This is a genomic window from Nocardia implantans (assembly GCF_035544775.1).
Taxonomy (GTDB): Bacteria; Actinomycetota; Actinomycetes; order Mycobacteriales; family Mycobacteriaceae; genus Nocardia; species Nocardia implantans.
Window position 1 is genome coordinate 1 of the sequence record NZ_JAYKYQ010000001.1, and the last position, 114505, is coordinate 114505.

Sequence of the window (114505 nt, forward strand, 5' to 3'; positions counted from 1 at the left end):
CGACGACGGCCTCCGTGGTCAGGAACAGAGCCGCGATCGAGGCCGCGTTCTGCAGCGCCGAACGGGTGACCTTGACCGGATCGGCGACACCGGCGGACAGCAGGTCCTCGTACTCGCCCGAGTCGGCGTTCAAGCCGTGACCCGCGGGCAGGTTGGCGACCTTCTCGGCGACCACGCCGGGCTCGAGGCCCGCGTTGAACGCGATCTGCTTCAACGGAGCCGACAGCGCGACCTTCACGATGTTCGCGCCGGTGGCCTCGTCACCGGTGAGCTTCAGCTCGTCCAGCGCCGGAGCCGACTGCAGCAGGGCCACGCCACCACCGGCGACGATGCCCTCCTCGACGGCCGCCTTCGCGTTGCGCACGGCGTCCTCGATGCGGTGCTTGCGCTCCTTGAGCTCCACCTCGGTGGCCGCGCCCGCCTTGATCACCGCGACACCGCCGGCCAGCTTGGCCAGACGCTCCTGCAGCTTCTCGCGGTCGTAGTCCGAGTCGGAGTTCTCGATCTCGGTACGGATCTGCGCGACCCGGCCCTTGATGGCCTCCGCGTCGCCCGCGCCCTCGACGATGGTGGTCTCGTCCTTGGTGACGACGACCTTGCGCGCCTGGCCGAGCAGCTCGATGCCGGCGTTCTCCAGCGAGAGGCCGACCTCTTCGCTGATGACCTCGCCACCGGTCAGGATGGCGATGTCGGCCAGCTGCGCCTTGCGGCGGTCACCGAAGCCGGGGGCCTTCACGGCGACCGACTTGAAGGTGCCGCGGATCTTGTTGACCACCAGGGTGGACAGGGCCTCGCCCTCGACGTCCTCGGCGATGATCAGCAGCGGCTTGCCGGCCTGGATGACCTTCTCCAGCAGCGGCAGCAGGTCCTTGACGGTGGAGACCTTCGAGCCGACCAGCAGGATGTACGGGTCCTCGAGGACCGCTTCCTGACGCTCCGGGTCGGTGACGAAGTAACCGGAGATGTAGCCCTTGTCGAAGCGCATGCCCTCGGTGAGCTCCAGCTGGAGACCGAAGGTGTTGCTCTCCTCGACGGTGATGACGCCTTCCTTGCCGACCTTGTCCATGGCCTCGGCGATCAGCTCACCGATGGACGCGTCGCCCGCCGAGATACCGGCGGTGGCGGCGATCTGCTCCTTGGTCTCGACCTCCTTGGCGGTGGCGAGCAGCTTGGCGGTGACGGCCTCGACGGCCTTCTCGATGCCGCGCTTCAGGCCGAGCGGGTTCGCGCCGGCCGCGACGTTGCGCAGACCCTCGCGCACCAGCGCCTGGGCGAGCACGGTCGCCGTGGTGGTGCCGTCGCCCGCGACGTCGTCGGTCTTCTTGGCGACTTCCTTGACCAGCTCGGCGCCGATCTTCTCGTACGGGTCCTCCAGCTCGATCTCCTTGGCGATGGACACACCATCGTTGGTGATCGTGGGGGCGCCCCACTTCTTCTCCAGGACAACGTTGCGACCCTTGGGGCCCAGCGTCACCTTGACCGCGTCGGCGAGGCTGTTCAGACCCCGCTCGAGGCCGCGGCGGGCCTCTTCGTCATACGCAATTGTCTTGGCCATGGCGTTGTTGAGATCCTCCATGTGTATGGCTGACACACAGGACGACCGCTGGTTGGGTCGCCCCAGTTACGCTGGCCAGGTTCGGTGCCCGCGACGGACGACCGAGGGTGTCTACGGAACCCGGTCTCACCGTCCCGACCTGGCACTCACAGGTCGAGAGTGCCAAAAGCATTTTTAGCACTCAGGGGTGTCGAGTGCAAGGTCCGCGAGTCCTAATGGCGGTCGTCGAAGCGGAACAGCAGCGCGATGATCGCGTCGTTGCGGCGTTCCTCCTGGGTGCGCGGCTCGCCGTCCTCGGTGACGAGCTCGGCGTCGCGCAGCAGCAGCTCCGCCTCCACCCGCATGATGGCGCGAATGAACGGAGGGGCGACCTCGGGCGGCAGATCGCCGTTCACCACGGTGCCGCCGTCCGGCTGGGACTCGGTGGACACATACGGAAGAGCGCGCAGTAGATCTGCGCGCCGTTCCCCCGCTATTAGGTCGGAATCCGTGTCATCCGCCATTGCTATAGCTTAGCCGTCGGCGGTTCACTTCTCCGGCCGGACGATTCGCACCGCCCGGCGGGAACGACATAAGCGCAGGTCATCGCACCTCTCCCTGGCGTTCGATGGTCTCGGAACCGCACCGAGGCGGCCGTGACGGCGTAGATTCCGGGTGAACCATGATCAACTCATCCCGGAAGGGGACGCGGGTGGACGACCTGCCGTTCGATTCGCTCTACCGGCACGGCTTCGCCCGGGTGGCGGTCGCGGTGCCCCGGCTCCGGGTGGCCGACCCCGCCTACAACGTGGAGCAGACCGTGGAGCTGGCCACGCAGGCCGCTGCGGCCGGGGCGGTGCTGACGGTGTTCCCCGAACTGGGTCTGTCCTCCTACACCGCCGACGACCTGTTCCACCAGGACGCGCTGGACGCCGCGGTGGAGGCGGCGCTGGCCAGGCTGGTCGCGGCGAGCACCGACATCGACACGGTGCTGATCGTGGGCGCGCCGGTGCGGTCCCACCACCGGTTGTTCAACTGCGCGATCGCGATCTGCCGTGGCATCGTGCTGGGGGTCGCCCCGAAGAGCTACCTGCCCAACTACCGGGAGTTCTACGAGAAGCGCCAGTTCGCGGCGGCGCGCGAGACGGTGGACGACCACGTCGTCGTCGCGGGGCACCGGGCGCCGTTCGGATCCGATCTGCTGTTTCGCGCGAGCAATCTGCACGACTTCGTCTTCCACCTGGAGATCTGCGAGGACGGCTGGGTTCCGCTGCCGCCGAGCGGGTTCGCCGCGCTGGCCGGTGCCACCGTGCTGATCAACCTGTCCGCGAGCAATATCGTGATCGGCAAGGCGGACTACCGGCGGTCGCTGTGCACCTCGCATTCGGCGCGCTATCTCGCGGCGTACCTGTATTCCGCCGCGGGGACCGGCGAGTCGACCACCGACCTCGCCTGGGACGGGCAGGCGCTGATCTGCGAGAACGGCGACCTGCTCGCGGAGGGCGAGCGGTTCGGCGATCATCCCCAGCTGGTCACCGCCGACCTGGATCTGCGCCGCCTCGCCGCGGACCGGCTGCGCACCACCAGCTTCGCCGACAACGTGCACGACCACCGCGACCGGCTGGCCGCGATGCGGCACATCGACGTGCGGCTGCCGGTCCCCGAGCACCCCGTCGCGCTGGAGCGCGAGATCCAGCGCTTCCCCTACGTCCCCGCCGACCCGGCGCTGCGCAACGAGCGGTGCGCCGAGGTGCACCACATCCAGGTGGAGGGCTTGAGCACCCGATTGCGCGCCACCGGCACGCAGCGCGTGGTGATCGGGGTGTCCGGCGGCTTGGATTCCACCCAGGCGCTGATCGTGGCGGTCAAGACGATGGACCGGCTCGGGCTGCCGCGCTCCAACGTGCTCGCCTACACCATGCCCGGCTTCGCGACCAGCACCAGGACCAGAACCGACGCGCACCGCTTGATGGCCGCCCTCGGCGTCACGGCCCGGGAGATCGACATCACCCCTTCGGCCACGCAGATGCTGCGCGACCTCGGCCATCCGGCCGCCGACGGCGCGCCGGTGTACGACATCACCTACGAGAACGTGCAAGCGGGCGAGCGCACCTCGCATCTGTTCCGGCTGGCCAATATGCACGGCGCGCTGGTGGTCGGCACCGGCGACCTCAGCGAGCTGGCGCTCGGCTGGTGCACGTTCGGCGTCGGCGACCACATGGCGCACTACAGCGTGAACGCGTCGGTGCCGAAGACGCTGATCAAGTACCTGATCGCCTGGGCGGTGGACACCGAGCAGTTCGGCGCGGAGGCGAACGAGGCGCTGTCGTCGATCCTGCGCACCGAGATCTCGCCCGAACTGATCCCGAACGCGGACTCCTCCGCGCCCGCCCAGAGTTCCGAGGCCACGGTCGGCCCGTACGAATTGCAGGACTTCCACCTCTATTACCTGTTGCGCTTCGGCTACCTGCCCAGCCGCATCGCCTACCTGGCCAGGCACGCCTGGTCCGATCCCGCCACCGGCCGCTGGCCCGATCTGGTCCCCGCCGACCAGCGCAACGCCTACGACCTCGCCACGATCAAGCACTGGCTGGGCGAGTTCCTGCGCCGGTTCGTGCAGACCAGCCAGTTCAAGCGCTCGACGCTGCCGAACGCGCCGAAGGTCGGCTCCGGCGGTTCGCTCTCGCCGCGCGGCGACTGGCGCGCGCCGAGCGACGCGTCCGCGGCGGCCTGGCTGGACGAGCTCGCCCGCAACGTGCCGGACGCCTGACCGTAGCGGCGTCAGAGCCCCGGACAGGGCCGGACACACCCCTGCCTATGGTGACTGCGTGAGTGAGAAACCCGGCTGGGATGCCATCGACGATGCGTTGCGGCCGCTGTACGGCGACATCGAACCCTTTCACTGGGCCTCCGACCATCCGTGGTCGCTGGGCGGGTCCGACCCTCTCGACGGGATCAGCGCCTACTCCCGCACCGACTCGGTGCCGCACTGGCACTACATCAGCTACGGGATGACCGAGTTGTACGAGAAGGAGTGGGACAACCCGGCGGAGTCCGGCTGGGGCTTCGAGTTCACTTTCCGCCTGACGCGCAGGCCCGAGGACACCGAACCGCCCGTGTGGCCCGCGAACTTCATGCAGAACCTCGCTCGCTATGTCTTCCAGTCCGGCAAGTGGTTCGAACCGGGCCACACCATCAAGACGAACGGACCGATCGCGGCGGACCACGCCGACTGCACCAATCAGGCGGTCTGCTTCACGGCCGACCCGGAACTCGGCGTCATCGACAGCCCGCACGGCCGCGTGCTGTTCTTGCAGATCGTCGGGTTGACCATGCGGGAGTACCGCGCGGCGCAGGGCGGACGCGCCCTGGCACTGCTGGCCGAGCTGGAACCGCGACTACCCCTGTACGTCACCGACATCCACCGCGAGCCGTTGGTTCCCGAACCGAAGCCGCAGGCCCGCTGGCCCCGATGGGGCGGAGGACTGGCCGGACGAGCGTGATCAGGCCGCTCGGGCCGCACGGTGTGCGACCGGAGCGGCCCGGCGTGGCCCACGGATGCGGGCGCGCCGCGCCCGGCGATGGCGCGCCCGCGCGGGTGGGCGCCACGCACCCCGTTGACGACGTTGCGGATGCCGTGCGCGGCGTTCGCTCGCCGGGCCGCGCCGATCACCAGCAACGGCGCGGCGATGGCGAGCGCGGTCCGCGCACGGAGCTTCCCGTCGCCCACGGGTATCAGGACTTCTCGGGCGTGATGGACGCGAGCAGTTCGCCCAGATGCGTTTCGGCACTGGCCTTGTCGACGCCGAGATCGCTGAGCAGACCGGCGCCGTTCTCCTGTTCCAGCAGCGCCAGCAGGATGTGCTCGGTGCCGATGTAGTTGTGTCCCAGCCGAAGCGCCTCGCGGAAGGTGAGCTCCAAAACCTTCTTGGCCTCCGCGCCGAACGGCACCAGCGCGGGGACATCCCCCTCGCTCGGCGGCAGCGACGCGGTGGCGGCGGCGGAGATGACGTCGACGGAAACGCCTTGGTTGAGCAGTTCCTGCACCGCGAGACCTTGCGGTTCGGTGAGCAGCCCCAGCACCACGTGCCCGACGGCGATCTCCCGGTTGCCTGCGGTGCGCGCGGCCTCCTGCGCCGCCATCACGACCGCGCGCGCCCGCGGGGTGAAACGGGCGAAGCCCGCGTTCGGGTCCATGGCGGCCGCCGCGTCCGGCTCGGGCACTTTGGGCACGAACCGCTTCTGCGCGGCCTGTTTGGTGACGCCCATGCTGGCGCCGATGTCGGTCCAGGAGGCGCCGGAGCGGCGGGCCTGGTCCACGAAGTGGCCGATCAGGTGATCGGCCACTTCGCCGAGGTGGTTGGCCGCGACGACGGCGTCGGACAGTTGCTCGAGCACGTTGTCGGGCCGGGCCTTCTTGATGCCTTCGATCAGGTCGTCGAGGCGGAATTGGGAAGTCATGCGTCAACCATAGGTTGACGAAAACGGTGCGTCAACCGTTGGTTGACGATTCGATTCAGGGGCGCGCCGCCCAGGCCGCGCCGCGCACGATGCGCTCCTTCACCCACGCGGCCGTGCGCCCGGTCAGCACCGTCCGAGCCGGTGCGTCGTCGGCGTGCACGGCTTGGACGACCCCGTCGTTGCGGCCCAGGCTGATGCATTGGAGCACATAGCGGAACCGCAGCTCACCCGGCTCGCGACCGCGCATCCTGGCGACGGCGGCGTCCGCAGCGTGCTTGCCGGTCGGCAGCGCGGTGGCACAGGCCATGCGCAGCTCGCGCCCGCCCGGCCCCGCGACCACGGCGGCGTCGCCCGCGGCGAAGATCTCCGGGTGCGACACCGAACGCAAGGTGGCGTCGGTCAGCACGCGGCCGTCGGGATCCACCGCCAGCCCGGAGCGGGCGGCGAGGTGGGGCACGCGGAAGCCCGTGGTCCACACCGTCGCCGCGGCCTCGACCAGAGTGCCGTCGGCCGAGCGCGGCCCCTCGGGCGTCACTTCGATCACCTTGGCGCCGGAGCGGATCTCGACCCCGAGACGCTGCAGCGTCCGCCTGATGTGCGCCTGCGCCCGCGCCGACAGCCACGCGCCCGGCTCCTCCGACCCGAGCAGCAGCACCCCGGAGTCCGGATGCGATTCGGCCAGTTCCGCCGCCAGCTCGATGCCGGTCGCCCCGGCGCCGACGATCGCCACCGGCCCGCCCGCGAAGGCCAGGCCGCGCACGTCTTCTCGGGTGGCGACCGAGTAGGCGTGTTCGGCGACGCCGGGCACGCTCTCCCGATCGGCGACGCTGCCCAGCGCGTAGATCAAGGTGTCGTACTCGAGCGCGGGCGCCGCGTCGAGCACCACCCGCCGCGCGCCCGTATCGATCTCCGTCGCCATGGCGCGCACGAAGCCGATGCCCTTGTTCTCCAGGGTTTCCCGCAGATCCCATGCCGCGATCCGCTGCCCGGCCGCCTGCTGATGCAGTCGCACCCGCTCGACGAACGAGGCGTGCGCGTCCACCACGGTGATCCGCGCGTCACGCGCCGTGCGAGCGAGCCTGCGGGCCGCCGCCAGTCCCGCGTATCCCGCGCCGAGAACGACGATCCGATGCTGTCCGGTCATGTCGAGGCTCCTTTCGATCGGCCATCAACCCTCAGACCGGACAGGCCCCCGATTCCTGACAGATCGGCACCGTGAAGCGTGTCACAGCGGAGGCTGGACGCGGTCCGGCAAGGTGCCCACCGCGCCCTCCGCGCCGCTCGCGCCGGCGAGATAGGCCAGCTTGTCGGGGTTCACGATCAACCGCAGCGCGGTGACCACGCCGTCGACCACGTCCATCCCGACGACCACCAGCGGCGCGCCATCCACCCGTGCGACCGCGGCGGGCGCGCCGTTGATCTCCTCCACCACAAGCCGCATGCCCGGCACCTCCCAGCGCAGCAGGCCCGCGAGGTACCGCGCCACCTGATTCGCGCCGTGGATCGGGCGGCGCGCCGCGGTGACCTTGCCGCCGCCGTCGGCCGTCGCGCTGACGTCGGCGGCGAGCATCCGCTCCAGCGCCGCCACGTCGCCATCGCGCGCCGCCTTCAGGAATCGTTCGACCAGCTCGCGGGCGTGCTCGGGCGTGGCGCCGAAGCGGGTGCGGTCCTCGCGCACGCGCAGGCCGGCCCGGCGGAAGATCTGCTGCGAGTTCGTCTCGGTGATGTCGAGCATGTCGGCGATCTCGCGGTGCGCGTAGCCGAAGGCTTCGCGCAGCACGAACACGGCGCGCTCGATCGGGGTCAGCCGCTCCAGCGCGGTCAGCAGCGCGAGGGAGACCTGTTCGCGCTCCTCGACGGTCTCCAGCGGGCCGAGTTCGCCGCGCGCGGTCGGCACCGGCTCGGGCAGCCACGGGCCGACGTAGCTCTCCCGCCGGGCACGCGCCGAAACCAGCCAGCCGCGGCAGAGATTCACCAGCGCGGTGGTCAGCCACGCCTCGGCGGAACGGATATCGCGACGATCGGCGCCGTCCCAGCGCAGATAGGTCTCCTGCACCGCGTCCTCGGCTTCACCAGCCGAGCCGAGCATCCGATAGGCGAGCGCGAACAATCGCGGGCGATGCCCCTCGAACTCCCGCAACGCGGACGGCTCCATCTGACACCCTCCTCCACCCCGGCCGACGGATACGACCGTACCGCTCCGCGCGGAGCGGGTGAGAGTGCCGGTGCGCCGCCCCGGCGACAGGGCAAGGAAGCCGAGCCGGGGCTCGCCGCCGCCGCTAGAACTCGGCGCCCGGCGGGCGATTCCCGTTCTGGCGTTGCTTCGCCCCAGGTCGGCGCAGCCGCAGCCGCGCGGAACCGCGGATCGCCGGGCGCGGGATGGCGGGGCGGCGGATGGCGGGCAGCCGCCGGTCCGCGCGTCGTTGGGCGCGCCGCTCGGCCGGTTTGTGCGTCCAGGTTTCCGGCCGCGCGGCCACCCAGCGCTGGGAATGCCAGGCGAACGGGATGTGGCCCAGATACAACGCGACCAGCACCAGCAGCAGCACGATCGGATACGTGACCAGCGCGGCCGCGGCGAGCGCGACCAGCACCAGCAGCCCGGCCGCGGCCTGCGGCGCCACCGACACCGATTTCATGGCCAGCGTCGGGATGGTGCTGACGCACAGCGCGGCCGCGAACACCGTCCACGCGGCCACTTCGTAGAAGCCGACCCACCAGCCGTCGCCGAACTGCACGTACAGCGCCACCGGCACGACCGCGATGAGCGCGCCCGCGGGGGCGGGCACACCGACGAAGTACTCACGCGCCCAGTCCGGCCGGGTGTCGTCGTCCATCAGGGTGTTGAACCGGGCCAGGCGCAGCACGATGCTGACCGCGAACAGCAGCGCGACGATCCAGCCGACGCTGTTGCTGCTGAGCAGGGTCACGTACAGCACGAGCGCGGGAGCGACGCCGAAGGAGATGGCGTCCGACAGCGAGTCCAGCTCGGCGCCCATCTTCGTGGTCGCGTCCAGCATCCTGGCCAGCCTGCCGTCCAGGGTGTCCAGCACCGCCGCCGCGCCGATCATGGCCAGCGCGATACCGAGTTTGCCGTCGAGGCCGAACTTCACCGCCGACAGCCCGGCGCACAGCGCCAGGATGGTGACGATGCTCGGCAGCAGGCGGACGCTGCGCCGCCTGCGCCGCTGCGTGGATACCGCCGCTTCCATCACGCGTCGGCGGATGTGCCGAGCACGGCGAGCACGGTCTCACCGCCGATGGTGCGCTGGCCGGGCTGCACGAGCAGTTCGGTGCCCGGAGGGAAGTAGGTGTCGACCCGCGAACCGAAGCGGATCAGGCCGTAGGTGTCCGCGATGGTCAGCACGTCGCCGACCTGGGCGTCGCAGACGATGCGGCGCGCGAGCAGCCCGGCGATCTGCACCACCACGAGCTGGTCGCCCTCCGGCGTCTCCAGCACCATGCTGTTGCGCTCGTTCACCGAACTCGCCTCGGGCAGGTCGGCGGAGCGGAACTGACCGGGCTGGTGCAGCACCGAGCGCACGACGGCGGAGACCGGTGTGCGCTGCACGTGCACGTCGAGCACGGACAGGAAGATGCTGACCCGAGGCAGCGGCGCGTCGCCGAGACCGAGTTCCGCGGGCGGAGCGGCGGTGTCGACCAAGGCGATCTCGCCGTCGGCGGGGGCGACCACGACACCAGGACGATTCGGCGGCACGCGATGCGGATGACGGAAGAAGGTCGCGCAGGCTGCCGCGGCGAACAGTCCGGTGCGCCGCACCCATTTGCGCTTGCCGCCGACTACGGCGACCGCGAGGGGTGCGGCGACGAACGGAAGCCCGGCGGGATGCAACGGAGGGATCGCGTTGCGGACCAGGTCGGCGACGTGGCCGACTCCGGTGCGTTCAGGCGTGCCGGGCGGGGTGGGACGGCGGGCCACAGGCTCCTCTTTCGTGCTCGATGCAGACGGTTTGCGCCCTCTCAACGATAGGCCGGGCGCAAGCGTTCACACCTTACGGGAAAGGAGCCTGTGGCACGCGGTGTCAGGACCTGACTCGGGCGCCCGTGACCAGTCGAACCAGGAACAGCAGGATCACCGCGCCACCCAGGCAGGTGAAGAAGCTGAACCACAGGCCGCCGCCCTCGACGTCGACTCCCAGCAGCTTCAACAGGAACCCACCGAGCAGGCCGCCGATCACGCCGACGACGATATTGAGCAGGATGCCCTGTTGGGCGTCCGTCTTCATGATCTTGCTCGCGATCCATCCGGCAAGACCGCCGATGATGATCCATCCGATAATCCCGAGACCGAGCATGGTGTCCTCGCATTCAGTTGGGCCACGCCTTCGTGCAGCAGTGGCGTCGCTGAGTCGAGATACCCACGGATTGTCGGAATACGCGCGGCAGATGAGCGACTTTCAAGCTAATATGAGGAAGCCTCATGTCTATTCGCCAATGGGCAGTGGCTGATGAGGGACCGATTTCGATGCTTCGGGGCACCCCCGGCGGCGCCGCCGCAGGTACATAGGAGACGCAGATGGCTGCTCGAATCGCCCAGACCACCGGCGCTGAGCACACGGCGATCCTCGGGCTCGGCGTTTACCGCCCTGCTCGCGTGGTCACCAACGACGAGGTGGCCGGTCCGATCAACTCCAGTGACGAGTGGATCAGGACCAGGTCGGGAATCAGGACCCGGCGGTTCGCCGACGAATCGGAGACGATCCAGAGCATGAGCGTCGCCGCCGCGCGCGGCGCGCTGGAATCCTCCGGCATCGCGGTCGACCAAGTCGATTGCGTGATAGTTGCTACATCCACCCACCTGTTGCTGACCCCGGCCGCCGCCCCGCGCATCGCCACCGAACTGGGCATGAACGGCGCGGCCGCCTTCGACGTCTCCGCCGGTTGCGCCGGATTCTGCCACTCGATCGCGCTGGCGTCGGACCTGGTCCGGGCAGGCACCGCAGCGCACGTGCTGGTGATCGGCGTGGAAAAACTGACGAACACGGTCAACCCGAAGGACCGTTCCACCGCCTTCCTGTTCGCCGACGGCGCGGGCGCGGTGATCGTCGGCCCCTCCGACGAGCCGGGCATCGGCCCCACCGTGTGGGGCTCCGACGGCACCCAGCACCACGCCATCCGGCAGGACAAGGACTGGATGGAGTTCTTCCACGAGATCGATGAGAAGGGCTTGGACGCGGTGCGGCCCTACCTGGCGATGGAGGGCACCGCGGTGTTCCGGTGGGCCGCGCACTCGCTGGAGAAGGTGTGCCGCGACGCCATCGACCGCGCCGGACTGTCCCCCGAGGACCTGGACGCGATGATCCCGCACCAGGCCAACGGCCGGATCATCGAGATCATGGCCCGAGTGCTGAAGCTGCCTGAGCACTGCGCGCTCGCCAACGACATCGAGGAGGCGGGCAACACCTCGGCCGCCTCGATCCCGCTGGCCATGGAGGCGCTGCTGCGCAAGGGCGAGTCCAAGCCGGGCGACACGGCGCTGCTGATCGCGTTCGGCGCGGGCCTGTCCTACGCGGCTCAGGTCGTGAACCTGCCGAACTGGAAGTGACGCTCGCCGCGGCCGGGCCACGACCTCTCGTGGACCCGCCGCGGCGACCCGCGCTCAGGCGCCGGCTTCGACCGCCGTCTTGATCTTGCCCAGCGTTTCGTTCATGCCGCGCACCAGCAGTTCCTCGAACGGGGCCTCGCCGCCGAGCGCGGCATCGATCGCCCTGCGAGAGAGCCAGGTGGTGCCGTTGGGCACGTCGCGCCGCTCGATCAGCCGCGTGCCGGACTCGGTGGGCTCGAGGGTGTAGCTCCACACCGTCCGGTTCTCGTTGACCCGGAAGGCGAACGCCTGGTTCGGCTCGACTCGCACGATGCGGGCGGTGGTCGGCCAGAACTTCTTGCCCTCGCGATTGAAGTTGATCGTCCAGGTGCCCGCTTTGAACGAGCCGAGCGCCACCATCCGCACGCACTGCGGGCTGAACTCCGGCATCCGCTTCAGATCGGAGACCACCGCCCACACGCGCTCCGGGGGCGCGGAGATGTCGATACTGGCTTCGAGATTCTTCGGCAACGCTGCCTCCGGGATATCAGCGACGGACCGACGGGCGTCCGTCCGAACGCGGTGGAACGAGTCGCTGACATTTTAAGCGCCCGACAGTTGCGTCACGTTTTCGCCACTCGCGCACCCCCCGGTGTAATGCTCGGCGCACAATAACAGATACATGAAGCACAGACACCGCCTCCAACATTTCGGCGTACCAACGTGAGGTGATCGGCCGTGAAACTGCGCTCCCTGCTCCATCGTCGACCGGCGAACCCGGTTCCGCTGCTCCCCGCCATCGAGCCGGAGGACGGGCGAAAAGCGCACGGCGCGTCGGTATTTCCGCCACAGAGCGTTCGCGGGGCCGTGCAGGAGGAGCGCCTGGAGCGGCTGCTGACTCCCCGTGAACTCGATCTCGTCTTGCATCATCGGCTCTGAGCCCTGGGCGAACGCCCACGACAGACCGCGCCGCGAGGCTCCATACTCGTCAGGTGACTTCACCCGCTGCTACGAAACCGGCCATCCTGAGCGTCGACGACGACCCGGGCGTTTCCCGTGCGGTCGTCCGCGACCTGCGCCGCCGTTACGGCGCCGATTACCGGATTCTGCGCGCGGAATCGGGGCCGCAGGCGCTCGAGGCGCTGCGTGAGATGAAGTTGCGCGGGCAGCCGGTCGCCGTGTTGATCGCCGACTATCGGATGCCTGGCATGGACGGCATCGAGTTCTTGGAGCAGGCGATGGACCTGCACCCGTACGCGCGCCGCGTGCTGTTGACCGCCTACGCCGACACCAACGCCGCGATCGACGCGATCAACGTCGTCGACCTCGACCACTATTTGCTCAAACCGTGGGACCCGCCGGAGGAGAAGCTCTATCCCGTGCTCGACGGGCTGCTCGACGCCTGGCGCGGCAGCGAGCACCGGCCCGTCACCGAGACCAAGGTGGTCGGCAATCGCTGGTCGCCGCGGTCGTCGCAGGTGCGGGAATTCCTGGCCCGCAACCAGCTGCCCTACCGGTGGTACCTGGCCGACGAGCCCGAGGGCGCGCGCCTGCTGGAGGCGGCGGGCGCCGACCCCGAGCGCTGTCCGGTGGTGATCACGTCCGCGGGCGAGGCGCTGGTGCAGCCAACCGACAACGAACTGGCCCAGCACGTCGGCCTGACCGTCGACCCGGCGGGCGAGTTCTACGACCTGATCGTCGTCGGCGGCGGTCCCGCCGGTCTGGGCGCGGCGGTCTACGGCGCGTCCGAGGGTCTGCGCACCGTGCTCGTGGAGCGCACCGCCACCGGCGGCCAGGCCGGGCAGAGTTCGCGCATCGAGAACTATCTCGGCTTCCCCGACGGTTTGTCGGGTGCGCAGCTGGCCGACCGGGCCCGGCGGCAGGCGGCGAAATTCGGCGCGGAAGTGATCACCACGCGCGAAGTGGTGGGGCTGGAGGTGAACGGCTCGGCGCGCACCGTGCGGTTCGCCGACGGCGGCAGGCTGTGCGCGCACACCGTCATCATCGCGACCGGCGTCGACTACCGCCGTCACCCGGCGCCCGGCGTCGACGACTTCACCGGGCGCGGCGTCTACTACGGATCGGCCATGACCGAGGCGTCCGAGTGCGCCGACCACGACGTCTACATCGTCGGCGGCGCGAATTCCGCGGGCCAGGCCGCGGTGTTCCTGTCCCGCAACGCGCGCACCGTGCATCTGGTGGTGCGGGCGGATTCGCTGGAACAGTCCATGTCGCATTACCTCATCCAGCAGATCGGGCAGATCGCGAACATCGAGGTGCACACCAACACGGAGGTGATCTCCGCCGACGGCGACGATCATCTGCAACAGATCGTGCTGCGCGACAACCGCACCGGCGCCGAGGAGAAGGCCGACGCGGAGCGGCTGTTCCTGTTCATCGGGGCCGCGCCGCAGACCGATTGGCTCGACGGCGTCGTCAGCCGCGACGACGCCGGTTACGTGCTCGCCGGTCCCGACCTGATGGTCGACGGCGCGCGTCCGGCGGGCTGGGAGCTGTCGCGGCCGCCGCATCATCTCGAGACCAGCGTGCCCGGCGTGTTCGTGGCGGGCGACGTGCACGCCGAGTCGGCCAAGCGCGTCGCCTCCGCCGTGGGCGAGGGCGCCATGGCCGTCATGCTCGTGCACCGCTATCTCGCGTAACCAGGAGGCCCGCAGATGACTTCGAACCAGACCGCGGATCGCAGCAGCCGGTCGGTGTGCGATCCCGCCGAGCTGCGCACCCTGTTCCTGTTCGAGAAGCTGAACGACGAGCAGTTGGCCTGGCTGTGCGCCGACGGCCGGGTGGAGACGATCGAGCCGGGGGTGGTCTTCCGCGAAGGCGACCCGGCCACGTGTTTCTACGTGCTGATGGACGGCGAGCTGGTGCTCTCCAAGCAGTCCGGCGGCGCGGAGATCGAACTGGTCCGCACCGAGCATCACGGCGCCTACGCGGGCGCCTGGATGTCCTACATCGGCGACAAGGTCGATCAGACCTACAGCGGGACGATGCAGGTGACGCGGCCTTCGCGGTTCTTCGTGCTGGACGCCGACATCTTCGCCAGGATGATGCACGAGTGGTTCCCGATGGCCGTGCACCTGCTCGAAGGGGTGTTCTTCGGCAACCGCAACACCAACGCGCGCATCGGTGAGCGGGAACGGCTGCTCGCGCTCGGTTCGCTGTCGGCGGGCCTCACCCATGAGCTGAACAACCCGGCCGCCGCCGCGGTGCGCGCCACGGCGGGCCTGCGCGAGCGAGTCGCGGGCATGCGGCACAAGCTGGCCATGATGGCGGAGGGCAAATTCGATCCGTCGTCCCTCGGCGCGTTGGTGCGCCTGCAGGAGGAGGCCGCCGCCCAGGTCGCGAAGGCTCCGGAGCTGACGCCGCTGGAGGCCGCCGACCGCGAGGACGTGCTCGGCGAATGGCTCGAGGAGCACGGGATCGCCGACGGCTGGAATCTCGCGCCGAACTTCGTGCAGGCCGGGTTCGACACCGACTGGCTGGAGCGGGTGGCCGCCACCCTGGACGGCGCGCCGGAGCAGGTGTTCCAAGGGGCCGTCCGCTGGCTGAACTACACCATCGAGACCGAGCTGCTGATGAACGAGATCGCCGACTCGACCACGCGCATCTCCGCGCTGGTCGGCGCCGCGAAGCAGTATTCGCAGATGGACCGGGCGCCGTTCCAGGTGGTCGACATCCACGAACTGCTCGACAGCACCTTGGTGATGCTCAGCCGCAAGATCGGCGACGGCGTGCACGTGGTCAAGGAATACGACCGGACGCTGCCGCAAGTGCCGTGCTACGCGGCGGAACTCAATCAGGTCTGGACCAATCTCATCGACAACGCCGTGTACGCGATGAACGGCGAGGGCACGCTGACCATTCGCACCAGGCACGAGAACGATTGCGCTGTGGTGGAGATCGGCGATACCGGATCGGGGATACCGCCGGAGGCCCGCGGCCGGATCTTCGAACCGTTCTTCACCACCAAGCCGATGGGTGAGGGCACCGGCCTGGGGCTTGATATCTCGTTCCGCATCGTGGTCAAGAAACACAACGGCGACATCAGGGTGGACTCCGAGCCCGGCGACACCAGGTTCACCGTCTGGCTGCCGCTGCGCCGCCCCGAAGCGGAAGTCGTCGCCACGACCGACCAGGAAGGACAGGCATGACCGAGCAGATCGCGGGCATCGACCCGGCCGCACCACCGAGCGGTCCGGGGTGCCTGGAGTGCGAGCAGGTCTCCGGCTGGTGGGTGCATCTGCGCCGCTGTGCCCAGTGCGGGCATGTCGGCTGCTGTGACACCTCACCCGCCCAGCACGCCACCGCGCACGCCAAGAGCACCGGGCACCCGTTCATCCAGAGCTTCGAGCCGGGCGAGGACTGGTACTACAACTTCGAGACCGAAGAGATGTTCAGCGGCGGACCGGAATTGGCGCCGCCGCACAGTCATCCCGCCGATCAGGGCGCGCCGGGCCCGCGCGGACGGGTGCCAGCGGATTGGCAGGCACACATCCACTGACCGCGCCGCAACCGGTACGCTGCTGCGAACGCCGGGGCCTCCGGCGCAACGATCCACCCGGGAAAGCACGGTATGAAACGAACTTCCGCCATCGTCCTGATCGCCGGGACGGTGGGTTTCCTGCTGGCAGGCTGCGGCGGAGGGGACGAGTCCACCGACGCGAACGGATTGCGCAAGGGCTCGGTGAGCGCGACGGCGGCAGCCTCGGCCGCCCGTACGACGACCGCTTCCGGCACCGCGACATCGACCGCCCCGGCGGATACGGACACCACCACCACGACGAAGCAGCGCGATCCCGCGCTCGGTCCGGCGTCGAGCACCACCTGCGGTGAGTTCCGCAAGCTCGACACCGACGCGGAGAAAGCGCTGATCGAGCAGATCCTCGCGGAGAACCCGGGCGGCCCGTTCGACGGCAGCCCGAATGTCGCGCTCGGCACCGCCAAGCTGGTGTGCCTGGCGCCGAGCGTGGCCGGCACCTCGGTCGCGGTCGCCGCCGGAATCGTCGAGAAGTAGCCGCAGATCAGCTCGCGGGCCGTGACCGATCACCGGCCGCGCGGCAGAATGGCACAGTGGCAGAACTGGCACTCACCGCCCGCCTGAATTCGTCGGCCGCCGATGCCCGGCGCGGGGTGGTCCGCCTGCACCCGGAGGCGCTCACCGCGCTGGGGCTGCGGGAATGGGACGGGATCATGCTGGTCGGCTCGCGGCGCACAGCCGCGGTGGTCGGCATCGCCCGCCAGGGCACGCCCGCCGGGGTGGCCCTGCTCGACGACGTCACGCTGTCCAACGCGGGGCTGCGCGAGGATGCGACGGTGGTGGTCTCCCCCGCGACCGTCTACGGCGCGAAACAGATCACGGTGAGCGGTTCGGTGCACGCCACCCGCACCATTCCGGCCGCGACCCTGCGCCAGGCGCTGCTGGGCAAGGTCGTCACCGTCGGCGACGCGGTCTCCCTGCTGCCGCGCGACCTGGGCCCCGACATCAGCTCCACGGCAGCCACCCAGGCGCTGTCGCGCACCTTCGGCATCGCCTGGACCACGGAGTTGCTCACCGTCACCGGCACCGACCCGCGCGGGCCGGTGAGCGTGCAGCCGAATACCGCGGTGTCCTGGGGGGCCGGTGCGGTCGCCGCGCGGGACGCCGCCGATCTGGCCGGGGCGGGCACCCCGATACCGGTGGGCACGGCGTCGTGGGGCGCCACCGAAGCCGCCGCCATGGACACGGCCGCGGCCACCAACGGCGCCGCGATGGCCAGGATCTCGGCCGCCGACCTGCCGAGCATCTCGGTCGAAGAGCTCGCGGGCGCGCGCGGCCAGGCCGCGAAACTCCAGGAGTGGCTCAGCCTCGCGTTGGACGAACCCGAGTTGCTGCGCACGCTGGGCGCGCGCCCACATCTCGGCGTGCTGATCACCGGTCCGGCCGGTGTCGGCAAAGCCACGCTGGCCCGCGCGGTCGCTGGATCGCGGCGCGTGGTGGAGCTCGACGGCCCCAGCGTGGGCGCCGCCGAGAGCGGAGCGCGGCTGCGCGAGGTCGCCGAGGCGGTGGCCGATATCGGCTGCGGCAAGGGCGGCATCCTGCTGATCACCGACATCGACGCCCTGCTGCCCGCCGACCCGGAGCCGGTCGCCACGCTCATCCTCGACCAGCTGCGCGCCGCGATCGCCGGACCGTCCGTGGCCTTCCTGGCGACCACGTCGCACCCGGCCGGCATCGACCAGCGCTTGCGCGCCCCCGATCTGTGCGACCGCGAACTCGCGCTGCCGCTGCCGACCACCGCCGTGCGCAAGGCGCTGCTCGAGTATCTGCTGCGCCGGGTGCCGACCGCCGAGTTGCGGCTCGACGAGATCGCCGAGCGCACGCCCGGCTTCGTGGTGTCCGATCTGGCGGCGCTGTGCCGGGAGGCGGCCCTGCGCGCGGCCTCGCGGGCCAGGGAGCACGGCGAGCCGCAACTCACCCAGCCCGACCTGCTCGGCGCGCTCGAGGTCATCCGGCCGCTGTCGCGCTCGGGCATGGAGGAACTCGCCATCGGCAGCCTGAGCCTCGACGACGTCGGCGACATGGCCGAAACCAAGCAGGCGCTGACCGAGGCGGTGCTGTGGCCGCTGAAGCATCCGGATTCCTTCGCCCGGCTCGGCATCGAGCCGCCGCGCGGTGTGCTGCTCTACGGCCCGCCGGGCTGCGGCAAGACCTTCCTGGTGCGGGCGCTGGCCGGTACCGGTCAGCTCAGCGTGCACGCGGTCAAAGGCGCCGAACTGCTGGACCGGTGGGTCGGCTCGTCAGAGCGCGCGGTGCGCGAGCTGTTCCAGCGCGCCCGCGATTCCGCGCCATCGCTGATCTTCCTGGACGAGCTGGACGCGCTTGCCCCGCGCCGCGGGCAGAGCGCCGACGCGGGCGTCGGCGATCGGGTGGTCGCGGCGCTGCTCACCGAGCTCGACGGCGTGGAGCCGCTGCGCGACGTGGTGGTGCTCGGCGCGACCAACCGGCCTGAGCTGATCGATCCGGCGCTGCTGCGTCCTGGCAGGCTGGAGCGGCTGGTGTTCGTGCCGCCGCCGGACGCCGACGCGCGCAGGGAGATCCTGCGCACGGCGGGCCGCGCGGTGCCCTTGGCCGCCGACGTCGACCTCGACGCGCTCGCGGAGGAACTGGAGGGCTACTCCGCCGCCGACTGCGCCGCGCTGTTGCGTGAATCCGCGCTCGCGGCCATGCGCAGGGACGTGCACGCGGCCGACGTGACCGCCGCGGACGTGCTCGCGGCCAAGGCGGTGGTGCGGCCCTCGCTGGACCCGTCGCAGATAGACACGCTGCGCCGGTACGCGGACAGCCGCGGCTAGGTCACCAACCACCCCCATTGGACAATCACCGGCAAATCGTCGCTTCCCGCATTTTTCCCATCGGAGACATTTACGGGCGAATCGTCGGCAATCACAAGATCACGTGATCACCACGGGTATGTTCGACAACCGTGCGCAGGGTCGGCGACATTGTCGACGCGACCACGGCCTTCACGGGAGCCGCGGTCGCGGGCGTCACGCTGTTCCTGCCGGTCACCGTCAGCCCCTCCGGCCAGTCCGCCTCGTACCGGATCGCCGGGCTGCTCAACAGCGTGCCGCGCAGCGCGGCGCTGGGCGTGATCGTCGCCGTGGCGGTCGCCGTGCTGGTCGCCACCACATCGCGGCCGCTGACCGGGTGGGCGACGGCGACCACCGCCGCGCTGGCGCAGCTGATCAACCACTTCGCCGGACACCGGGTGGCCACCGCCGAGATACTGACCACGCAGAACTACATCGACTCGATCTGCGCGGCGGTGCTGCTCGGCGGCCTCGGCGCCGTGGTGCTGCGCAGGCCGCTGCCCGCCGCGGCGTTCGCGGTGGGCGGCGTCGGCTTCTTCGGCTTCGGCGATCTCGCGGGCGTGCTGAACATCAACGCCGACCCGTACGCGGTCCTGGAGACCCCCACGCGCTGGATGATCGGCGTGGCGCTCGCCCTGCTGGTGATCAGCACCTTGCACAACTGGAAGCGCACCGAGGAGGCGAAGACGCCGCGCATGGCGATCGCCCTGCCGGTGACGCCGATCCTCGCCGCCATGGTGCTCGCGCTGGTGGTGCTGGCGGGCACCGAATGGCTGGGCCGCCAGTACAGCAAACTGCCGGCGGAAGGTCACGCGGTGGAGATCGCGATCGTCGTCGCGGCGACGATCGTCAGCGCGACGGCGGCCGCCATGCTGCTGCCCGGCCGCGACGGCACCGGCGTGTATCTGGCCGTGAGCCTGACCGCCGCGGTCGACGCCGTGGGGTACGCGGTGCGGCCCGGCTGGACCTCCGCGGTGCTCATCGCGTTGACCGCGGCCGGACTCGTCGTCGGCGTCAGGATGCCGTCGACCGCCCTCGCCATCCTCCTGCTGACGGGCATCACGGTCTTCGCCCTGATCACCTCGACGTCCGCCGGCACCGTCGCCTTCGCGGTGATCAGCGGAGTCATCGCGCTGACCGCCGGTTACTGCTGCGGCACGGCCCGGCCGCACTACGCGCCCAGCGGCGTGCTCGCGATCAGCGCGCTCTATCTGCCTTCGGCGGTCTCGGTGATGCCGGACCGGGTCAAGGACTGGCGCGAGGACGTGGCGGTACACGACGCGGCTCCGGGCCGCACCGCGCTGGCCATCGTCATCGGCAGCGCCGTCGGGCTCGTCATGCTGCGCAGACTGCGGCCGCGCAGCAAGTCCCAAACGAATGGGCAACCGGAGAGCGAGTCATTAGCGGACATATAGCTTCGGTTCGGGCGGATGGCGTACACCATACTCACCCTTTCCCCGGAAAAAGCACGCCTTCCGTAGGCTTGTGCCGGACACCCCGCCGCCCCTACCCGACGGAGTGAAGTTTGCTCGCAATCCTGCTCGTGCATGCGGCAGCCGCCCTGGCGGCTCCGCTGTGGGTGCGGGCACTGGGGCGCAACGCTTTCTACCTGCTCGCGGTGGTCCCGCTCGGCGGCTTCGTCTGGGTGCTCGCGAATTGGTCCGAGCCGCAGCGAGTTCGGCTCACCTGGGCGCCTAGCATCGGCCTGAACATCGATCTGGGCTTCGACACGCTCGCGGCGGTGCTGTGCGCGCTGGTCCTCGGCATCGGGGCGCTGGTGCTGGTCTACTGCGCCCGGTACTTCGAGGACGACGAGCCGCGCCTCGGGGTGTTCGCCGCCGAGCTGGTCGCGTTCGCCGGAGCCATGTTCGGACTGGTGACCAGCGACAACATGCTGCTGCTCTATGTGTTCTGGGAGGCGACGACGGTGCTGTCGTTCCTGCTGATCGGGCACAACGCCGAGCAGGCGGCCAGCCGGAGGGCGGCGATCCAGGCGCTGCTGGTGACCGGCGCGGGCGGGTTGACGATGCTGGCGGGCATCGTCGTGCTCGGCGCCGCGAACGGCAGCTATCTGCTGTCGGATCTGCTCGGCGCACCCGCCCCGAGCGGGACGGCGGTGAATGTCGCGGTGGCCCTGATTCTGGTGGGCGCGCTGACCAAATCCGCCGTGGTGCCGTTGCATTTCTGGCTGCCCGGCGCGATGGCGGCGCCGACGCCGGTGAGCGCGTACCTGCATGCCGCGGCGATGGTGAAGGCCGGGGTGTATCTGATCGCGCGGCTCGCACCGGCGTTCGCGCAGAATCCGGTGTGGCATCCGCTGGTGCTCACTCTAGGCCTGGCCTCGATGCTGCTGGCCGGGCTGCGCTCGCTCCAAGTGGTGGATCTGAAACTGGTGCTCGCCTTCGGCACGGTGAGCCAGCTGGGATTCCTGATCGTGCTGGTCGGCCTCGGCACGCCCGCCGCCGCGCTGGCCGGAGTGACGATGATCATCGCGCACGCGCTGTTCAAGGCCTGCCTGTTCCTGGTGGTCGGCATCATCGATCACGGTGCGGGGACGCGGGATCTGCGCCGGCTGTCCGGGCTGGGCCGCCGGGCTCCGGTGCTGTGCGCCACCGCGGCGCTCGCCGCGCTCAGCATGGCGGGCATACCGCCGCTGATCGGCTTCGCCGGAAAAGAGAGCGCGCTGAACGCCGTCCTGGACTCGGACGTGCTGGCCGCGCCCGTGCGGGGCGTGGTATTCGCCGGGGTGGTACTGGGATCGATGCTGACCGTCGGCTACAGCGTCCGGTTCGTCTGGGGCGCTTTCGCGGACAAGCGCGGCGCGCCGGAACCCACTGCCGGCGCGACGCCCGTCGCCCACCATCCCAGCGAGGTACCCGTCGCCGAGGACCAGCCGGAAGCCGAGCGTCGCTTGCGCTGGCACCCGCCGGGTGCGCTGTTCCTCGCGGCGCCGGTGATCCTCGCCGTCGCGAGCCTCGCGGCCGGCTTCGCCCTGGCCTGGCTCGACGCACGGTTGCGCCCCTATGCCGAGACACTGGCCGGGCCGCCGCCTCCGCATCTGGCGTTGTGGCACGGATTCGACCCCGCGCTGGCGTCGACGCTGCTGATCGTCGCGGTGGGTGTGGTGCTGTGGCGGCTGCGCGACCGCTTCGCCGAATCGGCGCACCCGCGCCTCGGCAACGCCGACCGCGCCTACGACGCCACGCTGCGCGCGATGGACACCCTCTCGCTGCGGATGACCGGCGCGGTGCAGCGCGGCTCACTGCCGTTGAGCCAGGCCGCGATCCTGGTCACGCTCATCGTCCTGCCGACGGTCCTGCTCGCCGTGGGCACCCGCACGGGTGTCACGCTGCGCCTGTGGGATTCGCCGCTGCAAGCGGCCGTCGGCGCGGTCATGGCGGTGACCGCGCTCGCCGCGACGGTGCTGCGCAACCGGCTGGCGAGCGTGCTGGTCGTCGGCGTGACCGGATACGGCAGCGGCGTGATCTTCGCGCTGCACGGCGCCCCCGACCTCGCGCTGACCCAGTTCCTCGTGGAAACGCTGACCTTGGTGATCTTCGTGCTGGTCCTGCGCGCTTTTCCCGCGCGGATCGAGGCGAGCCGAACCGCCGCATTCAAGGTGCGCAGGGCGATGCTGGCCGCCGGAACCGGGACGGTGGTCGCGGTCCTGGCCGGGTTCGCCGTCGCGGCCCGCACCGCCGAACCCATCTGGCCCCGGATACCCGACGCCGCCTACGCGTTCGGCGGCGGGAAGAACGCCGTCAACGTCCTGCTCGTCGACCTGCGGGCCTGGGACACCCTCGGCGAGATCTCGGTGCTCGTCGTCGCGGCCACCGGGGTCGCCTCATTGGTATTCCGCAGCAGGCGTTTCGGCAGCGCGCCGCGTGCGACGGACTCCCCCGACTACGATCCGGAACTGGTGAGCTGGCTGCCCGCGGGCAGATTGATCGGCCGGGCCGAACGGTCGATGGTCCTGCAGATCACCACGCGGCTGGTGTTCCCGACCATCATGGTGCTGTCGGTCTACTTCTTCTTCTCCGGCCACAACGCTCCCGGCGGCGGGTTCGCGGGCGGGCTCACGGCGGGGCTGGCGCTCACGCTGCGGTATCTCGCGGGCGGACGCTACGAATTGGGCGAGGCGCTGCCCGTGGACGCGGGCCATGTCCTCGGCGCGGGCCTCACCCTGGCCGCCGGCACCGCGGTGTCGTCGCTGCTGCTCGGCGCGCCGCCGCTGTCCTCGGCGATCATCGACGTCTCGCTGCCGGTGATCGGCCACGTCAAGGTGGTCACCGCGCTGCTGTTCGATCTCGGCGTCTACCTCATCGTGGTCGGCCTGGTGCTGGACGTGCTGCGCAGTCTCGGCGCGCGGCTGGACAGCGAACTCGCCGACGCCGAGCCCCCCGCGGCGAACGGAGGTCCCCGGACGTGACCGCGAATCTGACCCTGCTGGTGGTGATCGGCATCCTGGTCGCGTGCGGGGTGTATCTCATCCTGGAACGCGCCGTGTCGAAGATGCTGCTCGGGCTGATCCTCTTCGGCAACGCGGTGAACCTGCTGATCATCACCGCGGGCGGCGGCAACGGCAAACCGCCCATCCACGGCTCGGCCGACACCGAGGAGATGGCCGACCCGCTCGCCCAGGCGATGGTGCTCACCGCCATCGTGATCACCATGGGCATCGCGGCGTTCGTGCTCGCCCTCGCCTACCGCGCCTACACGCTCACCACCAGCGACGACGTCGCCAACGATCAGGAAGACGTCGATGTCGCCCGGCGGCGCGCCGGAGAGGACCCGGAGACGTGACCCTCTCCCCCGGCCTGCTGCCGATCCTCGCTCCGCTACCGGTGCTCGTCCCGCTGCTGGGCGCCGCGGCCACGCTCGTGTTCGGCCGCAGGCCGCGCATCCAGCGCGCGGTCAGCGTCGGTGCGCTCGCCGGTGGCGTGGTGATCTGCGGGCTGCTGCTGTTCCTGGTCGACCGGGACGGCACCACGGCGGTGCAGGTGGGCGACTGGGCGGCGCCGATCGGCATCACACTGGTGGTGGACCGGCTGTCGGCGGCGATGCTGCTCGTCTCGTCCATCGTGCTGCTGTCGGTCAACCTCTACGGCGCGGGCCAGAACATCCGCGACGGCGACGAGCGGCAGCCGACCTCGATCTACCGGCCCACGTATCTGGTGCTCAGCGCCGGCGTCTCGGCCGCGTTCCTGGCCGGAGACCTGTTCAACCTCTTCGTCGGCTTCGAAATCCTGCTGGCGGCGTCCTTCGTGCTGCTCACCGTCGGCGCGACCACCGAACGCATCCGCGCGGGCGTGGCCTATGTGATGGTCTCCATGGTCTCGTCGCTGATCTTCCTCACCGGCATCGGACTCACCTACGCCGCCACCGGAACCCTGAACCTCGCCCAGCTCGCGGTCCGGTTCGGCGCCGTGCCCGACGGCACCCGCACGGCGATCTTCGGCGTGCTGCTGGTGGCGTTCGGCATCAAGGCGGCCGTCTTCCCCCTGTCGAACTGGCTGCCCGACTCCTATCCGACCGCTCCGGCGCCGGTCACGGCCGTGTTCGCCGGTCTGCTCACCAAGGTCGGTGTGTACGCGATCATCCGGACCCATTCGCTGCTGTTCCCCGACGGCGGCTTCGACTCGGTGCTGCTGGTGTGCGGCCTGCTCACCATGCTCGTCGGCATCCTCGGCGCCATCGCGCAGAGCGACATCCGCCGTCTGCTGTCGTTCACGCTGGTCAGTCACATCGGATACATGGTGTTCGGCGTCGGCCTGGCCAACGCGGCCGGGCTGTCGGGCGCGGTGTTCTACGTGGCGCACCACATTCTGGTGCAGACCACCCTGTTCCTGGTGGCCGGTCTGATCGAGCGACAGGCCGGATCGACCTCGCTGCGCAGACTGGGCGGGCTCGCCGCGGCCAGCCCACTGCTTGCCGTGCTGTTCCTCATCCCAGCGCTGAACCTGGGCGGAATACCGCCGTTCTCCGGGTTCATCGGCAAGGTCACGCTGTTGCGGGCGGGCGCGGAGAGCGGCAGCGTGCTGGCCTGGGTGCTGGTCGGCGGCGCCGTGCTCACCAGCCTGCTCACCCTCTACGCCATGGCCAGGGTGTGGAGCAAAGCCTTCTGGCGGCCTCGCGAGGACGCGCCGGAGGGCCATCTCACCGCCGCCAAGCCGCCCACGCTGATCGAGGAAGCGACCGACGTGCACTACGACGAGCGCACCGATCCCGGCCGGATGCCGCCGCTGATGGTGCTGTCCACGGCGGCGCTGCTGGCGGTGGGGTTGGGCCTGACGGTGCTGGCCGGGCCGATCCTCACGATCGCCGACCGGGCCGCGGCGGACCTGCGCGATCCCGGCGTGTACATCGGCGCGGTGCTCGGTGATCCGCACGGAGGCCCGCGATGAGCATCGAGCAGACCGGGCGGAGCCGCAAGCGCGATCTGACGGTCCGCATCGGCATCCTCATGTGGCTCACGGTGGTCTGGGTGGCTTTGTGGGGCGATCTGAGCACGGCGAATGTGCTGGGTGGACTGGCGGTCGCCGCGCTGATCATGGTCGCGCTGCCGTTGCCCCGCGTGCCGGTGTCCGGCCGGCTGAACCCGCTTCCCCTGCCCGAATTGATCCTGGCGAGCGCGTATTACGCGCTGGAGTCGAGTCTGCAGGTCGCCTGGTTGGCGATCCGCCCCGCGCCGCCACCGGTGTCCGGGGTGCTGCGCGTGTATTCCGCCACGCGCTCGGACCTGGTGCTGGTGCTGTGGACCGACCTGCTCAACCTGATCCCGGGCACCATGGTGCTGGAGATCGACCGCAGGCGCTGTGTCGTCTACGTGCACGTGCTCGACGTCGGCAGCGACGCGGCGGTGGCCGCCTTCTTCCGCACCACCCGGCGGCTGGAACGCCTGCTGATCGAAGCCTTCGAACGCCCGACCGGGTGGCCGTACTCCCGGCCGCCCTCACCCCCGGAGGTGACATCGTGACCGTCGTCGCCGTCATCGCTGCCGTCATCCTGACCGCGGCGGCACTGCTCACCACATATCGCGTAGTCATGGGCCCGAGCACGCTGGACCGGGTGGTCGGCATCGACTCGTTGATGGCCATAGCCGCCTCCGGGCTGGCCGTGTGGGCCGCCTACAGCGCCGACACCACCGTGGTGCCCGCGATCGTCGCGCTGGCGCTGGTGGGGTTCCTCGGCTCGGCCGCGGTGTCGCGATTCCGGGTGCGAGACGACACATGAATCTGTGGCACGTCTTCGCGGGCGTCCTGATCCTCTTCGGCTCGACGCTGGCGCTCACCGCCGCGATCGGGATCGCGCGCTTCCCCGACACCCTGACCCGGATGCACGCCGCCACCAAGCCGCAGGTCATCGGGCTGATCCTGGTGCTGGCGGGCGCCGCGATCCAGCTGCGCGGGCACGGCAACGTCTGGGCGCTGGTGCTCGTCGGGCTGTTCACCCTGCTCACCGCCCCGGTGATCGCCCACCTGATCGGCCGCACCGCCTACCGCGAGCAGCGCCACCGCGACGGCCTGCTGCGCGTCAACGAGCTGCGCGACGACGACATCGATTAGCCGCGACCGGCCTCAGCGCGCGACGGGCTCGACGCCGACCAGCCGCACGCACGGGCCTGCAGCGCACCACGGGCTAGCGCACCACGGGCTCAGCGCCACGACGGGCTCGACGCCGACCAGCCGCACGCACGGGCCTGCAGCGCACCACGGGCTAGCGCACCACGGGCTCAGCGCCACGACGGGCTCGACGCCGACCAGCCGCACGCACGGGCCTGCAGCGCACCACGGGCTCAGCGCCACGACGGGCTCGACGCCGACCAGTCGAGCGCGCGGCTCAGCGCGCGACGGGCTCGACCTCGGGTGTCGCTTGCCGCGGCTGCCGCGCGGTCGCGAACCACGTCGCGTGGAACGCCGCGGCCAGTCCGGCCAGCAGTCCGAGCACGACCGTGCCCGCGAGCACCGGATACTCGGCCATCGGGACGGCGAGGTACCGGTAGGACAGCAGCAGCGCGGCAAGCACGACCGCACCGGTGCCGACCAGCCGGATCCGGAACCATCCCCAGCCGCGCTCCGGTTCGCGCAGCGCCGACTCGACGGTGAGGCACAGCACCGCGCCCGCGACCAGGTCGACGCCGTAGTGGTAGCCGAACCCGAGGGTGGCGGCGAGCGTCGCCAGCAGCCAGAACGCGCCGCCCCAGCGCAACCAGCGCGGGGCGGGTTCGCCGTCGTCGTCGCGGCGGGTATGCAGGAACACCGACAGCGCCCACGCGGTGTGCATCGAAGGCATGCAGTTGCGCGGAATCGGCGCGTCGAACGACAGCGGCAACGGCGTCCGATCGATCGGCGGCACCACTCCCGGCCAGTAGTTGCCCAGTTGCAGCCCGTTGCCGTCCGGCCCGTACGCGAACATCGGACCGACCACGGGGAAGAGCACGTACACCAGGGGGCCGATCAAGCCGAGCACCAGGAAGGTGCGCACCAGGTAGTGCGACGGCCACCGGCCCGACGACGTCACTCGGCGCAACTGCCACACGGCCACGACGATCGCCGCCACCGGCAGCTCGATGTAGACCCAGTGCAGTACCGCGTAGGCGACGGGCCCGAGCGCGTCCACTGCCCGCCCGAGCACCCACGACGGATCACCCAGCGCGTGATCGGCCAGGATCACGTATTCATCCAGCACCGTGGGGCTGCCGAGCACGGTGATGTGCAGCCAGACATCGCCGACCTTGGTGGCCAGCACGAGCAACGCGCCGAGCGCGACGGCGTGCAGCGCGTCCCGCCGTTCGGCGCCGGACCAGCGCAGCCAGGCCACCAGCGCCAGGCCGGTCAGCACGAGCACGGGGCCGTTTCCGATCGCGAACGGCTCGCCCGCAAGCAAGCGGACGGCCGCCCACACCACATCGACGGCGACCGCGGCGCCCACCGCGATCACCCGGCGCAGGGCCGAGAGGCCGACCAGCGCGAGCACCAGTCCGGCCCACGGCACCGACATGGATTTGGGTGTGCCGATGTAGTCCCGCCCCAAGCTCTCCAGCGGACCTTCGAATCCCTGCCACATGGCGACGCCCTGCAGCACGATCAGCAGAACCGGCACCGCGCCCACCGCCGCGGCGACCCGGACCCGAGTGGGCGATACGCGGCGCGCGACCGCGCTTCCTACGCTGGAACCCGGGTTTTCGACAAGCATCCGACCATAGTAAACGGGGGGTGAACGCCGTCCCCCTGGCCAGCTGAACAGCAACCGACCGGTACCCGGCGGGTCGTTACTGTTTCAACTCCTCGACCAGCGCGTCCACCACGGCGACCAAATCGCCCTGCGACGCAGCGGCAACCCGGCGCTGCCGCTGATAGGAGGCTCCGCGCTTGGGGATCTCGGCGACCAGCGCGAGTTCGTCCGCGCAGCCGAGGCGCGCGGCCGTCGGCTCCAGCCGGTTCAGCAGATCGTCCAGATCGTCGGTGACCAACCGCTCGTTGCTGTCGGAGTCGGTGATGATGATCGCGTCCAGCCCGTAACGCGCGGCGCGCCACTTGTTCTCCTGCACGTGCCACGGCGGCAGCGTGGGCAGCGTCTCGCCGTTCTCGACGCGGCGGTCGAGGTCGACGATCAGGCAGTGGATGAGCGCGGCCATCGCGGCGAGTTCGGCGCGTGTGGAGATGCCGTCGCAGACCCGCACCTCGATGGTGCCCCACTTCGGCGCCGGGCGGATGTCCCAGTGCATCCCGCCCAACTGCGTGAACACACCGGTTTTGACTTCGTCGTGCACGAAATGCTCGAACTGGGTCCAGTTCTCGAACTGGAACGGCAGACCCGCGGTCGGCAACTGCTGGAACATCAACGTCCGGTTGCTGGCGTAGCCGGTATCCGATCCGGACCACATCGGCGAGCCCGCCGACAGCGCCAGCAGGTGCGGGTACGACAGCAGCAACGAGTTGAGGATCGGAAAGACCTTGTCGCGGTGCGAGACTCCGACGTGCACGTGCACGCCCCAGATCATCATCTGGCGACCCCACCACTGCGTGCGCTCGATCAGCTCGTCGTAGTGCTCCGACCGGGTCAGCTGCTGGGCCGACCACTGCGCGAACGGATGGGTGCCCGCGCAGAACAGATCGACGCCGAGCGGGTCGGCCGCGCGCCGCACCGTGTTCATCGTGCCGGTGAGATCCTCCACCGCCGCGCCCACCGTGTCGTGCACGCCGGTGACGAGTTCGACGGTGTTGCGCAGCAATTCCTTGGTGACCTGCGGCGTTCCGTCGTGGGCGCGCAGGTCACCGAGGGAATCGAAGACCTCGGCGGCGGTATTCGACAGATCGCGGGTCACCTTGTCCACCAAGGCGATCTCCCATTCGACCCCGATGGTGGGCCGGGGCGAACCTTCGAAGGGAACGTGCTCGATTCCTGCCCCGGCCATATACCACCCGCGCTACTGGATCACGCCACAGGCGACACGGCCACCCGCGTCGCCCGTCGCTAGGGTCGACTCGTCGGGACCCGCGACGCCGTCGGCGCGGGAGTAACGGTTGGGGATGTTGCCGAAGTTGTCGGCGTCGGCGTGGATGATCAGGGCCTTGCCCTTCACGTCGTCCAGCGTCACCGCGTCGGTGGTGGTGACCAGCTTGCCGACGCCGTCGCCACGCACCTCGAGCGAGGTCAGATCACCGCTGGCTGGATGCGCGTTGGCGCTGCCGACCTGCAGGTGACCACCGGCGGAAAGGAAATCGCCCGCCGGGCCGCCGGTCGGCGCGACCGAGTTCGGCTCGCACTTGCCGACCTGGTGCACGTGCAGGCCGTGGAAGCCGGGACGCAGCCCGTGGGCCTCGACGGTGATCTGCAGGTGGTTGCCGTCCTTGGCGAAGTTCGCGGTGCCGACCGAGGCGCCCGAGGGGTCCTTCAGCTGGACGTTCACGCCCTGCTCGGTGTTCGGCGTTCCGCCGTGCTCGGTGCTCGACTGCCCGGCGGGGGCGGGGGACCCGGTCCACACCGGCGGAGTCGTTCCCTGGACGTCACTCGACTCCTGGCTGTTCGAGCAGGCGGCGAGGCCGAACACCGCGACCGCGAGCACCGGGGTCACAGTCCGCCAGGAAGGGCGTCGAGTTGTGGACGGGGCCATCGGGGAACTCCTTTACGAGTACCGAGTTTACGAGTAAAGCTGGGTGGACACGTTCGTTACCGGACAAGATGATGCCACGCCGTCCCGCCGTGCCCCCGACAGGGCGGCGCGCCCTCACCTGTGTTCGCCGGTCGGAGCGTGCGACCAGCGTCCACACGGGTCAGTTACCCGTGACGATCACCGTTACACCCGGCGCGGTGTCCCCGATCGCGCTCGACTTCGGCGCCACCGACGCGCCGAGCTGGTCCGCGATGGCCTGCGCGGCCTCCTTGTCACCGGACGAATCCCCGTAGTACACGGTGGTTTTGGCGATGCTGGCGCCCGGGTAGTTGCCCGTTTCCGCGATCGTCCACCCGCTCGCCTCGAGCTGACCCGCGGTTTTCGCGGCGAGTCCGGGCACCATGCTGTTGTTGAGCACGCGTACCGGGACCGAGCGCGCCGCCGTGGAGGTGGTCGGCGCGGCGGTGGTGGTCGGCGTCACGGTCGCCGCCGCGGTGGACGAGATCGACGCCTTGGGCGCGGTGGTGCTCGCCGGCACCTGAGGCGCGGCGCTCGCGCTCGAGGTCGGCGATTCGCTGGTTCCCGAGGCGTCGGTGTCGGCGTCGGAATTCGACAGCGACATCGCGCCGAGCCCTGCGAAGACGATGGCCAACGCGATCAGCACCATCGCCAGGGCGCGCAACGGTGGCCCACCGGAGGTGGGGTTCGGGTAGCTCACGTCCGCGAGCCTAGTCGCACGAAGCGGGTCCGGGTCCGCATCGCCGGGTCAGGCCTGGAATCCGAGCCGCCGCGCCGCGCGCGCCTTCTGCCTGCTCGCTCGCAGCCTGCGCAGCCGCTTGACCAGCATCGGGTCGGCCGCCAGGGCCTCCTGCCGGTCCACCACCGCGTTCAGCACCTGGTAGTACCGGGTCGGCGACATGGCGAACAGCTCGCGGATCGCCTCCTCCTTCGCCCCCGCGTACTTCCACCACTGCCGCTCGAAGGCAAGGATGTCGAGTTCGCGACGGGTCAGTCCGCTACCGTCGGCCTGCTCGGCCGCGGCGTGCTCCGTCGTGCCGTCTTCGCTCGCGGAAGGGCCGTTGTGGGTCGCGGGAAGATCCCGTGCCGCTGCGCCGTCCATCTCGCTCCCTCGCCGAGTGACCACCAGACGAAAATGGTGCTTGTACGTCGCGGAACATTCAACCACGCGCCGGGAGAATCGCCCGGCCCACAGCGCGGCGTGTTCCCTACCGGCCGGTAGTCCCGGTCACGGGTTCGGCACCCGAGGCGCTGTGACGTGGCGCGCACGGCAATAATTGGCGCATGGCAATCCTCCCGATCGTGATCGTCGGCGACCCGGTTCTGCACAACCCGACCGAGCGGGTCACTCGATCGCCGGAGGAATTGGCTCCGCTCATCGCGGACATGTTCGAGACGCTGGACGCGGCGCACGGCGTCGGGCTGGCGGCCAATCAGGTGGGCGTTCCGCTGCGCCTGTTCGTCTACGACTGCCCCGACCTCGGCGCGGACGGCACCGCCACCCGCCGCCGCGGCGTCGTGGTCAATCCGGTGCTGGAGACCTCGGAGATCCCCGAGACCATGCCGGACCCGGACGACGACGAGGAGGGCTGTCTGTCGGTGCCAGGCGAGCAGTTCCCCACCGGCCGCGCCGAATGGGCGAAGGTGACCGGCACCGACGAGCGCGGCGAGCCGGTGGAGGTGGAGGGCAAGGGCTTCTTCGCCCGCATGCTCCAGCACGAGGTCGGGCACCTCGACGGGTTCCTCTACGTGGACGTGCTGATCGGCCGCAACGCGCGGGCCGCGAAGAAGGCGATCAAACGCAACGGCTGGGGCACACCGGGTCTGAGCTGGCTGCCCGGCACCGACCCCGACCCGTTCGGGCATGACGACTGACCCCGCGGCCGGCCTGCCCGATATCCCGCTCGGTCGTCGCGTGGTGCTGCGCTACCAACTGCCCGCGGGTTATCCACAACCGCTGACCGACGTGATCGGCGAACTCGTCTCCCTCGATCCGCCGACGGTGCGCGGCGCGGGCGGCGAGCTGGTATCGGTCGCGCCGGAACGCGTGATCGCGCTGAAAGCCATCGGTCCGCGACCGATCCGCATCAGGGAGATCCGCGCGCTGGAAGCCGCGGCCGCCTACGGCTGGCCTGGCGTCGAGCACGCGTGGATCGACGGCTGGCTGGCGCGCGCGGGCCACGGATACACCGGGCGCGCGAATTCCGCTGTGCCGCTGGGCAACTCCGACGGTCCCGCCACCGTGTCGGCGGAGACGCTGCACCGGATCGGCGAGTGGTACACCGCGCACGGCCTGCCCGTGCAACTCGCGCTGCCCGATCGGCTGGCCCCGGTGCCGCCCGGCTGGCACAGCTGGCGGCAGACGATCGTGCTCGCCATCGATATCGACAACTTCGTGCTGCCGCAAGGCCCTTCGATGGTGCGGATCGCGCCCGCTCCCCACGCGGACTGGCTGGAGATGCACCGTCACAGCGGTGAAGACCCCGGCGCGCAGACGGTTCCCGCGCCCGATCCCGACGTGCTCACCGCGGTCATCGGCGGCGAACTCGGCTTCGCCTCGCTCGGTCTACCGCGTCCCATCGCGATCGGCCGCGGCGCGCTGACCACCGCCCCGGACGGGCGACGCTGGATCGGCCTCACCTGCGTGGCCGTCGCCGCCGCGCACCGCAGGCACGGACTCGGCTCGCTGGTCTGCGCCGAACTGATCCGCTGGGGCCGCGACCGCGGCGCGACCCACGCCTATCTCCAGGTGGAAGCCACCAACGAACCGGCCCGCGCGATGTACCGCGAACTGGGCTTCATCGAGCACCACACCTATCGCTACGCCGCGCCGGAACCGATCGCCGGGCCCGGCGGCCTGCGGTAGAACAGATCTGACACCCCGAAGGAAGGCCGCAGTGCGTCTCGCCACCTGGAACGTCAACTCCATCCGCTCCCGGCTCGACCGCGTCGCGGACTGGCTCGACCGCCAGGACATCGACGTGCTCGCCATCCAGGAGACCAAGTGCCGCGACGACCAGTTCCCCTTCGAGCGCTTCGACGAACTCGGCTACGAAGTCGCCCACCTGGGGATCAACCAGTGGAACGGGGTGGCGATCGTCTCCCGCGTCGGCCTCTCCGACGTCGAGTTCGCCTTCCCCGGCCAGCCCGGCTTCGACAAAGACGCGGGTGAGTCGCTGATCAGCACGCCGGTGGTCGAGTCGAGGGCGATCGGGGCCACCTGCGGCGGCGTGCGGGTGTGGAGCCTGTACGTGCCCAATGGGCGAACGCTGGGCGATCCGCATTACACGTACAAGCTGGAATGGCTTGCCGCGCTGCGCGACAACGGCGCGCGCTGGCTGGCCGAGGACCCGCAGGCCAAGATCGCCCTGGTGGGCGACTGGAACATCGCGCCGACCGACGACGATGTGTGGTCCGTGGAGTACTTCGCCGAGAAGACGCACACCTCGCAGCCGGAGCGCGACGCCTTCCAGGCCGTCGTGGACGCCGGGTTCGCGGATGTCATGCGTCCGTTCGCGCCCGGACCGGGCGTCTACACCTACTGGGACTACACGCAGCTGCGCTTCCCGCGCAAAGAGGGCATGCGCATCGATTTCATCCTCGCCTCCCCCGCGCTCGCCGCCACCGTGAGGGACGCGATGGTCGATCGTGAGGCGCGAAAGGGCAAGGGCGCCAGCGACCACGCCCCGGTGATCGCCGAGTTCGCCGACGAACCCGGGTCCGCGTGACCCGCCCGGCACAGCCGCCCTTCCCCCGCCGCAGCAGCGGCAACCGGACCACCGGCGGCAGGTTGGGCGGCATGAACAGCGACGCGTCCGTGGGGCAACGGCAGCGGGCGCAGCACCTCGGCCCGGAACGCCGCCGCCCGCAGGTGCTCGACACCGCGCTCGCCATCGCCGTCGAGGACGGCATCGCCGCGGTCACCATGGCCGCGATCGCGGAACGGATGAACGTGACCAGGCCGGTGGTCTACGCCTGCTTCGCCGATCGCGTCGAGCTGATCGAGGCGTTGATCCAGCGCGAGGAGGGCTATCTGGTCAGCGGCGTGCTCGAGGTGGTGAAGCCACGCGATGTGGACGCCGACGAGACCGTGTTCGTCCAGGGGTTTCGCGCACTGCTGACGAAGGCGGCGACCCGGCCCGACGCCTGGCGGCTGGTCTACGGCAATCCCGACCCCGCCGTCGCGAAGTCGTTCGGGCGCGGCCGCGCGCTCGTCATCGAGCGCTGCACCAAACTCCTGCGCCCCACGCTGCGCGCGTGGGGCACGGTGGACGCCGAACGCAAGTTGCCCGTGCTGGTGGAGCAGTGGGTGTCGGCGGGGGAAGGGGCGGTGCGCGCGCTGCTCGCCGACCAGGACGGCTGGACACCGGCCGACCTCGGCGCGTTCGTCGGGGCCTCGGTCTACCGCGCCCTGCGAAACGCCTGATAGACGCGTCGGCCGCACTACGATGGTGATCAACTGTCCGACCACCGGCTGGCGGAGGAACGGTCATGGCGTTCTATCGGCAAGTGGGTACGGTACCGCCGAAGCGGCACACCCAGCATCGTGACGAGCAGGGCCGGCTCTACTACGAAGAGCTGATGGGCGAGGAGGGCTTCTCCGGCGACTCCTCCCTGCTCTATCACCGCGGCCTGCCGCCGGCACTGGTCGATTCGACGGTCTGGGAGCTGCCCGATCAGCGGACCACGCCGAACCATCCGCTGCGTCACCGCCATCTGCGCCTGCACACGCTGTTCCCCGGCGACACCCCGGCGGAGACCGATGCGGTGACCGGGCGCCGCCTGCTGCTCGCCAACGCGGACGTGCGCATCTCCTACGTCGTCGCGAAGGGCGGCTCGCCGCTGTACCGCAACGCGATCGGCGACGAACTGGTGTACGTGGAGGCCGGCGCGGCGGTGGTGGAGACCGTGTTCGGCGCGTTGCCCGCGCGGCAGGGCGATCAGGTGCTCATCCCGCGCGCCACGACGCACCGCTGGCGGCCCACCGGTCCGGAACCGTTGCGGGCGTACGTGATCGAGGCGACCGGTCACATCACGCCACCGAAGCGCTATCTGTCGAAATTCGGCCAGCTGCTGGAAAACGCCCCGTACTGCGAGCGCGACCTGCACGGCCCGGCCGAGACCATCACCGCGACCGGCACCGAGGTGGAAGTGCTGGTCAAACATCGTCCCGGCGGACAGGTCGTCGGCACCAGGATGGTCTACGCCACCCACCCGTTCGACGTGGTGGGCTGGGACGGCTGCCTGTACCCCTGGACTTTCGATATCGCCGACTTCGAACCGATCACCGGCCGCATCCACCAGCCGCCGCCCGTCCATCAGGCTTTCGAGGGCGGCAACTTCGTGATCTGCAATTTCGTTCCGCGCAAGGTGGATTACCACCCACTGTCGATTCCCGTGCCGTACTACCACTCCAACGTCGATTCCGACGAGGTCATGTTCTATTGCGGCGGCAATTACGAAGCGCGCAAAGGCTCCGGGATCACGCAGGGCTCGGTGTCGGTGCACCCCGGCGGCTATGCCCACGGTCCGCAGCCCGGGGCCTACGAGAACAGCATCGGCATCGAGTATTTCGACGAGCTGGCCGTCATGGTGGACACGTTCCGCCCGCTCGAACTCGGCGAAGGGGCGCTGGCCTGCGAAGACCCGACCTATGCGTGGACCTGGTCGGGCCGGGGCCCCGCGTGAGGACCAGGGTCGAGGTAGCGCCGGCGTCGCTGTTCGGTCCGGACAATCTGCCGTACGGGGTCTTCGCGACGACCGGAGCGGGCCCCCGCGTGGGGGTGCGGCTCGGTGACCATGTCATCGATCTGGCTGTGCTGCTGGATGATCCGGTTTTCGCCGAGCCGAGCCTGAACGCCTTCCTGGCGCAGGGACCTGCCCGTTGGCGCACGGTGCGCGACCGGATTCGCGAGGCGGTCGACGGCGAGCTGGACGACGCCGCGGTGCACCGCCTGGCCGACGTGGTGTTGCGGCTGCCCGTGCGCATCGGCGATTACGTGGACTTCTACGCCAGCATCGACCACGCGACGAACCTCGGCCGCCTGTTCCGGCCGGACGGCGACCCGCTGCTGCCGAACTGGCGGCACCTGCCGGTGGGCTATCACGGGCGGGCCGGCACCGTGGTGGTGTCGGGCACCGCGATCGCACGGCCGTACGGGCAGCGCAAGACCGATTCCGGCGCACCGGTTTTCGGCCCGTCGCGGCGGCTGGACATCGAGGCCGAGCTCGGTTTCGTGATCGGCGTCGGCTCGCGGCTCGGCGTGCCGGTCCCGATCGACGAGTTCGCCGAGCGGGTGTTCGGCGTCGCGCTGGTCAACGATTGGTCGGCCCGCGACATCCAGGCCTGGGAGTACCAGCCGCTGGGCCCGTTCCTCGGCAAGTCGTTCGCGACGTCGATCTCGCCGTGGATCACGCCGCTGGCGGCCCTGGAGTCCGCCCGCATACCGCTGCCCGAGCAGTCACCCGCGCCGCTGCCCTACCTGCACGGCGCCGAGCACTGGGGCCTGGACATCGACCTCACCGTGGCCTGGAACGGACAACCGGTCACCTATCCGCCCTACTCCCGGATGTACTGGTCACCGGCGCAGATGCTGGCTCATCTCACGGCGAACGGCGCATCGACGCGCACCGGCGATCTGTACGCCTCCGGCACCATCTCCGGCCCCGAACCGGATCAACGCGGCTCGTTCATCGAGTTGTCCTGGGGCGGCAGCAGGCCGGTATCGGTGAACGATCGGCAACGTACCTTCCTGGAGGACGGCGACGAGGTGACCATCACCGCGTCGGCTCCGGGCCCGCACGCGGCCAGGATCGGGTTGGGCGAGGTCACCGGCCGTATCCTTCCGGCACACCCGCACTGAACACGGCCGGCACTCGGCGGCGTGCCAGGGGCGCGACCCGCCCGGTACACCATGGCGGATGTGCTGCGCGATGCGGAGCTGATGCCGCGATCGACTTCTTCGGCCGATCTGTCGAACGCCCGCTTACGAAACGGGCGGACTGCCGTCCGGCAAACGCCGTCGGCAGGGCGGCGATGGCGTGCCCGACTTCCCTTTGTGGCCGGTCGATCGGCCTTCGCCCGAGGTTGCCTCGGACGGGCACTCGATGCTTGAGAACGGCGTCGCGCGGGTACGCCGCTACCCGAGCGCCTCGATCTCCGCCGCCGGATCGCGGAGTTCACGGCCGCACCCACCCTCCGGACAAGGAGCGAGGTCATGAACGATCGCCCGGATACAGCGCACTGCCGCCCCACCGGCGTGGACGACAACACGGTCGCCGCCACCGGCAAACTCTCCGAGGCGCTGGAGACCATCGAGCGTGCCCGCGGCCATCTGTACGCCTTCCACCAGCTGACCGGCGGGGCGGATCTGGCGCTGGACACGGCGGTGGAACTGTTCCGCGAAGCAGGGCACGATCACATCGCCGACCGGATCTCCACCGAGTTGATCGGCCGCAACGTGCTGGCCGGGCGCTGGACCTTCCAGATCGTCGAGGAATACGAGGACGGCTACTACGGTCTGTTCCGCGACATCGAGCGGGCCGCCAGGGACGAACTGCTGGAGGGCCGCCGCCACGTCTACGAAGCCGAGATGAAAGAAGCCCGCCGCACCCACGGCGCACCGGGCCATTCGGCCAAGCCGGAGAGCGCCGAGAAGTCCTGATCGCGGCCAGGATTCCCGGCAACCGGACTCGCTCGCTCGGCGCGCGAACTCGATACCCGGTCCTGGCGCACTCGATTCCCACCCGACCCGTGCGAGTGCGGACACCCCTGCCTGGAAGTTCGCCCGATCGCGCCGAATCGCCGGGCGCGCGCCCGTGCGGTCCGGGTATGGTCGGGCGGGGAAATTTCACACACCAACGGGGGCTCGCACCAGCGGGCTGAGAGGACGGCTAGCCGAGAGGCGTCAGGGCCGTCGACCGTATGAACCTGACCGGGTAATGCCGGCGTAGGGAGGAAGAATGGCACGCGCCGCTGCGTCCGACGGTGGATCCGCACCCGTCGACAGCGTCACCACCGGCCCCATCGAGGGCAGCGTCAAGCACTATCTCGAGGTCGATGACCTGCGCATTCCGGTGCGCCGGATCAATCTGACCAATGGCGAGCACTTCGACGTCTACGACACGTCCGGCCCGTACACCGACGAGTCCGCGACGATCGACCTCGAAGGCGGTCTACCGAAACTGCGCGACACGTGGACCAAGCCCGAGGGGAAAGGTCCGCGCACCCAGCTCGCGTGGGCCCGCGAGGGCATCGTCACGCCGGAGATGCGCTTCATCGCCGCGCGCGAAGGCGTCGCGCCGGAGCTGGTGCGCGACGAGGTCGCCGCTGGCCGCGCGGTGATCCCGGCCAACCACAAGCATCCGGAGCTCGAGCCGACCATCATCGGCAAGAAGTTCCTGGTGAAGATCAACGCGAACATCGGCAACTCGGCCGTGTCCTCCTCGATCGCCGAGGAGGTGGAGAAGATGGTGTGGGCCACCCGCTGGGGCGCGGACACCATCATGGACCTGTCCACCGGCAAGAACATCCACGAGACCCGCGAGTGGATTCTGCGCAACTCCCCCGTCCCGGTCGGCACCGTGCCGATCTACCAGGCGCTGGAGAAGGTGAACGGCGATCCGACCGCGCTGACCTGGGAGATCTACCGGGACACCGTGATCGAGCAGTGCGAGCAGGGCGTGGACTACATGACCGTGCACGCGGGCGTGCTGCTGCGCTACATCCCCCTGACCGCCAAGCGGGTGACCGGCATCGTCTCGCGCGGCGGGTCGATCATGGCGGCTTGGTGCCTGGCGCATCATCAGGAATCGTTCCTGTACACGCACTTCGAGGAACTCTGCGAGATCCTGGCCCGCTACGACGTCACCTTCTCCCTCGGTGACGGCCTGCGGCCCGGCTCCATCGCCGACGCCAACGACGAGGCGCAGTTCGCCGAACTGCGCACGCTCGGCGAGCTGACCAAGATCGCCAAATCGCATGGCGTGCAGGTGATGATCGAGGGTCCGGGGCACGTGCCGATGCACAAGATCGTGGAAAACGTGCGGCTGGAAGAGGAGCTGTGTGAGGAGGCGCCGTTCTACACCCTCGGCCCGCTCGCCACCGACATCGCACCGGCCTACGACCACATCACCTCGGCCATCGGCGCTGCCATCATCGCGCAGGCGGGCACCGCCATGCTCTGCTACGTCACCCCGAAGGAACACCTCGGCCTGCCCAACCGCGACGACGTGAAGGTCGGCGTGATCAGCTACAAGATCGCCGCGCACGCCGCCGACCTGGCCAAGGGCCATCCGCACGCCCAGCAGCGCGACGACGCGCTGTCGCAGGCGCGCTTCGAATTCCGCTGGCGCGACCAGTTCGCGCTGTCCCTCGACCCGGACACCGCCCGCGAGTACCACGACGAGACGCTGCCCGCCGAACCCGCGAAGACCGCGCACTTCTGCTCCATGTGCGGCCCCAAGTTCTGCTCGATGCGAATCTCGGCCGACGTCCGCGAGTACGCCGAACGGCAGGGTTTGAACGAGGCCGAGGCGCTGGAGGCGGGCATGGCGGAGAAGTCCGCCGAGTTCGCCAGCCGCGGCAACGCGGTCTATCTGCCCGTGGTCTCGTGACGACCCGGCGCCGTCCCGCCGCATCCCGACGATGCGGCGGGACGGTGCTGACGCCGGTTCACCGCGGGGCTGCTCGTGGCCGCCGGCTGCACTCGGCGGTCGAGCCTGCCGCTACGGGGCCTGACGCACAGGCGGTCGATCACGACCGAACAACCGTCGTCTGGCGCGGGCCGAGGCCAGAAGGTGTCACAGCGGCGTTGGTAGGTCAAATGTCTTGCTGTGGTATGGGATCGGTGTCGGAGTGGAAGCGCGCGGTGGCGGCAGGCGATCAGTACTGTTTGCGGTGCCGGGGGCGCATACGAGGTAGGTGGGTGTATGGACAGCGTGCGAGATCTGCTGTTCGCGGCGAAACGCGGGATGTATCGGGGCAACCGTCCGGGGATGTTCGCCCGGGTGCTGAACCGGGCTTCGGAATGGATGTATTCGGCGGGTGTGCTGTCCCCCGGCTATGCCATGACGCTCGAAGTGGCCGGTCGGCGCAGCGGGCGCCCGGTGAAGTTGCCGATCGTGGTCGCCGAGTACGAGGGTCGGCGTTACCTGGTGTCGATGCTGGGCCGGGACGCGGGGTGGGTGCGCAACGTCTACGCGGCGCACGGCCGGGCGTTCCTGCACCGGCGCGGCCGCGAAGCGGTACACCTGACCGAGGTGGAGGTGGGGGAACGGGCGCCGATCCTGCGCAGCTACCTCGCCGTCGCCCCCGGAGCCCGCCCACACTTCCCGATCGACCGCACCGCCCCGCTCGACGAGTTCGCGCGGATCGCCGACCAATACCCGGTCTTCCGGATCGAACCCGCAGGCTAGCTCGACGCTGGCGACCGCGCAGGCAACCGTCCATGGAGGCGAGCCGCTCCGCCTGAGTCGACGGGTCGCAGATGCCGCCGACCGCCGTACTCAGTAAGACTGAAGTTCGATCAGCGTCCCCTCCGGATCGCGCAGGTGGGCGGTGCGCAGCCCGGGGCCCCACTGCGGCCGATCGGCTGGAGCCGCGACAACGGTCGCGCCGTGCCCGGCGCACAAGTTCGCACCCGCGTCGACGTCGCGCACCCGGCAGACGAGCATCGCCGCGTCCTGAGATGGCGCGGGCCGCTCCGGCCACGACGTCGTACCCACGACCTCCGCCATCGCGGCGCGATCGAAGAGCACCAGCGCGCCTTGGTCCCCGACGTCCCAGCTCGCGTACGGGCCAGCGGCGGTTCCCTTGACCAGAGTCGCCCCGATCAGCTCGGGCAGCACCGCCGCGTAGAACTCGAAGCAGTCGGCGAAGCGGGTGACCAGGAGCCTCGGATGCAGCGCGTCCACGGCGAGCCTCCTATCAGTTGGTAGATACCTATTGTAGGTCAAGACCTACAATAGGCCGATGAGCACCGAACGCGCACTCCCACCGCGCCTGCTCGGCCTCGACGTCTATCTCCTGTCGCGGGTCGGCAAGGCCGCGCGTGCCGGGTTCGCCGACCGTCTCGCCGCGCGCGGACTGCGCCTGTGGCACATGGCGATCCTCGCCGCGCTCGCCGACTTCGGCCCGCATGCCCAGCGCGACTTGGCCGAGCGCCTGACCATCCACCCCAGCGACGTGGCCAAGGTCGTCGACGAACTCGAAGTCGCCGGTCAGGTGGAACGTGCGCGGGATGAGCGCGACCGTCGCCGCATCACCGTGCGCATCACCCGGACCGGACGCACCGCACTGCGTTCCCTCGACCGCGAAGCCCGCCGGGTCGGTGACGAGATCCTCGCCCCGCTCGACCCGGCGGAGCGAGAACAGCTGCATGCGATCCTGGAACGCCTCTTCGCGCATGCGTACCCGGAGTCCCGGCCCGAGTGATCGCCTCCGCGCGAGACCATGCGGGCACTACGATTACCCCGCCGTCGTCGCGGAGCGAGTCGCACACGTGGGGCCACGGCCGTGCCGAGCAGCAGCGCCGCAAGCGTGGGGATACCCCCCGATTCCGTCTGGCCCGAGGTCACGGTCCAGCAGCGACCGATGCGTTCGACTCACGATCGCCCCGCCGTCACGGACATTCAGCGCAGCCCGACGAACCGCAACAGCGTCGCTACCGGATTCCACCGTCACCGGCCGCACCACCGCCCGGACGCCGCTCACTGCCGATGCGCCGATGCGCCGATGCGCCGATGCGCCGATGCGCCGATGCGCCGATGCGCCGATAAGACAATCAGCGCACCGTCTGTTCGATCAAACGGCGGGCCGCGCGATCGGTGCGCTCGACCTCTCCGGTGATCAGCCGGTCCTGCAAAATGCCCCGCAGGCCCGAAATCAATAGCGTGGCAACGATTTCCGGGTCATCGATGGAATCGAGGCCGCGCAGTCCGTCCGCCAGCGCCGATACGAAGACGGCGATGGCCGAGTTGGCGTAATCGGCATACGGACTGCGTGGCGCACAGGCCGCGCCCAGCACCTGCAGCATCACCCTGACGCTCGTGCGGCCGTCGCCCGACACGTTCGCGGTCCAGAAGTCCCATAACCGCTCGCGCAGATCCGAAGCGTCGGCGATGTCGGCGAAGACGGCCGCGATGTCGGGCCGCTGTGTCGCCAGGGCCTGGACCAGCAGTTCTTCCTTGGTCGTGAAGTAGTAGATGAGCATGCGCGAACTGGTCCCCAGCTCGGCGGCCAGGGGGCGCAGCGAGAGGTCCGCGAGGCCGTGCTCGGCGATGTAGCGCACGACGGCGGCGAGCAGTTCGGCGCGTTTGGCGTGGTCGAGGGGGCGAGCCATAGGTTGACTGTAGCGATCGGTACAGGTATCCATGACACCGTGACTGTAACAATCGCTTCAGAAACTCGGGATTCGGTCGTGGTCACCGGATACGCGGCGACCACGTCGCTGGCCGACGACATGGACACGACCTGGTCCGAATTGCTGGCGGGGCACAGCGGCATCAGCGCGCTCGACGACGATTTCGTCACCGAGTACGACCTGCCGGTCCGCATCGGCGGCAAGTTGACGTCACAGCCCGGCGCGGAACTGAGCCGGGTCGAACAGCGCAGGCATTCCTACGTCGAGCAGATGGCGCTGGTGCTCGGCCGCCGGGTCTGGCGCGCGGCGGGCGCGCCCGAGGTGGACGGCGACCGCTTGGCGGTGGCCATCGGCACCGGGCTCGGCGGAGGTGACGCGCTGATCTCCGCCGTCGACGCGATGCGCGCGGGCGGCTACCGGAAGGTGTCGCCGATGTCGGTGCCGATGGTGATGCCGAACGGTCCCGCCGCCACCGTCGGGCTCGAAATCGGGGCGCGAGCGGGAGTTTTCGCTCCCGTCTCGGCCTGCTCGTCCGGTTCGGAGGCGATCGCGCACGCTTGGCGGCTGATCAGCACCGGCGAGGCGGACGTGGTGGTGGCGGGCGGGGTCGAAGGACACATCGACGCGGTGCCCATCGCGAGCTTCGCCATGATGCGCGCCATGAGCACCCGCAACGACGAGCCCGAACGCGCGTCCCGCCCGTTCGACCGGGACCGCGACGGGTTCGTCTTCGGTGAAGCGGGCGCGCTGCTGGTGCTCGAGTCCGAGCGGCACGCACGCGCGCGCGGCGCTACCGTGCACGGGCGGGTGCTCGGCGCAGGCATCACCTCCGACGCCTACCACATCGTCGCCTCCGAACCGGAAGGGCTCGGCGCGGCCCGCGCGATGCGCAAGGCCATCGAGACCGCCGGATTGCGGCCTTCGGACATCCAGCATGTGAACGCCCACGCCACGTCGACCTCCATCGGCGACGCCTCGGAGGCCAACGCGATCGCCTCCGTCGTGCCGGACGCCTCGGTCTACGCTCCGAAATCCGCGCTCGGTCACTCGATCGGGGCGGTCGGCGCGTTGGAATCGCTGGTCACCATGCTCACCCTGCGGGATCAGGTCGTCGCGCCCACGCTGAACCTCGACAATCTCGATCCGGAGATCGATCTGGACATCGTGGCGGGCGCGCCGCGCACTCAGCGCATCGATTTCGCCCTGAACAACTCGTTCGGGTTCGGCGGGCACAACGTCGCGCTCGCGTTCGGCCGGGTCTGAGGATGAACCGCGTTATGGTGCGCGTTACCGTCGTTGTGCAACCGACCGATCGGCCGAAGGATGGACGACGACGTGAGCGAGCGTCAGAGAAGTAACCGAGGACTCGGCGCGCGGGCGCACATCGAATCGAGCGCGGGCGAGGCACGGTCATGACTGACGCCTTCTACCTCCCCGATCCCGACCGGCCGGACCGCTTTCTCTCGACCGAACTGACCCGCGGCCCCTGGTCGCCGGACGCGCAGCACGCGGGACCGCCCTCGGCGCTACTCGGTCACGTGATCGAGCGCTGCGAGCCTCGCGCCGGATTCCAGGTGGGCCGGGTGGCGGTAGAGATCCTGGGCCCGGTGCCGCTGGCACCGCTCACCGCGCAGGCGCGCGTCGCGCGGCCCGGCCGCAGCGTCGAGCTCATCGAAGCGACGCTGTCCAGCGAGCGCGGGCCGGTGATGCGGGCGAATGCCTGGCGATTCAAGCTGTCCGAACCGGAGTTGCCGCTGCCGGAACGCTTCTTGCCGACCGGCTCGCGACCGGGCCCTGAGCACGCGGACGCGCCCGAGCCGTTCCCCTCCAACCAGCCGATCGGCTTCCACACCGCCATCGACTACCGCTTCGTCAGCGGCTCCTTCGCCGAACCCGGCCCGGCGATCTGCTGGATCAGGATCAAGCACCCGATCGTCGCGGGCACCGACCCGAGCCCGCTGGAGCGCACCCTCGCGGCCGCCGATTCCGGCAACGGCGTCAGCGCGGTCCTGGACTGGTCGAAGTACCTTTTCATCAACACCGACCTCACAGTCACCCTGCACCGCCAGCCTGCGGGCGAATGGGTCTGCCTCGACGCCGTCACCTACCCCCAACCCCATGGCATAGGTATGGCCGAATCGGCGCTCTACGACGAAAAGGGCCCTCTGGGCCGCAGCACACAAACCCTCTTCCTCGGCCCCCGATAACCGAGGCAGACCCACCCGGCGTTCGTCACCGACGCACTCACGGACGGGTCTGGATCTGATGGACGGCCGCGCTGGCGGCCACCATCGAGCGGGTTCGGATGTTCGGATCTGCCGCCCTGGATCTGGTGTGGGTCGCCGAGGGGCGCACCGACGCCTGCGTCATGTTGTCCAACAAGCCCTGGGACACCGCCGCCGGTGTGCTCATCGCCCGCGAGGCGGGTGCTGTCGTCCTCGACTCGACCTCCCGCCGCCACAGCCTCGGCTCCCCCGACACGATTGCCGCCTCCCCCGTCCTCGCCGACCGACTGATGAGCTTGGTCAACGAATCGATCCGCTGACCCGCGCGGCCTGCGCCGTGCCGCGCTCACTGCCTTGCCGTCGATAATCGCTCGGGAGGAACCACCGTCCGCACAGGGTCGCTCATGGACGGGTCGAGATCTGTTGCACCCCCCAGCCGTTGCCGTCCGGGTCGGTGAAGAAGAAGAATCCGACGTTGTCGAGCGGGTCGGGCACGGGGCGCGGGTTTTGGCCGAGGACTTGGATTTCGGTGACCTCGACGCCGCGGGAGGTCAGTTCCTCGTGGGCTTTGCGCAGGTCGTTGACCACTAGTTGCAGGCCCTGCTGGGAGCCCGGTGGCATGTCCGGCACCGCGCCGTGGCCGATCACGATCGAGCAGCCGGAGCCGGGCGGGGTGAGCTGCACTATGCGCGCGTCCTCGCCGATCTTCGTGTCATGGTCGACGACGAAGCCCAGTTGCTCTGCGTAGAAGCGCTTGGCGCGGTCGATATCCGAGACGGGGACGATCACGACCTCGAGTGTCCAGTTCACGGCGCATCCTTTCGGGCGGGCAGCGGTATTCGTACCAGTGCCGACCGGTTCGCGCGGGGAAATTCATCGCCGCGCCCAACGCCAGGAGAATTCGTCCGGCGCGGGCGGCGGGCCCGGGAGTTCGCCTTCGGCGCTCAGCCCGGCCACCAGCATCGCGAGCACGCGGCGGCGCAACTGGGTGGTGCGCTCCGGGCTGGGCACCGCGACTGCCGCGCAGGACTCCAGAATCAGGCCGAGGTCCTGCGGGGTGACGTCGGGGCGCAGCTTGCCGGTGGCGTGGGCGCGGCGGACGAGTTCCTCCGTCGCTTCGGCGGAGCGCCGCACGTCGGGCAGTATCGATTCGTCCGGAGTGAAGGTGCCCGCCAGGTGCACGGCGAGGGAGTGGACGTCCGCGTCCACCACGCGCTCCAGGAAACCGACCAAACCGCGCCATCCGTCCGCATCCTCCAGCGCCGCATCGGCTTCCGCGTTGTACCGCCGCAGCCCCTCATGGCAGAGCGTGCGCAGCAGCACCTCCTTGCTCGGATAGCGGCGGTAGAGCGCGCTGATCCCGACGCCGGCGCGTTCGGCGACGGCGGAGATGGGGGCCGTGGCGTCGGCGAGGAAGATCGCGCGGGCGGCCTCCAGGATCAGGCCGTCATTACGCGCGGCCTGCGCCTTGCGGCCGGGCAGACCCTTCTGAGCTGGGGCGGCGGATGTTCTCGGCATGGGTTCAGCGTAGCACTTGAAACGGAATGGTCCGTTCTGCTACGGTTCAAACAGAACAGAGCATTCCGTTTCACGAGGAGCTGGACATGACCGCGATCACCCCCTTCCGCATCGACATCGACCAAGCCGAGCTGGACGATCTGCGCGACCGGCTCGCCCGCACCCGCTGGGCCGAGCAGATCCCCGGCTCGGGCGATACCTACGGCGTGAGCGTCGAGCGGGTGCGCCGCCTGGTCGGGTACTGGCGCGACGGGTTCGACTGGCGCGCGGTCGAGAACGCGCTCAACGACTACCCGCAGTTCACCACCGAGATCGATGGCCAGAACATCCACTTCCTGCACGTGAAGTCCACGCGGAACGACGCGTTCCCCCTGATCCTCACGCACGGCTGGCCCGGCACCTTCGTCGAATTCGTCGGCATCATCGAGCCGCTCACCGCGGCCGGATTCGATCTGGTGATCCCCTCGGTGCCGGGCTACGGCTTCTCCGGACCCACCACGGAGGCCGGCTGGAACGACGCCCGCATCGCCCGTGCCTGGGCCGAATTGATGCGGCGGCTCGGCTACACCCGCTACGGCGCGGTGGGCAACGACGGCGGATCGCAGATCTCGCCGGAACTGGGGCGCGTCGCGCCGGAAAGCGTGGTCGGCGTGCACGTCACGCAGGTGTACTCGTTCCCGTCCGGCGACCCGGCCGAACTGGCCGATCTGAACGAGGACGAGCAGCGGTCACTGGCCACCCTGGACTGGTTCATGCGGAACAAGATGGGCTTCAACGTGCTGCAATCGCAGCAGCCGCAGACGCTGGCGCACGCGATCACGGATTCGCCGGCCGGATTGGTCGGCTGGAACGGCCAACTGCTCGGCCCGGACCTGGACGACGACTTCGTGCTGACCAACATCGCCATCCACTGGCTCACCGGCACCGCGGGCTCGGCGATCCGGCACTACTTCGAGAAGGACAAGGCCGAGCACCCCACCGCGCCGACCACGGTTCCGCTCGCGCTGTGCGGCTCCACCGGCGATTTCCACGGCATCCGCCGCTTCGCCGAGCGCGATCACAACATCGTCTCGTGGCGCACGCACGACGTGTTCACCCACTACCTGCACCATGTGGCGCCCGCGCTCATGGCGCAGGAGATCACGGAGTTCTTCGCCCCGCTGCGGTGAGACAGTCGCTTATGGCATCGAGCGTCGCGGCCATGGTTCGTCTCGATCCACGCTGATGTACTGGATTCAGCAACAGCACAACAGCTTTCGAACCAGGAGAGAATCCATGCGAATCGCGGTCTTCGGAGCCACCGGCACCGTCGGGCGTCTCGTCGTCGAGCGGGCGCTGCGGGAGGGCCACGAGGTGACGGCCTTCACCCGCAGCGCCGCGAGCGTCACGCAGCGGCACGAGCGGCTGCGCGTCGTGGAAGGCGATGTGCTGGACCCGAATTCGGTGCAACGCGCGGTGGAGGGCCAGGATGCGGTGCTGATTTCGCTCGGCAACGGCCGCAACGGCGTGGTTGGGGCCGGTGGGACCGAAGCGATCATCGACGCGATGCGGCGCACCGGCGTGAAACGGCTGATCTGTCAGACGACGCTCGGCGTGGGCGACAGCAGGGGCAACCTGAACTTCCTGTGGAAGTACGTGATGTTCGGGCTGCTGCTGCGCCCGGCCTACGCCGATCACGTCGAGCAGGAGAAGCACGTCATGGCGAGCGATTTGGACTGGACGATCGTGCGGCCGAGCGCGTTCACCGATGGGCCGGCCACCGGCAGCTACCGGCGCGGGTTCCCGGCGAACGAGCCCGGACTCACCCTGAAGATCTCCCGCGCCGACATCGCCGACTTCATGATCGAGCAACTGACCGACACCACCTACCTGCACCAGGCGCCCGGCATCTCGAACTGAGCGCGTGATGCGGCGGCACAGAGACGTGTGGGTCGACACAGCGCTCACACGTGCTCGTGCAGTTCACCCCAGGCCGGGAAGGGATCGGGATACTCGGCCCAAGCGCCCGGGCCCGCGGCGAACTCCGCGTCGGTGAGAAGTGCTTCGTCCAACAACGCGCGCACCTTCGCGTAACGCAGCTTCACCCCTATGAACACGATCTCCTGCCGCTTTCGCGCCACTGCACCGCCACGCCAACTGGACATGAGCCCATCCACCTCCGCCGAGGCGAAGCGAAGTCCGTTGATGCGGTTTCCGGGTTGTTGGGCATCACCTGTGCAGGTGATGTGCCCGCCAGGATGCGAAGGAGGCTGTGGCGCTTCGGTTTGTAGTGGGTGGGTGCTGGTGGGGCGGCGGTGTGGATGTCGGCTGGTTTTTGGGGTGTGAGGCTGTGAGGATGGGGGCTGACTGAGATTTCGGGTTTCTTCGGGATAGAGGGGGTTGCCGTGGCTTCAGGGCAGGCGGTGAGGCGCGTGATGGTTCCCACGGCTGCTACAGCGGCGTTGTCGACAGGCTTGGCGGTGGCGGTGAACTACGCGACCGGCGGCGGTCATTCGGTGTGGATGTGGCTTGCGGTCGCGGTATTGACCGTGGGCGTGTTCGCAGCGTCGCTGTGGATGCAGCGCGCCCAGTCCTCTGCTGTGGTGGCGGAACCCGCCAGTGGTATCGAGCTGGGGAATGTGAGAGCCCGAGGGGGTTTGCGGGCCGAGGGGGTTCGCGCGCCGGGCACCGGTGTCAGAGTGAGCAAGGCGCGTTTCGGCGGCGACTTGGATTTCAAGGACATCGACGCTGGCCGCGGTGATGCCTCACACCCGTGAGCAAGGCCCGAGAAACCGCCGTGCCAGGGGTGGCTGCCTCCATGCAGGAGGTGTCTGCGGGCGGCGACATCCGAGTCACGAGCAATCACCACTATTACGGGGGCAGCGGACCGGTGGGGCGGGTGCAGTTTTCTCCGTTGGCGGGGGTGACTGTGGGGGTGTCGGGGCTGATTCCGCAGAAGCCGCAGCATTTCGTGGAGCGTGAACAGGTCGATGATGTGGAGGGGGGGTTGGCCGCGGACCGGAGCGCGGTGGTCGTCACCGGGATGCGAGGAGCGGGGAAGACTCACGTGGCCGCCGCTTATGCCCGCCGCGTGCTCGATCGCCGGGAAGGGTTGGTCGGTTGGGTCAACGCCGAAACTCCGGAAACCCTGTACACCGGGCTGGCCGCGATCGCCGACCGGCTCGGTGTCGCGGCCGCGGATGGCGACACGATCGAGTCGGCGCGTCTGCTGCGGGACTATCTCGGCTCCACGCAGGATCGGCATCTGCTGGTGTTCGACAACGCCGAACACGTCGACCTCGTGCGTGAACTGCTCCCGGTCCACGGCGGCACCCGGGTCGTGATCACCACCACCAACCAGGCCATGCTCGGGCTGGCCGCGGTCACCGTCGATGCTGGCACCGGGTACACCCCTGATCAGGCGTATCGCTACCTGCGCGAGGCCACCGGCATCACCGACGACCCGGACGGCGAGAAAGAACTCGCCGCCGAACTCGGTTACCTGCCATTGGCGTTGGCAGCCGCGGCCACCGCGATCGCACCGCCCTACGGGCCTCGCTTGTCCTACCGAACCTATCTGCAGCAGCTGCGGGCGCAGCCACTGCCGCAGGCTCTGCAACGTCGTGAAGGCCAGCAATACCCCTGGCGCGTGGACCAGGCCATCCTGCTCGCCATCCACGCTGCCGAAGCACCCACCGGCAACTCCGATCTGGACGAAGTGGTCGGCTGGGTGCTTGGGCTCTTCGCCGTCCTCGCTCCATCCGGGGTCGATCGGTCCCTGCTCGTGCACCCGGATCCCAAGTGCAACGAGTTCGTCGACGCGGCGATCACCCACTGCGTGCAGCGATCCCTGCTGAGCTGGTCGACCACCAGCGAAACGCTGCTCGCCCATCGGCTCACCTCCCGGGTGCTACTCGAACGAGCCCGCGACCACGGCACCACAGACAGTCTCCTCACACACGCACTGGAGCTGATCGAGCCGCGACTGTTCGACAACAGCGAGGCGTGGACACGACGGGTCGAAGGTGCGCATCTGGTCGACCAGATCGACGCCATCCATAGGGCGGACCTGGTCGACTTCACCACACCAGCGCCCCGCAGAGGGTGGCTGCGGCGACGTCGGCAGCCACTTTCTCTTGTCATCAGATTTCTGAATGTCCTTGTGTGGGCGACCAGACAGCTGGTCACCGCCGTGGACGTGCAGCGCGCTATCCCCCTCACTCAACACCTGCTCAACCATTTCGAGCGGCTCCTCGGCACCCACCACCCACTCACCCTGACCGCCCGCAACAACCTCGCCCGCGCCTATGACTCGGCAGGCCAGACGGACGAAGCGATCCCGCTGCATGAGCAGAACCTCGCCGACCGCGAGCGGGTCCACGGCCCCCACCATCCCGACACCCTGACCGCCCGCAACAACCTCGCCCACGCCTATGACTCGGCAGGCCGGACGGAGGAAGCGATCAGCCTGTACGAGCAGACCCTCGCCGACCGCGAGCAGGTCCACGGCCCCCACCACCCCAACACCCTGATCTCTCGCAACAACCTCGCCAGCGCCTATAACTCGGCAGGCCGGATGGAGGAAGCGATCAGCCTGTACGAGCAGACCCTCGCCGACCGCGAGCAGGTCCTCGGCCCCCACCATCCCGACACCCTGATCTCTCGCAACAACCTCGCCAGCGCCTATGACTCGGCCGGCCGGACGGACGAAGCGATCGCGCTGCATGAGCAGACCCTCGCCGACAGTGAGCGGGTCCTCGGCCCTCACCACCCCAACACCCTGATCTCTCGCAACAACCTCGCCCACGCCTATGACTCGGCAGGCCGGACGGAGGAAGCGATCAGCCTGTACGAGCAGACCCTCGCCGACCGCGAGCGGGTCCTCGGCCCCCACCATCCCGACACCCTGAACTCACGCAACAACCTTGCCCACATCTACCGGGCGGTGGGTCTGACGGACGAGGCGATCAGTCTGTACGAGCAGATCCTGGCCGACCGCGAGCGGATTCTGGGCCTAGATCATCCCCGCACGGTGGTCGCCCGCGATCACCTCGCTTCCCTGCGTGGTTCGGATGATGGAGTTCCATCGGACGGCAGCGATCAGTGACATGCGAGATGGGTCAGGCTGGTGCGGCGCCCGCCCGCAGGTAGCTGTAGACAGTTTCGCGACTGACCCCGAACTCCTTCGCCAGTACGGACCTGCGCTCCCCCGCCGCGGCCTGTGCGCGTAGCGCATGGGCTTGTTCGGTGGTGAGGGCAGGTTTGCGGCCGGTGTAGACGCCGCGGACCTTCGCCGCGGCGATGCCCTCGCGCTGTCGTTCGAGGATGAGGGCGCGTTCGAACTCGGCGAAGGCACCCATCACGCTCAGCAGCAGGTTCGCCATCGGCGAGTCCTCCCCAGTGAAGGTCAGCGACTCCTTCACGAACTCCACCCGCACGCCCTTGCCGGTCAGGGTCCGCACCAACCGGCGAAGGTCATCCAGGTTGCGGGCGAGGCGGTCCATGGAGTGCACGATCACGGTGTCGCCGTCGCGCACGAACGCGATCAGCTCGTCCAGCTGCGGGCGTGCGGTGTCCTTCCCGGATGCCTTGTCGACGAATGTGCGCTCGACCTCGATCCCGTCGAGCTGCCGCACGGTGTTCTGCTCGACCGTACCGCGGCGTCGGAGACGTAGTGCGCGGTCGCGACGGCGGCGGCTTGGTCGGCGGGCACGAACGACACCCGGGACGGGTCGAAACCGGGTTCGTCTTCGGACCTCATGCTCGCGACGCCCCGGTAGTCGTCGTCCAGGAAGGTAATCGGGTTGGCGTCGGGGTAGTTGGCGAGCGCCGGACCCAGTGTGGCGACGGCGGATTCAAGCGCATCGACTGCCTGCGCCAGGCGCCCGGTATCTCGAACTGAGCACGTCATGCGGCGACACCGAGGCGCCTGGAGCGACACAGCCATCAGGCGTGCTCGTGCAGTTCACCCCAGGCCGGGAAGGGATCGGGATACTCGGCCCAAGCGCCCGGGCCCGCGGCGAACTCCGCGTCGGTGAGAAGTGCTTCGTCCAACAACGCGCGCACCTTCGCGCAATCGAGTTTCACCCCGATGAACACGATCTCCTGTCCCGGCGGCACCTCCAGCGACGACCACCAGGCGGCGGGTTCGAACACCAGGTTCGGTCCCGCTTGCGACCACACCGCGGCCAGTGTCGAGCGGCTCGCGATCCAGCAGAATCCCTTGCTGCGCAACAGCCCACGCAACCGCTCCAGCGCGTCGGCCAGACGCAGCGGATGGAACGGCCGGTCGGCGGTGTAGGTGAGGCTGCGGATGCCGTACTCCTCGGTCTCCGGCGTGTGCCCGCCCGCCAGTTCTTCGGCCCAGCCGTCGGCCTCCGCCGCGACCACCGGGTTGTAGCGGCCGGTGTCGAGCACCTCGCGCAGGTCGACCACGCCGTTGCTGGTGCGCAGCACGTGCGCGCGGGGATTGAGTCTGCGTACCGTGGCTTCCACCGCGCCCGCCGCCGCGGCGCCGACCAGGTCGGTCTTGTTGACCAGCACGACGTCGGCGAACTCGACCTGATCCACCAGCAGGTCGGCGATGGTGCGCGCGTCGCCGTCGCCCGCCTCCAGGTTCCGTTCGGCCAGCGCTTGGCCGCGCGCCACCTCCGCGAGGAAGGTCGAGGCGTCGACCACGGTCACCATGGTGTCCAGCCGGGCGATATCGCCGAGCCGGAATCCGTCCTCGAACTCCCAGTCGAAGGTCGCGGCCACCGGCATCGGCTCGGAGATGCCGGTGGACTCGATCACCAGCTGATCGAACCGTCCTTCCCGCGCGAGGCGGGCGACCGCCTCGATGAGGTCCTCGCGCAGGGTGCAGCAGATGCAGCCGTTGGTCAGTTCGACCAGCTTCTCCTCGGTGCGGTCGAGGTGGCCTTGGCCCGCGACCAGCGCGGCGTCGATGTTGACCTCGCTCATGTCGTTGACGATGACCGCCACCCGGCGGCCGTCCCGGTTGGCCAGGATGTGGTTGAGCAGCGTCGTCTTGCCCGCACCGAGGAAGCCGGACAGCACGGTGACGGGAAGCAGATCGGAGTCCATGAGATTAATGATAACGATTTTCATTTGCCGTCGACGGGTGGGGCCGGTTGCCCGTCGCGGGTGGACGAGGTCGCCCGTAGGGTTTGTGTCGTGAAATTGCTGCCATTGCCCGCCGAGGGGCAGACCCCCGTCCGGGCGCTCACCATTGCCGGTACCGATTCCGGCGGAGGCGCCGGGATCCAAGCCGATACCCGCACCATGGCCATGTGCGGCGTGCACGCACTGGTCGCGGTGGCGGCGGTGACCGTGCAGAACACGGTGGGAGTCAGCGGATTTCACGAGATTCCGCCGCAGGTGGTCGCCGATCAGGTGCGCTCGGTCGCGGGGGACATCGGCGTCGGCGCCGCGAAGACCGGCATGCTGGCCTCCACCGCGATCATCGAAGCGGTCGCGGCGGTGTGCCAGGAGGTCGGCATCGGCCGCGATGGCGAGATTCCGCTGGTCGTCGATCCGGTGGCGGCCTCGATGCACGGCGATCCGCTGCTGCACGCGGAAGCGCTCGACGCGCTGCGCGGCACCCTGATCCCGCTCGCGACCGTGGTGACGCCCAACCTGGACGAGGTCCGCCTGCTCACCGGCATCGACGTCAAGGACGACGATTCGGCGCGGCGCGCGGCCGAGGCGCTGCACAAGCTGGGACCGCGGTGGGCGATCGTCAAGGGCGGGCACCTGCGCTCCTCCGAGTACAGCACCGACCTGCTGTTCGACGGCGAGCAGTTCCTGGAGTTCACCGCACCGCGCATCACGACCGGCAACGACCACGGTGGCGGCGACACGCTGGCCGCCGCGATCGCCTGCGCGCTGGCCCACGGGTATCCGGTGCCCGAAGCGGTCGAGTTCGCCAAGGAATGGACCTACCGCTGCCTGGCCGCGTCCTACGATCTCGGCGCGGGCCACGGGCCGGTGTCCCCGCTGTGGCGGTTGCACCGGAGCTGAGCGTCGTTTCTTGTCGGTGGGCGCTGCGATACTGAGGACGTCGCCGACACGGATGGCTTCAACGGCGAGGCGATCGGAACAACGACGTTCGGCGTGGACGCGGCAAGACCTCGGCGCCCGGCCCGGGGGGCGCTCCGGTCACAACGTGGAAAAGGCGTCACAGCGTGGAAAAGGCGAGGTGCAGCGGACGATCGGCCGCGATGGCGATGCCGTGCAGCCGAGCGCTCGCCGCCACCAGCGCGAAGATGATCTCGCTCAGATAGGCGGCGAACTGCTCGACCGGCATGGCGGGCGGCTCCGGCCGGTTCACGCCCAGCCACCAATCGGTGGCCGAGGCCACCGCGCCGAAGATCGAATAGATCACCAGCTCGATGTTCTCGATCCGCACCGACTCGTCGTCCACCACGCCGGCGAACAACTCCGCGGCGCGCCGGGCGGACTGCCTGGCCGCTCGCAGCGCGCGGTCGGCGTCGCCTGACCGTTGTGTGAAGTGGCTGTGCAGCATGAACCGGAAGACGTTCGGCTGCCGCGACACCACGAGCACGTATTCCGACGCGGCCCGGCGCACCAGGTCACCGGCCGAGTCGCCGGTCAGGTCGAAGCTGGTCATGACCTGTTCCCAGAGCAGGTCGCGAACCCGGTCCAGGATCGCGTTGTAGAGGTCGGTCTTGTCCTCGAAGTGGCGATACAGCTTGGGCTTGGCCGCGCCGGCCTCCTTGGCGATGTCGCCCATGCTGACGGCGGGACCGAATTTGTCGAGCGCGCGCAACGCCGCGTCCACGAACTCCGCGCGCACCTTGTGGCGATGCTCGCGCCAGCGCTCGGTGCGCGCGTCCACACGTTTCGGCGGCTGGTCGTCTTCCGTCCGGCCGCGCATCACGAATCCGGATGCTACCTGCACCGAACGGCCCGGTTGACCGGGCGTCTGCCGGGCCTCACGGCTACCAGGAACCTCACAGCTGAGGCCCAGCCGTGTGGCAGTGTGGGCCTCGACTCTGGTTCGCATGACCGAGACCTTGACCGTCGCGGCGACGGAACGGACCGAGACCACGGGTGCGCCCGTGCTGGACGTGGTGATTCCCGTCTACAACGAAGAGACCGATCTCGGCGTGTGCGTCCGCAGACTGCACGCCTACCTGCGCGACGGGTTCCCCTTCCCGGCGCGCATCACGGTCGCCGACAACGCGAGCACCGACGCGACGCTGCAGGTCGCACAGCTGCTCGCGGAGGAACTGGACGACGTGCGCGTCGTGCACCTGTCCGCCAAGGGGCGCGGGCGGGCGTTGCGGGCGGTGTGGGAACGCTCGGACGCGCAGGTGGTCGCCTACATGGACGTCGACCTGTCCACCGATCTGAACGCCCTGCTCCCGCTGGTCGCGCCGCTGATCACCGGGCATTCCGACCTGGCGATCGGCACCAGGCTCGACGCCGCGTCGCGCGTGGTGCGCGGACCCAAGCGCGAAATCATCTCCCGCTGCTACAACCTGCTGCTGAAAGCCTCGCTGCGCGCGCACTTCTCCGACGCCCAGTGCGGCTTCAAGGCGATGCGCACCGAGGTGGCGCGCCGCCTGCTGCCGCTGGTGCACGACGGGGAATGGTTCTTCGACACCGAATTGCTGGTGCTCGCCGAGCGGGCGGGCCTGCGGATCCACGAGGTCCCGGTGGACTGGATCGACGATCCGGACAGCCGCGTGGACATCATCGACACCGCGCGCAAGGATCTGCTCGGCATCTGGCGGCTGGGCCGGGCGCTGGCGACCGGCGCGCTGCCACTGGACGAACTGCGCCGATCGGTGGGCCGGGAGCCGCTGGTGGCCGGGGTGCCGCTGGGCATGGTGGGACAGTTGGTGCGGTTCGCGATCGTCGGTGTGCTGAGCACGCTGGCTTATCTGCTGCTCTACATGGTGCTGCAACCGTTGACCGGCGCGCAGGTGGCGAACTTCGCCGCCCTGCTGATCACGGCGGTGGGTAACACAGCGGCCAACCGGGCCTTCACCTTCGGCGTGCGCGGCTCCAACGGCGCCGTGTCGCATCAGTTCCAGGGCCTGCTGATCTTCGGCATCGGGTTGGCGCTGACCAGCGGTTCGTTGTTCGCGCTGCATCGGTGGGCGCCGGACGCCTCGGTGCATCTGGAACTGTTCGTCCTGGTGGCGGCCAATCTGGTGGCGACGCTGCTGCGGTTCGTCGGGTTGCGCTGGGTGTTCCGCGACGGGGGAAGCGATCGGGAGGCTTCCGCGGTGGAGGTTCGTCGATGACGGCGACGCTGACCGCGCAACCGGTCGCGGCCGAACCGCGGCCACGGGCCACGAGGAATTGGGAGTACCCGGCGCTGGCGGCGCTGCTGTTCGGCACGGCGGTGGCTTACCTGTGCAACCTGAGCGCCAACGGATGGGCCAATTCGTTCTACTCGGCAGCGGTGCAAGCCGGTTCGGTCTCGTGGAAGGCGTTCTTCTTCGGGTCCTCCGACGCGGCGAACTCGATCACCGTGGACAAACCGCCCGCCTCGCTGTGGGTGATGGAGCTCTCTGTGCGGGCCTTCGGGCTCAACAGCTGGAGCATCCTGGTGCCGGAGGTGCTGCTCGGCGTGGCCAGTGTGGCACTGCTGTGGGCGACGGTGCGCAGGCCGTTCGGACCCGCGGCCGGATTGCTCGCCGGGTCGGCGCTGGCGGTGACGCCCGTCGCGGCGCTGATGTTCCGGTTCAACAATCCCGAAGCGCTGCTGGTGTTCTTGATGGTCGCGGCGGCTTGGGCGATGACGCGGGCGGTGGAGGACGGACGCTGGCGGTGGCTGGTGCTCACCGGCGCTCTGATCGGTTTTGGCTTCCTCACCAAGCAATTGCAGGTGCTGCTGGTGGTTCCGGCGCTCGCGCTGACCTACTTGCTCGCGGGGCCGCCGAAACTGGGCAAACGCATCCTGCAACTCTTCGCTGCCGCTGCCGCGATGGTGGTGGCCGCGGGCTGGTGGCTGCTGGCGGTGGAGCTGTGGCCCGCCTCGTCCCGTCCGTGGATCGGCGGCTCGCACGAGAACTCGATCCTGGAACTCACCCTCGGCTACAACGGGCTCGGACGGCTCAACGGCAACGAGCGCGGCAGCGTCGGACCGGGCGGCGATCTTCCGCCTGGCGGCAACGGCATGTGGGGCGAAACGGGCATCACGCGGATGTTCGAACCCGCGCAGGGCGGCCAGATCGCCTGGCTGATTCCCGCGGCGCTGGTCGCGCTGGTCGTCGGAATCCTGCTGCGCGGCCGGGCCGCTCGCACCGATCGGCAACGCGCTTCGCTCGTGCTCTGGGGCGGCTGGCTGCTGGCGACCGGGCTGGTGTTCAGCTTCATGGCCGGCATCTTCCACCAGTACTACACCGTCGCCCTGGCTCCGGCCATCGCCGCGCTGGTCGGGGCGGGCGCGGTGCTGGCGTGGCGGGGACGGCACCAGCTGTGGGTGCGGCTGGCATCGGCGCTCGCGGTGGGACTCACCACCGCGACCGCGTGGATGCTGTTGTCCCGCAGTCCGGAATGGCAGCCGTGGCTGCGCTGGGCGGTGCTGGTCGTCGGTGTGCTGGCGACGATCGCCGTGCTCTTGCCCGCGCCGCGCAAGCTGGCCGTGGTGTCGGCGCTGGCGGTCGCGTTCACCTTCCTGGCCGGGCCCGTGGCCTATGCCGTCGACACCATCGCGACGCCGCACGCCGGTTCGATTCCCTCCGCCGGACCGAACGTCGCGATGCGCGGCAGGCCCCCGTGGGGCGAGGGCATGCCGGGAATGGGCCGCCGCATGCAGGACGGAACGGGAACCACCGGCCGCGACGGCGGCGCGCAAGGTCCGGGCGGCACGCCGCCGGACGGCGGTTCGCCTGGAACGGCGCCGAACGGCCGAATCCCGCAGCCGGGCAGCGCGGCTCCCGGCGCCGGACCGCAAGGTAACGTGCCCGGCCAGGCACCGGACGGCGCGATGCCGCAGGCAACCGGAGGTATGCCCGGTGACGGCGGCCCCGGCCCCAATGGCGGCGGTGGTATGGGCGGTCTGCTCGGGGCGAGCGAACCGAGCGCGCGGATCGTGTCCCTGCTCGAGCAGAACGGCGGCGACTACACCTGGGTGGCCGCGGCCATCGGCTCGAACAGCGCCGCGGGGTTGCAGCTGGCCACCGAGCTTCCGGTGATGCCGATCGGCGGCTTCAACGGCAGTGACCCCTCGCCCACGCTGGAGCAGTTCAAGCAGTACGTGGCCGAGGGGAAGATCCACTACTTCGTCGGCGGCGGCCGTGGCGGACCGGGTTCATCGAGTTCCTCACCCAGCGCGCAGATCACGCAGTGGGTGGAGGAGAACTTCACCGCCATCCAGGTGGACGGCGTCACGCTGTACGACCTGACCGCCACCCACTGAAACCACGCGGTGCGGCCCCGCCGCCCTGCATTCCCTCGGGACCGCACCGCTTTCCAGTGTTCAGCGCGAATCCCCCTGCGTCCGCTGAACACCGCGTCCGCACCGGCGTCATACCTCGGCGCCGGTGCGGATCGCGTTCCCGCCGCTGGCATCCAGCTCTTGGCATCCCGCAAAACTCCAGCGATGATGTTCGGACGTATGACGGGCCCCGGCCGAGTACCGGGCCATCAGGTCACGTGTCCATCGCGAACATGCAGGGAAACAGTTGAACGCTTTCATGAAGCTGGCCGTGACGGTGGTCAGCGCACTGGTCGCAACCGCGCTCACCGTCGGATTCGCCGCCACCGCGTCGGCCGCGCCCGCCGACCGCGTCGAACCGGTCGCCGCGGCGACCAGCGAGCCCCCGCAGGTCACCTACATCAAAGCGTGCCTGCCGCCCGGCGACACGATCGAACTGCGCACGGGCATCGGCGCGGCGATCGGCGCCGCCATCGGCGCGCTGGTCGGCCTGCCCGTCTTCTTCATCGGCGCGATCCCCGGCGCGATCATCGTCGGCCTGATCGGCGCGGCCGTCGGAGCCTCTTCCTACGCCATCGATTCCGGCCGTCTCGAGCAGCAAGGATTGTGCTGATCGGTCGCGGTGCACAGGCGCGCCGAGAGCCGGAGGACAGGTAGCGCTTCCGGCGACCGGCGCGCACCCCCGCTCAGCGCGGTGCGTGCAAAGCGGCGTGGAGCGTGGCCGCCCATTGCTCGACTATCCGCTTGCGGCGGGCCGAGTCGTCGGTGAGGACGTCGGCCAACCCCAGGCCGCGTGCCATGTCCAGGGTCGCCTGGACCAGGTGGTGGGTGACCGGATCGGAGTCGTCCACACCGAGCGCTTCGATCGCGCGCCGGTGTGACGCACGGCCGAAGCGGGCTTCCAGCGGGACGATCCGTTCGCGCAGCACCGGGTCGGCGGCGGCGTGCGTCCACACCTGCAACGCGGCTTTGAACAGCGGGCTGGTGTAGGACTCCACCAGCCCCGCCACCACCGCCTCGGTGCGGGCGACGCCGTCGCCCAGCTCCGTCAGCGTCGGCGCTTCCTGCACCGCCTGCCCGCTGCGCGTGTCGAACATGTACTCCAGCGCGGCGGTGATCAGATCCTCCCTGGTGGGAAAGTGATGCTGCGCCGCGCCGCGCGACACCCCGGCCCGTTCGGCGACCACCGCGACCGTCGCGGCCGCCCAGCCCATCTCGGCCAGGCAGTCGATGGTCGCCTCGAGCAGGCGCTGCCGGGTAGCTCGGCTGCGGTCCTGCTTGGGTTCGTGGGGTGTCGCCATGGTCGCTATTCTGCCCAGCTCGGCGGGCGGCGCTGCAAAAAGGCCAGCATGCCCTCGTGCACTTCGGGGGTGCCGAAGAAGCTCGCCGAACGCCGCGCGAGCTCCTCGGCGGAGGCGTCGAACTCGGCGAGGATGCCCGCGTTGACCAACCGTTTGGCCTCCGCCAGCCCCTGCGGTGAGCCCTTGCGCACCTCGCCGCACAGCCGCGCCACCTCGGCGGCCGGATCGTCGGCGGTCACCGTGACCAGGCCGATCTCCCGAGCCACGTGCGCGTCGAACTTCTCGCCGGTGAGGTAGTACCTGCTGGCCGCACGCGGATCGAGCCTGGGAAGCAGGGTGAGCGAGATCATGAACGGCGCCAGCCCGATGCGCACCTCGGTGAGCGCGAAACTGGAGCCCGGGCCGGCCACCACGATGTCACAGCCCGCCACGATGCCCATGCCGCCCGCCCGCACGTTGCCGTCGATCCGCGCGATCACCGGCTTGGGGATCTCCACCAGCCTGCGCAGCACGCCGATCATGACCCGGGTGCGCTCGTCGGCGGCCACGGCCGGATCGGCGTCGCTCGCCTCGCTCAGATCAGCGCCCGCGCAGAAGGTGTTGCCGGTGTGCGCGAGCACGATGACCCGCACCTTTTCGTCGGCAGCGGCGTCGTCGAGTCCGCGCAGCAGCTCGGCGACCAGCTTGGACGACAGCGCATTGCGGTTGTGCGGCGAGTCGAAGGTGAGCGTCGCGACGCCACCGCTCACCTCGTAGCGGACGAACGGAGCCGTCTCGGTCATGCGCGTCCTCTCAGTACGACTTCGGCAGACCCAGCGAGTACTGGGCGACGAAGTTCAGGACCATTTCCCGGCTCACCGGCGCGATCCGGCCGATGCGGGCGGCGGCGAGCATGGCGGCCAGCCCGACGTCCTTGGTCAGGCCGGAGCCGCCGTGGGTCTGGACGGCCTGATCCAGCGCCTTGATGCTGGCTTCCGCCGCGGCGTATTTCGCCATGTTGGCTGCCTCGGCGGCGCCCATCTCGTCGCCGGCGTCGTAGAGGGTGGCGGCCTTCTGCATCATCAGCTTCGCCAGCTCCACTTCCACCTTCACCTGCGCCAGCGGATGGGAAATGCCCTGATGCGCACCGATCGGCGTCTTCCACACCGTGCGCTCCCTGGCGTACTCCACGGCGCGTTCGATGGCGTAGCGACCCATGCCGACGGCCATGGCCGCGCCCATGATCCGCTCCGGGTTCAGGCCCGCGAACAGCTGCATCAGCGCCGCGTCCTCCTTGCCGACCAGCGCGGTGGACGGCAGCCGGACGTCGTCGAGGAACAGGTTGTACTGGTGGTCCGGCTCGATGATGTCCATCTCCTGCGCCGTCTTGGTGAAGCCTTCGGCGTCGGTCGGCACGATGAACAGGGCGGGCTTGAGCTTGCCGGTCTTGTGGTCGGAGGTGCGGGCCACGATCAGCACGGCCTCGGCCTGGTCGACGCCGGAGATGAAGATCTTGCGGCCGTTGAGGATCCAGTCGTCACCGTCGCGGCGCGCGGTGGTGGTGATCTGGTGGGAATTGGAGCCCGCGTCCGGCTCGGTGATGCCGAACACCATCTTGCCGGAGCCGTCGGCGAGCTTGGTCAGCCACTCCTGCTTCTGCTCCTCGGTGCCGTACTTGGCGATGATGGTGCCGCAGATGGCCGGGGACACCACCATCAGCAGCAGGCCCGCACCCTGCGCCGACAGCTCCTCCATCACCAGCGACAGCTCGTACATGCCCGCGCCGCCGCCACCGTATTCCTCCGGCAGGTTCACGCCGAGGAAGCCGAGTTTGCCCGCCTCCTGCCACAATTCGTCCAGCGGCTCGTTCTTGCGCGCCTTCGGCAGCACGTAGTCGCGGTAGTTGTACTTCGCGGCCAGCGCGGCGACGGCGGCCCGCAGCGCCTTCTGCTCGTCGGTTTCGATGAAGGACATCAGCTCTCCTGGTTTTCTACGGGTTCGACGACCGCGAGCACGGCGCCGACGTCGACCTGCTGGCCGACGGTGACGTTGACGGCGCTGAGCACGCCCGCGGCGGGCGCGGCGATGGTGTGCTCCATCTTCATCGCCTCCAGCCACAGGATCGGCTGACCCTGTTCGACGTGGCTGCCGACCTCGGCGGCGAGCCGGATCACGCTGCCCGGCATGGGGGCCAGCAGCGAGCCGGTCGCAACCTGGTCGGCCGGGTCGCTGAAGCGCGGCAGCCTGCGCAGGGCCACCGGCCCGAGCGGCGAGTCGACGTAGACCTGATCGCCGTAGCGGGCGACCTCGAACTGCCTGCGCACCGGCCCGCGTTCGCCAGGCACCGACAGCACGACGCGATCGGGAGCCGACTCGACGAGCTCGAGCCCGTCGTGACCGTCCACGGTGACGCCGCTACGGCCGAACCGGTAACCCACCTCGTGCCTCCCGGTGGCGCGGCTCTCGTAGGACTTGCGCTGCGATTGCGACGGCAGGTTCCGCCACCCGCTGGGCAGGCCGCCGCCCACCCGAGCGCCGCGCCGGTTCGCGGCGGCGTCGGCGAGCGCGGCGGCGATGACGGACAGTTCCTCGTCCGGCTCCGACACCAGCGGCGCGGCCAGCGCGTCCAGCCCGTGCGTGGCGAAGAACGCGGTGTCGGTGTCACCGGCCAGGAACGCCGGATGACGCAGCACGCGCACCAGCAGGTCCCGGTTGGTCACCAGGCCGTGGATCTTCGCGCGGTGCAGTGCCGAAGCCAACAATCGAGCTGCCTCGCCCCGCGTTTCGGCATAGGAGATGACCTTCGCCAGCATCGGGTCGTAATGCACGCCCACCACCGAGCCGTCCACCACGCCGGTGTCCAGGCGCACGCCAGGCCGATCCAGCAGGTCGAACTCGGTGCGCACCGACGGGATGTCGATCCGGTGCACGGTTCCGCTCTGCGGCTGCCAGTCGTGCGCCGGGTCCTCGGCGTAGAGCCGCACCTCGATCGAATGTCCGTGCATCGCGGGCGGTTCGGCGGGCAGGGCGCCACCGGCGGCGACCTCCAGTTGCAGCCGGACCAGATCCAGGCCGGTGGTGCACTCGGTGACCGGATGCTCCACTTGCAGCCGGGTGTTCATCTCCAGGAAGAAGAACTCGCCCTGCTCGTCGGCGAGGAACTCGACGGTGCCCGCGCCGGTGTAACCGATGGCGCCCGCCGCGAGCCGCGCCGCCTCGAACAGCCGCGCGCGCATCCCCTCGGTGCGCTCCACCAGCGGCGACGGAGCTTCCTCTATCACCTTCTGGTGGCGGCGCTGGATGGAGCACTCGCGCTCGCCGACGGCCCAGATCGTGCCGTGCGTGTCGGCCATAACCTGCACTTCGATGTGCCTGCCGGTCTCCAGATAGCGCTCGCAGAAGACCGTCGGATCACCGAACGCGGACTCCGCCTCGCGCCGGGCGGCCTCGATCTGCGCGGTCAGGTCGGCCAGCTCGCGGACCACCCGCATGCCGCGCCCTCCGCCACCGGCGGACGCCTTGATCAGCACCGGCAGGTGCGCCTCGGTGACCTCGGCCGGGTCCAGTTCGGCGAGCACCGGCACGCCCGCGGCGTCCATCATCTTCTTCGCGGCGACCTTCGAGCCCATCTGCTCGATCGCCTCGACCGGCGGGCCGATCCAGACCAGTCCGGCGTCGAGCACGGCCTTGGCGAATTCGGCGTTCTCGGAGAGGAATCCGTATCCGGGATGGATCGCGTCGGCGCCCGCGGCGAGCGCCGCCTCGATGATCAGCTCACCGCGCAGGTAGGTCTCCCCCGGCGTGTTTCCGGGCAGTCGCACCGCGGCGTCCGCCTCGGTGACGTGCGGCGCGGCGGCATCAGCGTCGGAATACACCGCGACGCTGCCCAGACCCATCCGGCGGCAGGTGGCGAAGACCCGGCGGGCGATTTCGCCACGGTTGGCGACCAGAACGTTCGAGATAACCATCCGCGGCCTCACATTCGGAAGACGCCGAAGCCGTCGGCGCCTTTGATCGGGGCGTTGTGAATGGCCGAAAGGGACATTCCCAACACGGTGCGGGTGTCGCGCGGGTCGATGACGCCGTCGTCGTAGAGCCGCCCGGACATGAACATCGCCAGCGATTCGGCCTCGATCTGCGCCTCCACCATGGCGCGCATCCCGGCGTCGGCCTCCTCGTCGAACGGCAGGCCCTTCGCCTCGGCGGCGGCCCGGCCGACGATCGAGATGACGCCCGCCAGCTGCGCGCCGCCCATCACGGCGGATTTCGCACTGGGCCAGGCGAAGACGAAGCGGGGGTCGTAGGCCCGACCGCACATGCCGTAGTGGCCCGCGCCGTAGGAAGCGCCCATCAGCACCGAGATGTGCGGCACCTTGGAATTGGAGACCGCGTTGATCATCATCGCGCCGTGCTTGATGATGCCCTTCTGCTCGTACTCCTTGCCCACCATGTAGCCGGTGGTGTTGTGCAGGAACAGCAGCGGCGTGTTCGTCTTGTTGGCCAGCTGGATGAACTGGGTGGCCTTCTGCGACTCCTCGGAGAACAGCACACCGCGCGCGTTGGCCAGGATGCCGATCGGATATCCGTGCAGCTCCGCCCATCCGGTGACCAGGCTGCTGCCGTAGAGCGGCTTGAACTCGTCGAAGTCGGATCCGTCCACGATGCGCGCGATCACCTCGCGCGGGTCGAACGGGATCTTCAGGTCCGACGGCACGATGCCCAGCAGATCCTCCGGATCGTAGAGCGGCTCGATCACCTCGGCACGCGGAGCAGGACCCTGTTTGCGCCAGTTCAGCCGCTTGACGATGGAGCGGCCGATGCGGATCGCGTCCTGCTCGTCCACGGCGTAGTAGTCCGCGAGGCCGGAGACCCGCGCGTGCATGTCGGCGCCGCCGAGCGATTCGTCGTCGGACTCCTCACCGGTGGCCATCTTGACCAGCGGCGGTCCGCCCAGGAACACCTTGGAGCGCTCCTTGATCATCACCACGTGATCGGACATGCCGGGGATGTACGCGCCGCCCGCGGTGGAGTTGCCGAACACCAGCGCGATGGTCGGGATGCCCGCCGCCGACGCCTGCGTGAGGTCGCGGAACATCCGGCCGCCGGGGACGAACACCTCCTTCTGCGTGGGCAGATCCGCGCCGCCGGATTCCACCAGCGAGATCACCGGCAGCCGGTTCTCCCGCACGATGTCGTTGATCCGCAACGTCTTGCGCAGCGTCCACGGGTTCGAGGTGCCGCCGCGCACGGTCGGGTCGGGCGCGACGATCATGCACTCGACGCCCTCCACGATGCCGATGCCCGCGATGGTGCTGCCGCCGACGTGGAATTCGCTGCCCCAACCCGCCAGCGGGCACAACTCCAGGAACGGCGAGTCCTCGTCGACGAGCAGTTCGATGCGTTCGCGCGCGGTCAGCTTGCCGCGCTTGCGATGCCTGGCCAGCTTGTCCGGCCCGCCGCCCGCGATGGCCTTGGCGAACTCCGCCTCGACCTCGGCGAGCTTGGCCGTCATGGCGTCGGCCGCCGCCTCGTATTCGGGGGCCGCGGTGTCCAAGGTGCTGCGCAGGATGGTCATGACTGGTACCCCAATCGCTTCGCCGCCAGTCCGGTCAGGATTTCGGTCGTGCCGCCGCCGATGCCGAGGATGCGCATGTCACGGTACTGGCGCTCGATCTCGGATTCGCGCATGTAGCCGAGGCCGCCGAAGAGCTGGACGGCCTGGTTGGCGACCCATTCGCCCGCTTCCACCGCGGTGTTCTTCGCGAAGCACACCTCGGCGATCAGGTCGGTCTCGCCTTCGGCGCTGCGCTGCACCACGTCACGGGTGTAGACGCGCGCGACGTCGATGCGCCGCGCCATCTCGGTGACCGTGTTCTGCACCGCCTGCCTGCTGATCAGCGGGCGGCCGAAGGTCTCGCGGTTGCGCACCCACTCCAGGGTCAGGTCGAGGCAGCGCTGCGCGCTGGAGTACGCCTGCACCGCGAGGCCGACGCGCTCGCTGACGAACGCGCCCGCGATCTGGTAGAAGCCGGAGTTCTCCGGGCCGACCAGGTTCTCCACCGGCACCCGGACGTCGACGTAGGACAGCTCGGCGGTGTCGGAGGCCAGCCAGCCCATCTTGTCCAGCTTGCGGCTGACCGTGAAGCCGGGAGTGTTCTTGTCCACGATGAGCAGCGAGATGCCGCCGGAGCCTGGTCCGCCGGTGCGCACCGCGGTGACCACGAAGTCGGCGCGCACGCCGGAGGTGATGTAGGTCTTGGCTCCGTTGACGATGTAGTGGTCGCCGTCGCGGCGCGCGGTGGTGGTGAGGTGCCCGACGTCGGAGCCGCCGCCGGGCTCGGTGATCGCGAGCGAACCGATCTTCTCCCCCGCCAGCGTCGGCTTCACCCAACGCTCGATCTGTTCGGCGTCGCCGGAGGCGATGATGTGCGGCACGGAGATGCCGCAGGTGAACAGGGAGGCGAACAGCCCGCCGGACGCGCCGGCCTGGTGCATCTCCTCGCAGACGATCATCGCGTCCACACCGTCGCCGCCGGAACCGCCCGCGGATTCCGGGAACTGCACGCCGAGCAGGCCGAGCGCGCCCGCCTTCTTGTGCAGCTCGCGCGGGATCTCCCCGGCGCGCTCCCAGCCGCCGAGGTACGGCAGGATCTCGCGTTCCACGAATCCACGCACTGTGGAACGCAATTCGCGTCGTTCCGGCGTTTCCCAGAGTTTCGTCATGCGGTGTCCTTTCTCGCATGACCGGGGGCCCTGCGTGGTGAAGCGAGCTGCCGCCTCCGGGCCTGACCGGTCATGCGTAAAGCTCCACTGGAATGTCGAGGTGACGAGACCGCAGCCATTCGCCGAGTCCCTTGGCCTGCGGGTCGAAGCGGGCCTGATACGCCACGCCCTGACCGAGCAGGCCTTCGATGATGAAGTTCAGCGCCCGCAGGTTGGGCAGGACGTGCCGGGTGACGGTCAGCGAAGCGGCTTCCGGCAGGAGTTCTTTGACGCGCTCGACGGTGAGCGTGTGCACCAGCCAGCGCCATTGCTCGTCGGTGCGTACCCACACGCCGACATTCGCGTCGCCGCCTTTGTCGCCGCTGCGGGCCAGCGCGATGGTTCCCAGCGGCACGCGGCGGGTTTCCCCGGCCGGCAGCGGTTCCGGGGCGGGCGGCTCGGCGACGGCGGCGAGTTCGGCCGTCTCCGTCGCCGGGGCGATCTCGACGCGGGCGCCGTCCGGCAGCACCGCCGTGTGCGGCACTTCGGCGGCGTCGACGAAGCCCGGCGTGAACACGCCATAGGGAGAGCCGTTGCCGGGCAAGGTGGTGAAGCTGCATCCCGGGTAGCTGGCCAGCGCCAGTTCCACCGCGACGTTGGAGAACGCGCGCCCGACCTTGTTCGGGTCCGGGTCGCGGACGACGCAGCGCAGCAGCGCGCTGGCCTGCTCCTCGGTTTCGGCGTCCGGGCGGTCCAGGCGGGCCAGGGTCCAGGTCAGTTCGGCGGGGCGGGCCGGCAGCCAGGACTCCAGCTGCCGCTGGGCCAGTTCCGCTTTCGCTTCGATGTCCAGACCGGTGAGCACGAATTCCATCTCGTTGCGGAACCCGCCGAGGGTGTTCAGCGAGACCTTGAGCCGGGGCGGCGGGGCCTCACCGGTGACGCCGCTGATCCGCACCCGATCGGGGCCGTCCTGATCGAGCCGGATGGTGTCCAGGCGGGAGGTGACGTCGGGCCCGGCGTAGCGCGCACCCTGGATCTCGTACATGAGCTGGGCTTCGACCGTGTCCACCGTGACCGCGCCGCCGGTGCCCGCGTGCTTGGTGATGACGCTGCTGCCGTCGGCGCGGATCTCCGCGATCGGGAAGCCCGGCCTGCCCAGATCGGCGAGTTCGGTGAAGAAGGCGTAGTTGCCGCCGGTGGCCTGGGTGCCGCACTCGATGACGTGCCCGGCCACCACCGCGCCGGCCAGGCGGTCGTAATCCGTTCGGCCCCAGCCGAAGTGCGCGGCGGCCGGGCCGACGATCACCGACGCGTCGGTGACCCGGCCGGTGACCACGATGTCCGCGCCCGCGTTCAGGCATTCGACGATGCCCCACGCGCCGAGGTAGGCGTTGGCGGTCAGCGGCGCGCCGAAGCCGAGGTCGCCGGCCCGCGCCACCAGGTCGTCGCCCTCGACGTGCGCGATCTTCGCGTCCAGTCCGAGATCGGCGGCGACCTTGCGCAAACGCTGCGCCAGACCCGCCGGGTTCAGGCCGCCCGCGTTCGCCACGATGCGCACGTTGCGTTCGAGCGCGAGGCCGAGGCAGTCCTCGATCTGCTTGACGAAGGTCTTGGCGTAGCCGAGGTCCGGGTCCTTCATCCGGTCCCGGCCGAGGATCAGCATGGTGAGTTCGGCGAGGTAGTCGCCGGTGAGGACGTCGAGCTGTCCCCCTTCCAGCATCTCGCGCATGGCGCCGAGCCGATCGCCGTAGAAGCCGGAACAATTGCCGATCCGGAGCACGTCCGGGTCGGCGGCCAGCATACTCATCAGCGGGAATGCCTCCTGTGCGGCGAACCGGCAGGATGGGCCGCATGCCGCACCCGTGAAGTCCGCGTTCCGCGACCAGCATCACACCGGGGCCAGAAAAAAGCAAGCATGCGTGATTGTTAATTACCACTGCCCGCCCCGGCCGCCGGGTGATCGAGCGGGCTGGAGCAAGATGGCACCGTGTCCAGCGACGTCACCGTGATAGTTCTGTTCGCCCTGTCGGGCTTCCTGCTCGGCGGCGTCTACACCACCTGGAAGACGGCCCGGCCGCTGTCCATCGCGCTCGCCGTCTGCGCCGTCCTCGCGGCGGGCGGCGCGCTCGCCTGGTGGCTGGGGTAGGCCGAGCGAGGCAGCCGGTCAGCCCTTCGACAACCGGAAGATGCGCAGGTCATCGGGGACGCCGTTGAGCGGGGCGGCGAAGAAGCTGCGCCGGTACTGCTTGACCGCAAGGCCCAGTTCCGCCAGCGTCTCCGGCCGCAACGCCTGCAACGTGGACTCCGAAAGCATGGTGTTGCCGTTGCCGCCCGCTTCCATGACCCTGGCCGCGATGGTGACGTCCACCCCGAGCCAGTCGCCTCCGATCTCGCGCGGGGAACCGGTGTGCAAACCGATCCGCATCTGCGGGGTGTAGCCGCGCACCTGCACGTCGGCCAGATTGCGCTTGGCGCTCACGGCGGCGCGCACCGCCCGGTCCGCCGAGGGGAACACCGCCATCAAGCCGTCGCCCATGCGCTTGACCACGTGTCCGCCGCGCTCGGCGATCGGCGGCTCGATGGCCTTGGCGACCTTGCGCAGCAGTTCGAGGGTGGCCTCGTCACCGGCCGACAGCGACCAGCGCGAGAAGGCCACCAGGTCGGTGAACATGACAGTTACTTCTTGGCTACCTCTGCCGCGTCCCATCCGCTCCAGGGCGGCCTGCCAGACCTGCAAGGCGCCGAAGCCGATCTCGCGCGCGGCGCTCGGAGAGTCGCCGACCAGTTTGTCCGCCGCGCGGGCGACCGCTCGCGCGCCGCCGGGCCCGGAAACCGACAGCGGGTCGCCGAAAGCGGGGTCCCCCGGCAGCTGCTGCCGCGCCTTCCGCAGCACGCCGATCAGATCCGCCCGTTGATTCGCCGCGCTCACCAGCGCGGATATCTGACCGCGGCGAAATCCGGCGGAACGGCGGGGAGCATCTTCCGCATCGGACGGCTCCAACGGAATGACCACCTCGGGCGGTACGCCTCCATCGGCCTCCGGCCCCGGCCCCGGCTCGGCGCCGCCGGAAGGTGTTTCACTCACGCCCAGAGGGTATCTCAGCCGATCGGACGTCGGCAGGTCACCGATCAACACCATGCGCACCTCCGCTACGAACCTCAGCGAGCACGTCGTCGGGCCCGGCGTTGGATAACGAGCTGGTTGCTGCACCGACGCTACTCGGGTGAGAAGGGGTCTCGAAAGCGCCGAGCGGCATAGTTTCCTCGATGTTCACACGCATGATCGGCCCGGCGCGAGCAGTCGCACCGGGCCGATCATGGCACCGTCCGCCGGGCAGTGACGGGCGGTGATGGGAGCGCCGGACCTCCCGACAAGGTCGGCGCCCCGTCAACCCGAGTGGCGAGGGAGGGCGACTCGGGTCGTCAGGGGGACTCGCCTCAAGCGTCCCGCTGGTTCACCACGACCAGGGCAGCGCCGAAGACGATCGCGACGAAGACGGTGAAATACAGCAGGCTGCCCCACGGCCCCCAATGCCAGTCGGCCGTGGACGGCGAGGCGCTCATGAAACGGTTCGCGTTCGCGAAAGGAAGGAACGGGGTGACGTTGCGCCCGAAGCTGCCGAACGCGCCGAGCAGCCCCTCGATGAGCAGCGGCCACAGCACGATCAGCGAGATAGCGGCGGCGGACTGCCGCACCAGCACGCCGACGCCGACCGCGAGCAGCACGCACAGGAACGCGTAGATCGGGATGGCGTAGACCTCGCGCCAGTCGGCCGCGCTGGACAGGGTGAGGGCCACGCCCGCGTCCGGGCCGCTGATCGCCTTGGCGACCACGTAGGCCAGCAGCGCCAAGGCAAGGGTCAGCACCGCGCCGTAGACGCTGACCAGCCCGGCCTTGGTCAGGATGACCTTGGTCCTGTCCGGCGTCGCCTGGAACGTCGTCCGGATGATGCCGAAGCGATATTCGCTGGTCACGGACAGGGTGGCCATGATCATCAGGACCATCACGCCGAAGCCGCTGACCCCGACCACCGCGGTGGAGACCGTCAGGTCGATCGCGCCTTCGGTGCCGTAGGACGCGCGCGCCACCGAGGCGAGCAGCGCGGCCATGCCGAGCGCGAGGGCGATGACGATCGCCGAGCACCACCAAGGCGACCTGGTGGAGGTGAGCTTGATTCGTTCCGCTGCCAGCACGCCCATCAGAGCGCACCTCCCATCGCTGTGTAGGAGCCGCCGTCCGCGGGGTCCTTCGTGGTTACGCCGGCTGCCGCCTGCGGGCCCGTCGCTCCCGGCGAATCGAAACCTTCGCCGTGGTACTCCACCGCGCCGCCGGTCATCCGCATGAACGCCTCTTCCAGCGACGCGCGCTGCGGGGCCAGCTCGAACAGCGTGATGTTGTGCTCGCCGGCCAGCTTGCCCACCGCGTCGCTGGACACGCCCGCCACCATGAGCGCGGGGCCGTCGGCGCCCGCGCCGTCCTCGCGGACGGTCATGCCGTTGGAGGTGAGCACGCTGCGCAGCTGGTCGAGCTGCGGGCTGCGCACCCGCACCGACTGTTCGGAGGCGCGTTCGATGAACTCCTGGGTGGTGGAGTCGGAGATGAGCTTGCCGCGCCCGATCACCACCAGGTGCTCGGCGGTCTGCGCCATCTCCGACAGCAGGTGGCTGGAGACCAGCACCGTGCGCCCCTCGGCGGCCAGCCGCTGCATGAACCGGCGGATCCACAGGATGCCCTCCGGATCGAGGCCGTTCACCGGCTCGTCGAACAGCAGCACCTCCGGGTCGCCGAGCAGCGCGCCGGCCAGGCCGAGCCGCTGCGACATGCCGAGCGAGAAGCCGCCCGCGGACTTGCCTGCCACCTCGGACAGGCCGACCAGCCGCAGCACCTCCTCCACCCGGGACTTCGCGATGTCGTTGGATGCGGCCATCCACTCCAGGTGAGCCCGCGCCGAGCGGTTCGGATGCACCCACTTGGCGTCCAGCAGCGCCCCGACGGTGCGCAGCGGATGGTCCAGCTCCCGGTACGGCTTGCCCTTGATCAAGGCGGTGCCCGCGGTCGGCTTGTCCATCCCGAGGATCATGCGCATGGTGGTCGACTTGCCCGCGCCGTTCGGTCCGAGGAAGCCTGTCACCTGCCCCGGTCGAACGGTGAAGGTCAGATCCTGCACCGCTACGGTCTGCCCGTAGTGCTTGGTGAGGCCTTTCAGCTCGATCATGCCGCCCAGCATTCCGCAAATCACCGGCGCGCGCGTCGGTAATTAGTGCCGAGTTGGATCATCCTCGAGGATGAGGGGAGGAATCGGGCACCCCTAAGGGGCGTGGGGTCCCATACCGGGATGGTCGTAGCGCCGGTCAGCGCAGTTCGTGTGCTCGAGCGAGGTCGATGTCCCGGCGGCCGAGCAGTTCGGCGACATGGAGCAGTGGCGCGACGTAACCGGGGATCGTGGTCGGATCGCGCAGCGCTCCCGACGTTCGAACGTAGGTGAGCAGCTCGGCCCCGGCGAGGGTCCACGGCGGGACCGCCCTGGCGACGTGCGCGCCGATCAGCGGCGGACCCAGCAGTGCTTTCGCGCAGCCCGGATCAGCGGTGACGACTTTGTACCGCGAGTCGAACAGGGCGTTGCCCGTCGCCGTCGGCTTGTCCCCGAAAAGGGCGCGTCCCATCTGGGACAGCAGGCCGCGGGGAACCACCCCGATCGGCGGATACATCCGATCGAGCAGGACGAGCGCCACGACGAAGTTATGGGTGGTGGTCGTGGTCGTGGTGGTGCCGGTCGTCGAGGAACTGCTCGACGACGTCGTCCGGTACGAGTACTCCGCCACCGTCACCCAGCGGCCACCGAGTTGCCGGCTCAGGATCACGCCGAGCCCGCGCGAGTTGTGGCCGGGTAAGCGCGCGGTCCACTGGGCGCGGCCGGACTCGGCGAACGTCCATCCGTTCGCCGCCGCCCACTGCCGGATGGCCGCCTTACGGGACTTCTCGGCTCGAATCGACAGCGGAATCACCACGGCCATCAGCACGACGACCGACACGAAGATCATCACTATCAGCACGCCCATGGTCGGTCCCGCTTCCCATTTACGTTCTCACTGCGCAGATGCTGTCTCCCGGTCGAGACGACCCTTTCGTCAGGATGGGGGAGCGACCTTCCCGCAGCTTGGAAGATCCTGGCAGCGCCGTTCGAGCAAATCCTCTGTAAACAGGATCGCGGCAGGGCCGTGGGACGTTTACAGCGCGAGCACGCCGGCGAGCGCGGCGGCCGCGTCGAGCAGGGCGCGGGAGCGTGCCGTGATGCTCGCGTCCCGGGCCGCCAGCGCCGCCTCCACGTCATCGGTTCGGTGGCCGCGCGGCAGATCGGGCATCAAGGTCTTCAGCGTGTCGACGCGGTATCCGGCCCTGCGCAGCTGATGGACGATCCTGGCATCCCTGACCTGGGCGGGCGAGTACCGTCGCGTGCCCTGCGGGGTCGCGCGATCCGGGACGACGAGTCCCTCCGCGTCCCAATGCCGCAGTGTCGACGGGCGCACTCCCAGCGCGGCGGCGAGTTCGGCGACGCTCATCGCGTCCGATGGCCGCACGTCGGCGATCGGTTCGGCGGAGATCACCTCCGCCGCCCGCTTCGCCAAGGCCAGATCGGCGCGCTCCCGGTCCAGCCGGGCATGTGCCGCGTCGAGCAGGGCGAGCACCTGGGCGAACGGTTCCTCGTGGACGGCGCGGACGATGCGCTTCGCCTCCACCGGACCGACGCCCGCCGCCAGCGCCCGATAGGCGAGCGCGGACCGCACATGCACCTCGCCGTATCTGCGATAGCCGGTGGCAGTGCGCATCGCCGTGGGCAGGACCCCGTCGCGTTCGAGGTTGCGTATCTGCTGCACGGAATACCCGGCCCGCCGCGCCACATCGGCCGTGCGCAGGAACGGGGCGAAAGGAACCCCGCGTTCTTCCATCCAGCAGCCTCCAGGAACGCTCGATCCGCGGCCGTGCCGCCCCGGTGAGGCCGCCGAGCCTCGGGCTGCCCGACTCGGCATGCATCAGCCAGTTGAGAGTTGACACTCCATATTGCGGCATATCCGCGTCGAAGTCTCCACAAGCACTTCAATGAAACGCTGGATGCCATGACCATCGAAGAGATCATCGCCTTCGTATCCGGCCTAGAGGGCGTCCTGACACTGCGCCCAGGCCCCGGCGACGGCTCCCCCGAAATCAGCTGGGGCGATACGTTCTTCTACTACTCACCGGACGGCGTGGTGCCGAAGGCGACCCAACCCTTCGCGACGATCGTCACGAAGAACTACCCCGGCGACGAGAGTTCCGATCTCAACCGCCCGAACACGTTCCGCGTCAACATCGCCGCAGGTAAAGAGGCCTTCACCCACTGGACCGGCCACACCCCCCGCGGACACCCCACCCCGGCCGATCCCAGCGCGGTAGACACGGTGCTCCCCCACCCCGTCTACGCATCCGCCGCGTGGCTGGCAGTCATCAACCCCGGCCCCCGAACCGCCGAACCCATCCGCACCCTTCTCCACACCGCCTACGAACTAGCCCGCACCCGCCACCAACGCCGCCCGGCTCGCGCGTAGCGGCCCGCGAGTGGCACATGGTTGCGGCGAAGCGCGAGAAGGGTCTCCACCATGTGCCACTCGCGGGAATCGATACGGGGTTTGACATGGAGCGCACTCCAGCTTTTAGCGTCGGGGGCGACGGATTCGAGTGCAGGAGGTAGCAGTATGAGCGACATTCGCAGGCGGCAGCTCGGCGAGTTGGCGGTATCGGCGCAGGGCCTCGGGTGCATGGGTATGAGCCACGCATACGGCGCCGCGGACGACGAGCAATCGATCGCGACGCTGCACCACGCCCTCGACCTGGGGGTCACCTTGCTGGACACCGCCGACTTCTACGGCGCCGGGCACAACGAGGAGTTGATCGGGCGGGCGATCGCCGGGCGCCGTGACGACGTGGTGCTCGCCACGAAATTCGGCTTCGCCAACCGCTTGGGCGAGCCCACCCGCATCCGCGGCGACGCCGTCTACGTGCGACAGGCATGCGAGGCTTCGCTGCGCAGGCTCGGCGTCGACCACATCGACCTCTACTACCTGCACCGGGTCGACCCACAGGTGCCGATCGAGGAGACCGTCGGCGCGATGGCCGAACTGGTGCGGGAAGGAAAAGTCCGGCACCTCGGGCTGTCGGAGGCGAGCGCGGACACCATTCGGCGCGCGCACGCGGTGCATCCGATCGCCGCGTTGCAGAGCGAGTGGTCCCTGTGGACGCGCGACCTGGAGGCGGAAATCGTCCCGGTCTGCCGCGAACTCGGTATCGGCGTGGTTCCGTTCTCCCCGCTCGGGCGCGGGTTCCTGACCGGCCGGTACAGCTCGGTGGACGCTCTGGCGGACAACGATGTGCGGCGCAGCCAGCCGCGCTTCGCCGACGGCAACCTCGAACGGAACCTGGCGATCGTCGCGAAGCTGAACGAACTCGCCGCCGAGAAGGGCGTCACCGCAGGGCAGCTCGCGCTGGCCTGGGCGCAGCACCGCGGCGAGGACGTAGTGCCGATTCCCGGCACCAGGCGGCAGCGCTACCTGGAGGAGAACCTCGCCGCGCTGACCATCGACCTGTCCGCCGACGACCTCGCCGCCATCGAGGCCGCCGCCCCGCCGGAGCAGATCGCGGGCGACCGCTACGACGCGACGAACCTCACCTTCGTCAACGGCTGAGTCCCGAACCCGGCGTCGGCGACTCGACTCGACGCCTCACAGCGCCGGGGACGACGCCTGGGCCCAGAACCGTTTCGGGATTCGTCCGGCCAAGCGCGCCGCGTAACCGGCGCGCACCGCGTCGGCCATGGCCGCGGCCATCAGCTCGGGGCGCTTCGCGCGGGTCACGGCGGTGGCGAGCAACACCGCCGAGCAGCCGAGTTCCATGGCGAGGGCGGCATCGCTGGCGGTGCCGATGCCCGCGTCCAGGATGACCGGAACGTTCGCGTCGGCGACGATCATCTCGATGTTGTGCGGATTGCCGATGCCGAGACCGGTGCCGATGGGCGCGCCCAGCGGCATCACCGCCACGCAACCCGCCTCTTCCAAGCGGCGGGCCAGCACCGGGTCGTCGTTGGTGTAGGGCAGCACGACGAACCCGTCGTCGACGAGCTGTTCGGCGGCGGTGAGCAGTTCGACCGGGTCGGGCAGCAGGGTGCGCTCGTCGGCGACCACCTCGAGCTTCACCCAGTTGGTGTCCAGCGCCTCACGGGCCAGCTGCGCGGTGAGCACCGCCTCTGCCGCGGTGCGGCAGCCCGCCGTGTTCGGCAGCGGCGCGATGTCCAGTCGTTTCAGCAGGTCCAGTACGCCGGTGCCGCCCGCGGCGTCGATGCGCCGCATGGCCACGGTGGTCAACTCGGTGCCGGAGGCGATCAGCGCCTCTTCCAGGACGGCGAGGTTCTCCGCGCCGCCGGTGCCCATGATCAGGCGGGAACCGAACTCCCGGTCGGCGATCCGCAGTGGGGCATGCGCGGACGCCGCCGCAGCCTCAGCCACCTTGGACCGCCGTCAGCACCTCGATCTGCCAGCCGCGCCCGACCGGTTCGTCCCAGCGGGACTTGGGGAACACCGCTCCGTCCACCGCGAGCGCGACGCCCCGGCACGGCAATTCGAGGCGTTCCAGCAACTCGCGCACGGTCAGCGACTCGGCGAACTCGTGCTCCTCGCCGTTCACCGTGACACCGATGGGGACGGATGACAGCGTCATCGGATTCCTCCTACAGTCGTCGAAAAGCGTTGCGGGTCGGCTACTTCCGCTTCGGGCAGCGTTGCCCCGCCGAGCAGGCCCGCCACCGCGTCCACCGTGAGCGGCATGGTCAGCATGCCGTTGCGGCCGTGCCCGGTGGCCGCGATGATCCGGTCGGTGAGCCTGCCGATCAGCGGCAGGTTGTCCGGGCTGCCTGGCCGGGAACCGGCGCTCGCCTCGGCGAGCTCGTATTCGCCGATGCCGGGGAACACCGCCTCCGCGTCGGCGATCAGGTCGCGTACGCCCGCGACGGTGACCGCGGTGTCGAAACCCGCCTCGTACTGCGTGGCGCCGACGACGATCCCGTCGCCGCGCGGCACCAGGTACACCGCGCGCCCGTGCACCCTGGCCCGGATCACCCGGCGCGGCGCGGGAGCGACGCCCGGCCGGTGCCGCAGGCGCAGGATCTCGCCCTTGACGGGGCGGACCGGCAGCTCCGGCCACAACCGGGCCGATGCGGCGCCCGCGGCCAGCACGATCTGGTCGTGCGGAAGTTCCGTCAGCGAGTCTACGGACTCGGCGCGCACCACGACGCCCGCTGCCTCCGCCGCCTGCCGCAGCGCGGCGACCAGCTTGCGATTGTCGATCGCGGGTTCGGCAGGCGCCAGCAGCGCGGCGCGCACCGTCCTGGCCAGGCCGGGTTCCAGCTCGCGCACCCCGGCGCGGTCGAGCAGCCGCAGCTCGTGCCCGCGCGCGCCGACCCAGTCGGCCACCGTGCGCAAGTCGGCCGCGTCGGCCGCGTCCAGCGCGAGGGTCATGGTCTCGTCCGCCACGAAGACCGAGACGCCGGTCGCCGCCGCGAGTCGGGCGGCGAACTCCGGCCAGCGGGCCAGCGACGCCGCGCCGAATTCGAGCACCCGGTCCTCGCCGGGCCAGCCCTCCGACAGCGGCGCGAGCATGCCACCCGCCACCCAGGAGGCCCCGGTCGCGATCGCCGGATCGAACAGCGTGACCGACCAACCGGCCTCGGCGGCCCGCCCGGCCACGGCGAGCCCGATGGCGCCGCCACCGACGACGGCCAGAGTCCGCATCCGATCCACCTGCCTCCTGTTTCGCATCCCCACGGTAGCGCGGCTACGGTCGAAGGCGTGCAACCCTCCCACCCCAATCGACCCGCCTCGCCGCGGGAGCGTCTGGCGAACGCGCGGCTGTATCTGTGCACCGACGCCCGCCGGGAGAAGGGCGATCTGGCGAAGTTCGCCGAGGCCGCGTTCGCAGGCGGAGTCGACATCATCCAGCTCAGGGACAAAGGATCACCGGGCGAGGCCAAGTTCGGCCCGTTGGAGGCCAGGGCCGAGCTCGGCGCGCTGGCCGAGCTGAAGGCCGCCGCGCGCAGGCACGGCGGGCTGGTCGCGGTGAACGATCGCGCCGACATCGCGCTGGCCGCGACCGCCGACGTGCTGCACCTCGGGCAGGGCGACCTGCCGCCGTGGTACGCGCGCCGGATCCTCGGGCCCGACGTGGTGATCGGACGATCGACGCACAATCGCGCGCAGGCCGGACTCGCCGCGATCGATGAGCACATCGATTACTTCTGCACCGGTCCCATCTGGGCGACCCCGACCAAACCCGGCAGGCAGGCGGCGGGCCCCGAACTGGTCCGCTCCACCGCCGACGCCCATCCCACCCGGCCCTGGTTCGCGATCGGCGGGATCAACGCCGACAACCTCGCGCAGGTGCTGGAAGCCGGAGCGAAGCGGGTCGTCGTGGTGCGCGCGATCACCGAGGCGCGAGATCCGGAAGCCGCGGCGCGCGAACTCAAGACGGCGCTGCTGGCGAACGGGTGAGCGCCACGGTCAGGAAAGCACCTGTCCTCGGGTGAACGAGAGCGCGGTCTCCACGGCCGTGTTCCCGTTCGACGCGGGCTCCGCGGCCTGCGCGCCGGGCTCGTCGACGATCCTGGCGTAATCGCCGGGCCCGCCCGGATCCGAGTGCAGCCAAACGAAACCGAGATCGGCGAGGTCGAGCGTGCGCGGCAGCGCGGCGGCGACGGCTCGATCGTCGCCGAGCTCGGCGAGCAGCACCCGCGCGGGCGCGGCGCGCAGGGTGGGCCAGGACGCGGCGAAACCGGGGTGCAGCGGACGGGCCTCGACCTCGTCCTCCGGAACCCAGGCCAGCTCGAGGCTCTCGCGATTGCTGCTGGTCGGCAGGGTCATCACCGCGTCGGCGACGACCGTGGTGTAGGTCCAGCCGCTCAGCGCCGACGCCGTCACCCGCTCGCCGCGCACCCGGACGTCGGCGGGATCGATGCCCGCCTCTTCCCACGCCTCGCGGACCGCCGCGTGCACCGGCGTCTCGTGACTGTCCCGCGCGCCGCCGGGCAACGCCCAGGTGCCGCCTTGATGACTCCACGGAGCGCGGTGTTGCAGCAGCACCGCCGAACCGCCACCGGCCAGCGGAGCGCGCAGGAGCAGTCCGGCGGCGCCGAAGCGCCCCCAGTGCCGCAGTCCGTCCGGGCCATGCGACCACCCGTCACCGTCACCACGCATGTCCTACCCATCCTCGTCCAGCCGCGGCAGCGCCTTCTCCTCCCAATCGGGGGTGTTTCACACGCCGCGGCGCCCGTACGACCACAATAAACTCCGCACCAACACGCACGGATCGATCGGATATCCGGTCCAGCCGTCGAGAAATCCGCGTACGCGGCCCAAACTGGGGAGGTGGACATGGCTAGCTCCGAGCCGACGACGGCCGAACTCCGGCCGTCGTCCGCGCCAGGGCCCGCCGGTCGGGACGATCCGGGCGGCCTGAGCGTCGCGGTGGTGCGCGAACGTCTCGACCTGGCCAATCTGCGTTCGTTCGCCAATTCCTCACCGGGACGGCTGATCGCGCTCGGACTGCTGCTCATCGGGTTGTGCCTGGCCGCGGGCTCCGTCACCGCGGGGACGGTCGGTGATCGACAGCACGACCTCGACGTGTTGCTGCGGGACACCGAACCGGACGCGCACTCGGCGCTGCGGCTCTACACCTCGCTGTCGATCGCCGACGCCGCGGCGAGCACCGCCTTCATCGCGGGCGGGCTGGAACCACAAGCGGTGCGCGATCGCTACACCCAGGCGATGGGCGAAGCAGCCGCGGAATTGGTGACCCAATCCGACGCGGCGACCGATCCGGATGCCCGGCTGCGCACCGGCATAGTCACCGGCCTGCCGGTGTACTCCGGTCTGGTGGAAACCGCACGGACGAACAACCGCAGCGGGTATCCGGTCGGCGCCGCGTATTTGAGCGAGGCGTCCAACCAGATGCAGACCAAGCTGCTGCCGATGGCCGAGGAACTGCACAATCATCGCTCGGCGGCGGTCACCACGGCGCAGCGCAACCACGTGCGGCCGCCCTGGTCGGCGATCGGCCTGCTGCTGCTCACCCTCGGCGTGCTGGTCTGGGTTCAGCGTGATCTGGCGCGCCGCTGGCGGCGGGTGCTCAACCCCGGCCTGGTGCTCGCGTCGGTGGCCATGCTGATCCTGCTGGCCTGGACGGTGATCGCGGGCTCGGTGTCGGCGGCGGCGATGATCAGCGCCCGTGACGACGGCGCGGTGCCATCCTCGCGCTTGACCGAGAGCCGGATCCTGGTGCAGCAGGCCCGGGCCGCGGAGACCTTGAAATTGGTGCGCCGCGACGCGACCGGCGACTACGACCGCACCTACGACGCGAACATCGAACGGCTGGCCGATCTGATCGGCAACTACCCGGGCTCCGCCCCCGCGGCGAACGAGATGCGCAATGCCGTACCGGCGCTGGCGCGCTGGCGCGTGGCGCACCAGCGCATGAACGACGCGCTGGCCAAGGGCGATTTCAACAGCGCGGCCGTGGTGGCGACCGGCCCCGGCTCGGCGGACGTCACCGTGCAGGTGGAGGCGCTGGACCGTTCGCTCGAGCAAGGCGTCGCCGCGACCAGGGACACGCTGCGGGACAAGATCTCCCATGCCGCTCGCATCCTGGACTTCCTGGGCGCGGGCGCGATGGTGCTCGGCATTCTGGCGGCAGGCTATGTCGGACTGGGCATCTGGCCCCGGCTTCGGGAGTACCGATGAGATCCGCGCGCGGCATTCTGGTGACCGCCCTCGTCGTGGTGACGCTGGCGAGCGGCTGTGCGAGCGATACCGGCGCGCCGGTGTCGAGCAAGACGCCGAAATACACCGATCCCCCGTTGCCGGCCAAGGCCGTTCCGGTGCTGACCGATTCGCCGGTCCCGCCTGCGCCGGGCGCGTCGCGGTGCGGGGACCCGACCGCGAGCCTGCGTCCGACCGGAGCGGGCGCGCGCGGCCCCGCGATCGACGCGATCCGGGCGCGCGGCAGGCTGCTGGTCGGATTGGACACCGGCAGCAATCTGTTCAGCTACCGCGACCCGGTCTCCGGCGCGATCGTCGGTTTCGACGCCGATATCGCCAGGGAGGTGGCCCGCGATCTGCTCGGCAGCCCGGATCTGATCGAGTTCCGCAGCCTCGGCTCCGCCGAGCGGGAGTCGGCGTTGCAGAACCGCACCGTCGACCTGGTCGCCAAGACCATGACGATCAATTGCGAGCGGCGCGAGAAGGTCACGTTCTCCACCGTCTACCTGCGCGCCAATCAACGGGTGCTCGCGGTGAAGAACTCCGGGATCCGCAGCCTGGCCGATCTGGCGGGTCGCCGGGTCTGCATCGTCTCCGGCACCACGTCGCTGGAGCACATGCGCCGCAACCAGCCCGCCGCGACCATCCTCACCGTTCCGAGCTGGGCCGACTGCCTGGTCGTGCTACAACAACGCCAGGTGGACGCGGTCAGCACCGACGATGCCATCCTCGCGGGCCTGGCCGCCCAGGACCCGTACACCGAACTGGTCGGCGCCAGCATCAGCGAGGAGCCGTACGGCCTCGGCATCACCAAGGGCAACGACGACCTGGTGCGCTTCGTCAACGGCACGCTGGAACGCATCCGCAACGACGGCACCTGGGTCGGGCTGTACCAGAAATATCTCACCGTCCTCGGCCCCGTCCCCGCTCCGCCCGCCCCTACCTATCAGGATTGACGGGCCGATGAACACACGGTCCGCCCCCGAGCCCGACCCGGACGAGAACGCCGCGGGAGGGCCCGGCCCGGCCGCCGTGTGCGAGGGTGAATCCACCGCGTCGGCCGGGCGACAGCAGGGACAGGAGGCGGCCGAACCACCGCGCGCAGACCACGCGAGCCCGCGCCACCTGGGGTCTCGCCCCGCGGGGACGGGGCGACGCGGAAGGATCGACGACGCCGAACCTCTTGCGCCCGAAGAACTCCAGCACACCACATACACGCCGATCGGTCGCGCGGCCACCGCGTTCGGCACGGTCGCCTGGAACCGCGCCGAAGACACGGACCCGCCCGACGACGCACCGGCGATACCGCACCCAGCCGCCCCGGCCGCCGGGGAATCGACCTCCCCCACCGATGACGCGCAGGCGAACCCGAACCAGGCCGCTCGCGAAGCCGGAAAATCGGCCCCGCCCACCGACGACGCACCGGCGACGCCGCACCAAGCCGCACCCGTCACTGGGGAATCGGCATCCCACACCGATGACCCACGCCACCGCACCCGCACGGAACAGCACGGCACGGCCACGCGGGACAGCGCGCGGGACGCGAAACGCGAAGCGTCGTCCAAGGACGCGCAACAGTCGGCAGCCGAGGCGGATTCGGACGCGACCCGACCGCAGACGAACCGACCGGAAGCGACGTCGAGCACGGCCGCATGGTCGCCCGATCCCACCGGACGCCGACAGCCACCGGAAGCGGTGGATATCCAGGGCATGGCTGCGCACGAGCCGGCGACCGCAGCAACATCGGACCAGACGCGGCGCACGGACTCCGAACCCGCGTCGGCTCCGCAGCGCACCTCCGGACGCAGCGTGCGCACCGCGCGCACTCGCCCGGCGGTCCGGCGACTGGGCGCGGGGCTGGTGCCGATCCCGACGGTGACGCCCGCCGATCCCCGCGACGCCGTCCTCACCGACGCGGTGGTCTCCGAGGGGAGGCGATTCTGCTGGCGCTGCGGCAAACCGGTCGGCCGGGCGACGGCGACCAGGCCCGCGACCACGGCGGGCACCTGCGCGACCTGCGACGCGCCCTTCGATTTCCGGCCCACGCTGTACCCGGGCGACATGGTGGCCGGGCAGTACGAGATCCAGGGCTGCATCGCGCACGGCGGACTCGGCTGGATCTATCTGGCGATCGACCGGAATGTCAGCGACCGCTGGGTGGTGCTCAAGGGCCTGCTGCACGCCGGTGACGCCGAAGCGCAGGCGGTCGCCGTGGCCGAACGCCAATTCCTCGCCGAGGTGGCGCATCCCAGCATCGTCAAGATCTACAACTTCGTCGAGCACACCGGCGCGGACGGCACGCCCGTCGGCTACATCGTCATGGAGTACGTGGGCGGCCGGTCGTTGCGCGACATCCTCGACTCCTACGAACGCCCGCAGCGCATGCCGGTCACCGAGGCGATCGCCTACCTGCTGGAGATCCTGCCCGCGCTGGACTACCTGCACTCGACCGGGCTGACCTACAACGACCTCAAGCCCGACAACGTGATGGTCACCGATGATCAGGTCAAACTGATCGATCTGGGGGCCGTCGCCACTATCGAAGCGTACGGAAACCTGTATGGCACCAGGGGGTTCCAAGCGCCCGAGATCGCGCGTACCGGCCCGACCATCGCCTCCGACATCTACACCGTCGGACGCACGCTGGCCGTGCTCACCTTGAACATGCCCTCGGAGCACGGCCGCTATCTCGACGGCCTGCCCGAGCCCGACGATCAGCCCGTGCTGGCCCGCTACCAGTGCTTCCATCGTCTGCTGCTGTGCGCCACCGACCCGGACCCCCAGCGCCGCTTCCCCTCCGCCCGCGCGATGTCCGCCCAGATGTCGGGCGTGCTGCGGGAGATCCTCGCCCAGGAGACCGACACCGAGCACCCGCAGCTGTCCACGGTCTTCACGCCGCCGCGGGCCAGTTTCGGCACCGAGGAACTGATCAGCCAGACCGACGCCTACACCGACGGCCGCCCCCGCAGCAGCTTGCTCGATGCCCCGGACGTGGCGGCGGCGTTGCCGATTCCGCTGCTGGACCCGGCCGATCCGTCGGCCCCCCTGCTCTCGGCCGCCGTGCACCCCGACCCCGCCCACGCGCTGGAGGCGCTACGGCAGGCACGCGAGCGAGCCGAGGCCGATCCGGGCAACGCCCCGAAGTCGCTCGATCTGGAACTCACCCTCGCCGAGGCGCGGGTGCGGCTCGATCTGCGTGAGTCCGCCACGGTCCTGGACCTGCTCTCGCGACTGCCGGAACGCGATTGGCGAGTGAGCTGGTATCGAGGCATGGCCGAACTGCTCGACCGGGAGTACGAGCGCGCCTTCACCGACTTCGACGAGGTCTTCCGCGTGCTCCCCGGCGAACTCGCGCCGCAACTGGCGCTCGCCGCTACCGCCGAACTGATCCTCCAGCATTGGGATTCGCCGGACCCCGAACAATGGCGCAGTTACGCCGAGCAGGCTTACGAGACCGTCTGGCGCACCGACCGCACCGTGGTGAGCGCCGCTTTCGGGCTGGCCAGGCAACTGGCGGCGGACGGGCGGGTGGACCAGGCCGTGCGGGCGCTCGACGCCGTGCCCGCCGCGTCGCGGCATTTCACCACCGCGCAGATGACGGCCGTGCTGCTCATGGTCACCGCCGAGCCGGTGGCCGAACTCGACGAGGCGACCCTGCACATCTCGGCGTCCCGCGTGCTGAGCCTGCCCGCGGGCGAGAGTCGCGTCGCGCAGATGCGGGTGCTGGTGCTCGGCGCGGCCCTGGCGTGGCTGCAGGCGGGGAACACGCCGAAACGTCCCGATGCCACGCTGTTCGGCGCGCCGTTCACCGAACGGGAACTGCGAGCAGGCGCCGAAGCGGGCCTGCGCTCGCTGGCTCGCGGAGCGCCCAACCGCAGGCATCGCTACGCGCTCGTCGACCTGGCCAACTCGATTCGCGCGAAGACCTGGATCTAGCCGTCGACCACCTGCCGCGCGGCGCGTGCGATGGCCAGTTCCTCGTTGGTCGGCACCACGAGCACCGCGACCTGCGCGCCGGGCGGGGAGATACGCCGCGCGGCGCGGTCTTCGGCGGTATTGGCCGCCGGATCGACCTCGATGCCGAACCCGCCGAGACCGGCCAGGGCGTCCGCGCGCACCTGCGGGCTGTTCTCGCCGACTCCTGCGGTGAAGGTGATCGCGTCGACGCCGCCGAGTTCGATCAGGTACGCGCCCAGGTAACGCCGCAGCCGATGGATGTACACGTCGTAGGCCAGCCGCGCCGCCTCGTCGCCACTGTCGATGAGGCGGCGCAGTTCGCGGAAGTCGTTCACGCCGGACAGGCCCTTGATCCCGGAATCCCGGTTGAGCAGTGTGTCGATCGCATCGATGTCCAGGTGCGCCGACCGCGCCAGGTGCGCCACGATGCCGGGATCGAGATCACCGGACCTGGTGCCCATCACCAGGCCTTCCAGCGGTGTGAGGCCCATGCTGGTGTCGATCGGATGCCCGCCGCGGATGGCCGACGCCGACGCGCCGTTGCCGAGGTGGAAGACGATCTGCCGCAGCTCGGCGGGATCGCGCCCGAGCAGCTCGGCGGCACGGCCGGACACGTACTCGTGCGAGGTGCCGTGGAAGCCGTACTTCCGGATGCCGTGCGCCGCCGCTACTTTGGCGTCGATGGCGTAGGTCTTCGCGGCCGCGGGCAGGCCGTGGAAGAACGCCGTGTCGAACACCGCCACCTGCGGCACGCCCGGCAACAGCTGCCGCGCGCTCTCGATCCCGGCGACGTTGGCCGGATTGTGCAGCGGCGCCAGCGCCGCGAGTTCGCTGATCGCGGCCACCACGCCGTCGTCGATCAGGGTGGGCCGGTAGAACACCTCGCCGCCGTGCACCACCCGGTGCCCGACCGCACGCACGCCTTCGCGCACCAGATCGTGACCCGTCGCGGCGAAGGTGTCGAAGATCAGTCGCAGCCCGGCGGCGTGATCGGCGATCCGCTCGCGGCGCTCGGTGGTCTCGCCGTCCGCGCGATGCTCGATCCCGCCTTCGTCCTCGCCGATCCGCTCGACCATGCCCGATGCCGCGACCACACCCGAATCCGGGTCCAACAGCTGGTATTTGATGGACGATGAGCCGGAGTTGATCACCAGCACCATGCCTTCGGCCGTCTTGCTCATCACGCCTCCTGTGTCGCGCGCTCGCGTCGCACTCGCTCGGCAACCACGATCACGACGCGCTTGTTCCGCGACGCGCACGCGCCGCGGCGGCGCCGGCGCGCATCAGCTGTCCTGCGCCTGGATGGCGGTGATCGCCACGGTGTTGACGATGTCGGCCACCAGCGCGCCGCGGGACAGGTCGTTGACCGGCTTGCGCAGCCCTTGCAGCACCGGGCCGATCGCGATCGCGCCCGCGCTGCGCTGCACCGCCTTGTAGGTGTTGTTGCCGGTATTGAGGTCGGGAAACACGAATACCGTCGCGCGCCCGGCCACTTCGGAATCGGGCAGTTTGGCGTCGGCGACGGTCGGTTCGATCGCGGCGTCGTATTGGATCGGCCCCTCCACCGGCAACTGCGGTGCGCGTTCCCGCGTCAGCTTGGTCGCCACGCGCACCTTGTCCACGTCCGCGCCGCTGCCCGATTCGCCGGTGGAATACGACAGCATCGCGACCCTGGGCTCGATGCCGAAACGCTCGGCGGTCGCCGCGGACGAGATCGCGATATCGGCCAGCTGCTGCGCCGTCGGATCGGGCACGACCGCGCAGTCGCCGTACGCGAGCACCCGGTCGGCCAGGCACATCAGGAACACGCTGGAGACGGTGGCGACGCCGTCCACCGTTTTGATGATCTCCAGCGACGGGCGGATGGTGTGCGCGGTGGTGTGCGCCGCACCCGAGACCATGCCGTCGGCGATGCCCTTGTGCACCATCATGGTGCCGAAATAGGAGATGTCCGCGACGGTCTCGCGGGCCCGCTCCAGCGTCATGCCCTTGTGTTTGCGCAGCTCGGCGTATTCGGCGGCGAACTCGTCCAGGTAGCCGGAGGCGCGTGGGTCCAGCACCTGCGCGGCGGAGATGTCCACCCCGAGTTCGGCGGCTCGGGCGCGCACCGTCGTCTCGTCGCCGAGGATGATCAGATCGGCGATCTTGCGCTGCAGCACCCGTCCCGCCGCGCGCAGAATGCGGTCGTCGTCGCCTTCCGGCAGCACGATGCGCTTGCGATCCGCCCGCGCGCGCTCGATGAGCTGGTACTCGAACATCTGCGGCGTGACCACCGGACTGGGCGGAACGTCGATGCGCCGCAGCAACTCCGCGCCGTCGACGTGTTGCTCCATCAGGGCCAGGGCGGTGTCCACCTTGCGCGGATTGCCCGCGGACATGCGGCCGCGGGTGCGGTACGCGGCGCCCGCCGTGTCGTAGGTGCCGAGCTCGGTGGTGAGGATCGGCAGCTTGGGCTTCAGGCCGGTCATGAGCCGGGCGATCGCGGGATGCGGCAGCAGGCCGCCGTTCATGATGATGCCCGACAGCGACGGAAAGCCCTCCGCTTCGTGCGCGTTCACGACGCTGAGCAGCACGTCGGACCGATCGCCAGGCGCGATCACCACCACGCCCTCGGTCAGCCGTTCCAGGATGTGCTCGGCCGTCATGCCGCCGACCATGACCTTCAGCGCCTCGCGGTGCAGCAATTCCGGGTCGCCGCTGTACATCTCGCCGCCGATCGCGGCGCACAGCTCGGCCATGGTGGGAGCGATCAGCAAGGGGACCTCGGGCAACGTCCAAGACGGGACGTCGAAGCCGCCCAGCGCCGCGGCCACCTCGTCCAGCCGCTGCGGGTCGCAACGGTTGGCGATGACGGCGACCAGCTGCGCGTGCTCGTGCGCCAGCTCCGACGCGCACAGCTCGGCCAGCTGCTTAACCTCGTCCGGCGTGCGGCCCGCGCCGCGGAGCACGAGCAACACCGGCGCGCCGAGGTTGACCGCGATCCTGGCGTTGAAGCGCAGCTCGCTGGGGCTGGCCACGTCGGTGTAGTCGCTGCCGACCACGACCACCGCGTCACAGAGCTTGGCGACCTCGTGGAAGCGCAGGACGATCTCGCTGATCGCCGCATCCGGGTCGGCGTGGACCTGCTCGTAGGTGGTGCCGACCGCCTGCGCGTAGTCGATGTCCGCGGTGCTGTGCTCGAGCAGCAGTTCCAGGATGTAGTCGGGCTCGGTGGTCGAGCGGGTGATCGGCCGGAACACCCCGACCCGCGCGGTCGTCGCGCACAGCGTCTGCAGTACCCCGAGTGCCACCGTCGACTTACCGGTGTCGCCCTCGGGAGAGGCGATGTACACGGCGGATGGAGCGTTGTCGGCCATGTCCGAGAGCTTAGTGAACCAGCGGCAACCGGACCCCGCCGCGCGACGATCGTCACCCGCGGGGGTGCTGCTGCGGGCGCGAAGCCGCCGGGGTCGGGGCTCCCCTGCCGCTATAGTCCGGGCATGGCTGAGCAATTTCCGGATCGGCAGTGGGGTTCGCGGACCAACCTATTCGCTCGCGCGGCAAGCAGATTCGCGGCGACGAAGGCCGGCTCCCGGCTCGTTCGGGCGCTCACCCCGCTGGACCGGGCGGTCTTGGAGCGTACCGGCGCGAAGTACACCGTGCTCGGCCCGATCGGCGCGCCGGTCATCCTGCTCACCACCATCGGACGCAAGTCCGGTCAGCCGCGCACCCAGCCGTTGCTGTACGTGCACGACGGCGACACCCTCTACGTGATCGGCAGCAACTTCGGCCAGGCGCACCACCCCGCCTGGACCGCCAACCTCCTGGCCAACCCCACCGCGACGGTGGCGATCGCGGGCGAGCGCATCCAGGTCACCGCGACTCCGGTCCCGGACCCCGACAAAGACGCCATCTTCCAACGCTTCGTCGACATCACCGGCGCCTACGCCGCCTACCGCACCCGCACCACCCGCGACCTGCGCATCTTCGCCCTCCGCCGGACGTAACCCCGGGCGTAACCCCGCGAGTGGCACACCACCGTGGCATCGGCCGAGAAGACCTCTCCGTGGTGTGCCACTCGCGGACGTCTAGGCCAGCGCGCGGAGGCGGGGGGCCAGGTCGCGCTGGAAGAGGTCGAGGAAGCGGCGCTGGTCGTGGCCGGGGGCGTGGAAGACCAGGTGGTTGAGGCCCGCGTCGAGGTAGGGCTTGATCTGTTCCACCGCTTGGTCGGGGTCGCTGGCGACGATCCAGCGCTTGGCGATCTGCTCGATGGGCAGCGCGTCGGCGGCGGCCTCCATCTCGATCGGGTCGGTGATGCTGTGCTTCTGCTCGGCGGTGAGCGACAGCGGAGCCCAGAACCGGGTGTTCTCCCTGGCCAGCTCCGGATCGGTGTCGTAGGAGAGCTTGATCTCGATCATCCGGTCGATGTCGTCGGCGCTGCGCCCCGCCTTCGCCGCGCCCTCCGCGACGGCGGGCATCAACTTCTCGGTGTAGAGGTCCATGCCCTTGCCCGAGGTGCAGATGAATCCGTCGCCCGCGCGCCCGGCGTACCGCGCGACCAGCGGGCCGCCCGCGGCGACGTAGATCGGGATCCCGCCCTTGGGCACGTCGTAGATGGAGGCGCCGACGGTCTTGTAGTACTCGCCGTCGAAGTCGACGCGGTCGCCGGTCCACAGGGCGCGCATCAGGTCGACCGACTCGCGCAGGCGCGCGAAACGCTCCTTGAATTCCGGCCATTCGCCGGTGTACCCGGTGGCGATCTCGTTGAGCGCCTCACCGGTGCCGACGCCGAGCATGACGCGATCGGGGTACAGGCAGCCGAGGGTGGCGAACGCCTGCGCGATCACCGCGGGGTTGTAGCGGAACGTCGGGGTGAGCACCGACGTGCCGAGCTGAATGCGCTCGGTGCGCTCGCCGACCGCGGCCAGCCACGCCAGCGAGAACGGCGCGTGGCCGCCCTTGTGCCGCCAGGGCTGGAAATGGTCGCTCACGGTGGCGCTGTCCAAGCCGTGTTCCTCGGCCAGCACCGCGATCTCGACGAGTTCACGGGGACCGAACTGCTCCGCCGATGCTTTGTATCCGAGCTTGAGTCCGCTCATCTGCCACGCTCCTCGCGTTTCGTTTCGCCGCCATCGCGATCCGTCATCGACAGTAGTCAACCCTGCCGTCCTCCGCGCCGACGACCCGGCGCGGATGATCTTCACGGCGGAGAACGCCGCCGAGGGGGCGAAATGTTTCCGCCGTGGCGGATGCTGAGCGATAGCGGATAATGGCCGCGTGAACGCAGACGACGAGCCGATCCTGTCCTACTTGACCGATATGGACGGCGTGCTGGTGCACGAGGACCACCTCATCCCTGGCGCCGACAAGTTCCTCGCCGAACTGCGCGCCAACGACACGCCATTCCTGGTGCTGACCAACAATTCGATCCGCACGCCGCGCGATCTGCAGGCGCGGCTGCGGCACACCGGCCTCGACATCCCCGAAGAAGCGATCTGGACCTCCGCGCTGGCCACCGCCACATTCCTGAACGAACAGCGCCCCAACGGCACCGCGTACGTGGTGGGCGAATCCGGGCTCACCACCGCGTTGCACGAGATCGGCTACGTGCTGACCGACAGCGACCCGGACTACGTGGTCCTCGGCGAGACCAGGACGTACTCATTCGAGGCGATCACCACCGCGATCCGGCTGGTCGAGCGCGGCGCGCGCTTCATCGCGACCAATCCGGACCCGACCGGCCCGTCCCGCGAGGGTTCGCTGCCCGCGACCGGCTCGGTGGCCGCGCTGATCACCCGCGCCACCGGCCGCGATCCCTACTACGTCGGCAAACCGAACCCGCTGATGATGCGCTCCGCGTTGCGCCGCATCGGCGCCCATTCCCAGTCCACGGTGATGATCGGCGACCGGATGGACACCGACGTCATCTCCGGCCTGGAAGCGGGCATGCGCACCATCCTGGTCACCTCGGGCATCTCCACCCGAGCGTCTTTCGAGGCCTACCCCTACCGTCCCACGATGGTCGTGGACTCGGTCGCCGATCTGATCGGCAAGACCAAAGCCCCGTTCACGGACTGATCGATATCCAGCCGCTCGCCACCGCGCGATGGGCACCGACCTGTCGGGCGATCGCACCTCGAAAGGCGCAGCGAGGCAGGGCGCCCGTCCAGCGACCTCCGCCGAGCGGACAGTGAGCCGGGGATCGACGCCCCTTCCGACCGGACCCGCGCGACGCGGAACGCCGGCGTCCGAAGGCTTCGGATCGTCGCCGGATCAGTCGTCCGCGGGTGAAATCCACCCGCACCCCCGGTGCCGCCGTTACCGGCGCCCCACTGCGCGCGCCGTACTACGCGCGGCCGACGGTGATCGCGTCCAGTGCGGCGGACAACCTGGTGAGCACCTCGACGGTCAGCGCCAGCTGCTCGCGGCCGAGTTCTTCGGCGAGCCGCTCCGCCATCACCGCGTGCTGCGGATTGATCCGGCCGACCGCGGCCAGGCCCGCGTCGGTGACCGCGACGAGTTTCGCGCGGCGGTGCGCGGGATTGGGACGGTATTCGGCAAGACCCTTGTCCACCAGCAGATCCGCGATGCGCTGGACGCTCTGCCGGGTGATGCCCATTGCGCGGGCGATCCCCGCGACGGGTAACGGCGCTCGCAATACCGCGCCGAGCACCTGCCACCACGCGGCGGTGAGACCAGCCGGTCGCGCCAAATCCTCGGCCACCGCGAGGAATTGACCGTTCAGGCGGAACGACGTGATCGCCGCCCCCGCGAACAGTTCCTGTTCAGGGGTCATGCTCACCTCCGGTACCCGCGGCCGGTTTCCCGGATCACCGACGATTCTCGCTCACGCATGCTGCGCGTCGTACTCCGCGAGCACCGCCCATCCGGCCGGATCGGAGTGCGCGTACAACGCGTACCAGCCGTCCAGCACATGCGGCTCGTACACGCCGAGCCTGCCGAGCACCTCGCGGGCGAATTCGAACGGCGCGCTCGCACCGGCGGTGATCACGTCACCGTCGGTGACGGCCGGTTCGTCGACGTAGTGATCCGCGCCCGAATACCCGCTGTAGCGAAGGTACTCGGCGACATTGCTGGTGTGCCTGCGGGTGTCGAGCAGTCCCGCCTTGGCCAAGCCGAACGTCGCGCCGCAGATCGCGGCGACCGGAACACCGGCGTCCACGAACTCGCGCGCCTTGTGCGCGAACGGATCGAGTTGCGGCCCCTCCCAGGTCTCCGCGCCCGGCAGGATCAGCATTGCGCTGTCCGCGGGGGTCAGGTCGGCGAGCGCGATGTCCGGCACGATGCGCATGCCACCCATCGTGGTGATCGGTTCCGTCGTCGGGCCGACCGTTTGCACCTGCCACGTTCCCGGCTCCCGATGCCAGTTCGGCTTGTTGATGTGCGCGGCGGCCGCGCCCACCTCCCAGTCGGCGAGCGTGTCGTAAACGGCCATGTGCACTGTCTGTATCATGACAGTATGCTGTCATATTTGACAGTATGCTGTCAATCGCCGATCGGCGGACCCGCGAACCGGCAACTACGCTGGACGCATGCGAATTTCGGTGGCGGCGGACGAGCGGGTGGGTGTGGCCGCGGAACTGGTCGACGAGCTGGGCAAGCGCGGCCACGAACTCCTGCTGCACGGCGCGCTGTCCGACGAGGAACGCGACGATTGGGCGTGGGCCAGCGAAGCGGCCGCCCGCGACGTCGCCTCCGGTCACGCCGAGCAGGCCGTCGTCTGCTGCTGGACCGGCACGGGCGCATCGATCGCCGCGAACAAGGTCGCCGGCGTCCGCGCCGCGCTCTGCGCCGACGCATCGACCGCGGCGGGCGCCCGCACCTGGAACGACGCGAATGTCCTTGCCCTGAGCCTGCGTTCGACCTCGAGCGCCGAACTCAGGGAAATCCTCGACGCCTGGTTCACCACCGAACCGAGCTCGGCCCCGGACGACCAGGCCAACATCGCCCATCTCACCGACATCGAACGCACCGACGGCTGACCAGCGGAACGCCCGGCGCCGGCAGGCCTGCGGGCCATCGCTCGGCCCTCGACAGCCGTCTCCGCATGACGCGCGGCATCGAAGCACCGAAGCCCGCCCGCGCCTGCGGCCGAACCCGGCGCTACCGTCGAGGCATGTCCATCCAGAGCGCCGGTGGCACGTTCGGGAACTACTTCCTCGAACGCTTGCTGGGTCGTGGCGGCATGGGCGAGGTGTGGCTGGCGCACGACCGTGACGGCCGCGCCGTGGCGCTCAAGGTGCTGTCCTCGGCATATACCGCCGATCCGCTCTATCGGCAGCGCTTCGAGCGGGAGGCGCGGTTGGGGGCTCGGGCGCGCAATCCGCATATCGTGCCCATCCACGCGTTCGGCGAGGTCGACGGCCACCTGTTCTTGGAGATGGCCTACATCGATGGCATCGATCTCGGCACCCGGTTGAGATCGGGCGCGCTACCGCCGGACCGGGCCGTGGACGTCATCGCCCAGGCCGCCGAGGCGCTGGATGCCGCGCATGCGGCCGGACTCGTGCACCGGGATGTGAAGCCCGGCAACATCCTTCTGCACACCAGCGGTTTCGTGTATCTGATCGATTTCGGCATCGCCCGCGCCGCCGACGGCACGGCGCTCACCGCGACCGGGCTGGTGGTGGGCACGCTGGGGTACATGGCGCCGGAACGCTTCACGGGCACGGTCGACGCCAGGTCGGATGTCTATTCGCTGGCCTGCGTGCTCTACGAGGCTCTGACCGGACAACCGCCCTACGGCGCTGGCGATCCGGCCCAGCAGATGCGCGCGCATCTGATGACCGAGCCGCCGCGCGCGTCACGTGCGGCCGACGGCGTCCCGGCCGCACTCGATGACGTCATCGCCCGCGGAATGGCCAAGGAGCCGGACGCGCGCTACGGCAGCGCGGGACAGTTCGCCGCCGCGGCATCGGCAGCCCTGAACCCGTCCGCGCGACCGAACACGCCGGTACCGGGCTCCATGCCACCGTCCGGCCGTACGCCGACCAGGATCATGCCCGTCGTCACCTCCACGCAACCGCCACCCGAGGTCCGGCCCCCCGCCCCGACCGGGCAGCGCGGCCCTCGGCGGAAACTTCGCATCGCGACCGCGGCAGCGGCGGCGGCGCTGGCCGCCGCGGCGGCGGTGTGGCTGGTGGCAGGCGGCATCGACAACGGGTCCGCGCCCGTCGCGAGCACGACCGACCGCGAAGCGATGGCGACCAATTCCTCGACCGGTGCGCAGTCCGCGAATCCTGGCCCCGCCACGCGCGACGGAAACTTCGCCTTCACCGTCACCGACGCGGCCACCGGAAGCGGTTCGCGCACGATCGTGACGCTTACCGTCACCAATGTGTCCGACCACGAACAGACTTGGTCCATCCCGGAGCAACGACTGGTCACCACCGGCGGGCGTTCGCTCCCGCCGGACGCGGCGGGCACCGCCGAGCTGAATCCGCCCGGCGACTTCGCGCGCATCGCTCCCGGCCGCGCCGGTACTTTCCGCCTAGCCTTCGACCTGCCCGGCAAGAACAAGAACGGCAAGAAGAACGACAAGAAGGACGAGGCCCCGAGCCATCTGGTCCTGCACGGCGATCCGTCGTCACCCGGCGTAACCGTGCCGATCCGCTGACCGCTCGGGCCACGGCTTCCCGGTCAGGCCAATGCTTGGTCGAGATCTTGGAGCAGGTCCTCCACGTCTTCCAAGCCCACCGAGATGCGCACGACGCCGTCGGTCAGGCCGATGGTGGCCCTGCCTTCGGGGCCCATGGCGCGGTGTGTGGTGGTCGCCGGGTGGGTGATCAGCGACTTCGCGTCACCGAGGTTGTTGGAGATGTCGACGACGCGCAACCGGTTGAGGACTTCGAACGCGCGCTTCTTTGCCTCGTTCTCGGGAGCGTTCAACTCGAAGGTGACTACGGTGCCGCCCCCGCTCATCTGGCCGGCGGCCAGCGCGTACTGCGGATGCGATTCCAGGAACGGGTACCGCACCCAGCTGACGGCCGGGTTGCTCTCCAGGAAGCGGGCGATGCGCAGGGCGGACTCCGTCGAATGGCGCACCCGCAGCGGCATCGTCTCCAAGCCTTTGAGCAGCGTCCACGCGTTGAACGGGCTCAGCGCGGGACCGGTGTGGCGCATCAGCGTTTTCACCGGCCCGTCGATGTAGTCCCGAGCCCCGAGTATCGCGCCGCCGAGCACGCGGCCCTGGCCGTCGATGTGCTTGGTGCCCGAGTAGACCACCACGTCGGCGCCGAGCTCGAAGCCGCGTTGCAGCAGCGGGGTGGCGAACACGTTGTCCAGCACGACCTTGGCGCCCGCCGCATGCGCCAGCTCGGTCACCCGCCGCACGTCGACCAGCGTCTGCATCGGGTTGGCCGGCGTCTCGAAGAAGACCGCCTGCGTGGGCACCGACAGCGCCTGCTCCCACTGGTCGAGGTCCTCGCCGTCGACGAAGACGGTCTCAACGCCCCAGCGCGGCAGGATCTCGTTGCACACCACGAAGCACGAGCCGAACAGGCTGCGCGCGGCGACCAGCCGGTCACCGGCGCCCAGCAGCGCGCCGAGCGCGGTGAACACCGCGGACATGCCGCTCGCGGTCGCGAAGCACGCCTCGGCGCCGTCGAGCAGGCGCATCCGCTCCTCGAACATGGCCACCGTCGGGTTGCCGTAGCGGGAGTAGACGAAGTGCTCGACCTCGCCGGTGAACGCGGCCTCGGCCGCCTCGGCGCTCTCGTAGACGAAGCCGGAGGTCAGGTAGAGCGCCTCCGCGGTCTCCTCGAAACCGGAGCGCCGCAGGCCGCCGCGCACGCCGAGCGTCGCGGGGCCGACGCCGTCGGGCAGCGGCTTGTCGAACGCGCCGCCGGTGATCACGACTGCCGCCACGGCAGTCCGAGAGCACGCCAGCCGGAGCCGCCGCGATGCCCGAATTCGTCGAGCGGGCCCTCGAAGCCCTCGAGCACGTTGTAGGAGGTGCGGTAACCCGCGGAGGTGGCGGCGATCGCCGCGCCCACCGAACGCTGACCGGAGCGACAGAGGAAGACCACCGGAGCCTCCGGGTCATGGCCGTCGAGCGCCTGCTTCAACTGCTCGACGAACGCCTCGTTGCGCGCGCCCGTCGAGTCGACCCACTCGATCAGCACGGTCGGCCGCTCGATCGAACTGGTGTCGGGGACGCCCACGAACTTCCATTCCGCTTCCGTCCGCACGTCCACCAAGACGGCTTCCGGATTGTTCTGCAACAGCTCCCATGCCTGCTGCGGGGTGATGTCACCGGCATAACTCATGTGCACCTCCTGTGAATCCGCACTTGCCGCGCCCGGGACCGAGGCGCCGCCAGGTCGTCACCCGGAGCACCCCACCGCGGAGGAGGGTTGCCGACCAGCAATGCCGGGGCTTGACACTGGTTCTCATGACCTTCGACTGAGATTGCACCGACCCGGGTCACCGTGTCAAACGGTGGCGCACCCTGCGCGAACGCTCAGGTGCACACCAGCCACTTGTCACCGGATCTGGTGAGATTCCAGGTCGTCGTCTTCTCCTGCCCGTCCACCTTCGTGGTGACGGTCGCCTTGCCCCGGTCGCCGTCCACCATGGGCGAGTCGATTTTCGTGATCTCGACCGGCTTTCCGGCGCCGTCCTGGCCCGCCAGCGGTGAGTGGGTCGCGTCGAAGCCCTGGCACGCGGTGCCGGGCGGCGGCACGGCGTCGCTGCGGTTGGAGCCGTCGACGAAGTTGCGGACGGCCGCCGCGATGCGGTCGGCCTCTGTGACATTTTTCTCAGCGGGCGAGAGCACACCGCCGAGCACGATCGCGATCAGCACGATCGCCGCGACCACCGCTGCGGCGACGAACGGGACCACCGAGCGTTTGTCGGTCTGGTCGACGCGGATGATCTCGTCCTCGTCCGCGGCGGGATGCTGTTCGGTCATGAGTCGATGATCCCTGGTCGGCGGCGGTATCGAGCGCTCGCCCCCCGGCTGCGGACCAGGCGCGACGCCGATCCGAAGCGAGGGGCGGCGATAGACCGGGCGCGAGCGGGTAGACGACGATCATGACCGTGGATGGCATCCGCCGGGTTCACGCACCGACGCGGGGCGGCATCGGCCATCCCGATAGAATCGCGGGACGGCGGCCTGCTGTCATAGCGAATCGGCAGCTCCACGCCGCGGCGAACGGAGCACCGTGCAGCCACGAGCCGGCAACGCCGGCGTCCGCACCGGACGGGTGCGACCGAGCCGGTGCGTCAACTTAGCCTAAGCTAAGCCCAGACGTCATTAATTGTTTCGACCATAAAGGTGCGCGTAAAGAGATGACCGAACAGAGTGCAGTAGAGGATGGCGGTGTCCGCGAGCCCTCCGTGGTGACGCAGGCTTCCTCCTCCGGGCCTGACGCGCACACCGCGAGGACCCGCCCGCTCCGCATCGCGATCGTGGGCGCCGGACCGGCCGGGATCTACGCCGCCGACGCATTGATGAAGTCCGACGCCGAGGTGTCGATCGACCTCTACGAGCGCATGCCCGCGCCGTTCGGCCTGATCCGCTACGGCGTCGCGCCCGACCACCCCAGGATCAAGGGCATCATCACCGCCCTGCACAAGGTCCTCGACAAGCCGCAGGTGCGCCTGCTCGGCAACATCGACTACGGCACCGACATCACCCTCGACGACCTGCGCGCCTTCTACGACGCGGTGATCTTCTCCACCGGAGCCAACGCCGACCGTGCCCTGCCCATCCCCGGCATCGACCTCGACGGCTCCTACGGCGCCGCCGACTTCGTCTCCTGGTACGACGGCCACCCCGACGTGCCGCGCACCTGGCCGTTGGACGCGGAGAAGGTCGCCGTTCTCGGCGTCGGCAACGTCGCCCTCGACGTCGCCCGCGTGCTGGCCAAGACCGGCGACGAGCTGCTGCCGACGGAGATCCCGCCGAACGTCTACAAGGGCCTCAAGGCCAACAAGGCCGTCGAGGTGCACGTCTTCGGCCGCCGCGGCCCGGCGCAGGCCAAGTTCACCCCGCTGGAGCTGCGCGAACTCGACCACTCGCCCACCATCGAAGTCATCGTCGACCCCGAGGACATCGACTACGACGAGGGCTCCGAGGCCGCGCGGCGGCACTCCAAGCAGGTCGACATGGTGGCCAACACGCTCGAGCAGTGGGCCATCCGCGACGCGGGCGACCGGCCGCACAAGCTGTTCCTGCACTTCTTCGAGTCCCCCGCCGAAATCCTCGGTGAGAACGGCAAGGTCGTCGGCCTGCGCACCGAGCGCACCCAGCTCGACGGCACCGGCAACGTCAAGGGCACCGGCGTGTTCAAGGACTGGGACGTGCAGGCGGTCTATCGCGCCGTCGGCTACCTGTCGCAGAACCTGACCAACCTGCCGTTCGACGATCAGGCCGGCACCGTGCCGAACGAAGCCGGTCGCGTGCTCGTCGACGAGAACGCCGACGGCGCCGCGCGCTACATGCCCGCCACCTACGTCACCGGCTGGATCAAGCGCGGCCCGGTCGGCCTGATCGGCCACACCAAGGGCGACGCCAACGAGACTATCGCCTGCCTGCTGGACGACGCTCCCCGCTTCACCCCGGCCGAGCGGCCCGAGCCGGAGGCCGTCATCGAGTTCCTCGAGGGCAAGGGCATCCCGTTCACCACGTGGGCCGGTTGGTACCGCCTCGACGCGCACGAACGCTCCCTCGGCGAACCGGAGGGCCGCGAGCGCGTCAAGGTCGTCGAGCGCGAGGACATGCTGCGCGCCAGCGAACCGCACAAGGTCTGATCACCCACCGAGTGACCGCCTCCGCCGCCGTCGCGACACCCCAGCTCTGGCAGCGGAAAATCCGACCCTGAGGCATTCTGTACAAGTGTTCGATGCCCACCTGCACATTTTCGACCCGCGGTTTCCGCTGGCCGAGAACGAGGGCTACCTGCCCGACCCGTTCACCATCGCCGATTACCGCAAGCGCATGGCGCGCTACGACATCAGCGGCGGCGCCGTGGTCAGCGGGTCGTTCCAGGGCACGGACCAGACCTACCTGAAGGCCGCCCTCGCCGAACTGGGCGAGGGCTGGGTCGGCGTCACCCGGCTCGATCTGGACGCCACCGACGAGGAGATCCTGGAACTGGACCGGATCGGGGTGCGCGCGCTGCGGTTCAACCTCAAGCGCGCGGCCACCGACATCACCGGCATGACGTTGCAGGCGCTGCGCGCCTACGACCTGGCCGGCTGGCATGTCGAGGTCTACATCGACGGCACGATGCTGGCCTCGCTGCAACCGGTCATCTCCAAGCTGCCCGCGCTGTCGGTCGACCATCTGGGCATGTCCGCCGAAGGGGTGCCCTTCCTGCTGGATCTGGTCGACCGCGGAGCCAAGGTGAAGGCGACCGGTTTCGGCCGGGTCGCGATGAACGTCGCCGACACGCTGCGCCGGGTGCACGCGGTGAATCCGGAAGCCCTCATGTTCGGCACCGATCTGCCCGGCACCAGAGCCGGGCGCCCGTTCCGGGACTCGGACGTGGACCTGCTCTGCGACGTGGTGGGCACCGACATGTACGCGGTGCTGGAGGACAACGCCCGCGCCTTCTACCGGCTCCCGGCCCGCGAGCGCGTCGTCAGTGACGATCCGCCTCCCACGCTGCCGTTGCACCGGCCGGAACCGCCGACCCTCCGGCTGCGCCGCGACGAACTCCCGGGAAGCCGCGCGGGCGACACTGTCCCGTTTCCCGCCATCGATCGGTAACGCTCAGACGGCGAAGACGCCCGCGAGCCAGACCCCGGTGGCCAGCAACGCGCCGAACAGCTCGATCAGCATGGACAGGCCGACGCCCTTCAACGCGTGCACCGTCGCCTGCCACGCCTGCCGGTTGACCCGCAGCCGCTGGAGTTCCCAGAGGTAAACGCCGAGAACGAAACCCACGAACAGGCCGACCACCGGGATCACGAAGAAACCGATCACGCCGAGGATCGCGCCGAGCAGGAGCGCGCGGTTGGACACTCCCGCGTCTTTCATCCGCCGCCCCGGCCAGGTGTATTTGACGACACCCGAGAGCACCAGCAGCACGGTGCTGATCGCGAACACCGTCCAGGCCGTGGCGCCCCCGGTGAGGAATGCCCAGACGGCGATGGCCGCGAAGATCAGGATGACGCCCGGCAGGATCGGCACGACGATCCCGGCCAGACCGACCACGATCGCGAGACCGGCGAGAAGGTTGTACCACCCCTGATCAGACAGCGCTTCCACACGTGCAGCCTAGAGCCGGGCGCACCATCGGGCGAGCCGTCGATTCAGCGCCCGTGGACGTTCGAGGATGCCCAGGGCTTCGGCCCCCACGTTATTGTCATACTGTCAATACATCCTTCCCGGTGGCTGCCGGGAGGACGCACCGGCCACCGGTGCGCTGGATCGAACGACGAACCGAGGTAGGGCGTGAGCACTCCATCCACCGCCAAGCAGGGCCCGCTCGCGGGCATCAAGGTCATCGAGCTGGCCGGGATCGGCCCCGGTCCGCACGCCGCGCTGCTGCTCGCCGATCTGGGCGCCGACGTGGTGCGGGTGCAGCGGGCCGGCCAGCTGCCCGGCGGGTTCGACCGTCCGCAGCTGCGCGGCCGGACCATCGTCGAGGCCAACCTCAAGGACCCCGCCGACATCGAGAAGGTGCTCGGCCTGGTCGAGAAGGCGGACGTGCTGATCGAGGGCTTCCGCCCCGGCGTCACCGAGCGACTGGGCATCGGCCCGGACGACGCGCTCGCCCGCAACCCGCGCCTGGTCTACGGACGGATGACCGGCTGGGGTCAGGAGGGCCCGCTGGCCGATCGCGCCGGGCACGACATCAACTACATCTCCATCACCGGCGTGCTGCACGCCATCGGCCGCAAGGGTGAACGCCCCGTTCCGCCGCTGAACATGGTGGGCGATTTCGGCGGCGGCTCGATGTTCCTGGTGTTCGGCATCCTCGCCGCGCTGGTCGAGCGGCAGCAGTCCGGCAAGGGCCAGGTGATCGACGCGGCCATGGTCGATGGCGCCCTTGCCCTTTCGCACATGATCTGGGGCATGCGCGGCGCGGGCGCCTGGTCCGATGAGCGCGGCGTGAATCTGCTCGACACCGGAATGTCGTTCTACGACACCTACGAAACCGCCGACGGCAAGTACATGGCGGTCGGCGCGATCGAACCGCAGTTCTACGCCCAGCTGCTCGCCGGGCTGGAGATCGACGCCGACGGCCTGCCGTTCCAGCTCGATCCCGCCGGGCAGGACACGCTGAAAAAGCTCTTCGCCGAACGCTTCCGGACCAAGACGCGGGACGAGTGGGCCGAGATCTTCGTCGGGACCGACGCGTGCGTCTCCCCCGTGCTCACGTTCGAGGAGGCGACGCGCAACGAGCACATCGCGGCCCGCGGCTCACTGCTCGAGCTGGACAACATCACTCAGCACGCCCCCGCGCCGCGATTCTCCCGCACCCCGAACGGAATTCCGACCCCGCCGCCGACCACCGCCACCCCGATCGAAGCGGTCTGGGCCGAGTGAGCATCGGGCGGGGTGGCGTGGTGCCATCCCGCCCCGTGGCCGATAATTGAAACTTGTAACATACCAACCGGTTCGACAGTTTCGTGCCGGTCCTGCCATACTGTCCGCGAGCAGGTGGCTTTTCGAGAATCGCGGACCGCATGCGGTCCGCTCCTTGACCGCCGCTCTCGCCGGAGGCCTTCGCGCCGTGCGAGCTTCTGCACACCGCCCGAGCACGACGAGGGCCAGTCCCGAGGGGTGGCAGGCCGATCGTGCTCGGCGGTGTGGGAACATGCCGCAGGCGGAGGCACTCCCACCTCGTCGAAATCGCCTCAGTAGCAGGTCAACGGCGTCAACGGATCCGCGGCGCGCGGCGTGAGCGCCGCGTAGGCGGACGCGATGGCCTTGACCGCCAAACGCAATTCGGGTTCCTGGTGGGTGAACGGCAACCGCAGGAACCGTTCGAACGCGCCCTGCACACCGAATCGGGGTCCGGCCGCGAGCAATACGCCGTGGTTGGGAGCCGTGGCGGCCAACGCCGTCGAAACGGAGGTCGGCAGCTGCGCCCACACCGACATTCCGCCCGCGCCGACGCTGACGCGCCAGTCCGGCAGTTCCTCGGCGAGCGCGTCGAGCAGTGCGGCACGCTGCGAGCGCAATTGGTCCCTGCGCCGGTCGAGAATCGCCTCCGCGTGCTCCAGCAGATGCACGGTGGCCAGCTGATCCATCACGGGGGTGCCGAGGTCGACCGTGGAGCGGATGCCGAGCAGCTTGGTGATCAGCGCCTGGCTGGTCCGGATCCAGCCGACGCGCAGACCGCCCCAGAACGATTTCGAGGCCGAGCCGATGGTCACGATCTCGGAGCCTTTGGCGAAGGCGGCGACCGGCGGCGGCGGAACTTCGTCGCCGAGCCCGAGGTCCGCCATCGATTCGTCGATCACGATGGTCATCCTGGTCTCCCGCGCGATGGCGGCCAGTTCGGCGCGGCCGTCGGCGTCGAGCAGCAGGCCGGTCGGGTTGTTGTAGTCCGGCACCAGATAGGCCAGGCCCGCCGCGGTCTGCCGCGCGGCGCTGCGGATGCCGTCGAGGTCCCAGCCGCCCGCCGGGTCCTCCGGGCGCAGCGGCACCGGCACCGGCCGCGCGCCCACGTCGCGGATCGCCTCGATGGCGTTCGGGTAGGTCGGATGGTCGATCAGCACGCGGGCGGCGGGCACCGTGAGCACGTTCAGCAGCAGGCGCAGGCCGTGCTGGGCGCCGAGGGTGACCAGGATCTGATCGGGCTCGGTGGGCAGCCCGCGCGCGGTGTAGCGGCGGGCGATGGCCTCGCGGAGCGCGAGCACGCCGACCGGGTCCATACCGTGGGTGCCGAGGTAGGCCGGAATCCCTTCCAGAGCGACGGAATACGCGTCCTGCATCTCCAGCGGGGCGGCCATGGCGGCATAGGTCATGTCGACGGTGGGCAACTCGGGCGAGCCCATCATCGCCAGGATGCTGCGGGCCGGTTTGACGCCGTCGTGCTGCACGTCGCGGGGCAGGGCCACCGTGCTGCGCGAGCCCTGGCGGCTGATCAGGTAGCCGTGCTCGCGCAACAGCGCGTAGGTGGAGGTGATGGTGGTGCGGCTGACCCCGAGGGTGGCGGCGAGATCCCGTTCGCTGGGCAAGGCGACGCCCAGCGGCGCGCGCCCGTCGTGGATCAGCAGCCGGATGCCCTCGGCGAGCGCCAAGTAGGCCGGGCGAGTGGACCGCCGCCCGGCCGCATCCGGATCGCCGTCGTGCGCGTGCCGCCAACGGCCCAGATCGCGAGCCAGGCTGCCCGCGCCGATCACTCTCGTCGCCATCGGTCCAGTATCGGCTGATTGGATATTCATTGGCAAGGCCAGTGGCGCGCACGCTGGCGGACATGACCGTCCTCGCCACTCTGCTCTCCGCCGCCCTGCTCGGCTTCCTGATCCACCGATTCGCGCCGGACCGCGACACCCGCACCTTCCGCCTCGAACGCTTCCACCCCCGGACACGGATGTCGGACCAACCTCTCTCCTATTACGAGCACCAGCGGAGATACTCCGACCTCGCCGCGATCCACAGCCGTGGCGAAGCGCCATAAGCGATCCGGATATCTAAAGCCAGTTTCGGAAAACTGGACCGCTCATTGCGCACTTGTCGGTCCCGCGGTGCAGACTTGCCTCATGAGTGACGCCGCTCGCCTCGCCGCCGATCGTCCGGCGGCCGAGGCCACCGAGCCTGAGGTCTCCGGCCGCCCCGCACCGTCCGGCCCGATCGCGGCGACGCTGTTCGACACCGCGATCGGCTGCTGCGCGATCGCGTGGAACGAGCACGGCGTGATCCGTTTCCAGCTCCCGGAGGCGACCCCAGCGGCTACCCGCGCGCGCATCACACGCGGACGCACCGGCGAGCGAATCCACGAAGAGCCGCCCACGGGCGCCGTGGCCGCCGCCATCGCGGGCATCCGCGCCCACCTCGCCGGCGAACTCGACGACCTGCGCTGGATCGCACTGGACACCAGCGGGATTCCCGACTTCCACCGCGCCGTCTACGCCGTCACGCGCGCCATCGACCCGGGCCACACCCTCAGCTACGGCCAGGTCGCCCACCTCGTCGGCGCCCCGGGCGGCGCACAGGCGGTCGGACAAGCCCTGGGCCGTAACCCGATCCCCCTGATCATCCCGTGCCACCGCGTCCTGGCCGCCGACCACGCCTTACACGGCTTCTCCGCCCCCGGCGGCATCGACACCAAGCAGCGCCTCTTGGCCATCGAGCGCACCCCGGGCTTCGGCGAGCCCACCTTGTTCTGAACGACCGCTGCCGCAAATACATCGAACGCCGCAGCGCCGCTTCGAATTGCCGCCGCAGACCATCAACCAGCTCGACCACGTCTCGAGCGAAGCGAGACCAAGCAACCGCCGTTCGCGGCCCGCTCGTGTCTACCCAGCTGCGGCATACGCGAAGAAGGAGCGCGCGGGTCGGTCGAAGAAAGCCGACACCAGCCACGACGAACGGGCGTGCCCCCGGCAGCGAGCCGCGACACCGACGCGCCCAGCGCACCTCGACCACGACTTTCGAGCGAAGCGAGACCGAGCATCCGCCGTTCGCGGCCCGGCTCGCGTGTGCGCGGCCGCCGCGTACGCGACGAAGGAGCAAGCGGCGGTCGCGCACACGCGAGCCACAAAGGGGCCGCGAACACTCAGCGCCGAAGGCGCGGCAATTCAGCACAGCACACCCAGCGCCGCGGGCGCTGGAGAAATCACAGCACCGGGTGGGCGCGGTAGAAGTCGCAGGCTTCTCCCGTGATGTAGCCGTCCTCGCAGCCGAAGTAGGTCTGGATGCAGGCGTTCGTCGAGCAACCGAGTTCGATCAGCTTCTGCCTGACCCGGGCGTTGCGCTCCTGCGGCGTCTCGGTCTTCGGCGCGACCGTCGCCGAGGCAGGCGCAGAACTGGGAACTGGCTGCGGCTGCCGGTCCGAGCATCCGGCGGCCAGGACCAGTCCGGTCGCCATCGTCGCGATCACCGCGGCGGGCCGCAGGGTCACATCGCGCTCCCGGACTCACCGCGCATCAGCGCGCCGAGGGACTCCCGATCGGTGACGTCCATCTTGATGCAGGCCCGGTAGAGATGGCCTTCGACGGTGCGCACCGAGACGGTGAGCCGGTCGGCGATCTGCCGGTTGGACAGGCCCGCGGCGACGAGGTTGGCGATCTCGCGTTCCCGCGCGGTCAAGGGCAAGGGTTGCGCGGCCTGCCGCAGCGCCGGGGTGCTCGCTCCGCCGCAGGCGGCGGCGAGCCGGTTGGCCGCGGCGGCGGACTCCAGCAACTTGCGCCGGTCCCCGGCGCGCTCGTGTGCCGAGGCGGCCTGCGCCGCGGCGTCGGCGGCCGACAGCAGCACGCCGATGCGCTCGAATTCGGCCGCGGCCGCGTCCAGCCCGGGTCCGTCGTGGGCGGCGAGCGCGACCGCGTGCCGCGCTTGCGCCTGGACCAGCCGCCCTTCCACCCGGTCGGCCAGTTCCGCCAGTCGCCCGGACACGGAATGGTCGCCGAAGCGGGCCGCGGTGTGCAGCGCCATGGCCTCGATCGCGTGCTGATGCGAGCGCGCGGCCGCGTCCGCGGCGCCCACCGCGATGCGGATGGCGGGCGTCACGGTTCCTTCGGCTGCGGCCAGCCAAGCACGCGCCACTTCCAGTTGCGGTTCGTACACGGCGCTGTGCCTGCCGCCCCGCGCGGTGGCGTGCGCGATCGACTCGGCGGCCTCGACGGGCCGCCCGAGCGCCGAATACGCTTCCGCCAGGCGGATTCGCGCGGGGAACATCCATGCGGCCGCGCCCTCCGCGGCCAATGCGGCCAGCGCCTGTTCCAGATTCTCGATGCCGTCCAGGAAGCGGCCCTGCGCCACATCGACGGTGCCTTGCAGGATCTTCGACATGCCCCAGGCCAGATACTGACCCGGCGATGAGTAGCCGACGAACGCCCCCGCGCAGCGCCTGGCGGCCTCCAGATCGCCCGCGAATGTCAGGGCGAGCACCTCGGCGTGCGTGGACATGAAGCGGTTGAGCCCGTCGATGTGCTCTTCCACCTCGTGCCCGCGGGCGGCGTACCGTCTGGCGTCCTCGGCCTTGCCCATCAACGCCGACGCCAGGCCGCCGCCGAACGACGCCCACCACACCGCCCACGGCGGCGCGCCGTCGGCGGACATCACCGCCTCCGCCTCGGCGATCGCGTCGTCGACGCGGTTCTCGTTCACCAGGCTGGCGGACGCAAGACCGGTGAAGATGGCCGCGATCTTCGGATGCCGCACCTTCCCGCGCACGAGCTTCAGCACCTCGTCGGCGCGATCGGCATCGCCCATGGCCCACAACAGGTTCGCCACCCTGGTGCTGCCCCAGCGCGCCAACTGCACCTCGTCGAGCTGGTCGGGGTCGAAGCTGGCCAGGGTGCGCTCGGCCTCGATCCGGTGCCCCTGCCACAGCAGGGCGCGCGCCAGCAGGTCGGCGGCCTCCACGCCGCCGCGCCGCTCCACGGCTGCGCGGGCGAAACGCTCGCCCAGCGGCAGATTCGCCAATCCGATCGCGTCGGCCGCGGCCGCTTCGAACAATTCCAGATCCGCGGATTTGTCACTGTCCAGCGCCAATTCGGCCAGCCGGATGCGGTCGGCGGCGGAATTGATCCGGCGTTCCTTGAGCGAGGAATACAACCGGCCGCGCAGCCGCCGCGCCGAGGCGATGCCGAGCCTGCGGCGGATCACCTCTCCGAACAGCGGGTGGTTGTAGCGCACGATCAGGTCGCGCGAATTCTCCACCACCCGGATCACACCGCGCGTTTCGGCGGCTTCCACCGCGTCCTCGCCCGCCAATTCGGCGAGCACGTCGAGATCGATCGGCTCGCAGAAGGTCAGCAGTTCCAGCACCCGCAGCACCGGCTCGGGCAACTGCTCGACCCGGTCCTCCAGCAGCGCGGCAAGCTCCGAGGTCACCGCCGCGCGTCCACGCAGTTGCCACACGCCGTTGACCTGACGCAGCGTGCCCGCCTCCAGCGCTCCCTCCACCAGATGCCGCAGGAACAGCGCGTTTCCGGCGGATGACTCCCACATCAGATTGGCGGTGAACCCCTCGAGCTGCCCGCCGAGCATCGACTCCACCAGTTCGACGCTCTGGCGCTGGGTGAACGGCCGCAGGTCGATGCGCGTCAGGTGGCCGTCTTTCCACAGTGAGGTGACCGCGTCCGGCACCGGAACGCCGCTTCGCACGGTCACCACGATGTGCGCGGCTTTGTCGATCGCCAGTTGCAGCAGCAGCGTGGCGGAGAGCTGATCGAGCAGATGCGCGTCGTCGACGCCGATCACCGTGTCACCGTCGGCGAGCAACGCCTCGCGCGCCGCCGACATGAACGTGACCGGATCGTGCGCCGTATAGACGCCGACCATGTGCGCGAACACGCCCAGCGGGATGCTGCGCGCCGACTCGGTGCCCGCCACCCAGCGGACATTGCCCCCGATCGCGGAGGTGGCGTGCCGGGCCAGGGTGGTCTTGCCCACCCCGGCGTCGCCGGTCAGTACCACGCCGACGTGCTCCGGACCGGTCAGCGCCGCACGGATCGCCTCGAATTCGCTCTCGCGCTCGATCATCGGCCAGTTCCGAGCCATGTTCCAACTGTAGTTCTTCACCGATCATGATCGAAGCCGAGCGAGCACGATAGATGTGGCGAATTTCCGGTGATCTTGCCGAAATTCCGCTGGCCGACGCGGAATTCGAACAGGTTCTAACCCAGTACGTCGTGCCGGACGATGGTCTGGTCCCGCCCAGGACCCACACCGATGCAGGAAATACGCGCGCCGGACAGCTCCTCCAATCGCAACACGTACGCCTGAGCGTTGGCGGGCAGCTCCTCGAAGGTGCGCGCACCGGAAATGTCCTCCCACCAACCGGGCATTTCCTCGAAAATGGGCTTCGCGTGATGGAATTCGGTCTGCGTGGTCGGCATCTGCTCGACCCGCTCGCCGTCGACCTCGTAGGCGACGCAGATCGGCACCGTCTCCAGACTGGATAGAACGTCCAGTTTGGTGAGGAAGTAGTCGGTGATGCCGTTGACCCGGGTGGCGTAGCGCGCGATCACCGCGTCGAACCAGCCGCAGCGGCGGGCGCGCCCGGTGGTGACGCCGACCTCGCCGCCGGTCTTGGCCAGGTACGCGCCGAACTCGTCGAACAGCTCGGTGGGGAACGGACCGGAACCGACCCTGGTGGTGTAGCACTTCAGGATGCCGAGCACCGTGTTGATCTTGTTGGGTCCGATGCCTGCGCCGACCGCCGCGCCGCCCGCGGTCGGGTTCGACGAGGTGACGTACGGGTAGGTGCCGTGGTCCACGTCGAGCAAGGTGCCCTGCGAGCCCTCCAGCAGGACCGTCTCACCGCGCTCGAGCGCAAGGTTCAGCCGCAGCCTGGTGTCGGCGATCCGGTGCTTGAAGCTGTCCGCCTGGGTGAGCACCTCGTCCACCACCTGCTGCGGGTCGAGCGCGCGGCGGTTGTAGATCTTGACCAGCACCTGGTTCTTGAACTCCAGCGCCGCCTCGACCTTCTGGGTGAGGATCTTCTCGTCCAGCACGTCCGCGACGCGCACGCCGACGCGGGCCACCTTGTCCTGGTAGCACGGCCCGATGCCGCGGCCGGTGGTGCCGATCTTCTTGTTGCCGAGGAAGCGTTCGGTGACCTTATCGATGGCCACGTGGTACGGCATGATCAAGTGCGCGTCGGCCGAGAGCAGCAGCCCCGAGGTGTCGACGCCGCGCTGCTCCAGGCCCGCCAGCTCGTCCAGCAGCACGCCGGGGTCGACGACGACACCGTTGCCGATGACGTTCGTCACGCCGGGGGTCAGGATGCCGGAGGGGATCAGGTGCAGGGCGAAGTTGTCGCCGTTGGGCAGGACCACGGTGTGACCCGCGTTGTTGCCGCCTTGGTACCGAACCACCCAGTTCACCCGACCACCGAGCAGATCGGTTGCTTTGCCCTTCCCCTCGTCGCCCCACTGGGCGCCGATCAGGACGATTGCCGGCATGGTCGTGTCTCCTACGGTTCGACAGGCAACACTGGTGTGTTGCAGCTACCTGCCGTACTGAGGCGGTGGCCGGAAGCACAGTCTAGCCGACCCGTCCCGAGCGGCATCGCGGCGGATCTCGTCGTAGGCTCGACAACCGTGTGGCCGCGGCCGGGCAGGGCTAAGGTTGCACGGCACGCCGAGCGGCAGCGCGGCGGGCACGGGCGAGCCGCAGCGGGTTCGCCAGGCAATGGCGAGGGGCCCGACGGTGTCGGCTCGAACCGAGGAGGGTGTACGGCAGCTTGAGTACCCATGTTCTCCGCTGCGACGGCGCCCCCGTACCCATCGCGCTCGCGGCGCTGCCGACCACCCAGACGGCTGTCGTCCCCGATCCCGCCGTGATCGATGAGCTGCTTCCCGTGCTGGCCGCCGACAGCCTGCCGCGCCTGATCGTGCTGGGCGACGACGCCGCGCTCGCCGCGGTGCTCACCCATCTGATGCGCACCGAGCGCCTGCACGTGGAGATCGGGTACGTCCCGGTCGAGAAGACCTACGCCTCGCGCGCCTACCAGACCGGCACCGGCAACGCCGCCGCCAAGCGCGCCATCGGCGGCCGCGCCGTGGAGACGCCGCTGGTCCGCGACGACACCGGCAAGGTACTCGCGGGCCGGGCGGTGATCACCGGCGTCGGCGGCGATCGGCTCGAAGGCGAGGCCTACGTCGACGACACGCTGCTGTTCTCCGGTGAGGTGACGGCCATGCTCGTCTCGCCGTGCCTCGAACCGCCAGGTGTGCGGGCTGCCGTGCGGCGCAGGTTCCGCAAACGGCGCTGGGTGGAGGGGCGAGCGGCGCAGCTCGGCACGCCGGGCGCGATCGTGACCAGGGACGGCGTCCGCGCCGATCGCCCGGCGCCGCGCTCGAGTTTCTACCGCCATCACGAACCCTGGCTGCTGGTGCGATGAGTTTTTCCCTGAACCGCCGATCGCGTGCGGTCCGGCCGAGCCCGGTGTTCCTGCTCGTGGTCGTGGTGACCGCGGTCGGCGGCGCGCTGGCCTGGGATGCACCGCTGGATTCCACCAGAGCCAAGGCCGGTGTGTTCGTCCTCGTGGTGTTCGGCTGGGTGGTCTCGCTGTGCCTGCACGAGTTCGCCCACGCGTACACGGCGTGGCGCGCGGGTGATCGCGAGGTGGAGTTGCGCGGCTACCTGACGCTCAACCCGCTGAAGTACAGCCATCCGCTGCTGTCGATCGTGTTGCCGATGGTGTTCATCGCGTTGGGCGGGATCGGCCTGCCCGGCGGCGCGGTCTACGTGCACACGCACAATGTCGCGCCGCGCACGCAACGGATCATCAGCGGCGCGGGGCCCGCCGTGAACGCGCTGTGCGCCGTGCTGCTGCTGGCGATCGTGCGGATCTGGGGCAGCTCCGGCACGCACGCCGCGTTCTGGTTCGGCCTGAGCTTCCTCGCGTTCCTGCAGATCACGGCGACGCTGCTGAACCTGGTCCCGCTGCCGGGCCTGGACGGCTACGGCATCGTCGAGCCGTCGCTGAGCTACCAGACCAGACGCTCGCTCGACCAGTTCAAGCCGTTCGGCATGCTGATCCTGTTCGCGCTGCTGTTCACCCCCGCGATCAACCAGGTGTTCTTCGACGCGGTGTACGCGCTGTTCGAACTGTCCGGCGTTCCGTCGAATTGGTCCCGCTACGGCAGCTACCTGACGCGGTTCTGGACCTGATCTTCGGCGACCCGCCGCAGCGGCCGTGCTGCGTGGCGCGGGGCCGCCCGGTCGGGTTGCCGAACGGCCCCGCTTCTTCGCCCGTGTCCGATCCCGCCCCCTCCCGGCCGCCACACCCCTTGGCCGGGAGGTCCTTTCGTCCACGTGCGAAGCGATCGACCGCGATACCCCGCGACTCGCGGTCACATCGCAAAGCTACGACGAGACGACGCGCGCAACCCGAGTAGCGGACTACCCGAAGATCGAATTCGCGGCGCGCCGCGTCCGGCGCGGACCACTGTGCCCGGCACGAATGTCCGAATACCGCTGAGTAGTACGGCTTCAGACCTCGGGCCGCACGTAAGGGTTCTTGACCGTCGGCGGCAGCAGGGCAATCGCCGAGATACGTTGCACGCCACACACCTGCATCAGGTCTACCAGCGTGGATCGCACCTGCGCGAAGACGACGTGCGCCGAAAGCCCCGCGCCGGCTACCAATTCCGGTCGCGCGCCCTTCGCGACCGAGCGCAAGACGCGGGCCGCCTCGGCGCGGTCGGGCTGCTCGCCGGGGTCGGCCAGCATCATCCGGCGCACCACGTCGACGGCCTGGCCGAGCCGCTCCACTTCGTCGATCAAGCCAGGGTTGAGGATTTCGTCGTCGCGCACCAGGGTCAGGGAGCGCCGCAACAGGACTCGGGTGTTGCGGATGGCGTTGTCCAGCGGATCGGCCGTGGCCCTGATGCGTTCGAGGCGGGGGCGGGAGTTCCAGTACAGCGGGGAGATCCGGCTGATCTCGCGACCGCCTTCCAGGGTGGCGCGCAGCGAGTCGATCTGCGGCTGGGTGGCGCGCATCGCGGTGAGCGCGCGGTGCAGCTTCTCCGGATCCTGTTCGAGCAATCCGTCGGCGCATTCGGTGATCGATCTGCCCATCACGCCGAGGATGTCGGCGGCCAGCGTCCGCGCCCTGCGCACGGGATGCAGGGGGATCGCGGCGACCACCACCACGCCGACCAGACCGCCCACCAAGGCGTCGATCATGCGGGAAAGGCCACCGCCCGCCGATGGCGGCAGCAACGTCGCGACCAGTACGGCGGAGCTCGCCGCCTGCACGGTGATGACCGGACCGCCGTCCAGGAACACCGCCGCGGCCATGGCGACCGCGACCACCAGCGCGATCTGCCACACGCCGGTACCCGCGTGGGAAATGAACAGATCGCCGATGCCGATGCCGACCGCGACGCCGACCACCAGCTCCACCGAGCGACGCAGCCGCGCGCCGAAGGAGATGCCCATCGACACGACGGCGGCCGTCGGCGCGAAGAACGGCAGCGCGTGGCCGATGACGTGATGCGCGAGAAACCAGGCCAGCGCTGCGCCGACCGCGCACTGGACGATCGGCAGCGCCGACCGGCGCAGCCGGGCCCACGAGGCGCGCAACCGCGCCGCGCCGCGCGCGCGGGCCGCGCCGAACCGCGACATCGGGTCGAACGCACCCGGCGCCAGGCCGCCACCCGTCATCGAATCGCTACGCGGTGCTCCGATCACTACGACTCAGTCGAGACCGAGCTCCGCGGCCGCGTTGGGGTCGCAGTCTTCCAGCAGGTCGAGGCAGCGCGCGTACTCGTCGTTCTCGCCGATCGCCTTGGCGGCGCGAGCCAGCGCGCCGACGCTGCGCAGGAAGCCGCGATTGGGTTCGTGGCTCCACGGCACCGGACCGAAGCCCTTCCAGCCGTTGCGGCGCAGCAGGTCGAGGCCGCGGTGGTAGCCGGTGCGGGCGAACGCGTACGCGGCGATGATGTCGTGATTGACCGCATCGTCCTCGGCTTCGCCACGGGACAGCGCCGCCTCGGCGAGATGCGCCCAGGCGATCGAGGCGGCGGGGTGCTCGGCCGCGACCCGCACCGGATCGGCGCCGTCGAGGAGCGCGTCCTCGGCGTCGGAGAGTTCTGGTAGCAATACCGGTTGCGGTCCGAGCAGGTCACCGAACGAGGTCATGCGGTTCATTGTGCACCGCACGACGGTTTGCTCGTCAGGCGGCTGCGCTCAGGCGGGGAGACGGACGGCCGCTGTTTCGCCGATGCCGGTGTGCCCGGTCCGCGGCCTATCTCGTGGCTGTCCGACCCCGGTTCGGCGCCGATGACTTCGCAACGGCCGCGTGCACCCCGCGGACGGCTGCGTCCCGCTCGTTCCCGTGACGCCGTCCCCTCTTCCCACCCCTGCGCCGTCCACTGCGCGAGTCGCTCCGCGTCCGTTCGGATCGACGTGGACTGATGCCGGACCTCGCCGGGCCACGACCATTAGGCTGGCCGTCGAGTTCAAACAGTTCCGCTTTGACGAGGGGTGTGCGTGTCCGACCCGAACGACGAGAAGAATCCGGCGCCCAACAGCGCCGAACCGGCCGACGCCGCCGGGGCCGACGCACGCCCCGGCGCTGGCACCGACCGCACCCCGGCCGCGGACAAGAGCGGCCCGGCGGCATCCGCCGCGCCCACCGAACGCATCGCCAAGGCGCAACGGCCGGATGCCGCGCCCGCCGGGGCCGGCCCATCCTCGGGTCGCGGCGCGTCGGCGGCGAGCCCGAAGGCGGGGTCGGGCGGTTCGGTTCCCGGCGCGCAGGCAGCCCGAGCATCCGCCGATCCGGGCAGCGGTCCGACCTCGTCCAAGAGCACCGACGCGCCGTCGAACGCGGGGGGCGCGAAATCAGCGAACGGTCCTGCGGGCCAATCGAACTCACCGGCCTCCGCCCAGAGGCCCGGCGGCTCCATGCCTGCGGGGACCGCGCAGAACGCGGGGTCCGGCCAAAGCGCGGGGTCCGGGCAGCCTCCCTCGCCCGCAGCGGGCGGCGCGAAGCTCGTAACTCCGGACAATCGAACAGGCTCCGCCGCACGACCTGCTTCCTCGAATCCCCCCGCTGCCGGCGTCCGGAGTGAGTCGGCCGCACCCAAGGCCAGTGGCACGACCTCCGAGGGCACACCGTCCTCCGGTCCGGCATCCGACGCGAAGACTCCGTCGCCGAGTTCAGCGCCGAGGCCCGCGGGCGCAGCCGCTTCTGGCGCGCCGGGCAGCGTCGGTAAACAGAACCCCCCTGCCGCCACACAGCACCAACCGGGCCGACCCGGCGCGACACCAGCGGGCAGCCAGAACACACCACCACCCTCCGGCTCCGCACCGGGCGGCGCCGGTAAATCGCACGCACCCGCTGCCGAACAGCCCCAATCGGGCCGACCCGGCGCGACCCCGGCAGGCAGCCAGAACCCGTCGCCGTCCGCAGGCTCCGCCGCTTCGAGCGCGCCGGGCGTCAAGGGCGCGGCGCCTTCCGGACCGGCAGGTCCCGGCCGGGCGAACGCCCCGATAGACGAGGTCGGTAGCCGATCAGCGCGCACCGGCGCGGGCGCGTCCGCACCGAGTCGGACCACGGGCGCCGATGCGGAGACCACCGAGATCGACAGCAAGTCCGCGTCGAAGCAGCGGGAGTCCGGCGGCGCACCGCGGCCCGGTTCCGCACCGAACCCACCGCAGACCGGCAGCGCACCGAAGCCCGCATCCGCACCGAACCCACCGCAGACCAGCGGCGCACCGAAGCCCGCATCCGCACCGAACCCACCACAGACCAGCGGCGCACCGAAGCCCGCATCCGCACCGAGCCAGCCGGAGACCGGCGGCGCACCGCGGCCCGGTTCCGCACCGATCCCACCACAGACCAGCGGCGCACCGAAGCCCCCCACCGCGCCGAACCAGCCCGGCGATGCCCGCACTGTGGTGATCAAACGGGATCAGACGCCGTCGGGTGCGGCGCGCGGTTCCGCGCCGGGCACGGCTCCTGCGAGCGGATCCGCTGCGCAAGACGCTGCATCGCAACCAGTTCAACCCGCCAAGGGCAAGGCAGCACCCGAGTCCGGTGCGAAAGCGGGACCCGCCGGTGGCGCGGCCGCCGCGAAGGGGACGCCGGGCGCGTCGGGTGATTCCCCTTCCGCCGCCTCGGAGGCGAAGAGTTCGCCGAGCCCGCAGGGCGGCGAATCCGCGACCGTCGTGATACGCAAGCCGCAGCCGTCGGCCGGACCGGCTCCCGCGCAGGAGCGCGCCGCCGAATCCACTCCGGCCGAGGCGCAGAACCCGCCCGGTTCGGATGACGTCACGATGGCGATGCCGGTGGTCGGCCTGGACGACGCGAAGACCGTCGCGCTGCCCATCCAGCGTCCCGCCGACGGCGGAAGGCCGGGCACCGATCGCGTGGTCACGCCACCGGCGGGTCCGGTTCCGGTCACCAAGCCGCCGAGCACGCCGCGTCCGGCTCCGGGCCCCAAACAGCCCGGCCCGCACGGCGCGCCGCCGCAGCACGGACCGGGAGTCGAGGACACGCGCCCGTCGCCGCAGCGCCCCCAGGGCCGGCCGCGACAGGTGGCGACAGCGCCGTCCCCCGCGGACGTCCAGCAGACCGTGCCCGCGCAGTCGATGGGCGATCCGCG

At 69.9% G+C, this 114505-nt stretch carries 109 protein-coding genes, 1 pseudogene and 2 riboswitches (1 of these 112 cut by a window edge); of the genes and pseudogenes, 56 read left to right on the forward strand and 54 right to left on the reverse strand.

What is annotated here, in order from left to right; translation table 11 throughout:
- A partial coding sequence (gene groL / locus U3653_RS00005; RefSeq protein WP_324722325.1) for a chaperonin GroEL occupies nt 1-1555 on the reverse strand: 1555 nt, incomplete at its 3' end.
- Between the two features lie 212 nt (nt 1556-1767).
- Entirely contained in the window at nt 1768-1986 is a 219-nt protein-coding gene (locus U3653_RS00010) for a hypothetical protein (protein WP_244891767.1), read from the reverse strand.
- 230 nt (nt 1987-2216) lie between these two features.
- Here U3653_RS00010 and U3653_RS00015 point away from each other — a divergent pair, with 230 nt between their 5' ends.
- Nucleotides 2217-4304: an NAD(+) synthase gene (locus tag U3653_RS00015; RefSeq protein ID WP_195080735.1), complete on the forward strand. Its 2088-nt coding sequence runs from the start codon at nt 2217-2219 to the stop codon at nt 4302-4304.
- A 58-nt stretch (nt 4305-4362) separates the two neighbouring features.
- Nucleotides 4363-5037 carry a suppressor of fused domain protein gene (locus U3653_RS00020; protein WP_195080736.1) on the forward strand — a complete coding sequence of 225 codons (675 nt, stop codon included), beginning with the start codon at nt 4363-4365 and terminating at the stop codon, nt 5035-5037.
- Nucleotides 5038-5269: 232 nt separating this feature from the next.
- Here the strand turns inward: U3653_RS00020 and U3653_RS00025 are convergent, their stop codons facing one another.
- The 6 genes from U3653_RS00025 to U3653_RS00050 all read right to left on the reverse strand — a co-directional run bounded on the left by U3653_RS00025 (nt 5270) and on the right by U3653_RS00050 (nt 10308).
- A complete protein-coding gene (locus tag U3653_RS00025; RefSeq protein WP_195080738.1) occupies nt 5270-5995 on the reverse strand; it encodes a Clp protease N-terminal domain-containing protein in 726 nt (241 codons plus the stop codon).
- A gap of 55 nt (nt 5996-6050) precedes the next feature.
- Nucleotides 6051-7139 (reverse strand): NAD(P)/FAD-dependent oxidoreductase, encoded by a 1089-nt coding sequence (locus tag U3653_RS00030; RefSeq protein ID WP_195080739.1) that lies wholly within the window; start codon nt 7137-7139, stop codon nt 6051-6053.
- An 81-nt stretch (nt 7140-7220) separates the two neighbouring features.
- Nucleotides 7221-8150, reverse strand: a complete 930-nt coding sequence (locus U3653_RS00035; RefSeq protein WP_195080740.1) for an RNA polymerase sigma-70 factor — start codon at nt 8148-8150, stop codon at nt 7221-7223.
- Nucleotides 8151-8274: 124 nt separating this feature from the next.
- Nucleotides 8275-9204, reverse strand: a complete 930-nt coding sequence (locus tag U3653_RS00040) for a CDP-alcohol phosphatidyltransferase family protein (protein ID WP_195080741.1) — start codon at nt 9202-9204, stop codon at nt 8275-8277.
- A complete protein-coding gene (locus U3653_RS00045; protein WP_195080742.1) occupies nt 9204-9932 on the reverse strand; it encodes a phosphatidylserine decarboxylase in 729 nt (242 codons plus the stop codon). The genes U3653_RS00040 and U3653_RS00045 overlap by 1 nt, the downstream gene beginning before the upstream one ends.
- Nucleotides 9933-10035: 103 nt before the next feature.
- Nucleotides 10036-10308, reverse strand: coding sequence for a GlsB/YeaQ/YmgE family stress response membrane protein (locus U3653_RS00050; RefSeq protein WP_195080743.1), 273 nt, complete (start codon nt 10306-10308; stop codon nt 10036-10038).
- 221 nt (nt 10309-10529) lie between these two features.
- Here U3653_RS00050 and U3653_RS00055 point away from each other — a divergent pair, with 221 nt between their 5' ends.
- Nucleotides 10530-11558 (forward strand): beta-ketoacyl-ACP synthase III, encoded by a 1029-nt coding sequence (locus U3653_RS00055; protein ID WP_039802496.1) that lies wholly within the window; start codon nt 10530-10532, stop codon nt 11556-11558.
- Between the two features lie 54 nt (nt 11559-11612).
- On the opposite strand, the gene U3653_RS00060 is transcribed toward U3653_RS00055, so the two are convergent.
- Nucleotides 11613-12068: an SRPBCC family protein gene (locus U3653_RS00060; protein WP_195080744.1), complete on the reverse strand. Its 456-nt coding sequence runs from the start codon at nt 12066-12068 to the stop codon at nt 11613-11615.
- Nucleotides 12069-12275: 207 nt separating this feature from the next.
- Between U3653_RS00060 and U3653_RS00065 the strand changes: the two genes are divergently transcribed.
- From U3653_RS00065 to mnhG, 13 genes are all read left to right on the forward strand, one after another.
- Nucleotides 12276-12476: a hypothetical protein gene (locus U3653_RS00065; protein WP_195080745.1), complete on the forward strand. Its 201-nt coding sequence runs from the start codon at nt 12276-12278 to the stop codon at nt 12474-12476.
- A gap of 53 nt (nt 12477-12529) precedes the next feature.
- Nucleotides 12530-14197: an NAD(P)/FAD-dependent oxidoreductase gene (locus tag U3653_RS00070; RefSeq protein ID WP_195080746.1), complete on the forward strand. Its 1668-nt coding sequence runs from the start codon at nt 12530-12532 to the stop codon at nt 14195-14197.
- A gap of 15 nt (nt 14198-14212) precedes the next feature.
- Nucleotides 14213-15706, forward strand: coding sequence for an ATP-binding protein (locus U3653_RS00075; protein WP_195080747.1), 1494 nt, complete (start codon nt 14213-14215; stop codon nt 15704-15706).
- On the forward strand, nt 15703-16056 hold the full coding sequence (locus U3653_RS00080) for a UBP-type zinc finger domain-containing protein (RefSeq protein WP_195080748.1): 354 nt from the start codon (nt 15703-15705) through the stop codon (nt 16054-16056). Before U3653_RS00075 ends, U3653_RS00080 begins: the two co-directional genes overlap by 4 nt.
- Before the next feature lie 72 nt (nt 16057-16128).
- Nucleotides 16129-16569 (forward strand): hypothetical protein, encoded by a 441-nt coding sequence (locus tag U3653_RS00085; RefSeq protein WP_195080749.1) that lies wholly within the window; start codon nt 16129-16131, stop codon nt 16567-16569.
- Between the two features lie 56 nt (nt 16570-16625).
- Nucleotides 16626-18887, forward strand: a complete 2262-nt coding sequence (locus U3653_RS00090; RefSeq protein ID WP_195080750.1) for an AAA family ATPase — start codon at nt 16626-16628, stop codon at nt 18885-18887.
- 131 nt (nt 18888-19018) lie between these two features.
- A complete protein-coding gene (locus U3653_RS00095; protein ID WP_195080751.1) occupies nt 19019-20320 on the forward strand; it encodes a hypothetical protein in 1302 nt (433 codons plus the stop codon).
- Between the two features lie 110 nt (nt 20321-20430).
- Nucleotides 20431-23334, forward strand: a complete 2904-nt coding sequence (locus U3653_RS00100) for a Na+/H+ antiporter subunit A (RefSeq protein ID WP_195080752.1) — start codon at nt 20431-20433, stop codon at nt 23332-23334.
- A complete protein-coding gene (locus tag U3653_RS00105; protein WP_195080753.1) occupies nt 23331-23708 on the forward strand; it encodes a Na(+)/H(+) antiporter subunit C in 378 nt (125 codons plus the stop codon). The genes U3653_RS00100 and U3653_RS00105 overlap by 4 nt, the downstream gene beginning before the upstream one ends.
- Complete coding sequence (locus U3653_RS00110) at nt 23705-25309, forward strand: Na+/H+ antiporter subunit D (RefSeq protein WP_195080754.1); 1605 nt, start codon at nt 23705-23707, stop codon at nt 25307-25309. Before U3653_RS00105 ends, U3653_RS00110 begins: the two co-directional genes overlap by 4 nt.
- Nucleotides 25306-25881, forward strand: a complete 576-nt coding sequence (locus tag U3653_RS00115; protein WP_195080755.1) for a Na+/H+ antiporter subunit E — start codon at nt 25306-25308, stop codon at nt 25879-25881. The genes U3653_RS00110 and U3653_RS00115 overlap by 4 nt, the downstream gene beginning before the upstream one ends.
- The gene (locus tag U3653_RS00120; RefSeq protein ID WP_067797007.1) at nt 25878-26138 is read left to right on the forward strand and encodes a monovalent cation/H+ antiporter complex subunit F; all 261 of its coding nucleotides are present in this window, start codon (nt 25878-25880) and stop codon (nt 26136-26138) included. Before U3653_RS00115 ends, U3653_RS00120 begins: the two co-directional genes overlap by 4 nt.
- Nucleotides 26135-26470 (forward strand): monovalent cation/H(+) antiporter subunit G, encoded by a 336-nt coding sequence (gene mnhG / locus U3653_RS00125; RefSeq protein ID WP_195080756.1) that lies wholly within the window; start codon nt 26135-26137, stop codon nt 26468-26470. Before U3653_RS00120 ends, mnhG begins: the two co-directional genes overlap by 4 nt.
- A 274-nt stretch (nt 26471-26744) precedes the next feature.
- Here the strand turns inward: mnhG and U3653_RS00130 are convergent, their stop codons facing one another.
- The 5 genes from U3653_RS00130 to napA form a co-directional block, all read right to left on the reverse strand.
- A complete protein-coding gene (locus U3653_RS00130) occupies nt 26745-28100 on the reverse strand; it encodes a phosphatase PAP2 family protein (protein ID WP_195080757.1) in 1356 nt (451 codons plus the stop codon).
- A 76-nt stretch (nt 28101-28176) separates the two neighbouring features.
- Nucleotides 28177-29322, reverse strand: coding sequence for a glutamate--cysteine ligase (locus U3653_RS00135; protein WP_195080758.1), 1146 nt, complete (start codon nt 29320-29322; stop codon nt 28177-28179).
- A gap of 12 nt (nt 29323-29334) precedes the next feature.
- Nucleotides 29335-30021 (reverse strand): superoxide dismutase[Cu-Zn], encoded by a 687-nt coding sequence (gene sodC / locus U3653_RS00140; RefSeq protein WP_195080759.1) that lies wholly within the window; start codon nt 30019-30021, stop codon nt 29335-29337.
- 160 nt (nt 30022-30181) lie between these two features.
- The gene (locus U3653_RS00145) at nt 30182-30739 is read right to left on the reverse strand and encodes a LytR C-terminal domain-containing protein (protein ID WP_195080760.1); all 558 of its coding nucleotides are present in this window, start codon (nt 30737-30739) and stop codon (nt 30182-30184) included.
- A gap of 48 nt (nt 30740-30787) precedes the next feature.
- Complete coding sequence (gene napA, locus U3653_RS00150; protein ID WP_195080761.1) at nt 30788-31141, reverse strand: nucleoid-associated protein NapA; 354 nt, start codon at nt 31139-31141, stop codon at nt 30788-30790.
- 182 nt (nt 31142-31323) lie between these two features.
- Here napA and U3653_RS00155 point away from each other — a divergent pair, with 182 nt between their 5' ends.
- The 9 genes from U3653_RS00155 to U3653_RS00195 all read left to right on the forward strand — a co-directional run bounded on the left by U3653_RS00155 (nt 31324) and on the right by U3653_RS00195 (nt 40455).
- Nucleotides 31324-31914 carry a peptide deformylase gene (locus U3653_RS00155; RefSeq protein WP_195080762.1) on the forward strand — a complete coding sequence of 197 codons (591 nt, stop codon included), beginning with the start codon at nt 31324-31326 and terminating at the stop codon, nt 31912-31914.
- Nucleotides 31904-32905: an N-acetylglutamate synthase, CG3035 family gene (locus tag U3653_RS00160; RefSeq protein WP_195080763.1), complete on the forward strand. Its 1002-nt coding sequence runs from the start codon at nt 31904-31906 to the stop codon at nt 32903-32905. Before U3653_RS00155 ends, U3653_RS00160 begins: the two co-directional genes overlap by 11 nt.
- A gap of 31 nt (nt 32906-32936) precedes the next feature.
- A complete protein-coding gene (locus tag U3653_RS00165; RefSeq protein ID WP_195080764.1) occupies nt 32937-33767 on the forward strand; it encodes an exodeoxyribonuclease III in 831 nt (276 codons plus the stop codon).
- Nucleotides 33768-33838: 71 nt separating this feature from the next.
- Nucleotides 33839-34465 carry a TetR/AcrR family transcriptional regulator gene (locus U3653_RS00170; RefSeq protein ID WP_195080765.1) on the forward strand — a complete coding sequence of 209 codons (627 nt, stop codon included), beginning with the start codon at nt 33839-33841 and terminating at the stop codon, nt 34463-34465.
- A 65-nt stretch (nt 34466-34530) separates the two neighbouring features.
- Entirely contained in the window at nt 34531-35727 is a 1197-nt protein-coding gene (locus U3653_RS00175) for a homogentisate 1,2-dioxygenase (RefSeq protein ID WP_195080766.1), read from the forward strand.
- Nucleotides 35724-36902, forward strand: a complete 1179-nt coding sequence (gene fahA, locus U3653_RS00180; protein WP_323124533.1) for a fumarylacetoacetase — start codon at nt 35724-35726, stop codon at nt 36900-36902. Before U3653_RS00175 ends, fahA begins: the two co-directional genes overlap by 4 nt.
- Nucleotides 36903-37256: 354 nt before the next feature.
- Nucleotides 37257-37703: a hypothetical protein gene (locus U3653_RS00185; protein ID WP_195080768.1), complete on the forward strand. Its 447-nt coding sequence runs from the start codon at nt 37257-37259 to the stop codon at nt 37701-37703.
- Between the two features lie 186 nt (nt 37704-37889).
- A riboswitch (TPP riboswitch) is annotated at nt 37890-38012 on the forward strand.
- Complete coding sequence (thiC, locus tag U3653_RS00190) at nt 38002-39654, forward strand: phosphomethylpyrimidine synthase ThiC (RefSeq protein ID WP_323124532.1); 1653 nt, start codon at nt 38002-38004, stop codon at nt 39652-39654. Its footprint overlaps the riboswitch before it by 11 nt.
- A 315-nt stretch (nt 39655-39969) precedes the next feature.
- Complete coding sequence (locus tag U3653_RS00195) at nt 39970-40455, forward strand: nitroreductase/quinone reductase family protein (protein ID WP_323124531.1); 486 nt, start codon at nt 39970-39972, stop codon at nt 40453-40455.
- Nucleotides 40456-40545: 90 nt separating this feature from the next.
- Here the strand turns inward: U3653_RS00195 and U3653_RS00200 are convergent, their stop codons facing one another.
- On the reverse strand, nt 40546-40953 hold the full coding sequence (locus U3653_RS00200; protein ID WP_195080769.1) for a VOC family protein: 408 nt from the start codon (nt 40951-40953) through the stop codon (nt 40546-40548).
- Nucleotides 40954-41011: 58 nt separating this feature from the next.
- Here U3653_RS00200 and U3653_RS00205 point away from each other — a divergent pair, with 58 nt between their 5' ends.
- Nucleotides 41012-41473, forward strand: coding sequence for a MarR family winged helix-turn-helix transcriptional regulator (locus U3653_RS00205; RefSeq protein ID WP_195080770.1), 462 nt, complete (start codon nt 41012-41014; stop codon nt 41471-41473).
- 349 nt (nt 41474-41822) lie between these two features.
- Here U3653_RS00205 and U3653_RS00210 read toward each other — a convergent pair whose 3' ends face one another.
- On the reverse strand, nt 41823-42380 hold the full coding sequence (locus U3653_RS00210; RefSeq protein ID WP_195080771.1) for a TetR/AcrR family transcriptional regulator: 558 nt from the start codon (nt 42378-42380) through the stop codon (nt 41823-41825).
- Nucleotides 42381-42419: 39 nt separating this feature from the next.
- Here U3653_RS00210 and U3653_RS00215 point away from each other — a divergent pair, with 39 nt between their 5' ends.
- From U3653_RS00215 to U3653_RS00225, 3 genes and pseudogenes are all read left to right on the forward strand, one after another.
- Nucleotides 42420-43664 carry a KasA/KasB family beta-ketoacyl-ACP synthase gene (locus tag U3653_RS00215; protein ID WP_195080772.1) on the forward strand — a complete coding sequence of 415 codons (1245 nt, stop codon included), beginning with the start codon at nt 42420-42422 and terminating at the stop codon, nt 43662-43664.
- A 149-nt stretch (nt 43665-43813) separates the two neighbouring features.
- Nucleotides 43814-44608, forward strand: coding sequence for a thioesterase family protein (locus U3653_RS00220; RefSeq protein ID WP_195080773.1), 795 nt, complete (start codon nt 43814-43816; stop codon nt 44606-44608).
- A gap of 86 nt (nt 44609-44694) precedes the next feature.
- Nucleotides 44695-44946 (forward strand): annotated as a pseudogene (locus tag U3653_RS00225) (inositol monophosphatase family protein); the annotation flags it as partial.
- An 82-nt stretch (nt 44947-45028) separates the two neighbouring features.
- On the opposite strand, the gene U3653_RS00230 reads toward U3653_RS00225, so the two are convergent.
- Nucleotides 45029-45436 (reverse strand): VOC family protein, encoded by a 408-nt coding sequence (locus U3653_RS00230; RefSeq protein WP_195080775.1) that lies wholly within the window; start codon nt 45434-45436, stop codon nt 45029-45031.
- Nucleotides 45437-45499: 63 nt separating this feature from the next.
- Entirely contained in the window at nt 45500-46144 is a 645-nt protein-coding gene (locus tag U3653_RS00235) for a TetR/AcrR family transcriptional regulator (protein ID WP_195080776.1), read from the reverse strand.
- Nucleotides 46145-46230: 86 nt separating this feature from the next.
- Here U3653_RS00235 and U3653_RS00240 point away from each other — a divergent pair, with 86 nt between their 5' ends.
- Both U3653_RS00240 and U3653_RS00245 read left to right on the forward strand, forming a co-directional pair.
- On the forward strand, nt 46231-47313 hold the full coding sequence (locus U3653_RS00240; protein WP_195080777.1) for an epoxide hydrolase family protein: 1083 nt from the start codon (nt 46231-46233) through the stop codon (nt 47311-47313).
- A gap of 106 nt (nt 47314-47419) precedes the next feature.
- Nucleotides 47420-48043 (forward strand): NAD(P)-dependent oxidoreductase, encoded by a 624-nt coding sequence (locus tag U3653_RS00245; RefSeq protein WP_195080778.1) that lies wholly within the window; start codon nt 47420-47422, stop codon nt 48041-48043.
- A gap of 44 nt (nt 48044-48087) precedes the next feature.
- Here U3653_RS00245 and U3653_RS00250 read toward each other — a convergent pair whose 3' ends face one another.
- Complete coding sequence (locus tag U3653_RS00250) at nt 48088-48288, reverse strand: hypothetical protein (protein WP_435406536.1); 201 nt, start codon at nt 48286-48288, stop codon at nt 48088-48090.
- A gap of 315 nt (nt 48289-48603) precedes the next feature.
- Here U3653_RS00250 and U3653_RS00255 point away from each other — a divergent pair, with 315 nt between their 5' ends.
- Together U3653_RS00255 and U3653_RS00260 are read left to right on the forward strand one after the other, a co-directional pair.
- Nucleotides 48604-48900, forward strand: a complete 297-nt coding sequence (locus U3653_RS00255) for a hypothetical protein (RefSeq protein ID WP_195080779.1) — start codon at nt 48604-48606, stop codon at nt 48898-48900.
- A complete protein-coding gene (locus U3653_RS00260; RefSeq protein ID WP_195080780.1) occupies nt 48897-51230 on the forward strand; it encodes a tetratricopeptide repeat protein in 2334 nt (777 codons plus the stop codon). The genes U3653_RS00255 and U3653_RS00260 overlap by 4 nt, the downstream gene beginning before the upstream one ends.
- Nucleotides 51231-51243: 13 nt before the next feature.
- Here the strand turns inward: U3653_RS00260 and U3653_RS00265 are convergent, their stop codons facing one another.
- Entirely contained in the window at nt 51244-51759 is a 516-nt protein-coding gene (locus U3653_RS00265; RefSeq protein WP_195080781.1) for a recombinase family protein, read from the reverse strand.
- A gap of 310 nt (nt 51760-52069) precedes the next feature.
- Complete coding sequence (locus U3653_RS00270) at nt 52070-53206, reverse strand: GTP-binding protein (protein ID WP_195080782.1); 1137 nt, start codon at nt 53204-53206, stop codon at nt 52070-52072.
- A 90-nt stretch (nt 53207-53296) separates the two neighbouring features.
- On the opposite strand from U3653_RS00270, the gene thiD reads away from it, so the two are divergent.
- Entirely contained in the window at nt 53297-54142 is an 846-nt protein-coding gene (gene thiD, locus U3653_RS00275; protein WP_195080783.1) for a bifunctional hydroxymethylpyrimidine kinase/phosphomethylpyrimidine kinase, read from the forward strand.
- A gap of 157 nt (nt 54143-54299) precedes the next feature.
- On the opposite strand, the gene U3653_RS00280 is transcribed toward thiD, so the two are convergent.
- Nucleotides 54300-55019: a TetR/AcrR family transcriptional regulator gene (locus tag U3653_RS00280; RefSeq protein ID WP_195080784.1), complete on the reverse strand. Its 720-nt coding sequence runs from the start codon at nt 55017-55019 to the stop codon at nt 54300-54302.
- 127 nt (nt 55020-55146) lie between these two features.
- Here U3653_RS00280 and U3653_RS00285 point away from each other — a divergent pair, with 127 nt between their 5' ends.
- From U3653_RS00285 to U3653_RS00295, 3 genes are all read left to right on the forward strand, one after another.
- Nucleotides 55147-56397, forward strand: a complete 1251-nt coding sequence (locus U3653_RS00285; protein ID WP_195080785.1) for a bifunctional glycosyltransferase family 2/GtrA family protein — start codon at nt 55147-55149, stop codon at nt 56395-56397.
- Nucleotides 56394-58520, forward strand: a complete 2127-nt coding sequence (locus tag U3653_RS00290; protein ID WP_195080786.1) for a glycosyltransferase family 39 protein — start codon at nt 56394-56396, stop codon at nt 58518-58520. Before U3653_RS00285 ends, U3653_RS00290 begins: the two co-directional genes overlap by 4 nt.
- A gap of 265 nt (nt 58521-58785) precedes the next feature.
- A complete protein-coding gene (locus tag U3653_RS00295; RefSeq protein WP_195080787.1) occupies nt 58786-59151 on the forward strand; it encodes a hypothetical protein in 366 nt (121 codons plus the stop codon).
- Between the two features lie 73 nt (nt 59152-59224).
- Here U3653_RS00295 and U3653_RS00300 read toward each other — a convergent pair whose 3' ends face one another.
- The 7 genes from U3653_RS00300 to U3653_RS00330 all read right to left on the reverse strand — a co-directional run bounded on the left by U3653_RS00300 (nt 59225) and on the right by U3653_RS00330 (nt 68327).
- On the reverse strand, nt 59225-59839 hold the full coding sequence (locus U3653_RS00300; RefSeq protein WP_195080788.1) for a TetR/AcrR family transcriptional regulator: 615 nt from the start codon (nt 59837-59839) through the stop codon (nt 59225-59227).
- A gap of 5 nt (nt 59840-59844) precedes the next feature.
- The gene (locus U3653_RS00305) at nt 59845-60621 is read right to left on the reverse strand and encodes an enoyl-CoA hydratase family protein (RefSeq protein ID WP_067796793.1); all 777 of its coding nucleotides are present in this window, start codon (nt 60619-60621) and stop codon (nt 59845-59847) included.
- A 10-nt stretch (nt 60622-60631) separates the two neighbouring features.
- Complete coding sequence (locus U3653_RS00310) at nt 60632-61792, reverse strand: acyl-CoA dehydrogenase family protein (RefSeq protein ID WP_195080789.1); 1161 nt, start codon at nt 61790-61792, stop codon at nt 60632-60634.
- Nucleotides 61792-63786 (reverse strand): acetyl/propionyl/methylcrotonyl-CoA carboxylase subunit alpha, encoded by a 1995-nt coding sequence (locus tag U3653_RS00315; RefSeq protein WP_195080790.1) that lies wholly within the window; start codon nt 63784-63786, stop codon nt 61792-61794. The genes U3653_RS00310 and U3653_RS00315 overlap by 1 nt, the downstream gene beginning before the upstream one ends.
- Before the next feature lie 8 nt (nt 63787-63794).
- Nucleotides 63795-65393: an acyl-CoA carboxylase subunit beta gene (locus U3653_RS00320; RefSeq protein ID WP_195080791.1), complete on the reverse strand. Its 1599-nt coding sequence runs from the start codon at nt 65391-65393 to the stop codon at nt 63795-63797.
- A complete protein-coding gene (locus U3653_RS00325) occupies nt 65390-66541 on the reverse strand; it encodes an acyl-CoA dehydrogenase family protein (protein ID WP_195080792.1) in 1152 nt (383 codons plus the stop codon). Before U3653_RS00325 ends, U3653_RS00320 begins: the two co-directional genes overlap by 4 nt.
- A 70-nt stretch (nt 66542-66611) precedes the next feature.
- Nucleotides 66612-68327, reverse strand: a complete 1716-nt coding sequence (locus U3653_RS00330; protein ID WP_195080793.1) for an acyclic terpene utilization AtuA family protein — start codon at nt 68325-68327, stop codon at nt 66612-66614.
- Between the two features lie 180 nt (nt 68328-68507).
- On the opposite strand from U3653_RS00330, the gene U3653_RS00335 reads away from it, so the two are divergent.
- Entirely contained in the window at nt 68508-68666 is a 159-nt protein-coding gene (locus U3653_RS00335; RefSeq protein WP_195080794.1) for a hypothetical protein, read from the forward strand.
- A gap of 18 nt (nt 68667-68684) precedes the next feature.
- On the opposite strand, the gene U3653_RS00340 is transcribed toward U3653_RS00335, so the two are convergent.
- The 5 genes from U3653_RS00340 to U3653_RS00360 all read right to left on the reverse strand — a co-directional run bounded on the left by U3653_RS00340 (nt 68685) and on the right by U3653_RS00360 (nt 73468).
- The gene (locus tag U3653_RS00340) at nt 68685-69461 is read right to left on the reverse strand and encodes an adenylate/guanylate cyclase domain-containing protein (RefSeq protein ID WP_323124549.1); all 777 of its coding nucleotides are present in this window, start codon (nt 69459-69461) and stop codon (nt 68685-68687) included.
- 497 nt (nt 69462-69958) lie between these two features.
- A complete protein-coding gene (locus tag U3653_RS00345) occupies nt 69959-70720 on the reverse strand; it encodes an ABC transporter permease (RefSeq protein WP_195080796.1) in 762 nt (253 codons plus the stop codon).
- Complete coding sequence (locus tag U3653_RS00350) at nt 70720-71736, reverse strand: ABC transporter ATP-binding protein (protein WP_323124530.1); 1017 nt, start codon at nt 71734-71736, stop codon at nt 70720-70722. The genes U3653_RS00345 and U3653_RS00350 overlap by 1 nt, the downstream gene beginning before the upstream one ends.
- A 136-nt stretch (nt 71737-71872) precedes the next feature.
- Complete coding sequence (locus U3653_RS00355) at nt 71873-72580, reverse strand: hypothetical protein (RefSeq protein WP_195080797.1); 708 nt, start codon at nt 72578-72580, stop codon at nt 71873-71875.
- 168 nt (nt 72581-72748) lie between these two features.
- Nucleotides 72749-73468, reverse strand: a complete 720-nt coding sequence (locus tag U3653_RS00360; RefSeq protein ID WP_195080798.1) for a MerR family transcriptional regulator — start codon at nt 73466-73468, stop codon at nt 72749-72751.
- A gap of 168 nt (nt 73469-73636) precedes the next feature.
- Here U3653_RS00360 and U3653_RS00365 point away from each other — a divergent pair, with 168 nt between their 5' ends.
- Both U3653_RS00365 and U3653_RS00370 read left to right on the forward strand, forming a co-directional pair.
- Nucleotides 73637-74104 (forward strand): DUF6194 family protein, encoded by a 468-nt coding sequence (locus tag U3653_RS00365; protein ID WP_195080799.1) that lies wholly within the window; start codon nt 73637-73639, stop codon nt 74102-74104.
- A gap of 147 nt (nt 74105-74251) precedes the next feature.
- The gene (locus tag U3653_RS00370; RefSeq protein WP_195080800.1) at nt 74252-75238 is read left to right on the forward strand and encodes an aldo/keto reductase; all 987 of its coding nucleotides are present in this window, start codon (nt 74252-74254) and stop codon (nt 75236-75238) included.
- A 36-nt stretch (nt 75239-75274) separates the two neighbouring features.
- Here U3653_RS00370 and U3653_RS00375 read toward each other — a convergent pair whose 3' ends face one another.
- Genes U3653_RS00375 through thiO form a run of 3 tightly spaced genes read right to left on the reverse strand, consistent with a single transcriptional unit; the run spans nt 75275 to nt 77335 of the window.
- The gene (locus U3653_RS00375) at nt 75275-76054 is read right to left on the reverse strand and encodes a thiazole synthase (protein WP_195080801.1); all 780 of its coding nucleotides are present in this window, start codon (nt 76052-76054) and stop codon (nt 75275-75277) included.
- On the reverse strand, nt 76047-76265 hold the full coding sequence (gene thiS / locus U3653_RS00380) for a sulfur carrier protein ThiS (protein WP_195080802.1): 219 nt from the start codon (nt 76263-76265) through the stop codon (nt 76047-76049). The genes U3653_RS00375 and thiS overlap by 8 nt, the downstream gene beginning before the upstream one ends.
- Nucleotides 76262-77335, reverse strand: coding sequence for a glycine oxidase ThiO (gene thiO / locus U3653_RS00385; RefSeq protein WP_195080803.1), 1074 nt, complete (start codon nt 77333-77335; stop codon nt 76262-76264). Before thiO ends, thiS begins: the two co-directional genes overlap by 4 nt.
- A 57-nt stretch (nt 77336-77392) precedes the next feature.
- Between thiO and thiE the strand changes: the two genes are divergently transcribed.
- Nucleotides 77393-78091 carry a thiamine phosphate synthase gene (thiE, locus tag U3653_RS00390; RefSeq protein ID WP_195080804.1) on the forward strand — a complete coding sequence of 233 codons (699 nt, stop codon included), beginning with the start codon at nt 77393-77395 and terminating at the stop codon, nt 78089-78091.
- A gap of 9 nt (nt 78092-78100) precedes the next feature.
- Here the strand turns inward: thiE and U3653_RS00395 are convergent, their stop codons facing one another.
- Nucleotides 78101-78793 carry an NUDIX hydrolase gene (locus U3653_RS00395; RefSeq protein ID WP_195080805.1) on the reverse strand — a complete coding sequence of 231 codons (693 nt, stop codon included), beginning with the start codon at nt 78791-78793 and terminating at the stop codon, nt 78101-78103.
- A 177-nt stretch (nt 78794-78970) separates the two neighbouring features.
- Between U3653_RS00395 and U3653_RS00400 the strand changes: the two genes are divergently transcribed.
- The 3 genes from U3653_RS00400 (at nt 78971) to U3653_RS00410 (ending at nt 84289) form a co-directional block, all read left to right on the forward strand.
- Nucleotides 78971-80335 (forward strand): GlnX family signal transduction membrane protein, encoded by a 1365-nt coding sequence (locus tag U3653_RS00400; protein WP_195080806.1) that lies wholly within the window; start codon nt 78971-78973, stop codon nt 80333-80335.
- Nucleotides 80332-81309 (forward strand): glutamate ABC transporter substrate-binding protein, encoded by a 978-nt coding sequence (locus U3653_RS00405; RefSeq protein WP_195080807.1) that lies wholly within the window; start codon nt 80332-80334, stop codon nt 81307-81309. Before U3653_RS00400 ends, U3653_RS00405 begins: the two co-directional genes overlap by 4 nt.
- 754 nt (nt 81310-82063) lie before the next feature.
- Complete coding sequence (locus tag U3653_RS00410) at nt 82064-84289, forward strand: serine/threonine-protein kinase (protein WP_195081033.1); 2226 nt, start codon at nt 82064-82066, stop codon at nt 84287-84289.
- Here U3653_RS00410 and U3653_RS00415 read toward each other — a convergent pair.
- Both U3653_RS00415 and pta read right to left on the reverse strand, forming a co-directional pair.
- The gene (locus U3653_RS00415) at nt 84286-85491 is read right to left on the reverse strand and encodes an acetate kinase (RefSeq protein ID WP_195080808.1); all 1206 of its coding nucleotides are present in this window, start codon (nt 85489-85491) and stop codon (nt 84286-84288) included. The two genes, U3653_RS00410 and U3653_RS00415, sit on opposite strands and share 4 nt — an antisense overlap.
- 102 nt (nt 85492-85593) lie before the next feature.
- Entirely contained in the window at nt 85594-87666 is a 2073-nt protein-coding gene (pta, locus tag U3653_RS00420) for a phosphate acetyltransferase (protein ID WP_195080809.1), read from the reverse strand.
- Nucleotides 87667-87789: 123 nt separating this feature from the next.
- Between pta and U3653_RS00425 the strand changes: the two genes are divergently transcribed.
- The gene (locus U3653_RS00425; protein WP_195080810.1) at nt 87790-88296 is read left to right on the forward strand and encodes a nitroreductase/quinone reductase family protein; all 507 of its coding nucleotides are present in this window, start codon (nt 87790-87792) and stop codon (nt 88294-88296) included.
- A gap of 81 nt (nt 88297-88377) precedes the next feature.
- Here the strand turns inward: U3653_RS00425 and fgd are convergent, their stop codons facing one another.
- On the reverse strand, nt 88378-89388 hold the full coding sequence (gene fgd / locus U3653_RS00430; protein WP_067796748.1) for a glucose-6-phosphate dehydrogenase (coenzyme-F420): 1011 nt from the start codon (nt 89386-89388) through the stop codon (nt 88378-88380).
- 220 nt (nt 89389-89608) lie between these two features.
- Here fgd and U3653_RS00435 point away from each other — a divergent pair, with 220 nt between their 5' ends.
- Nucleotides 89609-90367 (forward strand): HAD-IIA family hydrolase, encoded by a 759-nt coding sequence (locus tag U3653_RS00435; RefSeq protein WP_195081034.1) that lies wholly within the window; start codon nt 89609-89611, stop codon nt 90365-90367.
- A gap of 268 nt (nt 90368-90635) precedes the next feature.
- Here the strand turns inward: U3653_RS00435 and U3653_RS00440 are convergent, their stop codons facing one another.
- Nucleotides 90636-91085 (reverse strand): MarR family winged helix-turn-helix transcriptional regulator, encoded by a 450-nt coding sequence (locus tag U3653_RS00440; RefSeq protein WP_195080811.1) that lies wholly within the window; start codon nt 91083-91085, stop codon nt 90636-90638.
- A 51-nt stretch (nt 91086-91136) separates the two neighbouring features.
- Nucleotides 91137-91763, reverse strand: a complete 627-nt coding sequence (locus U3653_RS00445) for a type 1 glutamine amidotransferase family protein (RefSeq protein WP_195080812.1) — start codon at nt 91761-91763, stop codon at nt 91137-91139.
- Between the two features lie 79 nt (nt 91764-91842).
- On the opposite strand from U3653_RS00445, the gene U3653_RS00450 reads away from it, so the two are divergent.
- Nucleotides 91843-92292: an RpiB/LacA/LacB family sugar-phosphate isomerase gene (locus U3653_RS00450; protein ID WP_195080813.1), complete on the forward strand. Its 450-nt coding sequence runs from the start codon at nt 91843-91845 to the stop codon at nt 92290-92292.
- 134 nt (nt 92293-92426) lie between these two features.
- A complete protein-coding gene (locus U3653_RS00455) occupies nt 92427-93926 on the forward strand; it encodes a serine/threonine-protein kinase (RefSeq protein ID WP_195080814.1) in 1500 nt (499 codons plus the stop codon).
- Between the two features lie 23 nt (nt 93927-93949).
- Here U3653_RS00455 and U3653_RS00460 read toward each other — a convergent pair whose 3' ends face one another.
- The 3 genes from U3653_RS00460 to U3653_RS00470 all read right to left on the reverse strand — a co-directional run bounded on the left by U3653_RS00460 (nt 93950) and on the right by U3653_RS00470 (nt 96221).
- On the reverse strand, nt 93950-95164 hold the full coding sequence (locus U3653_RS00460) for an O-succinylhomoserine sulfhydrylase (protein WP_195081035.1): 1215 nt from the start codon (nt 95162-95164) through the stop codon (nt 93950-93952).
- On the reverse strand, nt 95161-95577 hold the full coding sequence (locus tag U3653_RS00465; RefSeq protein ID WP_195080815.1) for a rhodanese-like domain-containing protein: 417 nt from the start codon (nt 95575-95577) through the stop codon (nt 95161-95163). Before U3653_RS00465 ends, U3653_RS00460 begins: the two co-directional genes overlap by 4 nt.
- A 14-nt stretch (nt 95578-95591) precedes the next feature.
- A riboswitch (SAM riboswitch) is annotated at nt 95592-95708 on the reverse strand.
- Between the two features lie 63 nt (nt 95709-95771).
- Nucleotides 95772-96221: an Rv0361 family membrane protein gene (locus tag U3653_RS00470; protein ID WP_195080816.1), complete on the reverse strand. Its 450-nt coding sequence runs from the start codon at nt 96219-96221 to the stop codon at nt 95772-95774.
- 380 nt (nt 96222-96601) lie between these two features.
- Here U3653_RS00470 and U3653_RS00475 point away from each other — a divergent pair, with 380 nt between their 5' ends.
- The gene (locus U3653_RS00475; RefSeq protein WP_323124528.1) at nt 96602-98065 is read left to right on the forward strand and encodes an FAD-dependent oxidoreductase; all 1464 of its coding nucleotides are present in this window, start codon (nt 96602-96604) and stop codon (nt 98063-98065) included.
- An 85-nt stretch (nt 98066-98150) separates the two neighbouring features.
- A complete protein-coding gene (locus U3653_RS00480; protein WP_195080817.1) occupies nt 98151-99026 on the forward strand; it encodes an amidohydrolase family protein in 876 nt (291 codons plus the stop codon).
- A 3-nt stretch (nt 99027-99029) separates the two neighbouring features.
- Here U3653_RS00480 and U3653_RS00485 read toward each other — a convergent pair whose 3' ends face one another.
- On the reverse strand, nt 99030-99527 hold the full coding sequence (locus U3653_RS00485; RefSeq protein WP_323124527.1) for a DUF456 domain-containing protein: 498 nt from the start codon (nt 99525-99527) through the stop codon (nt 99030-99032).
- 186 nt (nt 99528-99713) lie between these two features.
- Between U3653_RS00485 and U3653_RS00490 the strand changes: the two genes are divergently transcribed.
- Nucleotides 99714-100811 carry a CaiB/BaiF CoA transferase family protein gene (locus tag U3653_RS00490; protein WP_195080818.1) on the forward strand — a complete coding sequence of 366 codons (1098 nt, stop codon included), beginning with the start codon at nt 99714-99716 and terminating at the stop codon, nt 100809-100811.
- A gap of 311 nt (nt 100812-101122) precedes the next feature.
- On the opposite strand, the gene yczR is transcribed toward U3653_RS00490, so the two are convergent.
- The gene (gene yczR, locus U3653_RS00495; RefSeq protein ID WP_195080819.1) at nt 101123-102628 is read right to left on the reverse strand and encodes a MocR-like transcription factor YczR; all 1506 of its coding nucleotides are present in this window, start codon (nt 102626-102628) and stop codon (nt 101123-101125) included.
- A 29-nt stretch (nt 102629-102657) separates the two neighbouring features.
- Between yczR and U3653_RS00500 the strand changes: the two genes are divergently transcribed.
- Together U3653_RS00500 and U3653_RS00505 are read left to right on the forward strand one after the other, a co-directional pair.
- Nucleotides 102658-102894, forward strand: coding sequence for a hypothetical protein (locus U3653_RS00500; protein WP_195080820.1), 237 nt, complete (start codon nt 102658-102660; stop codon nt 102892-102894).
- 82 nt (nt 102895-102976) lie between these two features.
- The gene (locus tag U3653_RS00505; protein ID WP_195080821.1) at nt 102977-103603 is read left to right on the forward strand and encodes a methylated-DNA--[protein]-cysteine S-methyltransferase; all 627 of its coding nucleotides are present in this window, start codon (nt 102977-102979) and stop codon (nt 103601-103603) included.
- Nucleotides 103604-104052: 449 nt separating this feature from the next.
- On the opposite strand, the gene U3653_RS00510 is transcribed toward U3653_RS00505, so the two are convergent.
- The 3 genes from U3653_RS00510 to U3653_RS00520 all read right to left on the reverse strand — a co-directional run bounded on the left by U3653_RS00510 (nt 104053) and on the right by U3653_RS00520 (nt 108346).
- Complete coding sequence (locus U3653_RS00510; RefSeq protein WP_195080822.1) at nt 104053-104337, reverse strand: hypothetical protein; 285 nt, start codon at nt 104335-104337, stop codon at nt 104053-104055.
- The gene (locus U3653_RS00515; RefSeq protein WP_195080823.1) at nt 104334-106940 is read right to left on the reverse strand and encodes a helix-turn-helix transcriptional regulator; all 2607 of its coding nucleotides are present in this window, start codon (nt 106938-106940) and stop codon (nt 104334-104336) included. Before U3653_RS00515 ends, U3653_RS00510 begins: the two co-directional genes overlap by 4 nt.
- Nucleotides 106941-107056: 116 nt before the next feature.
- A complete protein-coding gene (locus U3653_RS00520) occupies nt 107057-108346 on the reverse strand; it encodes an adenylosuccinate synthase (protein ID WP_195080824.1) in 1290 nt (429 codons plus the stop codon).
- A 281-nt stretch (nt 108347-108627) separates the two neighbouring features.
- On the opposite strand from U3653_RS00520, the gene U3653_RS00525 reads away from it, so the two are divergent.
- Nucleotides 108628-109287 (forward strand): hypothetical protein, encoded by a 660-nt coding sequence (locus U3653_RS00525; RefSeq protein ID WP_323124691.1) that lies wholly within the window; start codon nt 108628-108630, stop codon nt 109285-109287.
- Entirely contained in the window at nt 109284-110060 is a 777-nt protein-coding gene (locus U3653_RS00530; RefSeq protein WP_195080826.1) for a site-2 protease family protein, read from the forward strand. The genes U3653_RS00525 and U3653_RS00530 overlap by 4 nt, the downstream gene beginning before the upstream one ends.
- Before the next feature lie 321 nt (nt 110061-110381).
- On the opposite strand, the gene U3653_RS00535 is transcribed toward U3653_RS00530, so the two are convergent.
- The 3 genes from U3653_RS00535 to U3653_RS00545 all read right to left on the reverse strand — a co-directional run bounded on the left by U3653_RS00535 (nt 110382) and on the right by U3653_RS00545 (nt 113806).
- Nucleotides 110382-111518 (reverse strand): FUSC family protein, encoded by a 1137-nt coding sequence (locus U3653_RS00535; RefSeq protein WP_195081038.1) that lies wholly within the window; start codon nt 111516-111518, stop codon nt 110382-110384.
- Between the two features lie 72 nt (nt 111519-111590).
- Nucleotides 111591-112043, reverse strand: coding sequence for a DUF3151 domain-containing protein (locus U3653_RS00540; protein ID WP_195080827.1), 453 nt, complete (start codon nt 112041-112043; stop codon nt 111591-111593).
- A gap of 311 nt (nt 112044-112354) precedes the next feature.
- Nucleotides 112355-113806: a hypothetical protein gene (locus U3653_RS00545; protein ID WP_195080828.1), complete on the reverse strand. Its 1452-nt coding sequence runs from the start codon at nt 113804-113806 to the stop codon at nt 112355-112357.
- Between the two features lie 262 nt (nt 113807-114068).
- Between U3653_RS00545 and U3653_RS00550 the strand changes: the two genes are divergently transcribed.
- Nucleotides 114069-114505, forward strand: the 5' portion of a protein-coding gene (locus U3653_RS00550; protein ID WP_323124690.1) for an Rv0361 family membrane protein. It continues 529 nt past the right edge of the window; only the first 437 of its 966 coding nucleotides appear in the window; it begins with the start codon at nt 114069-114071; its stop codon lies off the right edge, out of view.

Coding starts and splice junctions, on each gene's coding strand:
- U3653_RS00015 (WP_195080735.1), top strand. CDS start 2,217: ATGATCAACTCATCCCGGAAGGGGACGCGGGTGGACGACCTGCCGTTC.
- U3653_RS00025 (WP_195080738.1), bottom strand. CDS start 5,995: ATGACTTCCCAATTCCGCCTCGACGACCTGATCGAAGGCATCAAGAAG.
- U3653_RS00030 (WP_195080739.1), bottom strand. CDS start 7,139: ATGACCGGACAGCATCGGATCGTCGTTCTCGGCGCGGGATACGCGGGA.
- U3653_RS00035 (WP_195080740.1), bottom strand. CDS start 8,150: ATGGAGCCGTCCGCGTTGCGGGAGTTCGAGGGGCATCGCCCGCGATTG.
- U3653_RS00040 (WP_195080741.1), bottom strand. CDS start 9,204: ATGGAAGCGGCGGTATCCACGCAGCGGCGCAGGCGGCGCAGCGTCCGC.
- U3653_RS00050 (WP_195080743.1), bottom strand. CDS start 10,308: ATGCTCGGTCTCGGGATTATCGGATGGATCATCATCGGCGGTCTTGCC.
- U3653_RS00055 (WP_039802496.1), top strand. CDS start 10,530: ATGGCTGCTCGAATCGCCCAGACCACCGGCGCTGAGCACACGGCGATC.
- U3653_RS00075 (WP_195080747.1), top strand. CDS start 14,213: ATGACTTCGAACCAGACCGCGGATCGCAGCAGCCGGTCGGTGTGCGAT.
- U3653_RS00080 (WP_195080748.1), top strand. CDS start 15,703: ATGACCGAGCAGATCGCGGGCATCGACCCGGCCGCACCACCGAGCGGT.
- U3653_RS00085 (WP_195080749.1), top strand. CDS start 16,129: ATGAAACGAACTTCCGCCATCGTCCTGATCGCCGGGACGGTGGGTTTC.
- U3653_RS00115 (WP_195080755.1), top strand. CDS start 25,306: ATGAGCATCGAGCAGACCGGGCGGAGCCGCAAGCGCGATCTGACGGTC.
- mnhG (WP_195080756.1), top strand. CDS start 26,135: ATGAATCTGTGGCACGTCTTCGCGGGCGTCCTGATCCTCTTCGGCTCG.
- U3653_RS00130 (WP_195080757.1), bottom strand. CDS start 28,100: ATGCTTGTCGAAAACCCGGGTTCCAGCGTAGGAAGCGCGGTCGCGCGC.
- U3653_RS00135 (WP_195080758.1), bottom strand. CDS start 29,322: ATGGCCGGGGCAGGAATCGAGCACGTTCCCTTCGAAGGTTCGCCCCGG.
- sodC (WP_195080759.1), bottom strand. CDS start 30,021: ATGGCCCCGTCCACAACTCGACGCCCTTCCTGGCGGACTGTGACCCCG.
- napA (WP_195080761.1), bottom strand. CDS start 31,141: ATGGACGGCGCAGCGGCACGGGATCTTCCCGCGACCCACAACGGCCCT.
- U3653_RS00155 (WP_195080762.1), top strand. CDS start 31,324: ATGGCAATCCTCCCGATCGTGATCGTCGGCGACCCGGTTCTGCACAAC.
- U3653_RS00160 (WP_195080763.1), top strand. CDS start 31,904: ATGACGACTGACCCCGCGGCCGGCCTGCCCGATATCCCGCTCGGTCGT.
- U3653_RS00170 (WP_195080765.1), top strand. CDS start 33,839: ATGAACAGCGACGCGTCCGTGGGGCAACGGCAGCGGGCGCAGCACCTC.
- U3653_RS00175 (WP_195080766.1), top strand. CDS start 34,531: ATGGCGTTCTATCGGCAAGTGGGTACGGTACCGCCGAAGCGGCACACC.
- U3653_RS00185 (WP_195080768.1), top strand. CDS start 37,257: ATGAACGATCGCCCGGATACAGCGCACTGCCGCCCCACCGGCGTGGAC.
- thiC (WP_323124532.1), top strand. CDS start 38,002: ATGGCACGCGCCGCTGCGTCCGACGGTGGATCCGCACCCGTCGACAGC.
- U3653_RS00195 (WP_323124531.1), top strand. CDS start 39,970: ATGGACAGCGTGCGAGATCTGCTGTTCGCGGCGAAACGCGGGATGTAT.
- U3653_RS00205 (WP_195080770.1), top strand. CDS start 41,012: ATGAGCACCGAACGCGCACTCCCACCGCGCCTGCTCGGCCTCGACGTC.
- U3653_RS00210 (WP_195080771.1), bottom strand. CDS start 42,380: ATGGCTCGCCCCCTCGACCACGCCAAACGCGCCGAACTGCTCGCCGCC.
- U3653_RS00220 (WP_195080773.1), top strand. CDS start 43,814: ATGACTGACGCCTTCTACCTCCCCGATCCCGACCGGCCGGACCGCTTT.
- U3653_RS00235 (WP_195080776.1), bottom strand. CDS start 46,144: ATGCCGAGAACATCCGCCGCCCCAGCTCAGAAGGGTCTGCCCGGCCGC.
- U3653_RS00240 (WP_195080777.1), top strand. CDS start 46,231: ATGACCGCGATCACCCCCTTCCGCATCGACATCGACCAAGCCGAGCTG.
- U3653_RS00245 (WP_195080778.1), top strand. CDS start 47,420: ATGCGAATCGCGGTCTTCGGAGCCACCGGCACCGTCGGGCGTCTCGTC.
- U3653_RS00250 (WP_435406536.1), bottom strand. CDS start 48,288: ATGTCCAGTTGGCGTGGCGGTGCAGTGGCGCGAAAGCGGCAGGAGATC.
- U3653_RS00270 (WP_195080782.1), bottom strand. CDS start 53,206: ATGGACTCCGATCTGCTTCCCGTCACCGTGCTGTCCGGCTTCCTCGGT.
- U3653_RS00280 (WP_195080784.1), bottom strand. CDS start 55,019: ATGCGCGGCCGGACGGAAGACGACCAGCCGCCGAAACGTGTGGACGCG.
- U3653_RS00285 (WP_195080785.1), top strand. CDS start 55,147: ATGACCGAGACCTTGACCGTCGCGGCGACGGAACGGACCGAGACCACG.
- U3653_RS00290 (WP_195080786.1), top strand. CDS start 56,394: ATGACGGCGACGCTGACCGCGCAACCGGTCGCGGCCGAACCGCGGCCA.
- U3653_RS00300 (WP_195080788.1), bottom strand. CDS start 59,839: ATGGCGACACCCCACGAACCCAAGCAGGACCGCAGCCGAGCTACCCGG.
- U3653_RS00305 (WP_067796793.1), bottom strand. CDS start 60,621: ATGACCGAGACGGCTCCGTTCGTCCGCTACGAGGTGAGCGGTGGCGTC.
- U3653_RS00310 (WP_195080789.1), bottom strand. CDS start 61,792: ATGTCCTTCATCGAAACCGACGAGCAGAAGGCGCTGCGGGCCGCCGTC.
- U3653_RS00315 (WP_195080790.1), bottom strand. CDS start 63,786: ATGGTTATCTCGAACGTTCTGGTCGCCAACCGTGGCGAAATCGCCCGC.
- U3653_RS00320 (WP_195080791.1), bottom strand. CDS start 65,393: ATGACCATCCTGCGCAGCACCTTGGACACCGCGGCCCCCGAATACGAG.
- U3653_RS00325 (WP_195080792.1), bottom strand. CDS start 66,541: ATGACGAAACTCTGGGAAACGCCGGAACGACGCGAATTGCGTTCCACA.
- U3653_RS00330 (WP_195080793.1), bottom strand. CDS start 68,327: ATGAGTATGCTGGCCGCCGACCCGGACGTGCTCCGGATCGGCAATTGT.
- U3653_RS00345 (WP_195080796.1), bottom strand. CDS start 70,720: ATGGGCGTGCTGGCAGCGGAACGAATCAAGCTCACCTCCACCAGGTCG.
- U3653_RS00350 (WP_323124530.1), bottom strand. CDS start 71,736: ATGATCGAGCTGAAAGGCCTCACCAAGCACTACGGGCAGACCGTAGCG.
- U3653_RS00355 (WP_195080797.1), bottom strand. CDS start 72,580: ATGGGCGTGCTGATAGTGATGATCTTCGTGTCGGTCGTCGTGCTGATG.
- U3653_RS00360 (WP_195080798.1), bottom strand. CDS start 73,468: ATGGAAGAACGCGGGGTTCCTTTCGCCCCGTTCCTGCGCACGGCCGAT.
- U3653_RS00365 (WP_195080799.1), top strand. CDS start 73,637: ATGACCATCGAAGAGATCATCGCCTTCGTATCCGGCCTAGAGGGCGTC.
- U3653_RS00370 (WP_195080800.1), top strand. CDS start 74,252: ATGAGCGACATTCGCAGGCGGCAGCTCGGCGAGTTGGCGGTATCGGCG.
- thiS (WP_195080802.1), bottom strand. CDS start 76,265: ATGACGCTGTCATCCGTCCCCATCGGTGTCACGGTGAACGGCGAGGAG.
- thiO (WP_195080803.1), bottom strand. CDS start 77,335: ATGCGGACTCTGGCCGTCGTCGGTGGCGGCGCCATCGGGCTCGCCGTG.
- U3653_RS00395 (WP_195080805.1), bottom strand. CDS start 78,793: ATGCGTGGTGACGGTGACGGGTGGTCGCATGGCCCGGACGGACTGCGG.
- U3653_RS00400 (WP_195080806.1), top strand. CDS start 78,971: ATGGCTAGCTCCGAGCCGACGACGGCCGAACTCCGGCCGTCGTCCGCG.
- U3653_RS00405 (WP_195080807.1), top strand. CDS start 80,332: ATGAGATCCGCGCGCGGCATTCTGGTGACCGCCCTCGTCGTGGTGACG.
- U3653_RS00410 (WP_195081033.1), top strand. CDS start 82,064: ATGGCTGCGCACGAGCCGGCGACCGCAGCAACATCGGACCAGACGCGG.
- U3653_RS00415 (WP_195080808.1), bottom strand. CDS start 85,491: ATGAGCAAGACGGCCGAAGGCATGGTGCTGGTGATCAACTCCGGCTCA.
- pta (WP_195080809.1), bottom strand. CDS start 87,666: ATGGCCGACAACGCTCCATCCGCCGTGTACATCGCCTCTCCCGAGGGC.
- U3653_RS00425 (WP_195080810.1), top strand. CDS start 87,790: ATGGCTGAGCAATTTCCGGATCGGCAGTGGGGTTCGCGGACCAACCTA.
- fgd (WP_067796748.1), bottom strand. CDS start 89,388: ATGAGCGGACTCAAGCTCGGATACAAAGCATCGGCGGAGCAGTTCGGT.
- U3653_RS00435 (WP_195081034.1), top strand. CDS start 89,609: ATGGACGGCGTGCTGGTGCACGAGGACCACCTCATCCCTGGCGCCGAC.
- U3653_RS00440 (WP_195080811.1), bottom strand. CDS start 91,085: ATGACCCCTGAACAGGAACTGTTCGCGGGGGCGGCGATCACGTCGTTC.
- U3653_RS00445 (WP_195080812.1), bottom strand. CDS start 91,763: ATGATACAGACAGTGCACATGGCCGTTTACGACACGCTCGCCGACTGG.
- U3653_RS00450 (WP_195080813.1), top strand. CDS start 91,843: ATGCGAATTTCGGTGGCGGCGGACGAGCGGGTGGGTGTGGCCGCGGAA.
- U3653_RS00455 (WP_195080814.1), top strand. CDS start 92,427: ATGTCCATCCAGAGCGCCGGTGGCACGTTCGGGAACTACTTCCTCGAA.
- U3653_RS00465 (WP_195080815.1), bottom strand. CDS start 95,577: ATGAGTTATGCCGGTGACATCACCCCGCAGCAGGCATGGGAGCTGTTG.
- U3653_RS00470 (WP_195080816.1), bottom strand. CDS start 96,221: ATGACCGAACAGCATCCCGCCGCGGACGAGGACGAGATCATCCGCGTC.
- U3653_RS00475 (WP_323124528.1), top strand. CDS start 96,602: ATGACCGAACAGAGTGCAGTAGAGGATGGCGGTGTCCGCGAGCCCTCC.
- yczR (WP_195080819.1), bottom strand. CDS start 102,628: ATGGCGACGAGAGTGATCGGCGCGGGCAGCCTGGCTCGCGATCTGGGC.
- U3653_RS00505 (WP_195080821.1), top strand. CDS start 102,977: ATGAGTGACGCCGCTCGCCTCGCCGCCGATCGTCCGGCGGCCGAGGCC.
- U3653_RS00515 (WP_195080823.1), bottom strand. CDS start 106,940: ATGGCTCGGAACTGGCCGATGATCGAGCGCGAGAGCGAATTCGAGGCG.
- U3653_RS00520 (WP_195080824.1), bottom strand. CDS start 108,346: ATGCCGGCAATCGTCCTGATCGGCGCCCAGTGGGGCGACGAGGGGAAG.
- U3653_RS00530 (WP_195080826.1), top strand. CDS start 109,284: ATGAGTTTTTCCCTGAACCGCCGATCGCGTGCGGTCCGGCCGAGCCCG.
- U3653_RS00535 (WP_195081038.1), bottom strand. CDS start 111,518: ATGTCGCGGTTCGGCGCGGCCCGCGCGCGCGGCGCGGCGCGGTTGCGC.
- U3653_RS00540 (WP_195080827.1), bottom strand. CDS start 112,043: ATGAACCGCATGACCTCGTTCGGTGACCTGCTCGGACCGCAACCGGTA.